The organism is Leptothermofonsia sp. ETS-13 (assembly GCF_049200465.1).
Classification (GTDB): Bacteria; Cyanobacteriota; Cyanobacteriia; order Leptolyngbyales; family Leptolyngbyaceae; genus Leptothermofonsia.
The window spans coordinates 2591479-2706821 of sequence record NZ_CP120836.1 but is presented as its reverse complement, the minus strand read 5'-3'; the positions used below and the strand labels follow the sequence as shown (position 1 = coordinate 2706821).

102 protein-coding genes and 5 pseudogenes (1 of these 107 running past the window's edge) are annotated in these 115343 nt (G+C 49.3%); 51 read left to right on the top strand and 56 right to left on the bottom strand.

Features of this window, described 5'->3' with window-relative positions:
• On the bottom strand, window positions 1-485 hold the beginning of the coding sequence (gene pntA / locus P4D80_RS12235) for a Re/Si-specific NAD(P)(+) transhydrogenase subunit alpha (RefSeq protein WP_421659416.1). It extends 1144 nt beyond the left edge of the window; only the first 485 of its 1629 coding nucleotides appear in the window; its start codon is at window positions 483-485; its stop codon lies beyond the left edge, outside the window.
• A 484-nt stretch (window positions 486-969) separates the two neighbouring features.
• Here pntA and P4D80_RS12230 point away from each other — a divergent pair, with 484 nt between their 5' ends.
• Entirely contained in the window at window positions 970-1500 is a 531-nt protein-coding gene (locus P4D80_RS12230; RefSeq protein WP_421659415.1) for a DUF2808 domain-containing protein, read from the top strand.
• Window positions 1501-1594: 94 nt separating this feature from the next.
• Here the strand turns inward: P4D80_RS12230 and P4D80_RS12225 are convergent, their stop codons facing one another.
• From P4D80_RS12225 to rpsF, 5 genes are all read right to left on the bottom strand, one after another.
• Window positions 1595-1774, bottom strand: coding sequence for a hypothetical protein (locus tag P4D80_RS12225; RefSeq protein WP_421659414.1), 180 nt, complete (start codon window positions 1772-1774; stop codon window positions 1595-1597).
• Between the two features lie 157 nt (window positions 1775-1931).
• Window positions 1932-2333 (bottom strand): hypothetical protein, encoded by a 402-nt coding sequence (locus tag P4D80_RS12220; RefSeq protein ID WP_421659413.1) that lies wholly within the window; start codon window positions 2331-2333, stop codon window positions 1932-1934.
• A 56-nt stretch (window positions 2334-2389) separates the two neighbouring features.
• Complete coding sequence (locus P4D80_RS12215; RefSeq protein ID WP_421659412.1) at window positions 2390-2938, bottom strand: Npun_F5560 family protein; 549 nt, start codon at window positions 2936-2938, stop codon at window positions 2390-2392.
• Window positions 2939-2954: 16 nt separating this feature from the next.
• A complete protein-coding gene (locus tag P4D80_RS12210; protein WP_421659411.1) occupies window positions 2955-3953 on the bottom strand; it encodes an NAD(P)/FAD-dependent oxidoreductase in 999 nt (332 codons plus the stop codon).
• A 163-nt stretch (window positions 3954-4116) separates the two neighbouring features.
• Window positions 4117-4437, bottom strand: a complete 321-nt coding sequence (gene rpsF / locus P4D80_RS12205; RefSeq protein WP_421659410.1) for a 30S ribosomal protein S6 — start codon at window positions 4435-4437, stop codon at window positions 4117-4119.
• Window positions 4438-4672: 235 nt separating this feature from the next.
• Here rpsF and P4D80_RS12200 point away from each other — a divergent pair, with 235 nt between their 5' ends.
• Window positions 4673-5464, top strand: coding sequence for a fumarylacetoacetate hydrolase family protein (locus P4D80_RS12200; RefSeq protein WP_421659409.1), 792 nt, complete (start codon window positions 4673-4675; stop codon window positions 5462-5464).
• On the opposite strand, the gene P4D80_RS12195 is transcribed toward P4D80_RS12200, so the two are convergent.
• Together P4D80_RS12195 and P4D80_RS12190 are read right to left on the bottom strand one after the other, a co-directional pair.
• Window positions 5461-5958, bottom strand: coding sequence for a Tic20 family protein (locus P4D80_RS12195; protein ID WP_421659528.1), 498 nt, complete (start codon window positions 5956-5958; stop codon window positions 5461-5463). The two genes, P4D80_RS12200 and P4D80_RS12195, sit on opposite strands and share 4 nt — an antisense overlap.
• A 326-nt stretch (window positions 5959-6284) precedes the next feature.
• Window positions 6285-6926, bottom strand: coding sequence for a chorismate lyase (locus tag P4D80_RS12190; RefSeq protein ID WP_421659408.1), 642 nt, complete (start codon window positions 6924-6926; stop codon window positions 6285-6287).
• 553 nt (window positions 6927-7479) lie between these two features.
• On the opposite strand from P4D80_RS12190, the gene P4D80_RS12185 reads away from it, so the two are divergent.
• Window positions 7480-12858, top strand: a complete 5379-nt coding sequence (locus tag P4D80_RS12185; protein ID WP_421659407.1) for a tetratricopeptide repeat protein — start codon at window positions 7480-7482, stop codon at window positions 12856-12858.
• Between the two features lie 194 nt (window positions 12859-13052).
• Here P4D80_RS12185 and P4D80_RS12180 read toward each other — a convergent pair.
• From P4D80_RS12180 to P4D80_RS12170, 3 genes and pseudogenes are all read right to left on the bottom strand, one after another.
• A pseudogene (locus P4D80_RS12180) lies at window positions 13053-13529 on the bottom strand (glycosyltransferase); the annotation flags it as partial.
• Window positions 13530-13824: 295 nt separating this feature from the next.
• The gene (locus P4D80_RS12175; RefSeq protein WP_421659406.1) at window positions 13825-15477 is read right to left on the bottom strand and encodes an ABC1 kinase family protein; all 1653 of its coding nucleotides are present in this window, start codon (window positions 15475-15477) and stop codon (window positions 13825-13827) included.
• A 134-nt stretch (window positions 15478-15611) separates the two neighbouring features.
• A complete protein-coding gene (locus P4D80_RS12170) occupies window positions 15612-16697 on the bottom strand; it encodes a mannose-1-phosphate guanylyltransferase (protein ID WP_421659405.1) in 1086 nt (361 codons plus the stop codon).
• A gap of 121 nt (window positions 16698-16818) precedes the next feature.
• Here P4D80_RS12170 and P4D80_RS12165 point away from each other — a divergent pair, with 121 nt between their 5' ends.
• From P4D80_RS12165 to P4D80_RS12135, 7 genes are all read left to right on the top strand, one after another.
• Window positions 16819-18534, top strand: a complete 1716-nt coding sequence (locus tag P4D80_RS12165) for a hypothetical protein (protein ID WP_421659404.1) — start codon at window positions 16819-16821, stop codon at window positions 18532-18534.
• Window positions 18535-18978: 444 nt separating this feature from the next.
• Window positions 18979-20655 carry a beta-carotene ketolase CrtO gene (crtO, locus tag P4D80_RS12160; protein WP_421659403.1) on the top strand — a complete coding sequence of 559 codons (1677 nt, stop codon included), beginning with the start codon at window positions 18979-18981 and terminating at the stop codon, window positions 20653-20655.
• 409 nt (window positions 20656-21064) lie between these two features.
• Window positions 21065-22165, top strand: a complete 1101-nt coding sequence (locus tag P4D80_RS12155; protein ID WP_421659402.1) for a saccharopine dehydrogenase family protein — start codon at window positions 21065-21067, stop codon at window positions 22163-22165.
• A gap of 114 nt (window positions 22166-22279) precedes the next feature.
• A complete protein-coding gene (locus tag P4D80_RS12150) occupies window positions 22280-22885 on the top strand; it encodes a Uma2 family endonuclease (protein ID WP_421659401.1) in 606 nt (201 codons plus the stop codon).
• 211 nt (window positions 22886-23096) lie between these two features.
• The gene (locus P4D80_RS12145) at window positions 23097-23849 is read left to right on the top strand and encodes a DUF561 domain-containing protein (protein ID WP_421659400.1); all 753 of its coding nucleotides are present in this window, start codon (window positions 23097-23099) and stop codon (window positions 23847-23849) included.
• A 265-nt stretch (window positions 23850-24114) separates the two neighbouring features.
• Window positions 24115-24633 (top strand): pentapeptide repeat-containing protein, encoded by a 519-nt coding sequence (locus P4D80_RS12140; protein WP_421659399.1) that lies wholly within the window; start codon window positions 24115-24117, stop codon window positions 24631-24633.
• 3 nt (window positions 24634-24636) lie between these two features.
• Complete coding sequence (locus P4D80_RS12135; protein ID WP_421659628.1) at window positions 24637-24834, top strand: hypothetical protein; 198 nt, start codon at window positions 24637-24639, stop codon at window positions 24832-24834.
• Between the two features lie 10 nt (window positions 24835-24844).
• On the opposite strand, the pseudogene P4D80_RS12130 reads toward P4D80_RS12135, so the two are convergent.
• Window positions 24845-25006, bottom strand: a pseudogene (locus P4D80_RS12130) (TfoX/Sxy family protein); the annotation flags it as partial.
• A gap of 763 nt (window positions 25007-25769) precedes the next feature.
• Here P4D80_RS12130 and P4D80_RS12125 point away from each other — a divergent pair.
• Complete coding sequence (locus P4D80_RS12125; RefSeq protein ID WP_421659398.1) at window positions 25770-26396, top strand: PTPA-CTERM sorting domain-containing protein; 627 nt, start codon at window positions 25770-25772, stop codon at window positions 26394-26396.
• A 274-nt stretch (window positions 26397-26670) separates the two neighbouring features.
• On the opposite strand, the gene P4D80_RS12120 is transcribed toward P4D80_RS12125, so the two are convergent.
• Window positions 26671-26865: a hypothetical protein gene (locus P4D80_RS12120; RefSeq protein ID WP_421659397.1), complete on the bottom strand. Its 195-nt coding sequence runs from the start codon at window positions 26863-26865 to the stop codon at window positions 26671-26673.
• A 524-nt stretch (window positions 26866-27389) separates the two neighbouring features.
• Between P4D80_RS12120 and P4D80_RS12115 the strand changes: the two genes are divergently transcribed.
• From P4D80_RS12115 to crtC, 3 genes are all read left to right on the top strand, one after another.
• The gene (locus tag P4D80_RS12115) at window positions 27390-28091 is read left to right on the top strand and encodes a PTPA-CTERM sorting domain-containing protein (protein ID WP_421659396.1); all 702 of its coding nucleotides are present in this window, start codon (window positions 27390-27392) and stop codon (window positions 28089-28091) included.
• 207 nt (window positions 28092-28298) lie between these two features.
• Window positions 28299-28916 (top strand): HpsJ family protein, encoded by a 618-nt coding sequence (locus P4D80_RS12110; RefSeq protein WP_421659395.1) that lies wholly within the window; start codon window positions 28299-28301, stop codon window positions 28914-28916.
• Window positions 28913-29821 (top strand): cyanoexosortase C, encoded by a 909-nt coding sequence (gene crtC / locus P4D80_RS12105; RefSeq protein ID WP_421659394.1) that lies wholly within the window; start codon window positions 28913-28915, stop codon window positions 29819-29821. The genes P4D80_RS12110 and crtC overlap by 4 nt, the downstream gene beginning before the upstream one ends.
• 57 nt (window positions 29822-29878) lie before the next feature.
• On the opposite strand, the gene P4D80_RS12100 is transcribed toward crtC, so the two are convergent.
• The gene (locus tag P4D80_RS12100; protein ID WP_421659527.1) at window positions 29879-30217 is read right to left on the bottom strand and encodes a hypothetical protein; all 339 of its coding nucleotides are present in this window, start codon (window positions 30215-30217) and stop codon (window positions 29879-29881) included.
• Between the two features lie 556 nt (window positions 30218-30773).
• On the opposite strand from P4D80_RS12100, the gene P4D80_RS12095 reads away from it, so the two are divergent.
• Window positions 30774-31166 carry a hypothetical protein gene (locus tag P4D80_RS12095; protein ID WP_421659393.1) on the top strand — a complete coding sequence of 131 codons (393 nt, stop codon included), beginning with the start codon at window positions 30774-30776 and terminating at the stop codon, window positions 31164-31166.
• A 231-nt stretch (window positions 31167-31397) separates the two neighbouring features.
• On the opposite strand, the gene P4D80_RS12090 is transcribed toward P4D80_RS12095, so the two are convergent.
• The 9 genes and pseudogenes from P4D80_RS12090 to P4D80_RS12050 all read right to left on the bottom strand — a co-directional run bounded on the left by P4D80_RS12090 (window position 31398) and on the right by P4D80_RS12050 (window position 36494).
• A complete protein-coding gene (locus P4D80_RS12090) occupies window positions 31398-31628 on the bottom strand; it encodes a hypothetical protein (RefSeq protein ID WP_421659392.1) in 231 nt (76 codons plus the stop codon).
• Between the two features lie 945 nt (window positions 31629-32573).
• Window positions 32574-32834 carry a hypothetical protein gene (locus P4D80_RS12085; protein ID WP_421659391.1) on the bottom strand — a complete coding sequence of 87 codons (261 nt, stop codon included), beginning with the start codon at window positions 32832-32834 and terminating at the stop codon, window positions 32574-32576.
• 753 nt (window positions 32835-33587) lie between these two features.
• A pseudogene (locus tag P4D80_RS12080) lies at window positions 33588-34360 on the bottom strand (trehalase family glycosidase).
• A gap of 1 nt (window position 34361) precedes the next feature.
• Entirely contained in the window at window positions 34362-34958 is a 597-nt protein-coding gene (locus tag P4D80_RS12075; RefSeq protein ID WP_421659390.1) for a trehalase family glycosidase, read from the bottom strand.
• 89 nt (window positions 34959-35047) lie between these two features.
• The gene (locus P4D80_RS12070) at window positions 35048-35290 is read right to left on the bottom strand and encodes a hypothetical protein (RefSeq protein ID WP_421659627.1); all 243 of its coding nucleotides are present in this window, start codon (window positions 35288-35290) and stop codon (window positions 35048-35050) included.
• A 38-nt stretch (window positions 35291-35328) separates the two neighbouring features.
• Window positions 35329-35529 (bottom strand): annotated as a pseudogene (locus P4D80_RS12065) (transposase); the annotation flags it as partial.
• Window positions 35459-35893 carry a hypothetical protein gene (locus P4D80_RS12060; protein ID WP_421659389.1) on the bottom strand — a complete coding sequence of 145 codons (435 nt, stop codon included), beginning with the start codon at window positions 35891-35893 and terminating at the stop codon, window positions 35459-35461. The pseudogene P4D80_RS12065 and the gene P4D80_RS12060, both read right to left, overlap by 71 nt.
• Window positions 35890-36345 carry an IS110 family transposase gene (locus P4D80_RS12055; RefSeq protein ID WP_421659388.1) on the bottom strand — a complete coding sequence of 152 codons (456 nt, stop codon included), beginning with the start codon at window positions 36343-36345 and terminating at the stop codon, window positions 35890-35892. Before P4D80_RS12055 ends, P4D80_RS12060 begins: the two co-directional genes overlap by 4 nt.
• A complete protein-coding gene (locus tag P4D80_RS12050; RefSeq protein WP_421659387.1) occupies window positions 36345-36494 on the bottom strand; it encodes a hypothetical protein in 150 nt (49 codons plus the stop codon). Before P4D80_RS12050 ends, P4D80_RS12055 begins: the two co-directional genes overlap by 1 nt.
• Before the next feature lie 363 nt (window positions 36495-36857).
• On the opposite strand from P4D80_RS12050, the gene P4D80_RS12045 reads away from it, so the two are divergent.
• From P4D80_RS12045 to P4D80_RS12025, 5 genes are all read left to right on the top strand, one after another.
• Window positions 36858-37208, top strand: coding sequence for a hypothetical protein (locus P4D80_RS12045; protein WP_421659386.1), 351 nt, complete (start codon window positions 36858-36860; stop codon window positions 37206-37208).
• Window positions 37183-37827, top strand: coding sequence for a hypothetical protein (locus P4D80_RS12040; protein ID WP_421659385.1), 645 nt, complete (start codon window positions 37183-37185; stop codon window positions 37825-37827). The genes P4D80_RS12045 and P4D80_RS12040 overlap by 26 nt, the downstream gene beginning before the upstream one ends.
• Before the next feature lie 1272 nt (window positions 37828-39099).
• Window positions 39100-39420 (top strand): AAA family ATPase, encoded by a 321-nt coding sequence (locus tag P4D80_RS12035; protein WP_421659384.1) that lies wholly within the window; start codon window positions 39100-39102, stop codon window positions 39418-39420.
• Window positions 39421-39595: 175 nt separating this feature from the next.
• Window positions 39596-39931 (top strand): DUF4435 domain-containing protein, encoded by a 336-nt coding sequence (locus P4D80_RS12030; RefSeq protein WP_421659383.1) that lies wholly within the window; start codon window positions 39596-39598, stop codon window positions 39929-39931.
• Window positions 39932-40433: 502 nt separating this feature from the next.
• Complete coding sequence (locus P4D80_RS12025) at window positions 40434-40577, top strand: hypothetical protein (protein ID WP_421659382.1); 144 nt, start codon at window positions 40434-40436, stop codon at window positions 40575-40577.
• A gap of 5 nt (window positions 40578-40582) precedes the next feature.
• Here the strand turns inward: P4D80_RS12025 and P4D80_RS12020 are convergent, their stop codons facing one another.
• Together P4D80_RS12020 and P4D80_RS12015 are read right to left on the bottom strand one after the other, a co-directional pair.
• Window positions 40583-40921 carry a hypothetical protein gene (locus P4D80_RS12020; RefSeq protein ID WP_421659381.1) on the bottom strand — a complete coding sequence of 113 codons (339 nt, stop codon included), beginning with the start codon at window positions 40919-40921 and terminating at the stop codon, window positions 40583-40585.
• A 153-nt stretch (window positions 40922-41074) separates the two neighbouring features.
• Complete coding sequence (locus P4D80_RS12015; RefSeq protein WP_421659380.1) at window positions 41075-42604, bottom strand: AAA family ATPase; 1530 nt, start codon at window positions 42602-42604, stop codon at window positions 41075-41077.
• A 247-nt stretch (window positions 42605-42851) separates the two neighbouring features.
• On the opposite strand from P4D80_RS12015, the pseudogene P4D80_RS12010 reads away from it, so the two are divergent.
• The 3 genes and pseudogenes from P4D80_RS12010 to P4D80_RS12000 all read left to right on the top strand — a co-directional run.
• Window positions 42852-43552 (top strand): annotated as a pseudogene (locus tag P4D80_RS12010) (iron uptake porin); the annotation flags it as partial.
• A 374-nt stretch (window positions 43553-43926) separates the two neighbouring features.
• Window positions 43927-44634, top strand: coding sequence for an iron uptake porin (locus P4D80_RS12005; protein ID WP_421659526.1), 708 nt, complete (start codon window positions 43927-43929; stop codon window positions 44632-44634).
• A 209-nt stretch (window positions 44635-44843) separates the two neighbouring features.
• Window positions 44844-45689 (top strand): transporter substrate-binding domain-containing protein, encoded by an 846-nt coding sequence (locus P4D80_RS12000; RefSeq protein WP_421659379.1) that lies wholly within the window; start codon window positions 44844-44846, stop codon window positions 45687-45689.
• Window positions 45690-46008: 319 nt separating this feature from the next.
• Here P4D80_RS12000 and P4D80_RS11995 read toward each other — a convergent pair whose 3' ends face one another.
• The 6 genes from P4D80_RS11995 to P4D80_RS11970 all read right to left on the bottom strand — a co-directional run bounded on the left by P4D80_RS11995 (window position 46009) and on the right by P4D80_RS11970 (window position 57901).
• The gene (locus tag P4D80_RS11995) at window positions 46009-46275 is read right to left on the bottom strand and encodes a hypothetical protein (protein ID WP_421659378.1); all 267 of its coding nucleotides are present in this window, start codon (window positions 46273-46275) and stop codon (window positions 46009-46011) included.
• Window positions 46276-46305: 30 nt separating this feature from the next.
• Complete coding sequence (locus P4D80_RS11990; RefSeq protein WP_421659377.1) at window positions 46306-48150, bottom strand: AAA family ATPase; 1845 nt, start codon at window positions 48148-48150, stop codon at window positions 46306-46308.
• A gap of 909 nt (window positions 48151-49059) precedes the next feature.
• On the bottom strand, window positions 49060-51924 hold the full coding sequence (locus P4D80_RS11985; protein ID WP_421659376.1) for a CHAT domain-containing protein: 2865 nt from the start codon (window positions 51922-51924) through the stop codon (window positions 49060-49062).
• A 192-nt stretch (window positions 51925-52116) separates the two neighbouring features.
• Window positions 52117-53913 carry a ShlB/FhaC/HecB family hemolysin secretion/activation protein gene (locus tag P4D80_RS11980; protein ID WP_421659375.1) on the bottom strand — a complete coding sequence of 599 codons (1797 nt, stop codon included), beginning with the start codon at window positions 53911-53913 and terminating at the stop codon, window positions 52117-52119.
• Window positions 53900-57439 (bottom strand): filamentous hemagglutinin N-terminal domain-containing protein, encoded by a 3540-nt coding sequence (locus tag P4D80_RS11975; RefSeq protein WP_421659374.1) that lies wholly within the window; start codon window positions 57437-57439, stop codon window positions 53900-53902. The genes P4D80_RS11980 and P4D80_RS11975 overlap by 14 nt, the downstream gene beginning before the upstream one ends.
• Before the next feature lie 267 nt (window positions 57440-57706).
• The gene (locus tag P4D80_RS11970) at window positions 57707-57901 is read right to left on the bottom strand and encodes a hypothetical protein (RefSeq protein WP_421659626.1); all 195 of its coding nucleotides are present in this window, start codon (window positions 57899-57901) and stop codon (window positions 57707-57709) included.
• Here P4D80_RS11970 and fraC point away from each other — a divergent pair.
• The 3 genes from fraC to P4D80_RS11955 all read left to right on the top strand — a co-directional run bounded on the left by fraC (window position 57842) and on the right by P4D80_RS11955 (window position 60483).
• A complete protein-coding gene (fraC, locus tag P4D80_RS11965; RefSeq protein ID WP_421659373.1) occupies window positions 57842-58351 on the top strand; it encodes a filament integrity protein FraC in 510 nt (169 codons plus the stop codon). The genes P4D80_RS11970 and fraC overlap by 60 nt on opposite strands.
• Before the next feature lie 75 nt (window positions 58352-58426).
• Window positions 58427-59668: a DUF5357 family protein gene (locus tag P4D80_RS11960; RefSeq protein WP_421659372.1), complete on the top strand. Its 1242-nt coding sequence runs from the start codon at window positions 58427-58429 to the stop codon at window positions 59666-59668.
• Between the two features lie 41 nt (window positions 59669-59709).
• Complete coding sequence (locus P4D80_RS11955) at window positions 59710-60483, top strand: ABC transporter permease (RefSeq protein WP_421659371.1); 774 nt, start codon at window positions 59710-59712, stop codon at window positions 60481-60483.
• A gap of 13 nt (window positions 60484-60496) precedes the next feature.
• On the opposite strand, the gene P4D80_RS11950 is transcribed toward P4D80_RS11955, so the two are convergent.
• Window positions 60497-61957 (bottom strand): tellurite resistance TerB C-terminal domain-containing protein, encoded by a 1461-nt coding sequence (locus tag P4D80_RS11950; protein ID WP_421659370.1) that lies wholly within the window; start codon window positions 61955-61957, stop codon window positions 60497-60499.
• 527 nt (window positions 61958-62484) lie between these two features.
• Here P4D80_RS11950 and P4D80_RS11945 point away from each other — a divergent pair.
• Together P4D80_RS11945 and accC are read left to right on the top strand one after the other, a co-directional pair.
• On the top strand, window positions 62485-63198 hold the full coding sequence (locus tag P4D80_RS11945) for a TIGR02117 family protein (RefSeq protein WP_421659369.1): 714 nt from the start codon (window positions 62485-62487) through the stop codon (window positions 63196-63198).
• Window positions 63199-63505: 307 nt separating this feature from the next.
• Window positions 63506-64864, top strand: a complete 1359-nt coding sequence (gene accC, locus P4D80_RS11940; protein WP_421659368.1) for an acetyl-CoA carboxylase biotin carboxylase subunit — start codon at window positions 63506-63508, stop codon at window positions 64862-64864.
• A gap of 81 nt (window positions 64865-64945) precedes the next feature.
• Here the strand turns inward: accC and P4D80_RS11935 are convergent, their stop codons facing one another.
• Entirely contained in the window at window positions 64946-65230 is a 285-nt protein-coding gene (locus tag P4D80_RS11935; RefSeq protein ID WP_421659367.1) for a YggT family protein, read from the bottom strand.
• A gap of 178 nt (window positions 65231-65408) precedes the next feature.
• Between P4D80_RS11935 and psbX the strand changes: the two genes are divergently transcribed.
• The 6 genes from psbX to P4D80_RS11905 all read left to right on the top strand — a co-directional run bounded on the left by psbX (window position 65409) and on the right by P4D80_RS11905 (window position 70089).
• Window positions 65409-65531, top strand: a complete 123-nt coding sequence (psbX, locus tag P4D80_RS11930) for a photosystem II reaction center protein PsbX (RefSeq protein WP_421659366.1) — start codon at window positions 65409-65411, stop codon at window positions 65529-65531.
• A 557-nt stretch (window positions 65532-66088) separates the two neighbouring features.
• Window positions 66089-66877, top strand: a complete 789-nt coding sequence (locus P4D80_RS11925; protein ID WP_421659365.1) for a Ycf66 family protein — start codon at window positions 66089-66091, stop codon at window positions 66875-66877.
• Entirely contained in the window at window positions 66877-67434 is a 558-nt protein-coding gene (locus P4D80_RS11920) for a TolB family protein (protein WP_421659364.1), read from the top strand. The genes P4D80_RS11925 and P4D80_RS11920 overlap by 1 nt, the downstream gene beginning before the upstream one ends.
• 43 nt (window positions 67435-67477) lie before the next feature.
• On the top strand, window positions 67478-68008 hold the full coding sequence (locus P4D80_RS11915) for a TolB family protein (protein ID WP_421659363.1): 531 nt from the start codon (window positions 67478-67480) through the stop codon (window positions 68006-68008).
• Window positions 68009-68765: 757 nt separating this feature from the next.
• Entirely contained in the window at window positions 68766-69641 is an 876-nt protein-coding gene (locus tag P4D80_RS11910) for a S1C family serine protease (RefSeq protein ID WP_421659362.1), read from the top strand.
• Window positions 69634-70089: a PPC domain-containing protein gene (locus P4D80_RS11905; protein ID WP_421659361.1), complete on the top strand. Its 456-nt coding sequence runs from the start codon at window positions 69634-69636 to the stop codon at window positions 70087-70089. The genes P4D80_RS11910 and P4D80_RS11905 overlap by 8 nt, the downstream gene beginning before the upstream one ends.
• A 7-nt stretch (window positions 70090-70096) precedes the next feature.
• Here P4D80_RS11905 and P4D80_RS11900 read toward each other — a convergent pair whose 3' ends face one another.
• Both P4D80_RS11900 and P4D80_RS11895 read right to left on the bottom strand, forming a co-directional pair.
• A complete protein-coding gene (locus P4D80_RS11900; RefSeq protein WP_421659360.1) occupies window positions 70097-70279 on the bottom strand; it encodes a chlorophyll a/b-binding protein in 183 nt (60 codons plus the stop codon).
• 2 nt (window positions 70280-70281) lie between these two features.
• Window positions 70282-71352 (bottom strand): succinate dehydrogenase/fumarate reductase iron-sulfur subunit, encoded by a 1071-nt coding sequence (locus P4D80_RS11895; protein ID WP_421659359.1) that lies wholly within the window; start codon window positions 71350-71352, stop codon window positions 70282-70284.
• A gap of 693 nt (window positions 71353-72045) precedes the next feature.
• Here P4D80_RS11895 and P4D80_RS11890 point away from each other — a divergent pair.
• Together P4D80_RS11890 and P4D80_RS11885 are read left to right on the top strand one after the other, a co-directional pair.
• On the top strand, window positions 72046-72453 hold the full coding sequence (locus P4D80_RS11890; RefSeq protein WP_421659358.1) for an AbrB family transcriptional regulator: 408 nt from the start codon (window positions 72046-72048) through the stop codon (window positions 72451-72453).
• 72 nt (window positions 72454-72525) lie between these two features.
• Window positions 72526-73410 carry a CPBP family intramembrane glutamic endopeptidase gene (locus P4D80_RS11885; protein ID WP_421659357.1) on the top strand — a complete coding sequence of 295 codons (885 nt, stop codon included), beginning with the start codon at window positions 72526-72528 and terminating at the stop codon, window positions 73408-73410.
• Here P4D80_RS11885 and P4D80_RS11880 read toward each other — a convergent pair.
• Window positions 73396-74100, bottom strand: a complete 705-nt coding sequence (locus P4D80_RS11880) for a Mo-dependent nitrogenase C-terminal domain-containing protein (RefSeq protein ID WP_421659356.1) — start codon at window positions 74098-74100, stop codon at window positions 73396-73398. The two genes, P4D80_RS11885 and P4D80_RS11880, sit on opposite strands and share 15 nt — an antisense overlap.
• Before the next feature lie 96 nt (window positions 74101-74196).
• Between P4D80_RS11880 and P4D80_RS11875 the strand changes: the two genes are divergently transcribed.
• Window positions 74197-74565, top strand: coding sequence for an EamA-like transporter family protein (locus P4D80_RS11875; RefSeq protein WP_421659355.1), 369 nt, complete (start codon window positions 74197-74199; stop codon window positions 74563-74565).
• Window positions 74566-74665: 100 nt separating this feature from the next.
• Here P4D80_RS11875 and P4D80_RS11870 read toward each other — a convergent pair whose 3' ends face one another.
• Together P4D80_RS11870 and P4D80_RS11865 are read right to left on the bottom strand one after the other, a co-directional pair.
• On the bottom strand, window positions 74666-75844 hold the full coding sequence (locus tag P4D80_RS11870; protein ID WP_421659354.1) for a glycosyltransferase family 4 protein: 1179 nt from the start codon (window positions 75842-75844) through the stop codon (window positions 74666-74668).
• A gap of 83 nt (window positions 75845-75927) precedes the next feature.
• Entirely contained in the window at window positions 75928-77088 is a 1161-nt protein-coding gene (locus P4D80_RS11865; RefSeq protein WP_421659353.1) for a response regulator, read from the bottom strand.
• Window positions 77089-77413: 325 nt separating this feature from the next.
• Here P4D80_RS11865 and P4D80_RS11860 point away from each other — a divergent pair, with 325 nt between their 5' ends.
• From P4D80_RS11860 to P4D80_RS11830, 7 genes are all read left to right on the top strand, one after another.
• Window positions 77414-78322 carry an AAA family ATPase gene (locus tag P4D80_RS11860; RefSeq protein ID WP_421659352.1) on the top strand — a complete coding sequence of 303 codons (909 nt, stop codon included), beginning with the start codon at window positions 77414-77416 and terminating at the stop codon, window positions 78320-78322.
• A 214-nt stretch (window positions 78323-78536) separates the two neighbouring features.
• Window positions 78537-79805, top strand: coding sequence for a hypothetical protein (locus P4D80_RS11855; protein ID WP_421659351.1), 1269 nt, complete (start codon window positions 78537-78539; stop codon window positions 79803-79805).
• Window positions 79806-79994: 189 nt separating this feature from the next.
• Entirely contained in the window at window positions 79995-80387 is a 393-nt protein-coding gene (locus P4D80_RS11850) for a hypothetical protein (protein WP_421659350.1), read from the top strand.
• On the top strand, window positions 80359-80847 hold the full coding sequence (locus P4D80_RS11845) for a hypothetical protein (RefSeq protein WP_421659349.1): 489 nt from the start codon (window positions 80359-80361) through the stop codon (window positions 80845-80847). The genes P4D80_RS11850 and P4D80_RS11845 overlap by 29 nt, the downstream gene beginning before the upstream one ends.
• A complete protein-coding gene (locus P4D80_RS11840; protein WP_421659348.1) occupies window positions 80844-81347 on the top strand; it encodes a hypothetical protein in 504 nt (167 codons plus the stop codon). Before P4D80_RS11845 ends, P4D80_RS11840 begins: the two co-directional genes overlap by 4 nt.
• On the top strand, window positions 81253-81660 hold the full coding sequence (locus tag P4D80_RS11835; protein ID WP_421659347.1) for a hypothetical protein: 408 nt from the start codon (window positions 81253-81255) through the stop codon (window positions 81658-81660). Before P4D80_RS11840 ends, P4D80_RS11835 begins: the two co-directional genes overlap by 95 nt.
• Before the next feature lie 37 nt (window positions 81661-81697).
• Window positions 81698-82330: a hypothetical protein gene (locus tag P4D80_RS11830; protein WP_421659346.1), complete on the top strand. Its 633-nt coding sequence runs from the start codon at window positions 81698-81700 to the stop codon at window positions 82328-82330.
• Window positions 82331-82665: 335 nt separating this feature from the next.
• On the opposite strand, the gene P4D80_RS11825 is transcribed toward P4D80_RS11830, so the two are convergent.
• The 3 genes from P4D80_RS11825 to P4D80_RS11815 all read right to left on the bottom strand — a co-directional run bounded on the left by P4D80_RS11825 (window position 82666) and on the right by P4D80_RS11815 (window position 86361).
• Entirely contained in the window at window positions 82666-83373 is a 708-nt protein-coding gene (locus P4D80_RS11825) for a PHP domain-containing protein (protein WP_421659345.1), read from the bottom strand.
• A gap of 232 nt (window positions 83374-83605) precedes the next feature.
• On the bottom strand, window positions 83606-85453 hold the full coding sequence (gene sppA, locus P4D80_RS11820) for a signal peptide peptidase SppA (protein ID WP_421659344.1): 1848 nt from the start codon (window positions 85451-85453) through the stop codon (window positions 83606-83608).
• Window positions 85454-85602: 149 nt separating this feature from the next.
• Window positions 85603-86361 carry a hypothetical protein gene (locus tag P4D80_RS11815; RefSeq protein WP_421659343.1) on the bottom strand — a complete coding sequence of 253 codons (759 nt, stop codon included), beginning with the start codon at window positions 86359-86361 and terminating at the stop codon, window positions 85603-85605.
• Window positions 86362-86900: 539 nt separating this feature from the next.
• On the opposite strand from P4D80_RS11815, the gene P4D80_RS11810 reads away from it, so the two are divergent.
• From P4D80_RS11810 to P4D80_RS11790, 5 genes are all read left to right on the top strand, one after another.
• On the top strand, window positions 86901-87491 hold the full coding sequence (locus tag P4D80_RS11810; protein WP_421659342.1) for a sigma-70 family RNA polymerase sigma factor: 591 nt from the start codon (window positions 86901-86903) through the stop codon (window positions 87489-87491).
• A gap of 8 nt (window positions 87492-87499) precedes the next feature.
• A complete protein-coding gene (locus tag P4D80_RS11805; protein WP_421659341.1) occupies window positions 87500-88240 on the top strand; it encodes an anti-sigma factor domain-containing protein in 741 nt (246 codons plus the stop codon).
• Window positions 88241-88564: 324 nt separating this feature from the next.
• On the top strand, window positions 88565-89173 hold the full coding sequence (locus P4D80_RS11800; protein WP_421659340.1) for a sterol desaturase family protein: 609 nt from the start codon (window positions 88565-88567) through the stop codon (window positions 89171-89173).
• 334 nt (window positions 89174-89507) lie between these two features.
• On the top strand, window positions 89508-90044 hold the full coding sequence (locus P4D80_RS11795) for a Dps family protein (protein ID WP_421659339.1): 537 nt from the start codon (window positions 89508-89510) through the stop codon (window positions 90042-90044).
• Window positions 90045-90280: 236 nt separating this feature from the next.
• Window positions 90281-90847, top strand: coding sequence for a superoxide dismutase family protein (locus P4D80_RS11790; protein ID WP_421659338.1), 567 nt, complete (start codon window positions 90281-90283; stop codon window positions 90845-90847).
• A gap of 170 nt (window positions 90848-91017) precedes the next feature.
• On the opposite strand, the gene P4D80_RS11785 is transcribed toward P4D80_RS11790, so the two are convergent.
• From P4D80_RS11785 to P4D80_RS11760, 6 genes are all read right to left on the bottom strand, one after another.
• Window positions 91018-91281, bottom strand: coding sequence for a glycosyltransferase (locus P4D80_RS11785; protein ID WP_421659337.1), 264 nt, complete (start codon window positions 91279-91281; stop codon window positions 91018-91020).
• Window positions 91274-91456 carry a glycosyltransferase gene (locus tag P4D80_RS11780; protein ID WP_421659336.1) on the bottom strand — a complete coding sequence of 61 codons (183 nt, stop codon included), beginning with the start codon at window positions 91454-91456 and terminating at the stop codon, window positions 91274-91276. The genes P4D80_RS11785 and P4D80_RS11780 overlap by 8 nt, the downstream gene beginning before the upstream one ends.
• Complete coding sequence (locus P4D80_RS11775) at window positions 91425-92291, bottom strand: glycosyltransferase (protein ID WP_421659335.1); 867 nt, start codon at window positions 92289-92291, stop codon at window positions 91425-91427. Before P4D80_RS11775 ends, P4D80_RS11780 begins: the two co-directional genes overlap by 32 nt.
• Window positions 92292-93510: 1219 nt before the next feature.
• Entirely contained in the window at window positions 93511-94482 is a 972-nt protein-coding gene (gene sds, locus P4D80_RS11770; protein ID WP_421659334.1) for a solanesyl diphosphate synthase, read from the bottom strand.
• A gap of 1338 nt (window positions 94483-95820) precedes the next feature.
• Entirely contained in the window at window positions 95821-96696 is an 876-nt protein-coding gene (gene murI, locus P4D80_RS11765; protein WP_421659333.1) for a glutamate racemase, read from the bottom strand.
• A 52-nt stretch (window positions 96697-96748) separates the two neighbouring features.
• A complete protein-coding gene (locus P4D80_RS11760; RefSeq protein ID WP_421659332.1) occupies window positions 96749-98347 on the bottom strand; it encodes an N-acetylmuramoyl-L-alanine amidase in 1599 nt (532 codons plus the stop codon).
• A gap of 482 nt (window positions 98348-98829) precedes the next feature.
• Between P4D80_RS11760 and P4D80_RS11755 the strand changes: the two genes are divergently transcribed.
• Window positions 98830-100668, top strand: coding sequence for an ABC transporter ATP-binding protein (locus tag P4D80_RS11755; RefSeq protein ID WP_421659331.1), 1839 nt, complete (start codon window positions 98830-98832; stop codon window positions 100666-100668).
• A gap of 376 nt (window positions 100669-101044) precedes the next feature.
• Here P4D80_RS11755 and P4D80_RS11750 read toward each other — a convergent pair whose 3' ends face one another.
• From P4D80_RS11750 to P4D80_RS11715, 8 genes are all read right to left on the bottom strand, one after another.
• Complete coding sequence (locus P4D80_RS11750) at window positions 101045-102508, bottom strand: cation:proton antiporter (protein WP_421659330.1); 1464 nt, start codon at window positions 102506-102508, stop codon at window positions 101045-101047.
• Window positions 102509-102622: 114 nt separating this feature from the next.
• Window positions 102623-103435 carry a carbon-nitrogen hydrolase family protein gene (locus P4D80_RS11745; RefSeq protein ID WP_421659329.1) on the bottom strand — a complete coding sequence of 271 codons (813 nt, stop codon included), beginning with the start codon at window positions 103433-103435 and terminating at the stop codon, window positions 102623-102625.
• A 548-nt stretch (window positions 103436-103983) separates the two neighbouring features.
• Complete coding sequence (locus P4D80_RS11740; RefSeq protein ID WP_421659328.1) at window positions 103984-104286, bottom strand: hypothetical protein; 303 nt, start codon at window positions 104284-104286, stop codon at window positions 103984-103986.
• Between the two features lie 107 nt (window positions 104287-104393).
• Entirely contained in the window at window positions 104394-106391 is a 1998-nt protein-coding gene (locus P4D80_RS11735) for a protein kinase domain-containing protein (protein ID WP_421659327.1), read from the bottom strand.
• A gap of 596 nt (window positions 106392-106987) precedes the next feature.
• Window positions 106988-108037: a cysteine peptidase family C39 domain-containing protein gene (locus tag P4D80_RS11730; RefSeq protein WP_421659326.1), complete on the bottom strand. Its 1050-nt coding sequence runs from the start codon at window positions 108035-108037 to the stop codon at window positions 106988-106990.
• Between the two features lie 47 nt (window positions 108038-108084).
• Entirely contained in the window at window positions 108085-110055 is a 1971-nt protein-coding gene (locus P4D80_RS11725; protein ID WP_421659325.1) for a glycoside hydrolase family 10 protein, read from the bottom strand.
• Between the two features lie 460 nt (window positions 110056-110515).
• Window positions 110516-111010 carry a tetratricopeptide repeat protein gene (locus P4D80_RS11720; RefSeq protein ID WP_421659324.1) on the bottom strand — a complete coding sequence of 165 codons (495 nt, stop codon included), beginning with the start codon at window positions 111008-111010 and terminating at the stop codon, window positions 110516-110518.
• Window positions 111011-111501: 491 nt separating this feature from the next.
• Window positions 111502-113673 (bottom strand): hypothetical protein, encoded by a 2172-nt coding sequence (locus P4D80_RS11715; protein WP_421659323.1) that lies wholly within the window; start codon window positions 113671-113673, stop codon window positions 111502-111504.
• Between the two features lie 183 nt (window positions 113674-113856).
• Here P4D80_RS11715 and hisA point away from each other — a divergent pair, with 183 nt between their 5' ends.
• Window positions 113857-114630: a 1-(5-phosphoribosyl)-5-[(5-phosphoribosylamino)methylideneamino]imidazole-4-carboxamide isomerase gene (hisA, locus tag P4D80_RS11710; protein WP_421659322.1), complete on the top strand. Its 774-nt coding sequence runs from the start codon at window positions 113857-113859 to the stop codon at window positions 114628-114630.
• A 6-nt stretch (window positions 114631-114636) separates the two neighbouring features.
• On the opposite strand, the gene P4D80_RS11705 is transcribed toward hisA, so the two are convergent.
• Window positions 114637-114861, bottom strand: a complete 225-nt coding sequence (locus P4D80_RS11705) for a hypothetical protein (protein ID WP_421659321.1) — start codon at window positions 114859-114861, stop codon at window positions 114637-114639.
• Window positions 114862-115343 lie beyond the last annotated feature (482 nt).

Genomic DNA, 115343 nt, shown 5'->3' with positions numbered 1-115343 from the left:
GAGCTGAGGGCATCCAGTTTTTGAGCCCGGCTGATGCGGGGAATCGTATCCATCGCTAAAACCGTTGCTTTGCGGCTTGCAAGACGATTCAGCAAATCGGTATTTTGAGCCGGGTAGATAAAGCTAATTAACGTCCCTCCCTCGGAGAGCAAATCAACCTCATGCTGCTCTAAGGTAGGATGCATCTGGGGTGGACGCACCTTGAGGACAATATCTGAGGAACGCCAGAGGGTCTGAGTATCTGGAATAATACGGCAACCCACTCCTTCGTAGGCGCTATCAGCAAAGTTGGCTGCCTGCCCTGCACCACTTTCAACCAGAACCTCAAACCCCATCTTTTGTAAAATCCTGGCAGTGTCTGGTGTCGCTGCTACACGACACTCGTTCGGGTAAACTTCCTTCGGAATTCCAATGGTCTTACGCACCTTTGGCTCAGCCAGAGGCTGCTCTTTTTCTTCAATCCCTTTTTCAATCACAGTCGTCATGGGCGCTTCCAACCCGTACTCAATGTACTCAATAAATCGAAGATTCGCACCCAAACAGGGGTGGATATACCGAAAAACTGTCTGAATCCTAGGACGATCCTGATTCAACGATTTATATCTTTAACGTTGTCTTATGATTCGGACTTATCGATTTCATGAATAGAAATAAAAAAAGTTCATAAACATTTAAATCCTGCAGCTTATTGACTGCTATCAAACACTTCGGGGAACTTTTTTACTCCCCAAATCGTTTAGCACCCCGGTATCATGAGCATAGGTGAGATCACCCGTCAAAATCTTGATACATCCATAAGTAGGTAGTCATAATTAATTGGTAAAGGGGAAGGAGTGGGGGCGCAGCACCCAGGCAGGGGGTTTCACCCCCTCTACTCCCGAAATTATCCTTAATTTAATTGCGTCTACTACTTATACATTCCATTCCCTATCTCACTGATTCAACTCTGCTCATTTGAGTAAGTAACCTATGTCTTCTAAATCTTGTTTGCAACGTGCCCTGTCTGGCCTGGCGATCGCAGGTTTTTTGGTTGCAGGGATTCCTGCCTTCAGTTTTGCCCAGGGTCTACCTGGACTCACTCTTTGGGGTGGCGTCAAAGGTGAAGATAACCTCAGCTTTCGCCTCGACTATGGCGGCAGGGCAGGCGGATGGGATCGCTACCGTCTGAGAATTCCAGCGAAAAAAATGAAACTGGCTGTCGCTCAGTTTGCCATCTCCTATCCTGACTATTACAAGGGTGAATTCGATCCCAAGGATGTCGAAGTCATTGTCCAGGACAAATCCATTCCCCTACAGGAAGTCAACTGGAACAAAGAAAACAATTTGATCGAAATTTTCCCGGTTGAACCCGTCCCCGCAGGCAGCAAGGTAGAAATCCAGCTTTCCAACGTCCGTAACCCCAGCTTTGGTGGTATGTTCTACTTCAACTGCCAGGTTCTCTCCCCAGGAGACGTGCCCTTGCTTCGTTATCTGGGCACCTGGGTCATCACCATTTCCTGATTTCAAGGTCGCTTAGGACATTGATTTTAAAGAGGTGTGGGGGCGCAGCCCCCAGCCAGGGTCCTCCACCCTGTCCTAAACCTGGTAGCTATGGCTATGGTTCTGGTGGGGTAATCTGAATAATTAAGTCATGGATAGTTTTCCCTGTAATGCAGTACCAGTAGCAGGTAAACAGGTCAGGGAGCTGAACACCAAGGCTGGTGCTCGCCAGTGCTGCGGGAAAGGGAATTAGTCGATCAAAGTAGATAGCTTCTGCCTGGATACCAAACTGCATTAAATAAACGGCTGGAGAAGCTGCCAGTAACCGGAGCAGCCTAAATCCCAGGGCATAAAGGAGCTTTCGCAGTTCGTCGGTCGGGTGTATGGGTTGGATATAACCCAGTACTGAGCTTTTTGTCTGGGTCAGTTGTTGAGAACTCAGCCCAATCGCTTCAGCGTAGAGGGGGCCCTTTTGCGGTTAGGGCGATCGCTAACCAGAGGTTGCCAGAGCCTGTCCCGTAATCCCACTCCTCTACCTGACTTCGTAACCTCCCAATATCCCGGCACTGGTAATAAACCCCTTGCCCCGGAAACGGCAACCAGTCAGGGGCATTCAGCGTCAGTGGGTAGATGATGAGGTTGTCTAAACTCGCAACAATTGAGCTGCGCTGTTTTTCCAGATCAGCCAACATCACAATCTGAACTTTGGGGACCTGAACTGAAAAAGCAGGAAGAGCAGCCGCTTCAGGACTTTCTGCCTTTACTTGCTGCTTCCCTGCATGTGTGACCGGAGGAAATGTCGCTAAAACCGCCTGCTTCAGAGCAATCCCGATCTCAGCTGTAAAAGACCCCAATTCATCTGCTTGAGAATTGTTCTCAGAAGAGTCTACTACGATCAGAACATTGGATATCAAACGCTGCCAAAAGTCGGTAGGGTTGCGCCTCTGAAGCGACCGAAACTGGGCAGATCGAGATGGGTTTGACGTCGGGTTCTGACGGCCAGACGGTAACTGACACTTTGCAGTTCGGCATGGAGCTGGCGGTTCTCGCGTTGGATTTGAGCTACTTTTTCACGGATGGGCACCATTCGCTCGGCAAACTTTTGCCGATAGATCTTGGGCAGCTCTTGAACCACCTGTTCTAACATGCGGGAGCGGTCAGTTAATTCCTGCACCGTTTGCCGTAGCTGGTAAATTTCGGTGTCGCGATCGCTAATCTGCTCTTGATAAAACGCCACCTGCTGTTCTACCCCTTGCAGTTGCTCCCGCAGGGCACGCATTTCGGCCATATGCCGCTCAGAAACTTCTGGATTGGGCATGAAACTGGCATTACCCTTCACCAGGCGAAATAGCTCCTGAGATAGTTGCTGCACCAGGTTATCGCGCATTTGCAATTCTTCATTCAGGCGGGCAACTTCAGCTTGCAATTCAATTAGGTTTTTGCTTGCAGAATAGGTCACGTCTTTCACTCCGTTATCACGATTTTGGGCTGGCCAAGCGCTCTTCCCAACGACGAGGGGGAGACGCACGACGGATCTCCCGCCAGATAGCTGTCGCCGCTAATGTCCCATCTGCAACCGCCACTGAAACCTGGTTGATTCCTACTTTAAGGTCTCCGACAGCAAAGATGCGGGGATGAGAAGTGCGGCACATCGAGTCGGTGACTAGATTACTTCCTTGCCACTCCAGATCGAGTTCCTTCAGGTACTCGTTGTAGTAGTGGGAACCCATTGCCACCAGACCTGTTTCTAGCTCTACGGTAGAACCGTCGGTTAATTCTACCCCAGTCATCTCGTGATCGTGACCTAAAAATTTTTGGATCGGGGTTTCGACGAGAGGAAATCCATGGTCTTGAAGTTTCTGCCGCATTTCAGCTCCCACCTCACACAATCCCTGGGTGAAAACGGTGATGTAGGGAGTGAACCAGTTTAAAACGAAGGCAGTGTTGATGGCCGACTCGGTGTTTACGAAGAGTCCACATTTTTTGTCCACCATCTCATAGCCATCACAAATCAAGCAGACATGAAGGTTGTAACCCGCGTAGTCATACACATTCTGCATTTCTTCCAACTTGGGCAAATAGTCAATAATGCCACTGGCCGCAATCAAATACCTACTTCGAAATACGGGATAAATACTTTCTTGCTTACCAACTTTGATCTTGACAGCAAAAACGTCCCCTTCATCGCGGACTTCTTCGACAAAACCCATTAGATAGTCGCCATCCAGGGAGAGATAGTGCTGTTGCCCCTGTTGTAGCAGGGTTCGCCCTGGTGTATCGGGAGGAAGTCCCAGGTAGTTCCGCAGATCTTGCATCCAGAAGGAACGCCCCCGCCCTTTTTCCACCACCAGTGAAGAGAGCCGGTAGCGTTGCAGATAGATTCCTGCGGATAAGCCACCCGCTCCTCCACCCACCACAATGGCGTCATAAATGTGGTCAAGGCGCTGTTCCAGATTTTTTTTGGAGAGCTTCATGGGTTGTTCCAACTGATTTGGGTGTGCGATGGTTGGAATAAACAATGATAGAGTAGCAGAGCGATGGAGTGATAGGACTTCCCCACTCTTTCATTCCCTACTTTTTCATTCCGTTATTCTACTGGCGTAAAACTTCTGCCAGCATGCCCCAACACCGTGCAGATTAAACTTGAGCTGCTGCCTTTGAGGCTTTGGGAGCTTCCTGGCGGATAGTGAGAAAGCGGATTACGTCATCACTCAGACGCATTGCCCTTTCTAAAGCGGCAATCTGGGAACCATCGGCTTCATAGTTCATCTGGATATAGATCCCTTCCCGATATTTCTTAATTTCGTAAGCCAGACGGCGCTTATTGCGATGGAGGGTTTCTATAATCTGGGCTCCGTTTTCTCGCAGGAGGGTCTGGTACTTCTCAATAGTTTTGTCTACCTCTTCCTCACTCATATCGGGGCGAAGGATGTACATCGTTTCGTAAAGGTTTGCCATGTGCAATCGTCTCCTTGTGGACAAATGGCTTCTGGATTCGGAGAGAGTCAGAGCCTGGCGATCGCACAGCCCATTCTCCCACCTGCCTAGAAGCAAGGACTTATCATTTTAACCCAGTTTCTGTATCAACGGAAATTGCCGAAAACTTTGGTTGGTGCGACTCTAATCGAGGCTTTCTCCATCGATAATCATCAATAGTCTCTTAAAAATAGTCTCTAAAACGATTTACAAGTTTATGGCACAGCGCTATGTTCGGGTTCAGGCAGCAGACGGACACATTTACTATGGACTCCTTCAGCTTGGACGCGAGGTGAAGGCGTTGGATGCTCCCCCCTGGTTGGAAGGGCAACCGACCGATTTGGAATTGCCCCCCGACAGCTACCGGATTTTGGCACCCTGTGCCCCCTCCAAAATTGTGGCGGTTGGCAAAAATTATGCCGATCATGCAGCGGAGATGGGAAGCCCCGTTCCTGAGGAACCACTGTTGTTCTTAAAGCCACCGTCGGCGGTGATTCCTGCCGATACAGAAATTCAGTACCCACCTCAGTCTCAGCGGGTTGATTATGAAGGCGAACTGGCGCTTGTGATTGGCGATCGCTGCATCAACTGCACCCCCGAACAGGCCCAGGGAAAAATTTGGGGTTACACTATTGCCAACGATGTCACGGCCCGCGATTTGCAGAGAAAAGATGGGCAATGGACACGGGCTAAAGGATTTGACACATTTTGTCCTTTGGGTCCCTGGGTTGTGCGAGAGATCAGCCCCGCCGCCCGCCTGCAAACCTTTCTCAACGAGGAAACTAAGCCAGTTCAGTCGGCTCTGATTAACCAGATGGTGTTTTCACCGGAAGTGCTGGTAGCTTACATCAGCCAGGTGATGACGTTGATGCCAGGTGATGTCGTGTTAACCGGCACTCCCGAAGGAGTTGGGCCGATGCATGTGGGCGATCTCGTTCGAGTCGAAATTGAAGGGATTGGCTATCTGAATAACACTGTTGTTGCCAGAGAAATCAATCAGGAGGCTTAATAGCGTGTCTGTGAGTAAGCTGCTTCAGAGAGAACAGGGATCTCAGCGTAGCGTCCTCGAGTTGCCTGAATGATGGAGTAGATGGAGGATACCAGAACACCAAGGAAAATCGCGCTGAAAATAATAACAATGGGCAATGGCAATGGTAATACCAGATTTCTCAATAGCCCCAGAAGATCTAAAACTGCGCTGATCAATGAAACCGCGATGCCGATAATTAATGCCTGCATCGTGTTGAAGCGGAGAAAATGGCTCAAGCTTTCATTCCGAACAATCAGCAGATAGAGCGCAAAGAAGATGGCAAATCCTCCCCATCCCCCCAGTAAAGAATTCAAAATGCCGTAGACAACAGCAAAGGGCGTGAGAGGCAGCAGAATCAAGCCTAAGGTAGGAAACTGCTTCATCAGAAACGTGCCAAACATCATTGACTCGACCATTGGAAATGCATAGGGGGAGACAGGCAAAAATCCTGTCTTGAACTGATGTTGACCCACGCCAAGCCATATTGCCTTCTCCAGTTGGTTGTGATTAGTAATGAGCCTGCTCTTGACCAGAATATGCACAGGATAGCGTAGTTAAACGCGAATGCCCAGGTTTATGGGTAGATGAGTAGGTGAGTAAGCAGGTAGTCATCATTAATTGGTAAAGAGGGAGTGGGGGCTGCGCCCACAGGCAGGGGGTTTCACCCCCTCCACCCCCGAAATTATCCTTAATTTAATTGCGCCCAGCTACTTATTACTCCGGCAGCAATTGATCTTGCATTTTTGAGGCTGAAACCCCTAGAAATTTCGGACTCCTTTTCGCGACTTTTACTGCCAGGTTATATAGATGGTTGAGAGATGTTGGATGTCAGGTAATAGGTTTTAGAGAATTTCGGCAGTTTACTGCCTGTCAATGCGTTGGGCCTAAGTATTTCGTTAAATAAGGGGGAGAACACCTCATAAATTAGCGTCAGGGGCTGGCCGTGGTGCCAGAAGAGGTAGTGGCGACCCCAGAAGGGTCCTTCCTGCCCAAAGGCATGCTCCAGTGCTGAGGAATTTCCGAAATAGATGCCCTGCACATCCCGGTAAAGTTCGGTGCGAAGACGGGCAAGGCTGGCCCAAATGGGAAGCGATCGGTTTTGCAGATACTCATCAACATGGCTGGCCTCCCACCAGGAAGTGGCATAGGCAAGTCGCTGCCCGGAAGCTGTTCGTAGCCACACCTGCCGTCGCAGGCGAGGGCCTGGAACCACCTGAATCTGTGGGGGGGCGTTATCGGTATCCATCCCAATCGAAGACATATCGATTACGTCAACCTCAGTGGGTTCACCCGTTAGTAGCTGCAAGTGACGAGTAGGAGAGCCATCTCCCAACAGTAGAATTTGCCAGGCAGGAGCCAACTGAGCGTGGGGCAAGCCCTGCTGAACAATTTGCTCATTTCCTTGCCAGATAGGGTCAAGGGCATGCCAAGTGGCTGGCATTATGATGCTATCTGGGGATCTAAAAGTTGCTGTCAATTTTCTTTACACAACTTAACCTCAATATCATCATAGCGTTATGAGTGGTGTCCAAGTTGTAATGATTTTGGAGTTGTTAGTGATGGCGACTAGCGCTGCTCGTCATTATCTTGTTAAATCGTTGACTTATTCGTGGTAGGGACGGTCTGGGACTTCGTTCATTAGAAGGGGGGCTGGGGGCTGGGGGATAGGTCAAAGCAAAAACACAGACTCAGTTAGAACCCGTCACCTTCAAGGCATCACTATAAGTAGGTAGCCACAATTAATTCTGAAGGGGGGAGTGAGGGCTGCGCCCCAGACAGGGGGTTTCACCCCCTCTACCCCTAAAATTATCCTTAATTTAATTGTGCCAGCTACTCAGATTATCCAAAGCTCTCAGCTCTATCTTGCTTCAGTTTCACCATGGATTATCAACAGTTTAGCGCTCATCTGCCTAGCCTCTACGAAAACTGGGGGGCTGGAATCCGTTACTCCCAGGAACGACCAGTTTACAGTCGTATTGCAACAGGTGAATGGTATGGCAACCCCCAGCCTGTTGCAGTTGCTCAACTTTGCAGTGGACTGTCTGGAGCCGGAAGAAGTGTACTGCGAGGTGGGTTGTTTTCAGGGAGCCAGTCTGATTGGAGCCTTGCTCAATCATCCAGAACGGCTGGCCTATGCGGTTGATGACTTTTCCGAGTTTGACCCATTTGAAACCAACCTGGCACAATTGAGCGACAATTTGGCCCAGTTTGGCATTGATGGGCAGGTGCTATTTTGCTTTCAGAGTTTTGCAGACTTTTTCCACGACCTAGCAACGGTGGAAGACCGAAAACCCATTGGATTGTATTTCTACGATGCCGCATCTGATTATCGATCGCAATTGCTGGGCTTACTACTCGTCAAACCCTTTCTGGCCGAGCGGGCTTTGATTGTTTGTGCAAACCGCAACTCAGAAGCCACTCAGCAAGCCATTTGGGATTTTATGAGTGCCCATCCCCAGTGCAAATTACTGTTTGATTTACCGACCCAAAGCTTTGCCCACTCTACGTTCTGGAATGGATTGCAGGTTTTGAGTTGGGATAGGCATTGCACAGAATCCTATCCCTCAGAGACGCTAAAACAGGCCCGGCAGGAGTCCTTTCTGCGAGCGATGCAGGCGTTGGAAATGCAGGATCGACAACAGATCATTCAACGCCTAAAAGCCGAAGCCACCGAAGCGATCGCCCATTACAATTCCACTTACCTGCAAGAGTACGGGCAGTATCCAGAGATTGTGAATTGGGTTAGAAAACCGTTGCTCCAGGCAGAAGCTAGGTATCACGAAGTGCTGCACTGGAATCCTTTGGATCTCGATGCTTATTACAGCCTGGGAACCATTTATGCCGAACAGGAGCAATATGAGAAAGCTCTGGAAATGTTGTTGCAGGCGCTTAAGCTTAGCGAATCGCAAGCCGTCATTTATGGCGAACTGGCGCGAGTTTATGAGAAATTGCAAAATTACGCCCAGGCCATCCAGCATTACCAGAAAGCGATCGAACTCGACCCCACCTTTATTCCAGCCTATGAGTATTTGGGTCAGTTGCTAATCCAGTTGGGAGAGGTCACACAGGCAGAATCTGTTTATCGCCAGGCGATCGCTGCAAATCCAGAAAATGTTAATACTCAACTTGGTTCAGGCAATTGTTTCATCAAGCAACAGCAGTTTGACGCGGCGATCGCCGCCTATCAAAAAGCCCTTTCCCTCCAGTCAACCCATGCCGATGCCCTCCAGGGGTTGGGAACAGCATGGGCGGCGAAAGGAGAATCCCAACAGGCCAGCTTCTACCTGGCAGAAGCGGCCCTGTATCGAAAGAATTTTGAAGAAGCGATTCAGCAATACAACCGTTATCTGGAACAGCATCCCCATCCGGAGACTATTGCTGCCCAAACCTACCTCAACCTGGCAGAAGCCTACCGTGGAGCAGGGCAGAACAGGGCAGCCGTTGAGGTTTATCAACGGGCAATTCAGTACCATCCCAACAACGAGTTACTGCACATTGCTCGAATCATCGGTTTGCAGGATAGTGGTTATACCCAGGCTGCGATCGCCGCTGCCCAGGAAGCAGCCCACCAGTTTCCCACCAATCCAGCCTTGCAATTTGAACAGTGGCGTACTTTTCCCATTCTCTACACCTCCTCTGCTGAAATTGACCACTATCGAGAACGGTTTACACGAGGACTGGCTGAACTCATCCAAAATACCCGCTTAGACACCCCTACAGCCGTCTGGCAGGCATTAATGGGCACTTGGTGGCGAACCAATTTTTATTTGCAATACCAGTGCTGCAACGATAAATCACTCCAGATGCAGTATGGAGAATATGTGCATCGAGTCATGGCGGCAAACTATCCCCACTGGATGCAACCGCTCTCCATGCCTGCTTTGGAAGGGAATGGCAAAATTCGCGTTGGTTATGTTTCCAGTTTCTTTCGTGAACACGTAGTTGCCAGAATGACCGCTGGTTGGCTGCGGCAGAGCGATCGCCAGCAGTTTGAAATTTACACTTACCACACCGGGGAAGTGGCGGACCATGTGACCCGCCAGCTCAGCCTGTACAGCGATCGCTTTTACCACATTCCCAAAAACCTGGAAGCGGTATGCCAGCAAATCCGTGCTGATAATCTACACATTCTGGTATTTGCGGATGTGGGCATGGAGCCACTCACGACCCAAATGGCAGCATTACGATTAGCGCCTGTACAGTGCAGCGGCTGGGGACATCCCATCACAACGGGTCTTCCAACCATTGATTACTACCTTTCCAGTGAGCAAATGGAACCCGAACAGGGTCAGGAACATTATTCCGAAATCCTGATTCCATTGCCCAATACAGGACTCTGCTATACCCAACCCGACATCCCTCCCTTCCCCCATACCCGGCAAGACTTTGGCCTGCACGACGATGCCATCGTTTACCTGTCCAGCCAATCCCTGTTCAAATACCTGCCACAGTACGACTCTGTGTTTGCAGAAATAGCCCGTCAGGTTCCCCAGGCGCAATTTGCTTTTCTGGTGAGTCAAAACAGTACTCAAGTAACGGAGCAATTTCAACAACGACTCAAACAAGCCTTTGCAACCGTTGGATTGAACAGCGAGGATTTCTGTGTAATGATTCCTCGCCAGAATCAACTGGGTTTTTGGGGATTGAACTCCGTGTCTGACGTAATGCTTGATACCTTTGGCTGGAGCGGGGGCAATACCGTATTTGACGCGATCGCCTGCGGCTTACCAGTAGTGACCTGCCCAGGGGAATTTATGCGCGGTCGCCACGCCTACGGGATTTTGAAAACCATGGGTGTCACCGAAACCATTGCCGCGAATGAAACAGAATTTGTGGCGATCGCCGTCCGGTTAGGTTTAGACCTGGACTATCGAGCAACCATTCGTCAGAAAGTACAGCAGCACCGTTCCCGCCTTTTTGAAGACAAAACCTGCGTTGATGCTCTGGAAACTTTTTATCGCCAGGTTGTACAAGAAAAAATTGCTGCAAATTCATCTGCACCTGAAGACTCACAGCAAACGATTCAGCAAACAATCCAGCAACTCAAAGCTGAAGCAATGGAGGCGATTGCTCAATACGAGTCCATTCACCTGAAAGAATATGGACAGTATCATCAAATTGTTAACTGGGTTAGAGAACCGTTACTCAAAGCAGAGCAAAAGTATCGAGAAGTGTTGTCACTTAATCCCCAGGATATTGATGCGTTATTCAATTTGGGAACCATCTATTCCGAAATTGAACGGTATCCAGAAGCATTAGACATGCTTTCCCAGGCATTGAAGCTGAATCAATTTCAAGCGGAGATTTCCATTGAACTGGGAATGCTATTTGAAAAAATGGGAGAGATGCAACAGGCCATTCAAACCTATCAAACCGCCATTCAAACTGATGCTGCTAACCTGCAAGCCTATGAACGTTTGGGGCAATGCCTGCTTCAATCCGGGGAACTGGCTCAAGCCGAAGCGATTTATCGACAGGAAATTGTTGCCAATCCTGGCTCTGCTGGTGGATATGTGGGTCTGGGGAACGTTTTGACTCAGCAGGGACAACCCGATGAAGCGATCGCTGCTTATCAAACCGCCCTCTCCCTCAAACCCGCTGATCCAGACGCTCTCCAGGGACTTGGGACTGCTTATGAAGCAAAAAATGACCCTGAACAGGCATCACTGTTTCTGGCAGACGCCGCCCTATTTCGAGGCGATTATCCAGAAGCCGTCACCCAATACAGGCGCTATTTTCAACTGCAATCCAACCTGGGAGCGATCGCCGACTCCGTCTTCATCAACCTGGCCAATGCCTACCGCTTTCAAGCACAGAATCGTTTAGCCGCAGAAGTTTGTCTGCAGGGTCTTCAGTACCATCCCAATAACGAGACCCTGCACCTTTATCGCATCACCTCCCTTCAAAATGCTGGTTACACTCTGGAAGCGATTGGTGCCGCCCGTGAGGCTATTGCCCAGTTTCCCAACCATCCCACCTGGGAATTTGAACAATGGCGCACTTTGCCGCTGCTATACAACACCGCCAGCGAAATTGAGTATTACCGTGATCGCTTCACTCAAGGACTGACAAACCTGATTCAACAAATGGATTTACAAACTCCAGAACATCAAAAACAGGCCCTCAAAGGATTGCAATGGCGCACAAACTTTTACCTCCAATATCAGTGTCGCAATGATCGCGAACTCCAAACCCGCTATGGAGAGTATGTGCATCAAGTCATGGCGGCCAATTACCCCCAATGGGCCGGGAATAGACGCACTACCCCTTCTCCATCCACCCCTCACCCCACAAAAATCCGCATTGGCTTCCTATCTGCCCATCTCCGCAACCACAACGGTGCCAGATGGGCTCTGGGCTGGATCAAGCCCATGAATCGTCAGCAGTTTGAAATTTACAGTTATCACACCGGGCAGGTGGCAGACCAGATTACCCGGCAATTTCAGTGGTATAGCGATCGCTTCTACCACTTTCCCAATGACCTGGAGGCTGTCTGTCAGCAAATTGAAGCCGATCAGTTACACATTTTGATTTTTACTGACATTGGCATGGACCCTCTAACTTCCCAAATTGCCGGATTACGGTTGGCTCCAGTTCAATGCACCGCCTGGGGACATCCCATCACATCCGGCCTGCCCACCATTGACTACTATCTCTCCAGTGATTTGATGGAGCCGGTAAATGCTCAAGAGCACTACTCAGAAACCTTAGTTCGGTTGCCCAATACTGGTCTCTGCTATGCTCGTCCGCAGGTGCCGCCCCTACCCCACACTCGTAAAAACTTTGGACTGCGGCAGGATGCCGTTGTTTACCTTTCCCCCCAGTCTCTCTTCAAATATCTACCCCAGTACGACCATATCTTTGCAGACATTGCCTGTCAGGTACCCCAGGCCCAGTTTGCTTTCATTGCCTCCAGCGATCGCGACTTGGTCGAACAGTTCCGCCAGCGATTAAGCCGGGCATTTGCCACCAGGGGATTGAATAGCAGCGATTATTGCGTGATTGTGCCCCGCCAGAACCAGTTGGGTTTCTGGGGACTGAACAGCGTTTCCGATGTGTTGATTGATACCTTTGGCTGGGGAGGGGGAAATACCGTATTTGAAGCGATCGCCTGCGGTTTGCCCGTCCTCACCTGTCCTGGCGAATTCATGCGGGGACGCCATGCCTACGCAATTTTGAAAACCATGGGCATGACCGAAATGATTGCCCATGATGAGAATGCATTTGTGGCGATCGCTGTCAAACTGGGTTTAGATCCTGAATACCGGGCTCAAATTCGGCAGCAGCAACAGGAACGCAGTGATTTGATCTACAACGACCTTACCTGCGTTAGAGCTCTGGAAAAGTTCTTCTGTCAGATTGTCCAAAAATAGGAGTAGGTTTCCTGGTTGCCAAGCTCCGGCTCAGGAACACCAGCCAGGGAAACTCTGGCTTCCCGGATTCAATCGGAGGTGGGAACTTCTCCTTGGACATGTTTATAGTTCTACGCGGGAGCGTTAGGACATTGGAATTAGAGAGGGAGTGGGGGCTTCGCCCCTAGCCAGGGGTTCCACCCCTGCACCCCGTCCTAACCACAATGACTACCGCTATAAGCTTCAGTAACTTCGGAGAGTTTGAGGCACAGGTCGTAGTCCTGGGCGCAATCAAAGGTTGCATCAATTCCCCCTACCGGGTCATAGGCTGAATGACGCATCAGACGGAAGTAGAAGAGCATGAAATCAACCAGTAAGCGGTCTTTAGAGTAAGGAATTTTACAGCGATTCCCTAACCCCCAGTTGTTTCCCTGGGCGTCGATCACCTCGTAGTCGATATAGACAAGATAGACAAGCCCAATTGGGGGATAGGCATTGAGAATGGCTACGGTGTCTTCCAGAGTGGTAGGCATCAGCAGGTCATCCCTGTCTACCCAGCCGACATAGGAAGCCGTGGTTTGAGTAATCGCACTCTTAAGAGCTTGAGCCTGCCTCTGATGAGGGGCGGCAACAACCCGAATCCGCTTATCGCGTTGGGCGTAATCTGTGGCAATGGTGACAGAGTCATCCGTAGAGCCGTCATCTCAGATCAGTAGTTCAAAGTCACAGTAGGTTTGAGCAAGGATGCTATCGATGATAGCAGGGAGATGAACTGTCCGATTGTAGACCAGAATTACGAGGGAGACTACAGAGGGTTCTGATTCTACGCATCCTCATCTGATTCTACGCATCCTCATGTTGAATTGGTATTAGTTAGTAGTCCAGAAACAATGTGGCAGTTAGGTTCCATATTTACATTCCAGTTTCCATGTTTACATTTCGGTTTCCAACTTGAATGTCTCCAGATATCTCCGTACACCTGGTAACCTACCGTAGCCTTCCAGATCTCAAGATACTGATGATCAGCCAGAGGCCGAGAAAGCTAGCCGAGAAGAACAGAACAATACTGACCCAAAACAGAAGCCCCGTCCCACCATTGGAAAGGGTGAGGGCGGCACCCATGATCAACGCACCAACCAGAATACTTAGGGAAAGGCGATTGGCGGAATCATCGACGCTGCGGCGTAGCCCGTCCATGTCTCGCATGCTCAGGTTCCACTGGAGAGTTTCCGTCGTAATTCGTTCCAGGAACAGTTCAACTTGCCGGGGCGACTGAAGCCCCAGAGTCTTTAAATCCAGCGCTGTTCTCAAGAGTGCCTGGAGCGGAGCCTCGCCCACCAGTTGCCGCCGGAACAGGTCGGTCATTAAAGGCTTAATCTGGTCGGAAAAGTTGAACTCAGGGTCGAGTTTGCGGGCGATGCCTTCCAGATTTGCGATCGTTTTGGCGTACAGTCCCATGTTGCCGGGAATTCGCAGGTGGTTGGCACGGGCTTTTTGCAGTACCTCGTAAAACAACTGGCTGAAGTTGATCTGGGAGAGGCTGACGTTGAAGTAGCGGCGCAGGATGCGATCGTAGTCGTTTTCTAACCGGGCCAGATTGACCGGCTCTACCGATTCTGCCAGTTGCAAGGTGAGTTGGGTGCAACGTTGGGCATCGAGGTTAACGATCGCCAGCAGCATTTCTGTTAGCACCTGCTGAGTGCGGGGATCTAGCCGCCCCACCATGCCACAGTCAAGTAAGGCCACTCGCCCATCTTTCAGGTAAAACAGGTTACCGGGATGGGGGTCGGCATGAAAGAAACCATCAATGTAAATCTGCTGAAAAAATGCCCGTACCAGCATACTGACAATGGCCCGTTTTTCTACAGTGGGGTCACCTGCAAAACCGACGCCATTAAAATTGGCCAGCAACAGCGGCACTCCATCCAGCCACTCCATAACCAGCAGCTTACTGGTAGTCAAATCCCAATAAATTTCGGGCACGATCAGACGAGCCGGGTCAAACCAGCGGCTACTGGAGAGGTTGCGCCGGAGCTGGTCGGTATGGGCTGCTTCCTGGGAAAAATCCAGTTCTCCCCGTAAAGAGGTGGCAAATTCTTCTGCTAGGGCTTTTAGGTCATAGTAGCGTCCGAAGTTGGTGCGGGAAACCAGGTCTGCCAGGCTGTGGAGGAGGGCAATGTCCTGTTCAATGACGATTTCAATTCCCGGTCGTTGAATTTTAAGAGCAACTTCCCGACCATCGGCGAGGGTGGCCCGATGGGTCTGGGCGATCGACCCGGCAGCAACGGGCTGGGGATTAATCGTTTTGAACGCTTCCTCTAAGGGGCGGCGTAACTGTTGGCGAATGACCGTTTCCACATCCTGCCAGGGGACAGGGGGAACTTCTGCCTGAAGCGCGGTAAGTTCGGTAATGTACTCTGGTGGCAATAGATCTGGGCGGGTACTGAGCAGTTGCCCCAGCTTGACATAAACCGGACCTAACTCAACCAGGATATTCCTCAGAACAGCCGGAGGAGGGAGTTGGGGTTCTTCTGAGCGGGTACCGGTGAGCAACCGGCGCATATAGCCCCAGCCATTGCGCAGCACGACTTCAGCAATTTCGCGTTGGCGGGAACTGGCCTGGGCAAGACGTGAAAACATTCTGGGTTTTTAGCAATTAGTTTGGATGATTAGCTGTTGAAAGCACTCTAACAACTAACACCTAAAAGCTAACAACTAAATGCTTAAATCTGTTTGGAAAAGTAGGGAGTGGGGCAGGGGAAGGAAGAAACTATTTACAGCAAATCCTTGAACTGGGGATCGGCCTGAATTTCCTTGAGTACCTGCTTGATTTCCTGAGTGCGGTCTTTTTTCACAACCAGGGTGACTTTGCCATCCCGAACGATGACCGTATCTTCCAGACCGATAGTGACAATGAGGTCATCTTCGTCGGTTGCGTAAAACAGGGCTCCTTGCGTATCCAGTCCAATGTGGCGGGCCAGCTCGACGTTGGGATTGTCGCCTTTGAGCAGCCGTTCGATCGCATTCCAATCGCCCAGGTCATCCCAACCAAACGCCACGGGCAACACATAAGCTTGTTGAGTTTTTTCCATCAGAGCATAGTCGATACTCTTTTTGGGAACTTCAGGGTAGGAATCTACTCCCCTCTCTTCTAACGGACCAATAATCTCTGGAGCATAAATGTTCAACTCATCCAGGGCAGTACCGGCTCGAAAGACAAACATGCCACTGTTCCAGCTAAATTGCCGGGTTGCCAGAAACTGCTCGGCGGTTGGGCGATCGGGTTTTTCGGTAAAGCGATCGACCCGGTAGGCTGGAAACCCTGCACTGGAGCCCGGCTGGGTACCAAAGGAACCAGCTAACTCACCTTGCTTAATGTAGCCATAACCCGTGGACGGGAAACTGGGGGCAATTCCCAGGGTGACAATGGCGGTTTCTCTGGCAGCCAGTTCTGCGGCGGCTCTGAGGGTGGCTTGAAACAGTGCTTCATCGGCAATCCAGTGGTCTGCTGGAAAAAATCCCAGGACAGTATCTCTACCATAGCGCTGGGCAATTTCGAGCGTACTCCAGGTGACAGCAGGGGCGGTGTCTCTGCCTTCCGGTTCGACCAGCAGGTTTTCTTCGGGTAGTTCGGGGAGCTGCTGGCGGACGCCATCTGCCAGGTGGGAGGCGGTTACAACCCAGATGGACTGCCAGCCTCCGGCGATCGCCAGCAGTCGTTCTGCTGTGGCCTGGAGCAGGCTTCGACCGCTACCATCCAGGCTGAGAAACTGCTTGGGACGATGTTTGCGGCTGAGGGGCCAGAAGCGCTCCCCTTTACCACCGGCCAGAATTACAGGTACCAGGGATTGATGGGTCATTATCTACCGTCACAACTCTGCGTCAATCTTACGTGAAGGCTTTACGAAATTCTTGCCTTTCCATGCGTATCTTTATCTACTCTTTGAAGTAAGGGTCGTACTTAGGAAAAGCTGTAAAGAAATGGATGCCCCTTCAGCCAGTCAAATTCAACGCCAGTTGTTAGCGGAGGCGTTGCAGCTTTCTCACTCCTTGCTGAACCCAACAGGGGAAGTGGATGTCAATCGAGTTGAGTCCCGTCAGGCCCGACTGCGTCAGATTCGGGAGGCGTTGAAGGCGTTTGCCCATCCCATCTGCCGCGATTGTTTGCCGACGGAGGCGATTCCGCTGGCCGTTCGGGTGGCCTTTGTGAAAGCGGCTTTGCTCGTAACCCGCTATCAGCACCTGGGTGGCAACCACTGGCAGGGTACGCTGGCGTCTCCTACCCTGAGTCGGTATCAGCCTGACTCCATTCCTGCCCCACTGCTTTCAGAAAAGGCGGTTGAGCGGTTATGCCAGTTGTTTGCACTCCCCGCTGCAATGGAGATTGAGCTTCAGGATGGGCTGAACAGGGTCGATCGCCACATCGCGCGGCAAAAGCAAATTATCCAAGCAGTCTTAGCTGAGGGAGCAGAGGAATCTTCTGCCTTGCCCTCTCCTCACAAGCTTTTCCCCTATCTCTTCGGGGACCTTCCCATTCCAGCCGCTGCGCTTGATTGTGTTTACACACCCATGCAAATCTTTTTCTGCCTGGATTATCAGGATGACCAATTGCGCAATTCTGACCTGTGGCAGGGGTTAGCGGAAATGCAGCGATCGCAGGTGCAGGCGTTTTTGCGATCGCTGAAGCAATTTACCTTTAAGCTATTTCAACGGTTTCCCGTGTTTGGTCCCTGCACTCCGCAGACACTGAATTACGAATGGTGTGCCCGATTAGCTGCATCCCTTGAACTTGAAACAAGCGAGGTGATTCAAACCCTGACCCGTTCTGTGGGGATTGTGCCGACTCAAAAGGCAGAAGCTTTTCTGCTCCATGACATCTGGGGACACCACTGGCAACTGGCTTTAACCCAGTTTGAAAGCGATTATGCGATTTTAATGACCTGTGATGAACCCCTGCGGGCCGGAGAAACCGCCTATACTCAAGCGGGTCCACTGACCTGCCGTGAGTTATTTGTGCGAGAAGCCGATCAGGTTTCTGTCGATGGGGAACGGGCCCGGCTGTTTTTCCATGCCGAAGTGGAGCAACGGTTAGGGTTGCTGTTTACCCACCTGATTGCCGAAATGACAGCGGATGTGGCGGAGTTTAAGTTTGTTTGGGACTATCCCCATTCTGCCGATCAACTCTTAAGTTCGTCGTTGTTCAAAACCGATCCAGCCAAGCTGGATCTGACCCTGGCCGATGTGGATTTTCTGTTTTTGAAAGTACTACGTCCCCTGTTGGAAGTTCACCTTTCGGTATTTGAGGAGAGCGTGCTGGAGCATGATTTATTAGATGAATGGGCCAGGACAGGTAACAGGGTTGATTCCCTGGAACTGCGAACCAGCTTAAAGCAGGCGATCGCCCATCTCTATCAGATTTTTCTTCAGGAATACAACTGCACCTATCTGCCAACCATGAGTGGCGAAACCGGGATGTTTACGGAAATCGTCAGCAATCTGCTCTATCTGCAAAACGCCATTAACAGCCTCTACACTGACCAGATTGCCCAGACAGATTCTGAACTTCCATTTCAAGATTTATTAATTGTATTTGTAGGTTGCTACTGCTCCAGCGATAGTTTTTCGGAGTTTTGGTCAATTGATAATGTCCTGGCCAGTTATTTTTTACCCTGCTGGTACTGGTTGAGGAAACTATAGTGCTCCTTCTTGAAATTTGAACGGGGTGCAGAGGTAGAATTTCTGCATGGGGGCGAAGTCCCCACCTCCCCTTGTTCACAAACTATTTGTGAACACTATAACGATCCTGTTTGGAGTGTGAGAAAGGATTCCACAATCCTTTCTCACACAGCCTCTCAATCTTAAGACTGATTCAGGACTGCTACATATAGCGGTAGTCATTGTTAGCGGTAGTCATTGTGGTTAGGATGGGGTGCGGGGGTGGAACCCCTGGCTGGGGGCGCAGCCCCAACTCCCTCTCTAATTCCAATGTCCTAATGCACCCGCGTAGAGCTATATGAGTGGGTAAGTGGATGGGTAGATGAGTCGTAGGTTCTGAGTATCCATCCGGCTTCTGCCTTCTTTCTTCTTCCCCCTACCACCCGCCGCCTAGTGTAAGATCAAGGTTCTGCTGCGATCTCACCTATGCAAACTTACGACGTTATCATTATTGGGGCTGGACACAATGGCCTTGTCTGTGCTGCTTATCTTTTGAAAGCGGGATACACAGTTTTGCTCCTGGAAAAACGCCCGGTGCCAGGTGGGGCGGCAACCACAGAGGCAGTGATTCCAGAATTGCCAGACTTTCAGTTTAATTTGTGTGCGATCGACCATGAGTTTATTCACTTGGGTCCGGTCGTTGAAGAACTGGAACTCAGCAAATATGGGTTAGAGTATCTGTTTTGCGACCCGGTGGTGTTTTGTCCCCAGCCAGATGGCAAGTATTTTCTGGCACACCGTTCCCTCGAAAAAACCTGTGCTGAAATTGAGCGCTACAGTCTTCGGGATGCTCAAAAATATGCTGAATTTACTCAATACTGGCAGCGAGTTGTGAGTGCGCTGATTCCCATGTTTAATGCACCACCCAACTCAGTTCTTGCTGTTGCCAGAAATTATGATCTTGGCAAAATCAAAGACTTGTTTGCCTCCGTTGGCTCCACCCACAAAGCGATTGAGTTTGTCCGCACGATGTTGACCAGTGCAGAAGATTTACTTAATGAATGGTTTGATTCAGAAGTGGTAAAAGCGCCCCTGGCAAGGCTGGCCGCTGAGATGGGAGCGCCACCATCCCAGAAGAATCTGGCGATCGGAGCCATGATGATGTCCATGCGGCACCATCCCGGTATGGCAAGACCAAAGGGAGGAACAGGCGCACTGGTACGGGCACTGGTTAATTTAGTGAAGTCGCTGGGCGGCGAAATCTTGACGAATCAACGGGTAAAGCAAGTGCTGGTGAATGATGGACAGGCGGTTGGTGTCCGAGTCGCCAATGGCACTGAGTATCTGGCAACAAAGGGAGTGATCTCCAATATTGATGCTCAGCGCCTGTTTCTCCAATTGATGGATGACGCCGATGTGAACGATGCTGACCCTAACCTGCGAGAGCGGTTGGAACGCCGAATTATTAATAACAATGAGACGATCCTAAAGATCGACTTGGCCATGTCTGAACCTTTGCGGTTTGAGCGCTACAATCACCGGGATGAGTATTTAATTGGTTCGGTGCTGATTGCAGATTCGGTCAGACAGGTTGAAATCGCCCATGCCGATCCGATGATGGGCAGAATTCCGGATGCCGATCCTTCTATGTACATCGTGCAACCAACAGTTCTGGATCCATCTATGGCTCCTGCTGGCAACCACACCCTCTGGATTGAGTTCTTTGCACCGTACCAGATTGCAGGGCTGGAGGGCACCGGATTGCATGGAACGGGCTGGACAGATGAACTCAAAAATCAGGTTGCCGATCGCGTCATCGACAAGTTAGCCGAGTACGCCCCCAATGTAAGAACAGCTACAATCGCGCGTCGCGTAGAAAGTCCGGCGGAATTGGGGGAACGGTTAGGGGCCTACAAAGGAAACTACTATCACATCGACATGACACTGGAGCAGATGGTGTTTTTCCGTCCCCTGCCCGAACTGGCGAGTTACAAAACTCCGATTAAGGGATTGTTTTTGACCGGAGCTGGAACCCATCCCGGTGGCTCTATTTCAGGGATGCCAGGACGAAACTGCGCCCGTGTATTTTTGCAATCCCAATCTCCGGTTGCTCAAGCTTTGGGGAATATCAAAGAGTTTTGGCGATCGCGACAGGGAAATTAAGTTAATTTTTGAAATAGAAATTATCGATCAATCGATAATTTCTGGTCAGGGCAAACGATCGTTGGCTCGTACAGAGATAAAATTTTTCTCGGCGATCTCTTGGGGTCGCGATCGCAACAGAGTGATAGCCTGAAGAAGGTGTGGGTGTGAGGCATTGTGCCCCTATAGGAAATTGATCGATCAAATTTAGGAAATTGACATACATCTAAAAAACAAGAAACCAACTCAAACTTTTGGGTCGTGAATCAGAGAAATGTGGGATCATAACCTACCAAGGTTCTCAGGTTTAATTGACTCAAATCTGAAGACAAGCAAATGAAGGGCTCCTGGTAATTGTTACAAATTTTCCCACACTGTTTTGATGCACTACCAACTTTTGAAATGTTTACAAATTTAAACGGGGATTCTGATGACAGACCGAGTTTTAATTTTGGGAGGAAGTGGACGAATTGGTAGCAGTGTTGCAGCAGATCTGGTGACGCATACAACAGCGCACATTATTATCACAGGGCGAAATGCAGCATTGGGAAAGCGCGTGTGCGATCGCCTGGGGCCTCGTGTTCAATTTTTATCCTTCGATTTAGCTGACCAGGAAGCACTGAAAGCCTCTATAGCCGATACCAATCTGGTCATTCACTGTGCGGGTCCGTTTTACTACCGGGATGACCGTGTGATCAAAAGCTGCATTGATGCTGGGGTTAATTATGTTGATGTTAGCGATCACCCGTCTTACACCCGCAAGGCGATGGAATTGCGATTAGTAGCAGAGATGGCGGGTGTTACCGCGATTATTAACACGGGCATTTTTCCGGGCATTTCCAATAGCATGGTGCGGTGGGATGTAGAGCAACTGGATGAGGCCGAACGCATTCACCTGAGTTATGTGGTAGCTGGATCGGGAGGAGCAGGGGTCACTGTCATGCGAACGACCTTTCTGGGACTGCAACGTCCCTTTCAGGCGTGGATCGATGGCGAATGGCAACTGGTCAAGCCCTACAGCGATCGCGAAATCATTGAATTTCCTCAATACGGTCCAGTTGATGTCTACTGGTTCGATGTACCGGAAGCATTCACCTTACCCAATACCTTTCCTGTAAAAACCGTCATCACTAAATTTGGCACCGTTCCCCGTTTCTACAACTTCCTCACCTGGAGTGTGGCCCGCTGGTGGCACCCCTGGTTGTTAAAGCAAACCCCTGTAATTGAATTTCTCTCCCACGTCAGCCATTTCATGACGGATGTGACCGATCACCTGAGCGGGATTGGTGTGGCAATTCGTTCTGAAGTAACCGGGAAAAAGGATGGAAAAGCTGCCCGTAGTTGTTCAACCCTGGTACATCCAAATACTGCGATCGCTGCTGGCTATGGCACGGGCAGTGTTGCCCAACTGCTACTGTCAAACCAGCTCCACAAACCCGGCGTTTGGACGGTAGAAGAAGCCCTGCCAACCGACCTGTTTGAACAAACCATGCAAGAACGCAGCCTTCAAATTCAACACCAGTTTGATTGACAACATCCGCCAGAAGTTATTAACTTTGCAACCGGATTCTGTTCAGAATTAGGATGGAAGGCAATTGATTAACTAGATCCCCGACTTCTTTGCTCACTAAATCCAGGGCAACAAATGTCTACAACTCCTTCAACCATTGCAACTGGTTCCCAAGAAGCCACTCAAAGAGTTGTACTACAAGGGGTTAGCTGGCAAACCTACAAAGCTTTACTGGCTGAGCTGGGTGACAACCGGGGTTCTCGTCTTGCCTATAGCAATGGAGTTCTAGAAATTACAATGCCTTCTGATCGTCATGAAACCAACACAAAGTTGTTGGAAAGGATGATCGAGACGCTTACTGAAGAATTGGATACCCCAATCAAAGGTTTTCGCTCAACAACACTGAATCGTGAAGATTTGCAGAGTGGTACAGAACCCGATTCTTGCTACTACATTCAAAATATTGAACGGATCCAGGGCCGGACTGTAGACTTGCTCACCGATCCACCCCCTGATCTGGTACTTGAAGTGGACATAACCAGTCCATCCACCAGAAAGCTGTCCATATACGGACAGTTAGGAATACCTGAAATTTGGCGTTATACCAGGCAAGGAGTTCAAATCCTTCAATTAAAAAGTGGAACCTACATTCCCTGTGACCATAGCCCAACATTTCCCCTGATTTCTGGAGTTGTAACCAGTTTCTGCAACAGGCAGAAGATCTGGATGATACTGCTTTAATCCGCTCCTGGCGCAAATGGGTCAGAGAGGCGGCTAAAGCAGAGCTTTGAGTTGTTAGTTGTTAGAGAGGGGCCAGGGGTAGATGGGTGATAGGGTGATGGGGTGATAGGATAATTGCTCTTTACATTCATCACTCCCCCACTCCCTCACCCCTTGGAATCTCCCTCCACAGGATGGCAAAATGGACGTTACGTTTTAGTTGAGAAGCACCATGACTATCCTTTCTTCGCTGCACAATGCCCTTGCCCAAGGACAGGCTCTAAAGGTGATTAGCGGACTGAATAACTTTGATGTTGAACGGGTTTCGGCGGTTGTCAAAGCGGCTGAACTAGGAGGCGCAACCTTTGTTGATATTGCAGCCGACCCAAACCTGGTACGGGTAGCCAAGCGGTTAACTCAGTTACCTGTTTGCGTTTCTGCCGTCGAACCGGAAAAATTTGTGGTCGCCGTTGAAGCAGGAGCAGACTTGATTGAGATTGGCAACTTCGATAGCTTTTACGCCCAGGGTCGCCGATTTGAGGCCGAAGAAGTGCTGGCGCTGACCCAGGAAACCCGCCGCCTGTTGCCCAACATCCTGTTGTCGGTTACGGTGCCTCACATTTTGACCCTGGACAAACAAGTGCAACTGGCAGAAGAACTGGTGAAAGTAGGAGCCGATCTGATTCAAACGGAAGGTGGCACCAGCAGCCGACCGGCCCACTCCGGTACCCTGGGACTCATTGAGAAAGCCGCTCCTACCCTGGCTGCTGCCTATGAAATTTCCCGTGCGGTTTCAGTGCCAGTTCTGTGTGCCTCTGGGTTGTCAAATGTAACTGCTCCACTGGCGATCGCCGCAGGCGCAGCCGGTATTGGCGTTGGTTCCGCAATTAACAAGTTGAATAGCGCAGTTGAGATGATCGCGGCTGTTCGTAGCCTGGTAGAAGCTTTGGCAACTGTCAGCCGTTTTCAAGTAGGTGTTCAGTAGGAATGGACGAGTGGAGAGGTGAGGGAATGGACGGGGGGATAAGTGAATGGGTGGGGGATGTAAAGAACACTTACCCTATCACCCCATCACCTTATCACTTATCTACCCCTCACACCTCACCTGTCTAACAACTAACAACCAAAACTGATTTTCACCCCATCACTCCATCACCCCTCCACCCATCTACCACTCTCCCACCAGTTTCGCAACAAATCGATCGCGCGCTCCGTCTTGATCTATCATCAGTCGGAGAATTTTAGTACTTATGAAACGCAAACTCCCTACAGCGATCGCCCTTCTGGTGGGGTTAGGGGTTGTCATGGCGGTTTTCTTACCCCGTCTTACCAAACCAGCCCAGGTCAAACAGCTTCTGGAAACCCGGAGTTGCGAAGGCTGTGATTTGAGAGGCGCTAACCTGAGACAACAGAACTTAGAAGGAGTCAACCTGGAGAGTGCCAACCTTCAGGGGGCTAACCTGGAAGGAGCAAAGCTGGGGAACGCAAACCTGAGGCAGGCAAACCTGGCCGGGGCTAATTTGAACCGGGCAGATCTGGGATGCACCCGAATGAGTTTAAAACTGAGTGCAGATGAAAAAAATACCAATATCGGCTTTGATTTGAACTCCGCTCCAGAGACCGGACGCTCCGAAAGCACAAAGATAGGCTTCACCCTCAACGCCAATGAAAATGGAGCAACTTTAAACTTTAACTTGAAGGGATGTACAAATTTAGAAAAGGCTAACCTGAAAGGTGCCAGAATGCCAGATGGAGCAATTCATCCCTGATCTATGACAGACCCCCAACCCCAACTCAGTCCCGATGAACTGCGGAACTGGCAATTGAGCATTGAAGAAGCCAATCGGTACAACATCTTTTGCCATTGCCGACGGTGCGATCGCGAATGGATCGCGTCCGATTATGTGATCTGCAACTGTGGCAGTCAGGATGTGGAATATATTGCCTGCTGGCAATTTCCAGATGATTAGTGTTGCGGTTACAGTCATCCACCTCGAAGTAGAGGGTATCGTAGGCAATCAAAGCAAACATGACCCCATCCCGATAAAGACCATAACCACCAAACATGGCTCGTGCAGTCACAGCGTTAACCTGGTTGAGGTGAGCCAAAACATGGTTACAGAATGGGCTTTTGTGAGGCATAGGTGACAACAAACTGGCTAGATCGCGATCAGGATTAGCAGAAGCACCATCATAAAAACTTTATATTGAGTCTGAGGAAAATATATTGAGTCTGAGGAAAACTACCATCGGCTGGAAATCCGTTCAACCCGACCTACAAAATTTGAACCAATTGCCCATTCACTTTTATCCGGATTTCTACGGTTGCCCTTTGAAAGGGTATAGGCACAGGGCGCGACTAAAGTTTAATGGCTGAAACCCTTCCTATTACTCCTCTTCCCCTTTTTAGCATCCCTGCAAATGCCCACCTCAGAAATATAAACCTACGATGAACCCTACTCCTTGTGCTGGCATGACTCTGTACAATTATCTAAAATTCCCTTGAAGGAGTATACTTTCCACTGCAATGGCCCTGTCAGTGCTTTGCCCTAATAAAACATCCTTTTGGAATTCTCCTTTTGGGACATATCCGTACAAGCTTTCAGGGATTTTGCTTCTACCAACGGTGCATTGCCCGGCTAAGAAAAAAGCAGTTTAACTTTCTAGTTATAGCCGTCGCCGGGTTACTTAGGACATTGGTTTTAAGGGGGGGAACCCCTGCATCCTGCCCTAAGCCTGGTGGCTATAGCTATAAAATACCTGGTCACTACGCCGCCCGGTGAACAGGCTTTTGCAGCAAGTTCACCGGCGAAGAGGCGTCGTAGACCCTTTACTGCTTTTGTTAGCCTGCTGAGTTGATTTCAGTGATATCACTTGAACAACTGTACACCCAAGGTAGGTAACTATGAATTTGAAAACACTTGGCATCAGTGCCGCTGTCGCTACTACGGTAGTGGCAGGCTCGGCAATGAGCCTGTCGCCCGCCCAAGCGGCAACCTTGACTCCAGGAACCATCAACCTCGACAGCAATGCTGTTATAGCTTCATCCGCAGACAGTGGTGCTACGGTAACCCTTAACCTGAGTGGGTTTGACATCGCTGCTGTAACTGGTGGCTTTGTGGGTTTGAGCGGACCTCCTACAGTTCTTTCTCTAACTCTAACGCGAGGGGCATTGATTTCTGGTACGACTTTCGAATACACCACCACATTACCCGTCAACAACTTTATCTCTGATCTTTTCCTGGGCGGAGATGAAGTCTTTGTTGACATCATTAATGCTACCTTCTCAGGAAGATTTACTAGTTCATCAGATTTCTCATTCCTTGGAGACCTTATCCAAACCCGTTTTAGGTCAACCAATCAGCTTCCTGGCGGCGGTGTTTTACAGTCATTTACGCTGACAAACAACTCATCCAGTATTGACCTTGTGGCAATTCCTACACCCGCATTGCTGCCAGGGCTAATTGGCTTAGGTCTAGGAGTGTTGCGGAAGCGTAAGTCTGAAGGTGCTGAAGAGGTATCGGAGGCATAGGCGCGATTTAACGATCAACTTTGTTACGAAAATCAGAAGCGTGATAGTTGGCTCCAGGTCTAAAATGGCCTGGAGTTTTTTTAGGCACCCCTTTGCTCGTTATAGCTCTACGCGGGTGCGTTAGGACATTGGAATTAGAGAGGGAGTGGGGGCTGCGCCCCCAGCTAGGGGTTCCACCCCTGCACCCCGTCCTAACCATAATGACTCCGCTATAGCAAGCTAGTGGTCTATCAAGGCTTATTTTGTGAGTTTTCAACTCACAAAATAACCACTCTTACTCAATCCGGTGGTGCAAAATTAAAACTGACAAACCACTAGAGCTTGGTAAGGTTGGACGAGAAGCTCCCGCTTCCGATTGCATCCGGGAAGCCAGAGCTTCCATGATGGGTTTCCTAAGCTGGAGCTTAGCAACCAGGAAGGTTCTTTGCTGCACCCATTCCAGACGTAGTTCATTCGGGTTACTTAACAATCAGCAAAATCTCTTTTGATAATGGCATTATCAATTGCCTAACCGCTGTATGTTCATGGGACGCACATAGACTGGGGGAATACGGAGAGCGAAATGTAAAGGTACGATAAATCACTCCGTGTGCAGTTGGCGTTATCCCGTAGGCTTATCTAGAATTCGTCGAGGGAAGCAAACTTCTTCTCCGCAATATTGACGATAAATATTGTGTATTCAAGATGTTCATTCGTTGGGTATTGGGTGCCGATGTATTATCGGGTGCCTTTTTTAATACCTGGGAGTGAAGAACCCACATGCTCTTGAGAAATTTCAGGGTCATTCGCTTCTACCAATGGTGCACTGCCAGGCTACCGAGATCAGTGGTGATTCCGCTAAGCCTGGAGTCGATTCACATAGAACGATGGTTTTGTGTGATTGGTTCACTCACCAAGGCAGAAGTTCTACCAATTTTCTGTGCGATCGGTAGCCTACCAAGTTCAGTTCTCTAGACGTCAAATGAACAACTGTACACTTAGGTAGGTCAATCAATGAATTTGAAGAAAACATCGCTCTTTTTGAGCCTAGTTGGAGCTACATTCATCACGCTTGATACAGGGAATGCAGTTCATGCTCTTACCTTTAGTGAGCCACCAGATGCTGGTCCGCTATTGACTAATGCAGCAAATACAGTCCCAACTGGAGTTGTAGGTAATAATCCAGCAACTGATTTGACTCGAATTACAGGTAGGCTCAGCGGAAATGCTGATTTGTTCAGAATTCAAGTTGGAACTGGTTTGTTTGAGGCAATCGCAAGAGGTATTGATCCCAATCCAGTAAATGATACTCAGCTTTTCCTGTTTGATGTTAATGGTTTTGGTATTGCGGCCAATGACGATTTCTCTGGAGGGCTAGGATCTAGAATCACTCAGTTTTTAACGGCTGGTATCTACTACTTGGGAATTTCCAAGTATGATCTCGACCCTGTTAGCCGAAATAGAGGAACGATAGCTGAAATTTTTCCTGATACTCCTTTTACGGCTATCGTTGGTCCAACAGGACCCGGTGGTGCATTCCCTCTGTTTGGTTGGCGGGGTACTATCAGCGAAAGTGGGCGAGCTAGAAACTACGAGATCTTGCTAAGCAGTACTCCAGTTCCTACTCCTGCTCTACTCCCTGGGTTGTTAGCTCTAGGGGCAGGGGGGCTGCGGAAACGCAGGGATGAAGTGGCTGAAGAGGGATCTGAGGCATAAACTCTATCTTCTCAGTCTGATTGTCTGAAATTGAAGCGTAATAGTGGCTTCGGGTCAGTAATGATCCGAAGCTTCTCTATGGCAAAGCGTCGGGTGCCTACATCATCTCTTTATAGAAAGCATCCGGGAATGATTAACCGGGCTGCGTAAAGCTAAGTGGTGATTGCACACCTCTCTTTATATTTATCTACAACTCACTACACCCCTATGGCATCTATTTCTTCTCCAACCCCCAACAGTGTTGCCCCTTCCGGTGCGAGAGCAGTTTTTCAGATCGTTGGCATTGCCTGTTTAGCCGGATTTTTGATTGATATGCTGGTGCTGGCATTACCTCCCAATGTTGGCAATTCAACGTGGCGGGTTGGTTTGTTACAGCAGATGGCCGACCGAAGCATTGTGTTGCTACTGGGTACGGCATTTACTATTTTTAGTTTAGAAAGTCGCCGCTGGCTAAGGCGGATTTCAATGCTGAGTTTGATTGTGGGTGTTTTGTTTGTGCTGGCAAGTCTGCTGGTGATTCGCGACAGTGTGACGTTGCAGCAACAGGCAGTTAGCAATATCAGTACACAGGCATCACAGGCACAGACCCAGATTCAGAATGCGCAAACGAATCCACCCCCCAACTTAAAAGCAACTCCTGAGCAACTGCAACAGATATCGAAACAAATTAATACTCAAGCAGACTCACTCAAGCAAACGGCGAAAACAACGGTTTTGAAAACCAGCGTTTCTAGTATTGGTAACTTGATTGTGATTGGATTGGGACTGATCGGGTTGGGACGTTACGGGATGCGAGTTCGTAAAAATAAGGCTGCGGTGGGATGAAGTGGAAGCAAGTTAAGCAGGCAATCGCCCATCTAGGACAGGAAAGCATCCGCACAACCCATAATCGGATTGTGGCTTGTGGGGTTCTGGTAAGCCTGGGCTTTGTTCCTTACTGGTTGGGTGATCTCATCTTTGGTACGCTGCACGGGGCGGCGAGTTTGCTGATGGCGGTGGCGATCGCCTTGGGCGTTCACCTAATCTGGCAGCGACGGACTCAGTTGGAAAAGCTAGAGGCATCCCCCGAAGACGAGTTTCTGGGACATATCCTGATTATTGGCTGTGTGCTGCTCACTCCGTTTGGTTTCATTCTGGGAGAGTGGGCCCAGCGAATTATCTGGATGCTGATCCTGTCGGGAATTGCCTGTAGTACCTGGGGCATTGCCTTTTTCAGACTATTTCCCCTACCCACGTTTCTGATTTTTGCCGGGTTATTTCCCAGTCCTACCATTGTGGCAAAGACGTTGTGGGAAACGTTTTTGCCACCTAAAATGCTGGAACACTTAATGGCCTGGGGTGGTGCTTTAGGGCTGCGGGCCATTGGTCAACCCGTGGAGGCGAATGGGGTGGTGCTAACGCTGCCGGGTGGTTCGGTCGAGGTTGCCTGGGGATGCAGTGGCTTTGATATGGCGACGATCATGGCGGTTGCCAGTTTAGTGTTGGGGATTTTTCTAAAGCAACGCGCCTCCAGAGTCATTTTGATGATGGTTATTGGGGTGGTACTGGCGTTGCTATTTAATATTCCGCGTATTATGTTAATGGCGATCGCTGAGGCGCGCTGGGGCAAAGCTTCCTTTGAGTTCTGGCACGGGTTCTGGGGTGGGCAGATTTTCTCGACCATTCTCTTCACGGTCTATTACTATGTGGTGATGGCGATCGCCAAACACAAAAATAAAAAGACTGCTTAATCCCCTGGGTTTCACTAATCCCGGTTATCCTGATATCTCGTCGATTGCTACGGAAGATTAAGCCGAAGCTGCTTTTTGATCCAGCCAATCTGTAAGCGTTGTGAGAGCCCGATGCAATTTGATCAGTACAGCAGGTGCAAGTTCTGTCAGCGCGATGACGTAATCCGCCCGCAGCTCATCTCCATACCTGTGGCGAATGGCGTGACGAAATTTTCGGTACTCATTTAAGTCCAGTAGAAGGGAGCCAGTCCAGAGAGGAGGACGTTTGTTACCTCCAGGATCTGCCACCGGGAACAAAAGTGCCTGATGCCAGTTTTTGCCCTGGGGCAGTCCCTTATCCAAGGAAACTGCAACCTGTTCATTCACCCGTTCACACCGCTTGTAAAAAGCATTGATATAGCGGTAGTCATTGTGGTTAGGACGGGGTGCAGGGGTGGAACCCCTAGCTGGGGGCGAAGCCCCTACTCCCTCTCTCTAATTCCAATGTCCTAACGCACCCGCGTAGAGCTATAACTCGCAGAGCATCGCGCACTTGGTCAAGCAGCTTTCGAGGACGTGGTTCCATCGGCAGAAGAGTACCGTAGTATAAAAAGTGTAGTAACAGTATATGTGTTCTACTGAGTTACTAAGATAGATACACAGAATTTTGCTGTATATCCAGCCCATTTGGGAGATATCCAGCAAGGCTGCTGTTGATCTACCAGTTTTGGGGAAATATACAGTAGGCAATCTGTTTATCTACCCTATAGGGGGAGATATACTGATAAAGTTTGCATAATAAATTGTTATGTGTCTTTGTCTGTCGGTGGTGACGGTAGTTTGAGATTTATTTCTTTGATGCAAAGGCTAGAAAGCCCATTTGTAAATTTTCAGTGATATGGAAGTTATTACGGTGGTCTTATTAAGAGATCTAGAGATAAAAAGATGAAGTAACCTACAAACCTTGAATTTTATGGTTTCAGCTAGCTCAGGTGGTGATGACAGCAATCTCATACGAGCAACTCTTGAATGGATTGCCGATGCTGGGATTAACGGGTTAGGAGTTCTGCCATCTGCGGAGGAGGTTGCAGCAGATCATCGGAGTAAAGCTGCAAGTGTTGAAGATGCCATTAATTCAGTTATTGCATGGAGAACTACGTATGCTGCTGGCACAGGTTTTATTACTGGATTAGGCGGCATTGCAGCAATGCCCATTACCATTCCAGCAGGTTTAGCCGCATCCTACGCGCTTGGAGCCAATACTGCTGCTGCCATAGCTCATCTTCGTGGATATGATATTCATTCTGAACAGGTAAGAACAATGGTTCTGTTATGCCTAATCGGTGAAGCAGGAGGAGATCCTTAAAACCGCAGGCATCACAATCGGTACTAAGCTATGTCAAAACCTAATCAAGCAGATACCTGGTAAAGTTTTGATTGAAATCAATAAAAATCGGTTTTCGGCTAATTACAAAAGCTGGTGAGAAGGGTGTCATTAACCTTATGAAGATGGTGCCTTTGGTAGGAGGTGTTGTTGGAGGCACTTTTGATGGTTTATTTGTAAATGGCTGTGGAAAACAGCAAAGAAAGTGTTTGTTTAAGCTTCAGACACATAACAATTCGGGTGCAGCGGATTGACCGAAGCCGCTTGGGTTGGATGCAAAGACCCTGGCAACCGCTGACCCGAAACGTTAGCCCGCTTCGGCAACAGGGTTATGCAGTGGTTGAGAAGCTGAAGACCCGGTACTGCAACGTTATCTGTGTGTGCGATCGCCCCAAAGCGAGAGGTTGAGTACATCCAGGCGATCGCCCAAGTGACAAGTCCCACAGCGTTATTGTCTCAATGCAAGGTTGAGTTCATCAGCAATCTGGGTCAGAGTCCAATGTCCCAGCAGGTGTCAGGGGCGATCGCCATTGCGTTACTGCTTTCCGAACCGTGCTTGAAAAGTAACTGTGAGTGTGCGATCGCCCCAGCGAGAGGTTGAGTTCATCGAGGTTTTGCCTTCGGTTCAGCGTCCCAAACGGTTATTTGTGGGGAGCGAAACGTTGAGTATAATGGTGCTGATGGCTGCGTTGGGAAGACCAGAGAGATAGGGTGGGGCGATCGCCAGAAAACGCTGGCTAACCAATCAGCGCAGCGGACAGACGAAAGCCGCTGGTGCTGGGTTCGAGGTCTGCTGCCGCTGGCTTCAGCCGTTATCCTGCTCAGTCCTTGGTGAGGGCAGTCTGCCAAAGTTATCTGTCAGAATTGAAAGACAATGCTTCCGCAAAGTTGTCAGTAGGGTCGTAACTGACGCTTCCTGGGGAAATGAAATTATATTTATATCTCTACGGTCGGGCTTTTTGCTGGGATCATCTGAGGGTGGATGCCAACCTCCCTGTATCCATAACTGCCTAGACTCCTGGATAAACTCTTGGTTATGAAATTCATCATTGATGTCAAGGCGATGACAAGTTGCTCGACCTATAGGTGTTATCCCAACAACTTTAAGTCCATCGCTTGACCAGACAAAGTGTTCTGCCCATTCCATAGACGAGGATTGAATAAGGGAACTTCTTGCTGCGTCTCTGGGTCAATTCCAGTCATGAAATTATAACGACGCTCATTGCAACGACGACAAGCAAGAGCCAAATTGCTAAGAGAATCTGAACCACCCAAGGATTGAGGATTAGGTGATCTATCGTGAAGATATCTGAGCTAGAACGCTCTGGAGAGTGGCAATATTCGCAAAGATATTTTGCTCTTTCACGTATAAGTTGACGGGTACGTTCGTTAATGGGCACGACTAGCGATCAATTTAGCATTTATAAACGTTAAGATTCTCTCAAGTTCTGAAATCCCAGCGTATTCTGCTTCTTCTTCTAAGGAAAGTGAACCAACTTTTCTCTTGTCCAACAATTCTTCTAATCGGCTGTGCAGTTCACTAGTAAACTTGATGAGGCTAACACCATCAAGTTCTTCAACGGTGATGCCCGAACGTAACCACGATGAGGGTTCAATCATTAAAACAGGAACCATTGTCTGAGAATTCATATTCTTTTTCCTCCTCTTTTAAGAGTTTCCCAAAAGTTGATAAGCTCACCAAAAACTCAGCAGACCACTTCCTCTCTAACTCCTTCGATAAGGATATCAGTTGATATCCTAGAAATAGGATAAGAGAGACATAAAAAATGAGCGCAATTGGGTTAGATAGCTGACTCCAAACATAAAAGCTTGATATAATCGATAGAAAAATACATATGAAACCAAGTATTAAAAATATTGATTTCAGACCGATATTGAACACTCGGTATTTCGACTTTCCCTTCTCTCTTAACTTTTGCATCCGTCTTTGCCATGAAATATCTCTCTGATCTCCCTCGTAAAATACTTTTAAGTATGTAGCTATCCTGACAGTTGAATTGTGAGAGCTACTAACAAATATTATTGAAGGCAATATAATCGAAAATGGAAGTAGTAAAGGAAGGGTAAGCCTATTTCCTTTGGCGGTAACCTACTGGGATCTAATGTGAGGACATAGCCTAGAAGAGCTGCTGTACTTGTGACACAGATATTCAAAACCAGATATACCTTATTTGAATTTTCTAAAATTTCTTTGTACAGGTTATCGTATTCAATTTTGCTAAACTCATCTGACATATATAAACCCTTCCTCTTTAAAGCCTTTCTCTGCAAGCCCGTACTTCTTTAACCAGGAATTAAGAGTTCTAGATTGTCAATTCCATAATAAGAGTATGGAACACTGCATTAGTCCAACCAAAGCCCTCTTGGTTTTGTACCTATCTGTCAATACCTCATGACTGCCTCGTACAACATCGTATTTTTCAAAAGGTTTCCAGTCTTTTCCCAGATACTATAATTTAAATTCAACCACTTCAAAGCAATGCGCCTAGCATCTTCATCGTATCCATAGTTCTTTAAGCCTTTATAAACAATCCAGTGAAGAGGTGCCCAACCTACTGGATAATTCCATTGGCGATCACTGTAACCGTAATCCTGATCGCATGTGACCAATCCAAATTCTTTTTCAAAGAGACAGAGATTACTACGCAATTTTTCTGCCTGAGAAGCATTTACTAATCCGTAAAAAGAGGAAAGTAAGTTGCAAGAGATTTTACTTTCTTCCTTTCACTGAATCTATAATTGTAGTCATAATAAAGTCCATCCAACTCATCCCACATTAGTTCATTTATTGCTTCCAGGCGCTTCTGAGCGGATTCTCTCCATTGTCTTGCTTCTTCTTCTTTATTAAGCTGCTCATAAAAATAGGCAAAGTTTCTTTCATAAATGCAAAGATTGCTATTCAAATCAATAGGTAAAAGATATAGAACATCTTCTACCTCGAAACGTGGTGACAAATCCCATGTGGCTTCGTTATCGAGAGTAATTGGTGCAATGTAATCTGTTGGAAAGCATGATGGTGCATGATAACGGCTAAGGTCACGATAAGCAAGGTGATCTTGGTTGAGCCAGTAATGTTTGTATTCCTTTTCTAATACAGGTAATGCCTTTTCCAGCCAAAGTTTATCTCCGCTAATTTGATACACTTCTTTGACCATTTCAGACAAAAGGTAATTGTGAACCTGCTGCCCATCTCTTGCGATTAGCAATTACCATCCCATGCTGCTCAACTAAAAATAGACAATTCTCAACCATCCCTTTTGCTAATTCAAATCTATTCCCACGCAATAACGATAGGATAATAAAGTAACTATCCCAGTAAAATTGAACTACAAATCTTCCACCAGGAAAAATAAAATCATTAGGAAGGAAAAGAATATAGGGCTTGTCTGGGTCGGTATCATCCAGATGTCCGTCAATTGAAGTTGCAGCTACAGCTTTCCATGACGCTAGCTTGTCTTGGTGTCCGCTACGGGCATTTCCTGTCAACTGATCCCATTTCTGATCAATAAAGCTTAATATTGAAGTGGTTTCATCCTTAAGATTGTCTAAAGTCAGCATAAGAGCCCCACTCCGGTCTTTTTCCTTAAAAGCTGTCTTTATGATAGACGATGTTGCTGGAGAGAAGTGCTGACTGATGCTTCTCGCTTCGGAATAGCGCAGGATAACATAGGCCCTGAGGGAGACGGAGTCAACAGTCAACTGTGAAAAGATACCGAGTAAATTGATGCACAGACTCAAAACGCAGCAGACCATAAGCCATCCTAAAGCTGGCTAAATTGCATTCAATATTTCATTCCTAAATACGTTCCATTCGTTGAACTGTCGTGTGTCTTTAGCGTGACTTAAGCCGTAGAATTGCCGCACTCACCTGCTGTAGTAGTCATTTCAACTGGGCTTTGGACTAGCATCGCCGCTAACGGCGACCTCTTCCGCTGGAGCGCTGCCAGATAGCGGTCTTCGTCATAGGGCACTCGGTCTTGCCAGCAGCGCCAGAGAATTCGTCCCCACTTATACGCCAGAGCGCGAATCGCTTTGGGATGACTTTGCCCGATCGCCGCTGCTGCTGATAGAACGCATTGGCCCACGATGAGTGTCGCCGCGACTGGTCAGCCCACTCCACAAAGGACTGCCGCAGAAACTTTGGACAACTCCAGCGCCAGTGCGTCCAGCGTTTCTTGCCACTCTCTTCTTTGACCGGTGCAATGCCGATATAGCTCATAAACGCCTGGGCGTTGCCGAAGCGACTGCGGTCATCACCAAAGGCAACCAGCAATCGAGGGGCTAAATGGGGCCTGCTCCTGGTAAAGCCTCGAAAACGCCGCATCTGGCAAAGACTGAAACAACTGCTCAATCGTTTGATTCAACTCATCGAGTCGATGCAAGAGTGCCTTGAGTTGAATCACCAGCGTTTGCACCAGCCATTGCATCGGTTTGACGATGCCTGGGTCTTCTGTCAGCGGGGTACCAGCGGTTTGAATCTGGTGAATGCGCCGTTCAATGGCGCTATGGCGAATGACTCGATGAGACTGGAAGAACTGAGTCAATTCCTCAGCCGAGGCAGCTTGGGCGCAGTGGAGATCAGGGTATTGAGTCATAAAGTCGCAAAACACTTGAGTATCTTTATCCTCAAACCAATCCAGCACTTGGGGGTAGAAGTTCTTCAGCGCAGCGGTCATACGATTGGTCAACCGCACTTCTCGCCCACCAGCATGCGGCGAGATTCACTCCACTGCCGCAAGGCTCGCAGTTCACAAGATGCGGGTTGCCACGGAGGAATCTTGTCAGGATGCTTGAGCAGCAGCTCAATTAGAATTTGAGCATCCACGGGGTCTGATTTTGCGCGTGAGGGCTGAAAGGCTCGCCGATAGTTGGAGACTGTGCGCGGATTGATGGGAAACAGCACTAGGTTTTCGTACTGGCACAGTGCGTAAATCAGGGGTCCTCGCTTTTGCTCCAGACAGATGGCGATTGGGTCATTGCCGTATCGCTGTTGCAAGGTCGCAACCCAATTGGCAATCTCTTGCGGTTGAGTGCCGATCACGCTGTATTCTCGCTGTGCGCTCTCGGGGTCATACAGACAGATGTCGTGTTTACGATCTGACCAGTCGATGCCGATGTAGGCGACAAAGGTTCTTTCCATCAGCTAAGTTGGGGATAGGTTGTTGTCAGGAACTGGACTGCCTGCTTCTGAGCGAAGAGATTATGGAAGGTGTGAAAACCACGCAATCCCTGAGAATTCGTTAAAGGAAGCCGGTCAGGGTTGAGGCGAGGCAATATGTTAGTAGACATCCGGCTGTCTGACGTTGGATGGTCGTCCTCAATCCCTAGCCCAGTCTCTTTTCCTAATTACCATTTCTCTGGCTCTTAGCGAGCTGCATGAGAGGAGCGAAGCAATATGTTAGTAGACATCTGCCGGTCGCTCACTGCATGGTCGTCTCCTCTCTTGCGCTGTTCCGTCTCCCCATAACTGCGTTGGTGCGGACGGTACAAAGGTTATCAGTGAGTGTTCAAGGTGATCTGCCGCCGCACAACTTCACCGTTATGCTGCTTTGCTAGAGTTAGCGTTTTGCGAAGAAAAATAAAATCGAGCAAAAGATTTTCGTCAAAGAATACTATTATTCTGTTCTCATAGAGCTGGAAACTCAATTTGAAATGCTATGGTCGCCAGAAAATTACAAATTGCCTTTTATCAACAGTGCTTTTCTCTTTGTACCTCCGATCGTACTCACACCTCCAACCGTACTTGCCCAGAGTAATATCCGCACCCAGCGGGTTCAGTTCAAACCTGGTGCCAACAGTGCCACCGTTCAAGGCTCAATCAAGGGCTACCAGATTGTCGATTATGTCCTGAATGTTAGACAGGGGCAGACTATGAATGTCAGTATGTCCACGAAGCACGGTGCCACTTACTTCAACATTCTGGAGCCAGGTCAAACGGAAGTAGCAATCTTTAACGGGTCGGTGAGCGATAACCAATTTGAGGGACGCTCAAAAAAGTGGTGACTATCGAATCCGGGTTTATATGATGCGGAGTGCTGCTCGTCGCAACGAAGTCGCGAACTATCGACTGGAGATGATTGTGTCGGGAACTGGTATTAGCAGTTCTAGAGATAATAGCGTGCCTGCTGCCCCAGAAAATGGAGGACCTCGCAACTGGGAAGTTACCGCCAACATTAATCTCTTAGAACAGCCCTCCACATCCGCAAGGATTCTCGCTAAGTACGAGCGAGGCACGATTCTAGACAATCTGGGATGCCAGCGTACCCAGGGCAAGGTTTGGTGCGACGTTCAACAGCTTGGTGGAGGTCCACGGGGCTACGTTGCCGCAGACCGCCTCAAGCCCGCAATATCCCCGAATGGAACCGCCGCAATGGGGCCGGACGATTCCGCGTTGCGCGCGGGGCAAGGCAGGTTCGATGCTAACGGGTTGCTGAAGTGCGCGTTTTCTGAAGGTCAGCCGCTGCGTGATTGCGAATTTGGTGTTGCCCGCGCGGGAGGTGGTTACGCCACAGTCGTTATTAAGAAGCCTCAAGGCCGCACCCGTATGATCTTTTTCCGCATGGGCAGACCTATCGGTGCCGATGTCAGCCAGTCGGAGGAACCTCGAATTCCGGGCTTTTAGAGGAGCCGACCTGTATACGATCCTTATCGGCAACGAACGCTACGAGATTATTGATGCAATAATTTTAGGGGCTGATCCACCCAGCCTCGGCGTATACAGAGCCGCATAACAACGCCCATGCACACCGACCGCCGAAAGTTGATCGGTTACAATACAGAGGTTATCTGCGGCGGGTGATGGGCAGCGTTAGGCAGCAAAGTTACGCACCTAAAAGTGAAGCTACACTACAGGTACTAGACCTTAGGTAGGAGAAAGGTTGGTTTTCAGGGATGATTAAGTAGGTGAGTTATTTACACAGGACTCTTTTAGGATGAGCGCAAGCCTTCAACGAATACGGATCAACGGACTATATGGGACAAATAAGTGCATTGATGCTCAAATCAGTGACAATACTTTGATCCTAGTTGGCGAAAACGGCTCTGGTAAAACCACCTTTCTCCGTATATTATTTAACCTTCTTGCAGGACGTTGGCGGTCACTAAGTCTCTTTCGCTTTAAGTCTGCCATCCTTACTCTAGATGATGAAGACATAGAGATTTCTCACTCTGATATTGACCGTTTGATGGATAGGATTGATAGTAGAGCCTTAAGAAGCACCAACATTCTTACGGCAAACTGTTGTAGAAATATTTGAGTCCACGGAACCGCATGAAAGACCTCAAGCCATTGAGAGGATTGCCAGAAAATATGATGTCCCTCTGCATTATCTTGTAGAACAACTTAGCTTATTTGATGATGAGGATCATGTCTCTTCACAGCAAGTTGCTGAAGTTCTAAAAGGCATCATGCAAAAATTGATGCTCAGGTTCTCTATTTACCTACATATCGCAGAATTGAACGGGAACTTGCTAGCGTAGTCGATTGGATTGATCCCAGTGATCTGCGCCGACGAAAAAATAGACTGTCAAGAATAGAACGTGCCGACTCTTATATTGAACTTGTGGAATTTGGTATGCAAGACGTTGAAGATTCCATAAAACCGAACTCGATCGCCTGGAAAAATTTCAAAGTGAAAATTTAAATATATTAACTCTTAAACACTTTGGAGACATAGTTTCATCAGCATATCAAGTAGATGATATTCAACGACTTGCCAATTTATCTGAAACCGAAATCCAATCTGCACTTGCACGAGTTGACGAGTCTATTGTAGGTAGTACTCAGCGTGAAGAATGGCTCAAAGCAATTCAATATGCTCAGTCAAGAGAAACTCCTTCTGAGCGAGATCAAATCATTTGTCACTATTTTCTAAAGATTTTTGACTTCCAAAAGTTGTTGCAATCTGAAGAAGAAAAGATCTCGACATTTTGTCGAGTTTGCTCAGAGTACATTACAGATAAAGAATTTGTTTATGACAGTGCTTCATTTAAGTTCTACATACGCCCAAAGTTTGATTACCATGCAGGTGAATCTGTTCAACTTAGTGATTTGTCCTCTGGGGAAAAGCAGATAGTTTCCTTATTCAGCCACCTGTATCTTTCAGGACAATCGCGTTACTTCGTATTAATCGATGAGCCAGAATTATCCCTATCGGTTCCTTGGCAAAAAGATTTCTTGTTGATATACGCAGAGGCAACTTTTGTGCAGGTCTAGTGGCTGTTACCCATTCACCATTTATCTATGATAACGAACTAAAGCCTTATGCTCACTCTCTAGGGAGTTTGCATCGTTATGACAGATACACAGCCTTCAATGCTGGAGATACATAACCAAGCTCTTGAAGAAGTTGATAAGGCATATCACGAGTTTTTATTAATTTATCAAAGGGATGCTCAATGTGTATGGATTCGTTGAAGGTAAAGACGATCCAGTCTTCTATCGTCACTTGATAGAAAGGCTATTTCCCGAAGGATGGTCGGTTAAGTTAATCCCAACTGGAAATAAACAAAATGTATTACGTTCCTTTCATAATATCAATTGGACAAATTTTTCTAAGGAAAGAGTTTGCTTTTTCATTGATCGAGACTTGCAAGACTTTGTAACTCCACCGCTACAACTAGAAAATAATATCTATGTTACTGATGGTTATTCCATAGAAAACTCTATTTTCAAGACCAATTATTTTATGGTGTGCTTTCTGACGTGTACCAAATCACACTATTAGATCCACAAGAGGAGGATTTGATAAAACAAATTATTCAAAAAACATGGAGAATTTCTTTGAAGCGATGATGCCTCTAATGGGACAAATTCTACTGTGGAAACGATTAGGTGCCAAAGCAAACTTATCTAATTTAAGGCTCGATCATATTTTTCATTTTCCGAAGCAGTATTTGTAACTAACACACGAAGCGTATTATTAGAAATAGCTTCTAGACAAACTGGCTGTGCTTTGTATGACGATAACGATGTTGTAACCGCTGAGGAGGAAATCCGTAGTCGTACTAAGCCGTGGATGCTGGTACGTGGCAAGTATGTCCTGTGGTTTTGTAAAACAATGTGAGGCTATATGGGAAGCTATTCCAAAGCTGTTGTCGAGATTTTCAGATAAACCCAAAAACGAGCAGAGTTTGGTTTGCACAATGCAATGCTCATACTTGCTCCTCAGGCACGGGTACCAGAGAGTTTGAAAGAGTTCGTCGAACGGAACTATCTCACTTTCATTAATGCACGTAATAATAGCAGCGTACAGCCCAACAATTCAAATGCAGCGGACGGTTGAGAATCTGCTGGTACTTAGTTTAAGGCTATTTGCCGCCGCTGATTTGAGCCGTTATTTCCGGGCCTTTAGTTTTGCTGGAAAACGGTAGGAAATTTACTTCCTGCGAAACAGCCAACTGAAGCGTCTGGGTGGACGAATTGGGCGCAGTCTTCCCAACCCTCCTGTCCTGCGGAAGTGAACTCGTTTAGTCGGTAAAGCAGGTTCTTCTTTGACTTCCTCTTCCGGTTTAACTTGTTTTTGTTTTTCAATGGATATATCGTCTTCCTTCGCATTCCACCAGGCTGCAATCACCCCTACCGCGATCGCCACAATTGCCCCAAACGCAATGCTAAACAACCAGCTATAGCCCAGCAGAAATAGGCCGATCATGAAGTAGATCCAGTACCTTGCTCCGGCGGGAAGCCCTGCTTTCCAATCTGGTTTTATGACCATAGGTTTCCTCAGAAAGGGATGAGGTGGAAGGGTGGGGGGATGGGGGGATGGAGTAATAGAGGGACCTTTAAATTGGATTGGGCTAAAGATGGCTGAAACCCCTGTCCGTTCCCCTATCACTCCTCACCTCCCTTGACACCTACCCCCTACCCTCTACTCCCATCCCAATTGTGTCCCTAAATCTCTGGTCGTATCCAAGCTTTTTACGTAGGGTTGTTCGGTTTCGGTAAATGGTTCCATCTGTTGTTTGGGGAGCAGGTCAGCGGTAGCGTCTGAGATGTCGCCCTGGCGCTGGTGCAGGCGTTCTTGCAAAACTTCGGAAGGGGCTGTGCAATGGAGGATTTGCAGGGGAAGGTGGTGGTTCTGAGCCTGGGCGATCGCGGCCTGGCGAAAGAACTGGCGATCGTATTTAGCATCCAGAATGACCGAATAGCCTTGTTTTGCCAGGGTGATGCCTAGTTCCAGGAGGCGATCGTAGGTTTTCTGGCTCATTTCAGGAGTGTAAATCGACGCTCCACCTTGTTCTTGTAGCGGAACTCCTGCCAGATGTTTCCGCACCGCATCGGAACGAATGTGAATGGCTCCCGACTTTTGTGCTAATTGGCGTGCCACCGTACTTTTACCCGAACCTGATAAGCCTGCCATCAAAATCAGCTTGCCCTGGCTGGGTTGTGTGTATTCCCAGGCCAGACGGTAGTAACGGGCGGCAGTTGCGGTGCATTCCTGTTTTACGGATGCGGGAACGGATGGATCATCCAGCAAGAAGGAGATGACTTTTGCCCGCACATAGGATTGACGGCTAAGGTAGAGGGGCAACACCTGTAAACCTTCCCAATCACCCATCTGCTCAAGGTAAGCATTGAGGAACAGGTTGCTGAGATCATGGCGATCGCGGGCGTCCAGATCCATCACGATGTAGGCAATATCGAACATGACATCAACAAACCGGAAGGGTTCATTAAATTCGATGCAGTCAAACAGCAGGATTTTGTCATTCCAGAGGGCGATATTTCTCAGGTGAACATCCCCGTGACACTCTCGAATCCAGTTATTTTCAATTCGCTGGTTGAAAAGATCGACCTGTTCGGCAAAGAGGCGATCGGTGTAGGCACGCGTTTCATCAAACTGCTGCTGGGTCTGAGGGCCACCAATGTACTTTTCGGTTTGCTCATAGTTCTCGTCGATCGCCAGCCGGATCTTGGACACCTGCCCAAAACTACGAATGTAGTCGTTCGTCACAGCACTGGCATGAAATTGGGCAAGCACCTGAGCCAGCCGCTCCAACAACTCCCCGGTTAATTTTCCTTGATCAAACAGGTCACTGAAGAGGGTTCCTGCTGGGAACTGGCGCATTTTCACCGCGTACTCTACCGCTTCTCCCATTCCCCCAAAGTGGAAGCGATCGCCCTCCTGGGTAATCGGCAATACTTCCAGATAAAGTTCCGCAGCCCCCCGTTGGTTTAACCGCAGTTCTTCCTCACAGAAATGCTTACGCTTTTCGAGAGTCGAGAAATCCAGAAAACCAAAGTTCACTGGTTTCTTAACTTTGTAGGCAAACTCCCCTGTCAACAAGACGTAGGACACGTGAGTTTGAATAAGTTGAATGGGTTCATTTACAGGATGAGGGTAGAACCCCGGTTGGGTCATTTGCTGAATTAAGGGAGGAAGGAAGGACTCGGTCATGGAATAAAGCTCTTAAAGTCATGCCAGCATACACCACAATACCCTAGTGCTGCCGCAGTGATTTCCTTACAGGAAATCCTTGTTAAGAATTTTATGCAGACAGGATGAATTTTTCGTTATTAATTCTGACCTGATAAAGGTTCTTCAGTCATCGCACTATTGAACAGTAGAAATTCTGCGGAACCTATACGAATTCCTGGGTTGGCTGTCATAATTCCCTCAATATGATATTTTGTGGTGTGGGCTTATGGTGAAACCGTTTGGGTATGGGCTGAGTTCGGCATTGGCAGTTCTCAATGGTGCGCTTTTGCTGAATACCAGGGTTCTGGCTGGAGAGGTGAGTTCGTCTCAACTGGATGCTTTGGCAACCCCTTCCTATCTGTTAGACCAAGACGATTTGGATGAGCGATCGCCCGCTGCAACCGACGGCATGGAGCAGGTGACTTCGATCTCCCAGCCAACCGATGTGAGGCCAACCGACTGGGCATTCCAGGCATTGCAGTCTCTGGTAGAACGCTATGGTTGCATCGTCGGCTATCCTGACAAAACCTTTCGGGGAAATCGAGCCCTCAGTCGCTACGAATTTGCCGCTGGTCTGAATGCCTGCATGGATTCGGATAAGTGAACTGATAGCGGCTTCCACGGCTGATTTGGTGAAGCGGGAAGATGTGGAAATTCTGCGCAGGTTGGCAGAAGAGTTTGCGAGAGAACTGGCAACATTGAGAGGACGGCTTGATGGGCAAGAAACCAGGGTCACCATCCTGGAAGGACAGCAATTTTCCACAACCACGAAGCTGAATGGGGAGGCGATTATCCTATTTGGGTGATGCCTTTGGAAAGGTTGCCAGCGACGTGAATGAAACTACCATTAACTATCGGGGTCGCCTCAACTTTGACACCAGTTTCAACGGTCGCGATCGCTTAAGAACTCGACTGCAAGCCGCCAACTTCCAGCTATTTAGCGCAGGCAATCCTAACGTTACGAATCTGCTAGGGGGTGGTTTTGGTGCGCCGCAGCGATTTGCTACTACCTATCCTGATGCCTTTTCCGATGAGACTCGGTTATTGCCGTCGTTTGCATCCGAAGGCAAAAACAATGGCGCGTTTCGGATTCATTATTTGGGGTATGACTTTCCAGTGGGCGATCGCTTCAATCTTCACATTCATGCGGGCGAAACTGACCCCACCTTCCTGGGGGTAGATCCGATTACTCCCTTCAGTGACTTTGCCACAGGTTCCATTTCAAACTTTGCCAACTCAAATCCTACCTATTACCCCATGGGGAATCAGGCAGGGTTTGGATTCGACTTCAAGATTACTGACTGGTTCGTCATCGCTGGTGGTTACGCCGGACAAAGTGCAGACGGAGTTGGCGACCCCATCGCCCCGGTGCCAGTTCTGGCATCTTCAACGGTGGCTACACTGCGTTTGGCCAGCTAACCGCGTATGTTGGAAATCTCTCGGCTGGCGTGTTTTATATGAACAGTTATACGCCCCAGTTTGGCATTGATACGCTGGCTGGCAGTAATGCTGCAAAAGTGAGTACGGGTGGGTTCAGCACTGCCTTTGATGATCGAGTTAATGCTAATCATTTTGGATTGGTTGCCAATTACAAGGTGAATGATGGTTTTCAGGTGGGTGGCTGGATTGGTTATGCCAATGCTCGTGTCCTGGGAGTAGATACGGTAGGAGCGCCAACTGGAAACAGAGGCGATGTCAAGGTGTTGAATTATGCAGTTACGTTTGCCTTTCCCGATTTACTGTTGAAGGGCAATTTGGGCGGCCTTGTATTTGGAATGCAACCACGGGTGACAGATACCAGCAATGCCAGAGTTGCAGAGGCGATCGGGTTACCGGATGGGCGCAGCGCAGACCGGGATGTGGGCTTTCATATCGAAGCGTTTTACCGGATTCAGCTCAACGATAACATTTCAATTACACCCGGTTTTTTCTGGCTCACGGCTCCCAACCATGATGCCCGTAACCCGGATGCTTTCGTTGGCATCATCCGAACTTCGTTTGTTTTTTAAGTAGGTAGTCATCATTAATCGGTAAAGGGGAGTGGGGGCTGTGCCCACAGGCAGGGTTTCACCCCCTCCACCCCCAAAATTATCCTTAATTTAATTGCGCCTAGCTACTTAGATCCACACTTCATTTGTTTTCTAGATCCACCCTGTTTGCTGTAGAAGCGTTACACCATCTCTACAACAAGCTATTTTCATCAAAGGCATTGATTGCAATGAAACAAAGAAATGCTTGGCTATTTCCAACAATTTTTACTTTGGTGGTGATCGTGAGTGCGATCGCCCACTTCGTAAGTCCCACACTTTCCGTCGCCCAATCCATTAAAGAACTGACGGGCAAAGACGAGTTAACGATGGTTACTTCCCCCGACTACCCTCCCTACGAGTTTTATCTGACCAAAGAGGGCGAACGAAAAATCATCGGATTTGACATCGACATTGCCAATCGCATTGCTCAAGAACTGGGGTTCAAACTCACCATCCAGGAGTCCGACTTTAATGGCTTGATTCCAGCACTCCAGGCAAAGCAAGCTGACTTTGTGATGGCGGGCATGACTCCCACTCCAGAGCGGCGTAAAAATGTGGATTTCTCCATCATCTATTACGATGCCAAAGACACCATCATCGCCCCCAAAGGCAGCAATCTGACCAAGCCAGAAGATTTAAAAGATAAGGCAGTTGATGTTCAGTTAGGCACTATTCAAGAACAGAATGCGAAGGAGATTGCAAAGAAAGTTCCGGGGATGCAGATTAAGCAACTCAATCGTGTTCCCGATATTATTCAAGAAATTAAGTCTGGACAAATTGCGGCAGTGATTGTGGAAGATACGGTGGCAACGGGTTTTGTGGAGGCAAACCCGGAACTAGAGTTTAATCCCATTCCATCTGAGCAGGAGTCGGGGTCAGCGATCGCTTTTCCCAAAGGCTCCAGGCTGGTTGAACCGTTTAACAAAGTCCTTTACCGCATGAAGGGTAGCGGTGAAATGTATGCCCTGGTGAAAAAGTGGTTCTGGCCATTCGCTCTCCCAATGGCATCACCAAGGGTAACTGTAACGCTCTGATGGCACAAATGATGACTCTGTAAGTAAACGGCCATTCACCCCTACGTGGACGAATATAGCGGTAGTCATTATGGTTAGGACGGGGTGCAGGGGTGGAACCCCTGGCTGAGGGCAAGCCCCCACTCCCTCTCTAATTTCAATGTTCTGACGCACCCACGTAGAGCTATAAGTCGAATTTAGGGAATGGGTTATAAGGTCATCAAAAATCCCCGATCTCTGAGAAGAAATCGGGGTCTTAGAGGGGGAGACAGATAAATACAGTAAATGTACTCGTAATTAATTTCGTAATTAATTATTGATCCAGGTGCTGCTGTCTTTTCTAACTTAACTGCACGCGCTTTTCAAATTCCTCGCGAGTACTTTCTACCAGAGAAAGGGCGTCCGAATAAATATCCGGTTGCTCTTGCTTCAACCAGGCCAATAAGCGTGAAAGTTGGGCATTTCTGAGTTCTAAATCAGTTTGAAATATGGCGGCAGTTGCCATGTGAGTGGCATACTCAGTGGGGTGCCCCTGCACGACAAAGGCAGCCGTAAGAGCTTCTAACGCTTGTTGACGAACGGGATCAGAAGGGTGGTCAGGAATCATAGGGCGTTAAGAAAAGCCATCAACAGAGAATTACACAGACTGACGCTGAGTTGAGAGTAATTGGTAGGCCGCCGTGAAGTCATCCGTAGAAATCTGGATTGTGGCGGGATCGGTTTGACCGAGGCTACGGTAGCGGCGGATGGCTTCCAGGGCTGCCTGGTTGCTGAGAAGGGCCAGGTCAGCCCCATTCCAGCCTTCGGTCTGGGCTGCCCAGAGGGATAAATCCACAGTAGGGGCTAAAGGGCGATCGCTGTTATGAACCTGCAAAATGGCAAAACGGCTGTTGAGGTCGGGCAGGTCCACTTTTAGCTGGAGATCAAGCCGTCCGGCGCGGAGAAGAGCCGGATCGAGGGCATCAGGACGATTGGTAGCTCCAATTAGCAGAACGTTGACGCATTCCTGGAGACCATCCAGTTCGGTGAGGAGTTGGCCGACAACGCGATCGCTCACACCCGAATCTCCCTGAAACCTTCCTCGTGCAGGAGCGAGGGTGTCAATTTCATCGATAAATACCACACAGGGAGCAGCCTGACGGGCTTTTCTAAAAAGTTCTCGCACTTCCTGCTCGGCAGCACCAACCCAACGACTTAATAATTCAGGGCCATTCACAGCGATGAAGTTTGCCCGTGCCTGGGATGCTACGGCTTTTGCCAGGAGTGTTTTTCCTGTGCCAGGCGGTCCCCAGAGCAAAATCCCTCTGGGTGCTTTGGCTCCTGTGTGTTGATACAGTTCGGGATACAGGAGCGCACCTTCAACCGATTCTTGCAGGATGCGTTTGATGTCTTCTAAGCCGCCAATTTCATCCCAGGCAACGTTAGGAGCTTCCACTTCCACCGAGCGCAGGACGGAGGGTTTCACTTCTTTGAGGGCCTGCATGAAATCATCCCGATTAATTGTCATCGTTTTGGGAAGGGATGCTTGCAGGGAGGGAACCTGACGCCGTAAAGCGTTATAAGCGGCTTTCTGGCAGACGGCTTTCAAGTCTGCGCCCACCATGCCTACGGTGAGATCGGCGATCGCCCCCAATTCGACCAGGGGATCTAAGGGCATGGAGCGCGTTAGAATAGTAAGAATTTCGAGGCGACCGTTGCGATCAGGAACACGGAATTGAACTTCTCGATCAAACCGACCGGGGCGACGCAGAGCCGGATCAAGATGGTCGGGACGGTTCGTTGCAGCCAGGACAATGACCCCCTGAGTTTTAGCAAACCCATCCATTAGCCCCAAAAGCTGAGCCACTAGGCGCTTTTCGACCTCGCCTTCTACTTTGGAGCGATCAGGGGCAAGGCTATCAATCTCATCAATAAAAACGATGCAAGGGGATGCTTTGGCCGCTTTTTCAAAGATACTGCGTAACCGTCCTTCTGCTTCACCATAATATTTACCCATAATTTCGGGGCCAATGATTGCAATGTAATTTACCCCCAACTCTTCCGCCAATCCACGGGCCGTTAAAGTTTTCCCTGTTCCCGGTGGGCCTACCAGCAGCACACCACGGGGAGGTTCTAACCCCAATTTCGCTAACAGATCTGGACGTTTGAGGGGAATTTCGACCAATTCTCGCAGCTCTTTAAGGACATCTGCCAATCCACCCACATCCTTTAGGGAAGCGCTTGGGGGTTCCGTTTCGCAGGACGGTGGAGTAATGCTGACATCAGCATCGGAATTAGAAGTGTATGGAGCGGAAGTCGCAGTCGGATGAGGGCGAGCCCGGCTGACACCAACGCCACTGGGAATATTGCCCTGACGCGGAATGCTGCTGAGGGAGCGGGCATTGATTTGAATATCGGTTTTTAGTTCTCCTTTTTCGGCTTTTTCTTCTAACGCTTTAGCCAATTCCAGAAGTTGTTCAAAGCCTTTGAATAGATCGCTCATAATTGGTTTTCCAGTAGATATTGGTCATTCGTCTTTTGGATGGCTCAATGACGAATGATTCAGTGACAAGCTAGCTTTTTGACAGATGTCTTATTCACTTTCTAATTACTACACATCCGACTTCTCTAACCTGCCCTTCATTCTTCCCTTAGCAGACTGTCGTGTGACACAGGTCAATTTACTTCTCTCCACACCCTTTTCCTAGACAGAGAGGGACTTTGAATTCCTCTTCCTTCTCAGGGAAGGGGCTGGGATTAGGTCTGAGAAACTTTAAGTAGAAACGAATTATTTGTGTATAAAACATAACTCTAATTAGGGGATATCGCTAGTACTCCGTCAGGATAGATTTGAAGGGTAGCTCAAATCTATAAGATCCATTTCCAGAGTGTTTTGAGGGTTTTCAACCCCTCAAAGTAGTCTTAACGGACCATTAGCCAGGAGAGCAGTTGCCGCAGGTGGGGCTTTGATTTGTAGCTTTCACTTGGAGAATTGGTATTATGCTGATCCAGTATTCCCAGGTGGTTGAAACAATGCAACGTAATCTTCTGAAAGTTTTGTAATGAGGAAAGTTTTGTAATGAGGGGCGCTGTGACTGATGTTGCTATAGCCATAACCTAAAACTGCACTTCATGAACCACATTAGCGTTGAAATCTTCGGCGTTGCTGAATTTGGGTATGAAATAGGTGCTGTATGCTCGAAACTTCGTTTCGATTCATATAGCTCTACGCGGGAGCGTTAGGACATTGGAATTAGAGAGGGAGTGGGGGCTTCGCCCGCAGCCAGGGGTGGAACCCCTGCACCCTGTCCTAACCACAATGACTACCGCTATACTGTTTTTCAGCAATGCCAAATCTTCGAGGTTTTGGCAAAAGGCATAAGTCCTGGTAATAAGTGTCTATAGCTGTCTGCTACAACCAGTTGCCAACCAGGATGAAGGGGGCCCAGAAAAGGGGTTGTCTGTAGATGGGATCTTCTAAAAGGCTGAGTTGGGCAGCCTGTAACGCTTTTGCCTTAGTGATTTTGGTGGTTTGGGCTCTTACCAGTTCGGTGTAGAGTTTGTCCATCATGATGGAGGTTGATTTGTCGTTAACGCTCCATAGGGAGCCGATCGCACTGCGGGCTCCGGCACGAACGGCGATTCCTGATAAGCCAAGGGTGACCCGGTTATCTCCTTCGGCAGTCTGGCAGGCACTCAGAACCAGAAGTTCAATTGATGTACCACCCGTGCGATCGCGGCTACGCAAAATCTCACTCAATTGATCCACATTAATCGGACCGTCATCAGCAACGATATAGGTTTGATCTTTGCGATAGCCAAATACACCGTGAGTTGCGATATGAACGACGTTGAAGGGATTCGCAATGATGTTGGTTTTGAGTGTTTGGCTGGTAAAGTTGGATTCGTAGAGAATCTGTGCTTGAACCTTTTCTTCCAGGGTTTTCAGTTCGGTAGCAACCTCATCTAAGTTACTGAAAAGTCCCCGGCTGGTTTCAGGCAGCTTTTCATTCAACTTTGGGTCAGAGAAGTCACTTTTACCCGCTGCCAGCACATTGAGTCGGGTTTGGGCAAGAAATTTGGGGTCAAACAGTTGCAATCCAGGACTGATGGCGATCGCATATTCCTGGATCAGATATTTTCCGTTGCGATCGTCAAAGAGGGCAGCCATTGGCACATTGCGGAATGAACCATCGGGCACAAACACAAGGGTATCGACTCCGCCTTGCTCCAACTCAGCCTGGAAGGGTTCAATCAACCAGCGATAGACCGTTTGGGCTAACGTTTTCAACTGATTTGTTTCTCCATAAATCCTCAAATTGCTTTGAAACTGGCGCAGGATTGATTCCACCTCCAGATTTTCAAATGCGTGGTATCGCAACGCTTTCTGGCCTGGGATTTTGGCAATCACTCCCAACCGTTGTTTCGGCAAAATAATGGGGTAAATGACGGCGGTGTTGGGGTTATTCTGGTCTACAACCTGGTCGAGGGCAACTTTTTGTCCCTGGACGCAAGCTTCTCGCAAGAAGTTATCCAATTCTGCCAATTGGAGGGATTCAATGAACTGGCGAGCTTCTTCCAGATCTTGTTGATTGGGTTGTTCCCCAGGAGCCGGTAGCAAAACCTCAACCGCTTCCCGGTAAACCGGCTCCACACTATCTCGGAAGTCGTATTGCAAATCCTGATTGGTGCCAACCAGATCCCCGCGAACCGACTGCAATGTTCTGGCGGCTAAACGATAGGCCGATCGCGCCGATTGAATATTTCCCTGTTCCTTCAGTGCCCGCCCTAGTAATCGCTGTACCCGGTAGGCAATTTCCGGCGCGTTGCTTTCCTGTGCCAGTAACATGGCGCGACGGGAAAGGGTTGCGACATCTGACCAGTTCTGCCCCTGCCCGGCCTGGGCCTGCTGCCCATATAGTTCTGCTAAAGCTGCCAGAGCATAGGCTTCAGCCCGCTGATTTTTCAAAGTCTGGGCATCTACTACCACTCGTTTCAGGACACTGGCGGCCTCTTGCAGAGAAGTGCGAATTAGATTCTGAAGTTCTCGCTGGGTTGGTTCAGCTAAGAAGGGAGGAGGAAGAGGTTTGGGTTTGGGCGCGATCGCCCCGGCAGGCTTTTTCCCCTGGGATAGTTCAAATGCGCGTTGGAGTGTAACGAGCTGTCTCTCGACGTCGTTGGCCGAAGTTGCAACCAACCTTAGCCGCGTTAGACTCTGGGCAAAATTCAACCGGGCATTGATCGCGGCCTGGCTGGGCGGCAACCCTTCCAGTGGAGTCCGAACCTGAAAAACGAGCATCAGCAAATCAGCCATCAGTTGAACCGTCTCATCCTTAAAGGCGTTGAGGGCTGTGTACTTTTGAAGATTACCTGCAGTGGTCGGACTGGCCAGATTGGGTTCATGTTTCAGGGTGGGGACATTGAAAAAGTCTTGCAGAAGCGTGACGGGGAGATCTTTCAGTTCTTCCAGGGCGGTCGTATTCTCTCCCAGTGAGTTCAGCAGAATCTGATTGAATTGGGGCAGACTGGTAACCAGCAAGCTGATCTGGTTCAGCTCTGCCTGGACTGTCATGAGGGGTGAAGTTCCCGTTGCTTGCTGAAAATCTTGACGAATTTTTTTGAGCAGGGTCAGGACAGACTCCACTGCTTGTTGCGATTCGGGAGTGGAATCAAGCAGGAGGTTCTGAATCGGAAGGCGATTGAATTCAGCACGATCAATCAACCCCAGAGTGAAATAAAGATTGCTTTTTTCTGAATTCACCCATTCCTGGGTCACATCCTGTTTCTGAACAAAGGCTAAGGCGAAGTTCAAAACCTCTCGCGCTTTGGCTGGTTCCCCTGTGGACAGGTAAGCATCGCTGAGCGATCGCAAAATCTGCACTTTTTCAGGGGAATCGGGAGCAACCTGCTGGTTCTGGGCTTCCAGAATTTCGATCGCGGCTCGATAGACACCCAAGGATTTCAATGCCTGGGCCTGATTGATGCGGCTACGAATGGCATTCAAGCGATCGCCCCTCTGGTCAAACTCAGCGGCAGCCTTTTGCCAGGTTTCCGCTGCCTGCTCAAACTGTCCAGCTTCATAAAGACGGGTGCCCTGGTCAAGGAGAGCTGGGGAGGCGGGAAGTTCAGCAAGGGTGGGTGAGATAGCGATCAAGAAGAGAAGGGCAGTGGCGATCGCCAGAAGCCACCGGAAGGAGCGACGAGTATAGCTGGTCAGTGATCCCTGTATCGACTGACCTGATTGGAGCAGCCAATCCCTGGAATGATTGACAGACACCAGATGACTGAGATGCGTGGCAAAATTACCTATCCGTCTGAGGTTCCTCCTGCCACCTACCCAAATGCTTCTGTCCCAAATACTTCTGTCTATCCCAATTCGTTTTCCCTTTAGTTGTCGCCTCATCACGCATCCTCTCTTCCTCTTCCGTATTCCTCCTCTAAACTCCTTTTTCCTCTTTTTTCCTTCCCCTCAAAAGAAGTTATAAATCAACGAAAAATAAAGTCCTTTTTCCTGGAGAGTCTTCTTTTCTCCGCCAATGGGAATCAGGCGCTGGCCCCAGTCAAAGCGGGCACTGAGGCGATCGCTCATCTGAAACCGTAGCCCCACTCCAACGGAAGCGAGAGTATTGGGGTCGGGTTCGGGGTCGTCAGAGCGGTTCCAGGTGGTCCCCAGGTCTACGAAGGGAGCAACCTGGAGTAGACCGTTGATACTGGGAATCCGCCAGATGGGGATGCGGACTTCGGCGGAGGCCAATATGCCATTGTCTGACAGGATGGCGTCTTGACGATAGCCGCGCACATTGAAAGGACCGCCCAAGCCAAATTGCTCAACGGGGATGAGTGCCCGGTCTGCCAGTTGCACATCGCTCCGCAGCAATAACAGCGTATCTGGAGCCAGTAGCCGCGCCCACTGAGCCTGTCCACGCCAGGCAAAGAATTGACTATCGGGAGCTTCTTCGTTGTCGGTGTAGCCCAGAATGGGTAGGCCAAAGCTGAATTGCGATCGCAGCGCAAATACGGACTGTTCACTGCGTCTGGTCCAGTCTTGAAAGAACCGCAGGACATTCGCCACTGAACGCCCTTCAAAATCGGACCCCGGCACCGGAAACGGAATTTCGTCATCCACAATCGTGGCTTTGCTTTCTTCACGGGTGAAGGTGAGACCCAGGGCAAATTCGCGAGTGGGAGTCTGGAGCAGCGGTTGACGGAAGCTTAGCTCAAAGTAACGGAAGCGGGAGCGGATATCCAGAAGGTCAAAGGGTTCCTCAATGATTTTGCTGCGCGCAATGCCCATGTTAAAGGTGAGGGTACCATTACGGGGATTGATCGGCAGCGTGTAACTCAAATCTCCGGCGTTGCTGCCGTTGGTGTTGGTAAAGAACAGAAGCAGGTTATCACTCCAGCTAGTCAGGTTGCCGATGCTAACCTGAAGCTGACGGCGAAAACTGCCAACGCTGGGCGATCGCCCGTTGTCCAGTAGCAGCACCGCATTGAACGTTTTCCCTTCCACCACTTCCACATCTAGAATGCTCTGCCCTAAACGGGGACTGGCCGCCAGTTCCGCCTGAATATCCTGAATGAAAGGATTGAGTTTCAACAGTTGCAGGGCTTCTAGCAGTTTCTCCCGGTTCAGGGGTTTGCGAGTCGCCAGTGCCAGTCGCTTGCGAATGTATTCAGGGTTGAGCCGATGTTTGGTGCCTTCCTTAAATCGCACCCGAATGTCTTCTGGGGCAACGCTCCCCTCCACCACCTGCACGGGAACAATGCCGTTTTGAATGGTGCGATCAGAAGGAATGTAGGCACCTGTTGTGATGTAACCCCGGTTGATATATAGCTGTGTAATCGTTTCTGCCGCTTGAAGCAATTCTGCGAAGGAAAGTTCCCTACCGATAAAATCCTTTGTGGCCGCGTCAATTTCTGCCTGGCTGAAGACTTGGCTGCCTTCCAGGACAAAACGCTCAACCCGAACAGTTTGTGGAATGCCCGGAGTTTCCTCGGTGGGGGCAGGGGTTGGCAGTTGCAAATCGTTTAAGGGGGGAGGGGGTAGCGGTTCTGGAACCTCCTCTGGCAATGGCTGCACCGAAGGTGGTTGATTGATTCGGGGCAGCTCGAGCTGGGGAGAACGATCTGGTCGGGGGAGCGGCGACTGGGAAACTTCCTGAGCTGTCAGCGGTTGGGAGAGCAGGAGAGTGAAACCAATAGCCAGCCCCAGCCTGGACCCAAGTCGAAGTAGAACTGGAATAAGTAGCAACTTAATAAGGGGCATAGCAGGAGGTAGGCACAGACCAGAAAGGATAGGAATTGCCCGATGCCGAATTTGAGGCATCGGCTACCAGCCGAACATTACCGTTGCCATCTCTGACCCAACCCTGGGCAGGTTTAATCAGGTTGGAAATGGGACTAGTAGGTGGAGCAGGGGCCGCAGAGACGGAGGCAGGGGGACTGGGAGTAGCGATCACCCCCGGAGTCAACACCTCAGTTGGGTCAGAGGGCAACCCGCCTCGACCTGTTACAACAAATCGGCTAGTTTCCTGTCGAACTCGTGGATCGCATCCTTCCGACACTCTGGGGGGGGTGTAGCGCTCTGGCAGGGGGTCAACTCGGAAGGAGGGGAAAATATTGAATGCACTCACCACGACCTCGCCCGATACTCCGAAAATCGACTCTGCTGTAATGTCATTGGTGAAGGGAGAGTCATTGCGACGGGCAATATCTTGCAGGCGGAAAGCGTTGACCCGGATGAAGCCACCGTTACTTAAAAACCCTTCCGAACTGATATTGTTGTCCCGAATTGTTTTGCCCGCTAATAGCAGAATTGGGCGATCAAACCGGAAGGCAAAATCGCCAAAAGCCGTCGGGGCATTTAGACGATTGCCAGTTCCAATGGCAATGTTGCCTGCCCGTTCGCCTTCTGTTGGCGCCCTACGGGTAGATGTTGAAATACCACCATTTCGACCCAGGATGATCGCCCCGGGTACGTTCAGAAGGATGTTTCCACCCTGCCCGTTCTGGCTGCTGGAACTGATTGATGCCTGGTTGTCTACCCAAACACCCAGGGCTGAGATGGAAACATCACCCGCAGCGCCGGTACCAAAATTATCGGCACCAATTCTTCCCCCACTGCGGACATGGAGCGATCGCGTTGCAATCCCCACATTTCCCCCTCTTCCCTCTGCCCCTGCCTCGATCCGGCTAAAAATGGCACTGGGAAATCCCCCTGCGTTTCTGCCAATGACCCGCACGGTCTTGGGTGCATCAATGAAAACCTCCCCCGCATTGCCTTGTCCAGCAGGTCCATCGTCACCCGGTCCCCGAACCAGGGTTTGAATTTGCCCACCATTGAAAACAAACAGGGAATCGGTAGACACGCTAACCCGCCCGGCATCTCCAATGCCACTCTCTTCCACATTGCTAAAGATGCGGCTATCGTCGAGGGTGATGCGATTGGGAGCTTCAACAGTGACGGTGCCCGCATTACCGCGACGCTCGGTGCTGCTGGAAATTTCAGACTCGTTGGTGATGGTGATGGAGTCGGCAGCCCGCACCGAGACCCGCAGTGAATTGATTGTGGCATCTGGACTGCCTTCAACGGAACTGTTGTTGATATTGATGACGGAATTGCTGATTCGAATGGTACTGGGGGAAAAGTCGGGATAGCTGTCTACAAAACTGTTCGATCGCCCCAGCAAAACTCGCCCCTGGTTGCCCCGGCTAAAAATGCCCCCATCTGTTTGACCATTGCTATTGTTAATTGAAATTTCATTGCGGGCGGAGATGATCACATCTCCGGCAAACCCCCTTCCTTCATTCGTGGTGCTGATCAAACTGCGGTCAATGCCAACCGAACCGTTGCGGGCGACAATTTCAACCCGGCTGAATTCATTCGGATCGCTACTTTCATTATTATTACTGCGACTGGTCAACCGACTCCCGGCCTCAATATCAATCCGATCTGCGGCCAAAACACTGATTCTGCCTCGATTGGTATCCCCTGTATTCTCCGTATTCAATAATGAGTCAGTGATGCGAATCGAGGCGGGTAAATCGGTAGTTTGCCAGTTATTGAGTTCGCTACTGTTGCTGACACCCAGCAGAATGCGGCCAAAATCACCGCGACTGAAAAGCCGATTATTGGCTGAAAGAGAAATTTGATCGCGGGCATCAATGAAAATATCGCCCGCAAACCCGGCAGTGTTATCGTTGGTCGTGCTGATTTCGGTGTTGGTTAACGAAACCGAACCTTCCCGTGCAGTCAGTCGGATGACGGCAAAGCCTGGATCACTGCTATTGCTGCGAGCAGTCAAAAAGCTGTTGACCAGAGAAACCTGTTTCTGAGCCGAAATTGAAATATCACCGCCAATGTCACCCGGATCGACAGTGCTGACGGTTGCCCCGTTGATGAACACGTTGCCTCGTTGAGCATCGAGGGTGACAAATCCGCCCTGGGTTCTAATATTGCTGTTGACAAAAATATCGTTGCCTGCGATCGCCGCCAGTCCCAACCCTTCCCGTAAGCTAACGGGCGCACTGAAGGTGATGTTATTCGTAGCTTGCAGGATGACATCATTCGGAAAGTTATTGATCAGAGCTGCATTGATTCGGGTTACATCAGTACCGGATGACTTGGGATCAGAACTGCCAGGAATACTGAGCAGATCTTCCAGACTGCCAGGGTCGCCACCGAAAGCAACGATTTCGATATTGGTGGGATCCAGCAGCAGGGTTCCCGGTTTACCATTCGTCGCCCCTGCATCTACCCACCCATTGAAAATCAGATCTTGCTTACCCGACACTTCCACAAAACCGCCATCACCGGAAACCAATCCTCCTCTAGCACTGATGGTGCCATCGAAGCGGGTAGTACCGTCTGACCAGATGATGACGCGACCACCGTGGGCAGGAGTGGGACTGAGGGGACGAGGGCTGGGGCGGTTGAGGCCATCAGCACTGATGGTGACGTTCGGACCGATGTAGGTTTTGATCGCGTTTGGCAAGGGACCCTTCCCCTGAAAACTGCCACCAATAAAGACATTGCCGCCACCACTGCTACCAGAGACATTAATGCGGGCATTCTCCAGGAGGGAGACGCGATCGCCCAACACCTGGACTGTTCCTCCCGGTGTGGTCAGCCCTCCCGTGACACTAACTATTTTCCCAGCCAGGGCCAGAGTTTGCCCTGCACCAACCGCCAAATTTCCGGCACTGGAAATGTTACCCTGGTAGGCTGTGCCATACTGCAAACCTGGACGCAGGCTAACTGTAAGCATCGGCACCGCTTCAGGGTGGGTGGCGCTAAAGGTCAACCCATTGCCAAAGTCCAGCTTACTGGCGGTGCTGGCGACAAAGGAACCCGCCACATCCAATCGAGCATTGGGGCCAAATAGAATGCCTCTGGGATTGAGCAGAAACAGGTTGGCAGAGCCATCTACCCCCAGCGTTCCCAGAATGTGGGAAGGATTAAGTCCCGTAACGCGGCTGAGGATAGACTCCACCCCCGCCGGGTTGGCAAAATAAACTCTCTGACCACTGCCCACATTGAATTCTGAAAAGCTCTGGAACAGGTTGGCGCCCCGCCGGGCACCCCCTTCAATCAAAATTCCGGGTAACCCTCGAATGTTGCCCTGGGGAGTAATGACCGACTGTTCTGCCCCTAATGTACCATCGGGAGCGATCTGAGCGATCGCTCGATCTCTCAGCCCAATCAAAATCTGAAACGGGGCGATTGCACCCATTAAACCTAGCGCAACTGTCCACCCTACCCCGTAGTTTCCAGCCTTCCAGCTTCGAGGCATTTCAACTCCACCTTTGTTGGTAATTGCGATGCCGAGTCTAACTAAACTTCACACCAATAGGAAGCGATACTCCGTCTATCTGCTGTTTACGGGATTACACGGGGTATGCCCTTAGAGGTTTACCACCTTCAACCCAGGAAGGTCAATAACCCACTTTAGTGATTAATTTTTTAGTAATTAATTAAAGTTGTTAGAGAGGAGTAACGAGTAGATGGGTGGATGGGTGCCCACCCCCTACTCCATCACTCCACCACTCCTTTCACCTTACTACCCGATCAGACGCTTCCATTGCAAGAGTGGTGAGTAGAATGAGGGTACTATTTTTACTCGATTGGCTGGCGAAAGGATGATTGGATGTTTAATACACTGCCGCTGAGGGCGATCGCATTTCAGTTCATCTTTTTGTTGGTAGCGATCGCGATAGAAGGGCTGGTTCTCTATCGGTTCTTGAGCATCGAACATAAAACCAGCATGCAGTATTCAGCTACGGTAAATCTGTTTTCGACCTTTGTGGGCTGGCTGGTTTTCTTTGCCGTTCAACCGTTCATTCCGCCCCATCTAAAACTTGAACTCATTAGTTACTTCTTTTTCGAAAGATTTTACACAAACTTTTGGCAATCAAGTGTTGCTCCTAATTTAGTATTAGCTCTTCTCGGCATCTTTATGGGCACTTTTTTAATTGAGCTAAAAGGGTTAGAGTTATTAGAATCTGCCTTGGGAAAGAGCGAAAAAAAGCTCAAAGAAGAAGTTGAAAAAGTAGGTAGATTTCGGGGCAGAAAAAATCGGGTAATTGGTGTTAAAGCTAATGATAAAACCTATGCCCTGCTGGTTGCTAATGCCTGTAGTTTCAGTGTAATTCTAATACTATTACTGGCTCGTTTTTTAGATCAAACTCGCTTTTCAGCTTTGTAAGATGTTTGTAAGATGGGCAGCATCACCAATTCAGTTTTGCTATCACAGCTAATTCCTGGCTTAGCAATTTCTCAGATGCTTTTCTGGCTTGCGATTCTTGCTCCGATTGTATTGCTCCTGGCGATTGCCGTCACTTCAGTCTTTGCCTTTGATGTCGCCAAAAAGATTGTTTCGACAATCAATGAGATATTTCAGCAGATCAAAAATGTAGTGACACCTCCCAAGGACAGATGGGATTCCTGGCAGGTATTGATCTGGATTAGTGTGTTTTCCTGGGTCACTTCAATGTTGCCTCGGAATCAAATTATCCATAGTTTTATTGCTACCGTAGGTTGGCTGTTTCTAATACCGGGTGTTCACTGGTTCATGCATGAAGAAAATCTACAGGCAGCACCCGACCTTAAAATCAATGTCAAGAAAAGTTTGACTATCTATAATTTTTACTTTGCTCCCTGGATTACAGGTGCCCTGGTTTGCATATTTTTGTTCGGTAGCTTAACTGAAGGACCCATTTCGGTTGCCCTGGTGTGCTGGCCTCCTATTTCAACCATCATTGCCATTCTTCCAAAATTCATCAAACTTGGGCCTAAATACGCCATTCCTGAAAAACCAGAAGATCGTCAGCAAATCATTCTATTAATGCTCAGTAATTTGTTGTTAAGCTCCTGGATTGGGCTTTACTTTTCAACCCAGGATTGGCTTGAACAATACCCCAGCATCCTGTCCAGTGATTTAAGCAGAAGCGCAGTAGTAATTGATCTCAACCCCAGAGATAAACCCCCTCCACGGGGGGTAACCCTGCTGGAGCGAATGGGAGAGTTGATCACAGAAGAGTTACAGGGACGATCCTGGTCTCAAGTAGAGCGGTGGCTGTTTGAGCTTGATCAGCGCATGCCAGAGATGCGCCAGGAGGTGTTCAACCAACTTCCTGAGTTAGAAGAGAACAGGCTATGGGAGTTGGAAGCACGCCCAGTGCCGGGGACGGAGTATGCATTGCAGTTGTTCGCGGTATGGTTGGGGCCAACCCCCGATGGAGCTGGATACTATCTAACCAAGACCTGCATGATTAGCAAAACACCTGGTAACCGGGTTTCACCTGATGAAGCTGCTCCTCCTTCCGCAACTGCTGGGCTGGCCCAGGTTGAATGTGGAAATGTGAATGGGCCGTTCCCCGGACGCCCCGACTACTCACGCATACGAATTGATCCAGACATGGTACCGAAACCAGAGCCAGATTCCACCCCTGCATCCGAAGCGGAATCGCAAGCTCCACCTCCAGCTGACCCTGAATCCGATAAAGGCAATAAGAGCTGGTAATTGAGCATTATGATCAATTTGGCGAATTTTAGGGCAAATGCATGAACCCTGGTAGAACTCTGGTCATTACCACCAATGTGTTTCGGGAAGTGATTCGCGATCGCGTCCTTTACCTGGTTGGGCTGTTTGCCATCTTTCTAGGGGTTTGTGCCCGCCTGCTTCCGGAAGTCGCTGCCACTACTGAGAACAAAATCATTCTGGATGTGGGACTGGCAGCGATGAGCTTGTTGGGTCTGGTCATTGCCGTTTTTGTGGGTACCGGGCTGGTCAACAAGGAAATTGAGAAACGAACGGTGTTGGTCCTGATTGCCAAGCCCATCAGTCGAGCGGAATTTATTGTGGGTAAGCATTTAGGGCTATCCGCAGTTCTGGCGGTACTTATTGCAGCAATGACTCTCATTTACCTGGGAATACTGTCGCTCAATCGGATTCCCTATCCAATCGGCAGTATTCTGGTGTCGGCTCTTTACCTGTTCTTCCAGTTGTCTCTGATTACTGCCGTGGCGATCGCCTTTGGAGTGTTTACCAGTTCCCTACTGGCAACCCTGCTGACCTTCGCTGTTTACCTAATGGGGAACTTCACTCGCGACCTGGTCACGCTGGGCACGTTAAGTAAAAATCCCACTATTGAAACCCTCACCAGAGGGCTTTACCTGGTGCTTCCCGATCTGGCCCGACTCGATCTCAAAAACCAGGCAGTCTACGGTCAAATTCCCGGCATTGAGACGCTACTGGCAAATGCGGGCTATGGGTTCCTCTACATTGTGCTGCTATTGGCGATTGCAACGCTGATCTTCTCCTTGCGGGAGTTTTGAGATTAAATAACCGTTAACCGTGATTTTTGATCAGCTTCTTAACTGCCCGCAGATGTTCGCGGGCGATCGCAGCAGAACCAGGACCACTTCCTGGCTCGATAATAATGTCGCCGACAGTTTCCAGAGCCCGTTCATTGATGGAATCAATCAGCATCTCTGGCATGGTCAAATTATCTTCAGCAATCTTTTTAATCAAGCCTGCCGGGTTATTCTGCTCCACAATCGCTCGCAACACCTGAAACTCGTACTCCGGCAATTGCTCGATTAGCTCATCCCACCCATCTGCAAGTTCAGGAGCTGGCTTCTCAGATTTAGCTGGTTCAGGGGTTGGCTTTCCAGATTTGACTGGTTCAGAGGTCGAGGGTAAAGGTTGGGCAACCGCCTGCACTGAAGAACTGGCAACAGCAGACGTCTTGGGGTGAGAGTTGGCCTGTTTAGAGGTGTTACCATTACCAGAAGCTCCATTCGTCACAGGATTGGGCTGTTTAGCATTCCCGTTCTTCTCAGCGGGTGAGTGCACAGGGTAAACAGGGCGCTCCTTCAATGCCTGATGTTGGGAGTTCAGCACCGCTAATTGCTGTTCCAGTTCCTCCTTTTGCTGGCGGCGATCGCCAATCTGAATCTCTAATCGGCGCAGATCCTCCTGATGGGCACTGACCTGGGCCTGGAGTTGCTTCAGTGCAATTTGCAAAGAATTTGTTCCCTGGTCTAACTCCTTCCTTCTGACCTCTGCCTCCGATAGATACTGAGCCAGCTCCTTTTGACAACGTTTCAAATCATTCACATTTTTCTGGAGGGTCACAGCTTCTGCTGCTAACTGTTGCTTTTGCTGCTGTAAATCAGCCAGTTCCTGGGACAATTTGTCTCGTGCCTGACGTTGCTGGTTGACCTGGGTCTGCAACTGACTCAGTTCTGCCTGAAGCGACTTGAGATTGGCTTCAATCTTCCGTTTCGCTGCCGCCGCCTCAACCAATACCTGGTTTAACTCCGTTTCTACCGGAACAGGCTGCTTTGCAGAAATTGCAGCCTTAGACGGCGTTTGAATTTCTGTGGGAAGTTCGTAAGGCTTCACTTCAATCGTCGGTTCTCGCTCCACGGGGCTAGAAAGATCCCAACTGATCGGTTTCTTAGCAGCCAGGGCAGGGGCGGGCGGAAGCTGAAGTGGAATGGCCTGAGCCTGAACCGGCTTGAATTCTAGCGCGAGCCGCTCCCTCTCAGCCATCAGGTTCACGTAAGCCTTGTAGGTTTCTGCTTGCTGCTTGCGCAGAGTTCGGATGTAGCCTTTGAGGTTGGCAATCCTGGCAGTCATCTTGCGCTGATGCTGGCGATCGACCAGAGTAGAAGCAATCACCGCCGCAGGCAAGGTGGTCAAACCTGAGACAAGTGCTCTGTTGAGATTACGGTCTGCTGCCCAGCTAATGCCAAAGCTAATGCCAAAGGCAACAAACCCCAGGAGAAGCCGATTTCTTAGCATGGTGGATGTTCAATATGGGAGGCATCCAAAAAGTTCCGTCAAAACGTACAACGTACTAAGTAGCTAGGCGCAATTAAATTCAAGGATAGTTTTTGGGGGCAGGGGGTGAAACCCCCTGCCTGGTGGCGCAGCCCCCACTCCCCCCGTTTACAAATTAACTGTGACTACCTACTTACTGGGAACCATTCTGTTGGAATGTCTCTTCATGGTACGCCCTCTATAAGAGAATGGCTTAATGGTAGATTAACTGCTAAATTTTGTTGCTTTAAATTTGTTGGAATCGTCCTTCCCAGAATGGCTTTTGAACATGAGTTGTGTTTATTTATGCCATTCTCCGGATTACCTCCGCCCCATTTCCTTCATACAGGTAGGGCTCAAATCTTAATGATTGTTACGGTTGGGAATTGATAGCAAGTAGTGCTGCTCATCATTACCTCTTAAGGTCTACCTCATACTGAGGTTAATTTTCTGTAATTGGGAGATAGTCTGTTCAGACTTTATCTTGAAGGACTGTAAGAGTTCTATTGATGAGACGCACGGTTATTTTAAGACGGATTGGCGTGTACGTGTCTGGTAGCATTCTCACGATTGTGGCATTACTGGCGATCGCTGCGCTCACTCCACGCAAGTGGGGCAAACTGCCCTCTAGTGGAGATTGTGGCTTGAAAATCTATGTCTCTGGTGGCGTCATGCATACCAACCTGATTGTTCCCGTGCAAACCGTTGTGTTTAATTGGGAGAAGTATCTGGATCTGGAGGAAATTGGTAACCGTCCCGCCGACGATTACCGCTATCTCCAATTTGGCTGGGGCGATCGCATCTTCTACATGGAAACCCCCTCCTGGGCGGAAATGAGCATTGCCAGCGCGCTCAGGGCCCTGTTCCTGCAGAACCCCGCCGCTATGTTTGTCAAGGTTCACTCCAGCGTTCCCCGTTACCCAGGCGAAGAACTCAGATGCATCAGCCTCGGCCATACTGATTATCTGGCCATGATGCAATTCATTGAAGCCTCATTTCAAGTTGATCCCCAAGGACAAAAGTTGCGATTGGGTAGCGGCCACGATGGAGAAAGCGGATTTTACGCCGCCACTGGCAAGTACTCAATGCTAAAAACCTGCAACTCCTGGACCGCCGACGCACTTCGGGCTGCAAATGTCAACACCCCTGTTTGGGGCGGACTGGCTCCCGCTGTCATGTTTCATCTGCGCAACGGCTGTAGCTGCCAAGAAGAAAAATGGTAAAGGGTGAGGAGGGGCGGCGTTGCTGAAAAGCAGTATGAATCGAAACGAAATTTCGAGCATACTGCATCTATTTCATACCCAAATTCAGCAACACCGGAGGGACAGGTAGTAAGTAGCTAGGCCCAACAAGGATAATTTCGGGATGGAGGGGGTGAAACCTCCTGCCTGGGGGCAGCACCCCCACTCCCCTTTTACAATTAGTTATGACTACCTACTTAGGTGGTGAAGGGGTGGTTTTCTTAAAATTCCCTTTCAAGCGATCCTCAGAACCGTCTATTCTACTCAATACGGAATGAGTGGATAAGAGATGCAGTTTTCAAAAATCTTGATTGCGAATCGTGGAGAAATCGCCCTGAGAATTCTCCGCACCTGTGAGGAGATGGGGATCGCGACCGTTGCAGTTCACTCAACCATTGACCGCCATTCCCTTCATGTACAACTGGCAGACGAGGCGGTTTGCATTGGTGAGCCCCCCAGCAGTAAGAGCTATCTGAATATCCCAAATATCATTGCTGCCGCCCTGACCCGCAACGCCACAGCGATTCATCCCGGCTATGGTTTTCTAGCAGAAAATGCCCGTTTCGCGGAGATTTGTGCTGACCACCAGATTGTCTTTATCGGTCCCTCCCCCGAAGCGATTCGAGCCATGGGCGATAAATCCACTGCTAAGAAAACGATGCAGCAGGTTGGGGTTCCCACTGTGCCAGGGAGTGTTGGACTGCTGACGGATGAGGCGGAAGCACGGGCGATCGCTCGCAAAATTGGCTACCCCGTCATTATCAAAGCAACAGCAGGTGGCGGTGGGCGTGGCATGCGTCTGGTACACGAAGACGCAGACCTGAGCAAGCTCTTCGCCGCTGCCCAGGGAGAAGCGGAAGCTGCCTTTGGCAACCCTGGTGTTTATCTTGAGAAGTTTGTCCAGAAGCCCCGCCACATCGAGTTTCAAATTCTCGCCGACAGCTACGGAAATGTAATTCACTTGGGCGAACGGGAATGTTCCATCCAACGGCGTCACCAAAAATTGCTGGAAGAAGCTCCCAGTCCAGCCTTAACCCCAATTCTGCGGGAGAAAATGGGAGTGGCGGCAGTCCTGGCCGCCAGGGCAATTAATTACGTCGGCGCAGGGACAGTAGAATTCTTGCTGGATCAGTCTGGCGAGTTTTATTTCATGGAAATGAACACTCGCATCCAGGTTGAACATCCGGTAACCGAAATGATTACAGGACTCGATCTGATTGCGGAACAAATTCGCATTGCCCAGGGAGAGCGCCTCAGTTTAACCCAGGAGCAGGTCACACTGCGGGGACATGCGATCGAATGCCGCATTAATGCCGAAGACCCTGACCATAACTTTCGTCCCAATCCGGGGCGCATCAGTGGCTACCTCCCTCCCAGTGGACCCGGTGTGCGAATGGATTCTCATGTTTATACTGACTACGAAATCCCCCCCTACTACGATTCCTTAATTGGCAAACTCATTGTCTGGGGTAGCGATCGCCCCGCCGCCATCCGTCGCATGCGACGTGCTCTCCGGGAATGTGCCATCACCGGTTTACCCACCACCATCGGTTTCCATCAGAAAATCCTGGAAACCCCAGAATTTCAAACGGGAGACGTTTATACCAATTTTGTTGAGCAGTTAATGCAACAGAGAGGCCAGAAATGACAACTCCTAAACAGTGTTCAAAATCTGCAATTCATTTTCTGTAGGGACGTTCCATGATGAAACGCTGAGATGAAACGCTGACTAAAACATTATTCTTAATAGACCCTGCTGCCCCAATAACACTTCTCGCAGCAGGCTGAAGATGCCAACCCAGATAATGGGAGTAATGTCCACACCGCCAAGTGGGGGCACGATTTTTCTGGAAGGGGCCAGAAAGGGTTCAGTTGGAATTGCAATCAAATTGAAGGGGAAGCGATTCAGGTCAGTTTGGGGATACCAGGTCAGCACGATGCGGAAAATGAACAGAAGCGTCATCAGTGCTAGCAAAATCCCCAGCCCCCAGGAAGCGATCGCCACAGCATCCATAACCCTTTCCCAAACCTTTAAGTGATGTAAACAATACGCCTTACCATTCTATCGCCTATCCCAGCCCTCCATCCCTAAAAATTTGCTCCAAAAACCTTCCTCTCCCTGCTTCTCAAGCGCGTAACAGACCGTTAAAATTATGAGGAACAAATGGTTGTTGATAGAGGTAAAGAAATCCATGACTCCGTCTTTAGTAAATTTCTTGTGGAGCTTAGTTTTGGGAGCTGTTATTGTGGTCATTCCAGTCACAGCGGCTCTAATTTTTATTAGCCAGAAAGATAAGATTAAGCGCTCTTTCTAGTGGATCAAACCAAAAGTTTTGAAGACGATGGAGGGGCCTCGCCCCCATGTTGTAAGATTTAGTGTTTGCAACACTAGTTTTATAGTTCTACGCAAACGCGTTAGGATATTGGGCTTAAAGGGGGGGTGGGGCGGTGCCCCCAGCCAGGGGTTCCACCCCTGCACCTCGTCCTAACCGCAACAACTACCGCTATATCAACCTTCCAGGCCGATGGTTGACACAAAATAGGTAGATACATCTCAAAAACCTCAGGTTAAAGTAGGGGACAGAGGCATCTGCTCTCTACGGTAACTGAGGCTTTTTTGAATGGCTTTGTTTTGGGGAACACTCTAAATTGATGAGTATCATGTCAATCTGTGAAGACATTCCATGAAATGTCACTACAGAAAGGTCCAACTTTTTAAGGCACCTTCTGTTTCAGATTGCTATTCAGTTGCTCGTTTGTGGGTATAAAAGTGGGGTACACCTGCAAAATTTGCAGATGTGTCTGTCTACCGAAACTTTGAGATTTTGGGCTTCACTCGCTACCATTAGAATGTACGTAGGGGAAATTTGCGATGGTAAACATCGGGCTAAATCCGGGCAGTCTTTTGGGCATTGCACTTGCAGTGGCAGGCGCGGCCCTTTATTTATTGAGATCCCAGCGTCCGGCCCTCGCCCGTGACCACGACATCTTTTTTGCAGCAGTGGCCCTACTCAGCGGTGGTATTCTCTTTTTCCAAGGATGGCGACTTGACCCGATTCTTCAATTTCTCCAGTTTCTTCTGGCTGGTTCAGCCGTCTTTTATGCTTATGACGGCATCCGGTTGCGGGGAGTCGCTACTCAGCAGGCGAAACGCAACACTCCCATTGTGGATGATGAGCGTCCTGTCAGCCCGGTTTACCGTGCCTATCAAGAAGCCCAATTTGATGAGCTTAATCCCTACGAAGAACGCCGACTGCGCCGGATTCCGGGTAGCCGCGAGCCCCGGTCTAACCGGGATGATTATGAGGACGACGTGCGTCCTCGTCGCACTTCCAATCGTATCAGCGGTGAAGAGCGGTTGGGACCGGGCGATCGCCCCCGTCGCATAAGCAGAACTCGGAATCGCCCTGAGCGACCCGTAGATTATCCAGCTAGCCCCGATGATATTGATTTCCGCGAGGATCGGCCCAGTCGTAGTCGAGGAAGTTCTTCCCGTCCCAATAGTGAATCTGTCAGTACCAGCCGACCCCGACGCTCCCGCCCATCTTCTGAAGAGCCGATTCCTCCTCGCGATCGCGGTATGGATGCCGAAGTATCTTCCTCAGAGTATGTAGATTATCGCCCCATCGATGACGAAGAGGATAACTGGGGAAATTACTAATGGGCAAAGGCATCAGTCGTTGGCTGATGAAATTTTTGAATGTTAGCTTAATCGGGCTGGCAACCGCATGCAGTCAGCCTAATGTGTCAGTCGGCCCCGCTGAGCTTGATAGCCGCTACAACGATGAGCAACCTGCTTTAAGTGGGGATGGCCGCTACGTGGCGTTCGTATCAAACCGTAATGGCACTCGCGCCCTTCTAATGTATGACCTGAAGCAGCGGCAGTTTTTGAATTTGCCTCGCTTAAACCGCCGGGATGCGATCGCCGAATCGCCCAGCCTCAGTTACACCGGACGGTACATTGTTTACGTTGCCAGCGACAGCGCCCGCCCCGAAATTGAATTGTATGATCGGGCAACCCAACTGCCCCAGGTGTTAACGGCAGGTTACCGGGGCTGGTTCCGTAATCCTAGCATTAGCCCCGATGGTCGCTACATCGCCTTTGAAACCGGCATTCGTGGTCAGTGGGACATTGAAGTGATTGACCGGGGGCCTGGTGTGGAACTGGACATTCCTGACTTTCAGCGATCTCGGCCTTCACCTGGAGCATCGCCCTAATTTCAAAGTTAGCCTCTAGCTCCCAGCCCTTGACTCCTGAATCGTGAAATCCCGTTTTCTACCAACTCTGCTTCTTGCCAGTTTGCTCCATGGCTGTGTAGGGCCACGATTGATTAGTTTTCCCTACGATCCCGGTGGACGCAGCCTTAATAGCCCCTATACAGAGTCCAATCCAAAGATTGCAGGTCGCTATATCGTCTTTATCTCTGACCGTCGCGGTAGCCAGGATGTTTACCTCTACGACACAGTCACTCGCTACCTGCTCGAGCTTCCCGGATTGAACGCAATTGATATGGTGGCAGAGAGTCCAGCCGTTTCTGAAAATGGACGCTTTATTGTCTTCACCGGGAACCGGGAAGGACAGTCGGATATTTACTTCTACGATCGCGACACCCGCCAGCTTCGTAACTTGACCCAGACCCTGAAGGCAGATGTCCGTAACCCCAGCATTAGCGCCGATGGAAATATTATCGCTTTCCAGTCCAGTGAGGCTGGTCAGTGGGATATCGTTTTTTTACAACCGCTTTGGGCAACCCTTGAACCAACTGAGCCTCCCCTAATAAAACTTTTCTAGTTAGAAAATTGGAAGTCGGGAATCGAGAAATATTCTTATGCTTGTCTTATGCTTGGGGCTGGGCGAAGTTTATGGGAGGTTGATTTGAAAATACTCCCCTTGACTCTCTTTTTCATTCCTAGTGTCGTACGTATAGCTATAGCCGTCAGGCCCAGGATGTAGTGCAGGGGTGGAACCTCTGGCTTGGGGGCGAAGCCCCCACACCCCCTTAAAGCCAATGTCCTAAACAACCTAGTGACAGCTATAGTTGACAGTCGCTAGTTATTAAAAAAATTACAAACAAGGAAATACCTTATCAAAACGGATCAACTACTATTTATTTCATAAGGGTATATTCCTGGTTCGCGCACTTTACTGGTGGGTAAGTTGTCCACACCCTAAATTACCCTCCACAAATTTCTTCTCATTCTCAATGCCCACATGGGCTGGCAAAGCGAACCCATCCTAAAAATTTCTAAGGTTTTGTCAGCCGCGCAGGTTGCTACCAGGTAGCAGTTTCCTGAAGGTTGCTTGCAGTTTTATCTATCGGTTACACGCAGTACGTTGTATGGCTTTACGCGAGTGCGCTAGGACATTGGAATTAGAGAGGGAGTGGGGGCGCAGCCCCCAGCCAGGGGTGGAACTCCTGCACCCCGTCCTGATCTATAGGAGTATTGCTATAGCTATTCAATAACAAAATGCAATGCCTACTTTAATTCACAAAAGACTACTTGAAAAACAAATAATTCCCTTAGCGGCAGTTTTTCTGATAGGAGGAGTGTTGGGTGCTGTAGCAGCAACTTCTGTCGCTCCTGAAGATTTAGAGTGTCGTAGAAAAAATCTTCAATCCCGCTATGTAGAAGCAATCTATGGGAGTGGGGGATTAGGAACCTGGGTCAGTCAACAGGTAAGTCCTGCGGTGGTTCACGTCATTACGGGAACGGGGACGGGAACGGGCAGCATCATTAGTTCTGATGGCCTTGTTTTAACGGCGGCTCATGTCGTTAACAATGCGAATCTGGTGGATGTCAGGTTACAAGATGGTCGAACACTAAAAGCAAACGTAGTTTCCCTGGAACACCAGATCGATTTAGCACTGCTGAAGATTCAGAACGGGGCTGGTTTACCGACTATCTCTCCCCCTCCACGCTGTTTAACCAATCCCCTGCAAAAGGCACAAAGAGTTTTTGCAGTAGGTTTTCCAGGTATCGTTCCTAAGAATGATGAGCAAACTGTTACCGAAGGTTTGCTCAGTCAAAGCGATTTACAAAATGGGCGAATTTTTACGGATGCACTTCTCAATCCTGGAAATTCAGGGGGACCTCTGCTGAATGCCAGAGCTGAAATGATTGGCGTCAATATCGCAGTGTCTAAACCGGATCAGCGGTTTGATGGGATTGGCATTGCGGTTCCAGTAACTCACATTCTGCCATTTGTGGAAAGTGCTAAGCAACTGCCTCCCAAGCAGCCTCCTTTGCAACTGGTGCTGAACGGGCAAATGGTAACCGGTAAGCTGGAAAGAAGTGATTTGATGGATAATAACGCTCCATTCTTTCTAGATCCTTATACTTTCCAGGGGTGGATTGGGCAAACGCTCTCAATTGCTATAAGAAGTCAGGATTTTGCCCCCTATGTAACCCTGATCAATGAGTAAAGCACTTAACAGTAAGCTGAATGGCAATGACATAAAAATCAGTCTGACACTCCGACAAAATGGTGGCTATAAGCTTTGGGTCACTTCTCAAAAGCCTAATCAGGTCGGGGAATACAATCTGAAAGCTTCATCCTTCATTCTCCGAAAAACGGATGTGCTCGATTTTTTTAATAGCAGACGTGATTCTAAGGGCTATCTCTATCAGGACCACTGCTTCTCAGGTTATAAAGGGCAACCAATAACAATCACATTGGTCAGCCCTAACTTCGATGCATTCCTTCAACTCCTTAATCCAGCGAAACAGCTGGTGGAGGAAAACGATGACGAACTTGAAGGGAATCAGGACTCCTCGCTGGCAGTGAATTTACCTGATGATGGTGAGTACTGCATAAGGGTTAGGGCGGCTCGCCGTCAAGGTCGAGGCTGGTATGTTTTGAAGGTTTTATGACCAGGGATCATCGCAGCCCCAACCAGGTAATCAAATCCTGATGGGTAAAAAATTCCAGCACCAGCAGAGCGACAAAGCCAACCATGGCGAAGCGCCCATTGATTTGCTCAGCGTAGGGTGTCCAGCCAAAGGCAGGTTCCGGTAAATCAGCAGGTTCGACAGATTGTTTTGGAGGCATTTCAGAACTCATGGTTAGCCACCTACGGGTTCAGGGGTATCAGTTGTAGCGTCTTCGACTTGTTGAGCAGGGTCAAGGCTCTGAACCGATTCAATCAGCGATCGCACCGTTGCTGTTCCTTCCGATGACTCAAACCGAATCGGAAACTTGCCACTGGCGATCATTCTGATCCCCAAGGGACTCAGGCTCAACAACCCCTTGAGGTCGCGGAAGGAATTTCCTACCACCTGTAAACCAAATTGACGCTCATCAATCCAGCCGCCTTTTTTAACTAGTTCGATCAAAACCTTGCGGTGGCGAATCGAGCGGCTATCTTGAGCATTCTTGCGGTCTAGAATTTTCTCCTTAATTTTGCCAATTTGATCTAAGGGAGCAACCCCCATCGGGCATACGGCATTGCAATAGTAACAGCGAGTGCAACCCCAAACTCCCTGGGTACCCTGGTTGTATTTTTCTAGTCGCTCCTCGGTTTGCTGATCACGGGAGTCAGCAACCATTCGATACGCTTTTGCCAGAGCATGGGGACCCACGAAGCTGGAATCCACTTCACGGGCGTTGCATTCTGAGTAGCAGGCACCGCAAAGAATACAGTTGCCAGATTGGTTCAGGCGCGATCGCTCCTCGGGTGTTTGCAAAAACTCGCGTTCAGGTACCTGCCGCCCAGCCGTACTGACATAAGGATCAACCGCTTCCAGGTTCTCCCAGAAGCTGTGCATATCCACCACCAGGTCTTTAATGACTGGCATATTGCCCATCGGTGCCAGAGTAATTTCTGGACTTTCTTCTAAATTGAGCGGGGAGGAATTCTCAGACACCTTGCTTACGGCAATCTGACGCAACCTGACCAGCTCACTTTTGACATTCTCTTTACAGGCCAGGGCAGAACGCCCATTAATCCGCATAGCACAGCTACCACAAATGGTATTGCGGCAGTTTTTACGAAATGCCAGCGTGCCGTCCTGTTCCCACTTGATACGATTTAAGCAGTCCAAAATTGTGGAACTGGGCTCAACATCAAGTGTATAAGTTTCAACCTGCGGACGGATAGTTGGAGCCTGGCGAAGAATTTTGAAGCGAACTTGCATCCTTAATCGTACCTATGTTCATACCTCTAGTCTAGACGTTCCATGCCCCTCTTTGTAGAAGAAAACAACATTCCTGAAACCACACCCCCAGGCATTTATCAACCTCTTTAATAGTTTTTTAAAAGTGGCACACCTGACCCTTTAGGCAATCTTTGAGCCACAATCCCAGGTTGGAGGTTAACTTTTCATATTACAAAAGGAACTATATTTTCTAGATTTATCTATTTTTATATAGACGTCCTAAATCAGTCGTGAGATTGAGAGGCTTTGTGAAAAAGGATTCCTGCCGAATCTTTTTTCACAATCCAAAGAGGACCGCTATATTTGTTTAAGTTATCTCATAGTTCATCCACCGAGTTAAATAATTCCAGTTTTTTCCCTCATCTGCAACGAAATGCATAGCATACAGTAGTCATCACCCTAATTGGGTTTAAATTCATTGGGGACAACAATTCTGTTGAACAAAATAAGATTCTCCACAGCAACAACCTTTCTCGTAACTCCTTAGAATTCATCGATCATTTGACGCTTCCCTTTATAGAAGAAACGGAAAATGAGTCAAAACTGCGAGAAAGATACTGCAAAAATTGTTGTCAAATTATAGGGATTAAAGGATATATTTTTTATAATGCTAGGATAACAGTCCTGACTTGTTCATTACCTTTATCCTCTCGGAATTCTCAGGCTATCGAGATGACTGAAACTGTAACAACCCCGCTCACTGGAAAAGCACTGCTTCAAAAAGTAAAAGAACTTTCCCATTTGCCCCGCCGAGAAACAGCCAAGCGCTGTGGTTATTACACGGTCACCAAAAACAACCAGACTCGCGTGAATCTCACAGACTTCTATGATGCTGTACTGGCTGCGAGAGGAATTCCACTGAGCCCAGAAGGCTCAAAAGATGGTCGTGGTCGTGAGCCAACCTACCGGGTTAGTGTCCACAAAAATGGGCAAATCGTAATTGGCGCAGCCTACACTCAAGCGATGGGATTAAAGCCAGGAGATGAGTTTGAAATTAAGCTCGGCTATAAGCATATTCACCTTATTCAACTCGACAGTAGTAAGGGTGATAGTAATGGCTCCTACTCGCGAGATGAGTAGATAGAGAAGAAAATCAATCTGACTAAAAGTAACTTTTTAAGGGGGCAGGGTTCCTTTTAAGAGTTGTTTCCTTTGCAGAAATCTGCTCTGGCAATGATTATTTTTGAGTCATTAAGCTTATTTGAAAATCTTCTAGAGGGACGTTTCGCGATCTCTTCCATTGGCATTTTTTTTCTGGTCTGGATTGTTTCGTGGTTGCCGATCGCAATCCCGCTGTCAATCCTCTTTCAATGGCGCCCACCAGCCCCGTTGACCGTTCAGCAAAAGCTTCCTCTGGTTCTATCGCTTTATGCTCTGGCTCCCCTGATTCTGTGGGGCGCTGCCTGGCTTGAAAAAATTCCATTTTCCACCTATGGGTTGAGTTGGGACCTTTCAGTTCTGCAATCCGTGGTGATTGGACTGAGCCTGGGAATATTGGGAGTGATGCTCCTGTTTGCCCTGGAAGGGGGAATGGGATGGGTTATCTGGCTCCCCCCTGGATGGAGGCTGTTGGGGAGCATCCTGCCGCTTACATTTTTGATTGGGTTAGTGGTAAGTCTTGTTGAAGAACTGGTTTTTCGAGGATTTTTGCTGAATCAGCTCCAGTTAGCATTTTCTCCCTGGCTAGCTGGGGTCGGTTCAAGCCTCATTTTTTCTGTGCTCCACCTTGTTTGGGAGGGGAAAGAGGCTATTCCTCAGTTACCGGGACTGGGATTGATGGGAATCGTCCTGGTTCTGGCCCGCTGGGCCGATGGGGGTAGCTTGGGGCTGGCGATCGGGTTACACGCTGGCTGGATAGGGATTATGGCAAGCCTGGACTCTACCCAGTCCATTCATTACAGCGAACGTAACCTGGAGTGGATGACGGGTTTATCAGGAAAACCATTAGCAGGAGTTATGGGACTCTTACTCCTTCTATTAACCGCCACTGTTGTGTGGGGGTTGGGTAACATCAACGGTGGTTTAGCTGTAGGATGAAACATCCTCACCACATTCGTCTGCCAGATAGGAGAGGGCGCGGAACCGCAGACTAACGAGTTGTTCGTAAAGGGGGTTGAGCTTACACAGGGGCGGAATATGAGCCACCTTGCGCCCAAATAAATTGATATCTCGTTCAAACGGACATTGAGAGGGGATCAATTTGCAAAGAAAGCGAGCTAACTTAGGATCGTGAATCTCCATCTGATCCAGCCAGTCTTTGACTGGGTGAAGCACATCTGGATGCGGTTGGGGTAAATTCAATTCTGAAGTTGAAGGGGTTGCTTCGGCAGTCTGCTGTTCGGCAGCAGGGTCGCACAGAGTCGAGCGCAGAACCTCCAGGATTTCTAATCGCAAACCCAGGGCATGACAGTAATTTTGAAGTAGCTCATCCTCACAGAAGGAATAGGCTCCATCGGCTACAGCAACCATCACCGCCGTTCTGAGAAAGTTCTCTGCTGTCCTGGGGTCACGCCCCAAAGCGATCGCAAGTTCTTCGGAGGATACGGGTTCTAGGGCGGTTGATTTATCCGTGGCGCTCAATGTTTGCTGAGTGAGGGCGCTAATCAGGTTTTGCTCTTCCAGGTCAAAGTGTCCATCAGACCAGGCGATCGTCAATAAACCCCTCAACCAGACCGAAATTTGTTCATCTGTGTAGGGAGATTGAGTTGTGCTAGTCATCTGAGTCATATCAATCGATATCACATTCTGGGTTGATTCTAGCCTTTTATCTATCTGGCGAAGCTGTAAACTGGAAGACTGAAATACTGAATGTAAGGATTTCCAGTGACTCTATACGAGTTTGGTTTGTTGCTGATCACAGTCTTTACGGCAGGTGCGGGGCAACTTTTTCTGAAGATGGGTGCCCTCAAACTGGGCAGGGTGGATACTAACAATGCCCTCAGCCATGTTGTGAGTATTCTGTTTACGCCGGAGCTAGTGTTTGGTCTGGCTCTCTACGGGTTGAGTGCGGTTCTCTACATTCTGCTATTAACTCGTGTAAATTTGAGTGCTGCGGGTCCGGCGGTTGCCATTGGCTACATCTTTTCGGTGTTGATGGGCTATTTCTATTTTCGAGAAGCCATCCCGTTAAGTCGGTTGATTGGGTTGGGGCTGATTGTTTCTGGAGTTGTTTTGGTGCTGTGGAAGAAATAGTTGATTGCAGGGAAAGGGCGGATGGATGGATGAGTTATGCCTTCGGGCTTCTATTCCCCGCTTGCTCATCTGTTGTCGATTTCCAACTGTCGATTTCCAACTATAGATACCTGTAAAGCAACTGGAGGGTTTCTTGCCCTGTTTTTTTCCAGCTAAATAAATTGGCTCTGGCCAGGCCAGCTGCACGCAGTTGGGAATGTAATTCGGGTTCGGTGGCCACCCGATACATGGCCTGGGCGATCGCTCCCACATCATACGGATCAACCAGAATTGCCGCATCTCCAGCAACCTCTGGCAGGGAAGCCAGGTGGGAGGTAATCACCGGAGTTCCACAGGCCATTGCTTCCAGGACGGGCAATCCAAACCCCTCCCACAGACTGGGCAAGACTAACGCGATCGCCTGGTTCATGAGGATTGGCAAATCTGTGTAGGCAACATAGTTCAAAAATTTGACCTGGGCTTGCAATTCCAATTCTGAAATTTGGGTCTGGAGGGTAGGTAATTGCCGTTGATCGGAGGGTCCTGCCAACCACAGTTCGTAGTCTGACCGATGAGGCAATGTGGCAAAGGCAGAAATCAGCCGCTGCACATTCTTGTAAGGAGACATACGCCCCAGGTACAGAAAATAGTTCTGGGTTGGCAGGTTGAGAAAGCGAAAGTTTTCCCGGTCGTAAGCCAGTGGAATGGGAGTAATCTTGCTGGCTGGAATATGGCAGAAATGGATGATGTCGTTGGCTGTGGCTTTCGAGTTACAGAGGATATGCTGGGCCTGTTGCAAAACGGGAGGGATGTAGTAGCGGTTATACAAACGGGCAGGAGAAAGCCGTTGAAAGAAGCGAAGTGGAATGAGATCGTGAACCGTCACGATCCAGCGGCAACGCGAACCCAGGGGGGCTTCGGGAATTGGGGAAAATAATAGCCTGGAAGCCAGTTGGTGATACAGTCTAGGAATCTGACACTGAGTCCAAAACAGGCGTTTCAAATGACCTTTCAATCCATACTCTGCTGTCAGGTCAGGGGGCGATCGATGGAATCGATGTCCGGGCAGTTCAAACGGACCTACAATATCGGCATCTAACCCCCCTAACTCTTTGACTAAGTTGAGGCTGTAGGTGGCCAACCCCGTTGGTTGGGGAAGAACTGAGGACAGGTTAATCAGAATGGACATGGGTAATGGGCAATAGGCAATGGACAATGGGCAACAGATGATTGAGGGTAACCCTTGCCCGTCGCCTGCCGCCAGTTGTGCACCACCTCCATACCCCATAGCGGTTTTCATTTGATGAGGTGCGGGAGGTATTAAGGTACATTGAGGTGCAGAGTACCTTTACTGTAACTCGCACCTTGAAAAAGGCTATATCATTACAGGCGACTGACTGGCATCACGGTTCCTAAATAACTCTGTACCAGGCTAATCATATTTTGGGGCTCTGGAGGTTTAGTTAAAAAGTCAGAAGCACCAGCTAAGCGGGCACGAGTGCGATCGATCAATCCATCCTGGCTGGTGAGAATGATGATTGGGGTATTTTGAAAGGCTGGTGTTTTACGTAGAAAGCTACAGAGGTTATAGCCACTGGTATCGGGCATCACCAGGTCAAGAAAGATCAGGTCAGGCTTGTGTTTAACCAGGGTGGCAATCCCTGATAACGGATCTTGTATATTTACCACGCGGTAACCTGCTGGTTCCAAAATGGTTGCCAGAACCTGGCCAACGGTTGGGCTATCGTCAATACAGGCGATGACTGGTCTTTTTCGTCTGCCTACGGCAGTCGTGGGGCACTGGGTTGGTCCAGCAAGAGGTGGCAAATCGGGCACTTCTTCGAGGGCGATCGCCCCTTGCTGAACCCAGGGCAAAATAAATCGGGTAACGGCTGTAATGGGGCGTTGAGCGTGGGAAGCGATATCCCACAGGGTGTGTTGCCCGGTCAGAAATGGATTGAGTTTATCGGGTAGCGGTACTCCATCGGGTTGATTGTCTAAAAAAGATTGTTTGAGAATGGGAGAACGGTAGGGACTGAGGGCATCCAATTCCAGAGCTTTCCATTGTTTCCAGAGGGTTTGCGATTGCTCCAAAACCTCTTCTACCTGAGACGACGACAGCAGTAAACTGAGAGCTGCATTATCCTTCAGCGCAAAACGCTGCATTGAGTACCAATCACTGGTAAGCACCGGATTGCTGACCAATGAAAACAGCACCTCCTGCAAGCTAGCTTTGATGATGGTTTGAGCTTGTGAAACGCTGAGATGGCTCTGTGTCACCTGATAACTCAACAAATGGTACTCCCAGGGCTCTTCCTGGGGAACACAGGAAACTTTCAAGTTTGGATAAACCTGCCTCACTGTCCGGTACCAGCGTCGCACCCGGTGCAGACTACCCGTCCCATAAACGAGGCGGCCATGGAAAAAATACAGCTTCCACTGGAGATCCCGACTACTAAACGTCAACTCACCCGTTGCCCGCTGTTGAGTCAACGATGCCAGGGTACGGGCGGCATTCGCGTATCCGATAGATGCAGAAGTCATTAGCGAGAATATCGACTGATTTGTTCTAAAAATTTTCCTGTTGCCCGAAGTCTAATCATTCCCAAACACTGGGAAGAATGGGAATTACCCTGAATTCTGGAGAAAGAGGGTAGGGTATATCCGAGGAAGCACCCCTCGAAAACCTGAACAGGATAGAGCAGAATTTGGCGGAATGTCTGGAGCAAGATAGATGCCTGAGTCAGGAATTTACCAGAGAAACTTCCCGTATTTTTGCGGAGATTTTCCTGCTTCATCAGGAGCAAAGACTGAGAAAAAAGGGCACACTGAGTTAGCACCCGTCAAATTCGCCGGAAACGCAACCAGCATGAGAGACCGAATTCAGCAACTAATCGAAAACTTGGGGCAGGCAATCGTCGGTAAACAGGACGCCATTCGTCTTGTGCTGGTCGCTTTAATATCAGGGGGACATACGCTGCTGGAAGATGTTCCAGGGGTTGGCAAAACGCTGCTCGCTAAATCTCTAGCTAAATCCATTGATGGGAGATTTCAGCGAATTCAGTGCACCCCTGATCTTTTACCCACGGACGTTACCGGCACCAACATCTGGAATCAGCGCACGGGTGAGTTTGAGTTCCTACCCGGACCAGTATTTGCCAATGTGCTGCTAGCCGATGAGGTCAACCGGGCAACTCCCAGAACGCAATCGGCGCTGCTAGAGGTGATGGAAGAGCATCAGGTTACTGTTGATGGGGTGACTCGCAAAGTTCCCAATCCTTTTTTTGTGATTGCAACTCAAAATCCGGTGGAATACCAGGGAACATTTCCTCTCCCAGAAGCGCAAATGGATCGGTTTACATTATCGTTGTCGCTGGGCTATCCCACAGAGGGAGAAGAATTACAGATGCTGCAACGGCTTCAGGCAGGAGTGGATGTGGGTGAATTGCAACCTTGTATTTCGCTCCAGGAAATTCAGGAGCTTCAGCGCCTGGCGGCGCTTGTAACCGTGGAGTCGTCGCTGCAACAGTACATTGTGAATCTGGTTCGCGCAACCCGGCATGATGAGGAAATTACCCTTGGAATTAGCCCCAGGGGTACGGTTGCCCTCTTTCGCGCGGCCCAGGCACTCGCTTTTTTGGAAGACCGGGATTATGCCATTCCCGATGATGTGAAGTATCTTGCGCCCTATGTTCTTTCCCATCGCATGATTCCGGCAGGGGGACGACGGGCACGGGCGATTGTGGAAAGGTTATTGCACTTGGTGCCAATTCCATAAGCAGGGTTGGGCGATCGCATGCTCTTCAGCTTTATCTTCTCTCTGTCCTGTTTGGGAGCAATTGATTTAATCTGGATCCAACTGAATCTCAAGAAAAGGGGTTGTCAACTAGCAATTTAGCAGTACAATTGTACTATTCATTCTTTTGGGTGATGCTCTGGGTCTCTTCACTGAGCTAGCCCTGCTGCTAAACTAACTGGTTACCCCCCCAACCATGGAAGAACTTCAAGCCCGCATTAAAGCCATCCGTGCGCTGCGAACTGAGATGAACCTTGCCAGACAGCCTGATTCGGAGCTGCTCGACGCAAGCGAGGCGGATTGCCAGGGTGAGGCAAGCATTGTGGAAATGCCCGAAAGGGCGCTCGATACAGCCGAAGAAACCAGGCCAGTGTCGCGATCGCGGCGCAAGTCGCAATCGTCTTCTAAACGAAAATCCCAAACTCCGGCGTCCAAGCAAAAGCCACTGGTTCCCTTTCGGCAATTGCGGGAGAACCAGCAGCCGTTTATGGATGATTTGAAGCGGCTAGAGGCACAGGCAGAGCGAATTAATCAAATACTAGCTGAACGGTCCCGCCCACAATATCAGCAAGAACAACCCGATGATGAACCAGAAATGAGATCTCAAGCTACCCCTGCTGGACGAACGCGATCGTCTCCTGGCATAAAGCAGTCCTCAAAAGGTTCTAAACAGGCAAACCGATCCTATGACGAGGGGGAGGAGCTACAGATGGCAGCGCTGGACGATGAAGATACTGAAAATCTGAAAATTCAAGCCGAGCGTATTCACCAGCTACTGGCAGAGCTAGAGGAAACGATTCGGCAGGCAGGGGCGATCGCTCAGGAACCCCAGCGAATAACGAATTCTCCCAGGACCGTGACTGAGGGGGAAAATAGGTTGCGGCGATTGCAGGATTCCAGCCCCATTCTCGAATACAGGCGATCGCCGGAACCTTCTACCCAGTTTCAAGCACGTCAAGTTCAAACCCAACCGCAGGGAATGCCACAAAAGAACGTCAAGCGAGCTGTACAGGAAGCCGCAGAAACCGCTCAGGCTCTGCGCTATCTCACCAATCGGGAAAGCAGTTCCATGCCAAACGGAACCTTCAACGGAAACAGTTATTCACAATTACCCCATTCAGAGGCATTTTGGCAGAAGTTTCCCCAACCTCACTACGCTCCTCAGAGCCAATTTTCGATAAAGCGTTTGGGACTCCTGCAGGCTCTCTTTCAAGTGCCTCAAAAACCGATAGACAAACTAGGAGATGCCGTTCTCTGGATTGTGCTTTCGGCAGTGGTAAGGGTTGGGTTTCAATTCCTGATGATGACCTATTCTGCTTATTCACCCCTGATTATCGGTTTGATGTTAGCTCCTGCCGCGCTGGCAGTTTACCTGGCGATTTTCGCACCCAAAGCTGAACCGGTATCGGTCTACCGCTTGTTTCTCATTATGCTGGGGCTCCTACTGGGAGGGAAGCTTTTTTGATACCCAATACCGTGATATGCCGGGACTCGCAGGATGGGGGTGGCTAGATGAATAGCTGACGGCTACCTGGATTCGGTAGCAAATCTGTCCGAAAAACATCATTACCACTCGTCATTTCATTGAAATGAGCCAATTCCTGACAGCGCTCAGGAGATTTTGTTCTGCGTTCACAGAATATCAGGAGGAAGGATGGACAAACGGAGATTCTACAATGTCATTCTCAAACAGGTTGTGGCCGGTGGTGCGGCATTGCTGGCGGTTGGGCTGCTGATGGATTTTCATGCTCTGCCTTCTTTGGGTAGTCGCAGAAGTGTGCGGGAATCCTGTCAGCGATTAGTGCAGTCGCAGGCAAAACTGTCGAAAGCACAACTGACACGGCTGCTGACAGTGCCAGAGGGGGATCGCAAACAAAAGGTGCGAGAAATTCTCAGAGATCCTTACTGCGAGTTGTCCAGTTTACAAATTCGAGTGGGGGTTCCAGCCCAACGAGAAGCCTATCCCCTGGAGTTTGATCCACAAACGTGGCTTGTCGTTCTCTATGAAGGAGACCAGTATGCCGGGTACCGTATCAGCGATCGCTAGGGGGGGAATAGCACTGTTTACAAACCGATGTCTGGTAATTGTTCTTGCTCTGCTCGCTCTGGTTGGATGCAGCACACCACCCTCGGAAGCTCCTATTGAACTCAAGCTGTATCAGGCTTGGGAATTACAACCAGGCGATAGCGTCGGCGGGCGGCTGGTGTTGGGTGGACTGGGGGATATTACCATCGCCCTTGAAGGAAACCCTGCCTATGCTCCCTTTGATGGCAGAGTTCAAATGGATCGGAAACACTGCCTGATTTTCTCTAGCCCCGATGTACCTGCTTACCTGTTTCGCCTGTGCGGATTGGACAATCCACGCCTGGGCCGGGTTAACCGGGGAGATGTGTTGGGTAAGGGGCGATCGCTGGAATTTGCCACCCTGCGTAAACAGCCCAACGGTACCTGGGCGATTGTAGAACCCACGAAAGAAATTTTGGAACGAACACTTACTCGACCATGAAAGCCTCTCCGCTTCCAACCACTCTGTCATCCCAGCCATGGAAACGGTTGAACCAGAAACGGTTTAACTACCCATCATCAGCCAGAAAATCAAGCAAACAATCGACCAGGAAAAGACCGCGAGATTTAACAACCCCACCCCCTATTTCTCCGGTCCTCATCGATGAGGCGATCGTCACTATTACAGGAAGAACCTACGGAGCAATTTTCTCAGAACCAATTCCCGAACCAGCCATTCTGGTTCCGGCAGCTAGTGCGCCAGTCAGGTCCTGGAAACTGTGGGTGCATGGGTTGTTTACAATTCTGAGTCTGTTTGCAGTCACCCTCGGCATTGGGCCACGTTCTTATGCGGCAGGTGAAAATGGGGCGATCGACTTTTCTTTGCCCTCTGACTCCACCTCTGCCGATGACTCATTTTCTGTACCTTCAATTAACGACGAATTTCTGCCCGAATCCAATCCAGAGCCTGAAGCGGCACCGAATATTTCCCAGTCCCCCTGAAATAACAGCGGCAGAAAACGAACCTCTGACTACTGATTCTGTTACCAAAGATGTTCCTTCCTCTGCCGATGCTGAAGCGGCTCCAGAAGCCGATCCATCCTTTCCTTCCACTCCAGAATCGGATTCGCCCCTATCCCTCCCGCCCATTGAACCTCCCTCTCCTCCGACCGAATCGCCACCGACCTCTTCCGCTAATCGTCCACCCGATATTCTCAATTTTCCTCCCTCTACTCCCTCTGCCTCTGCCCCTCCTGCTCCTGCTTCCCCTGCCCCCCTCTTCTCCCGCGCCTGCTCAGCCCAAATCCTCGAATGACCTTGGAGACATTTTCAGAGGTGGCTCGGATTCCCTTGTGGCACGAACGGTGGGTCATGCGGAAGGCACTCGTACTCCTGATGGCAGCAAAACTCGTGCCTATCAGGGACACAGGGACCCCGGCAATGGTGTGTGGAACCTGGGTAGTTTCTCGTTTCAACACTGCCGGGAGTATAACTGTTCAACCCCTGAAGAAGCAGATGTGCATCAACTTAAACGATTAAGAGAGCAGGCGGATAAACTCCGGCAACGAACAGCGGCCCTGGGGTTAAGTATGACGCTTTTGGAAGAACTGAATGGAATTGATTTGGCGAACCAGGCTCCCCTTGCGGCTTTGGGGTACCCGGGTTACCCGGAGTGGTTGAAAAAAGCCCATGATATGGGACTAAAGGGAGAAGCCGCCGTGTTGTGGGCAAGAGTCAAATCTTACTGGGACCCTAACCTGAATGGCTGGAACGCCCCCGGATTGGGAAACAGTGAAGCCCGAATTGAACATGACCAAAACCGTAGGCTGACAGCGATCGCCCGCGCCCTTGGCGTTTATGAACAACAGGTCGCCGCAGGGAAAATTCCCCATGCTCGAAAAAACCAGAAGGTTGCCTTGAAACCCCAGGAAGAACAAGTTTCTGACAACCTTTTCTTCCAGGATTCGGCACCGGGGAGAGGCTAAGAGAGTTGTTATAGCGGTAGTCATGATGATTAGGACGGGATGCAGGGGTGGAATCCCTGGCCGAAGCCCCCACTCCCTCTCTAATCCAATGTCCTAACGCACCCGCTTAGAGCTATATAGCTCTAAGCGTTAGACAGGGTGCAGGGATTCTACTCCTGGCTGCGGGCGGAAGTCCCTAAACCCCCTTTAGGATCAGTGTCCTGAGCAACATGGCGACAGCTATAGTTGTTGGTTTTTGGTTTTTAGTCGAGTGAAGCGTGAGATGAAGGGAGGATGGAGTAATTTCGCCTTTTCCCTCTTCCCTTATTTCCTCTCTCTTCTCCTATCCTCCCTCACTACAATCGCTGCAACAGGCTTAATCCGTGGGTATCGGTACCACAGGTGTTCAGGAGGTTATAGGTTTTGCTTAGTTCTTTGACCTGCATGGTTTGCAGGGGACTTGTCCGCCACGGACTTGGATTGTCGTAGGCGTAGTAGGTTTCCACCCCATCAATACCAAGTCGGGAAGCTGCGGGAATCAGGTCTTCGGGTGATCGCCGATAGCGGGCGGGGTGCGCCAGTACTGCCAGCCCTCCGGCTGCATGAATGGCAGCAATCACATTCTCTGCCTGGTAATCATCATCCATCGCAGAGCGGCTCAGCGAGTAGGGCACCATTGAGAAATGACGGGGATCAAAGGCATACCCCAGAATGTGAACTTCCACATCCAGAAGATTGGCGTTAATTTCAATTCCGGTCCAAAGAGTGGGAGCTGATCGAGTAGGGTGCTGTTGTTGCCACTCTTCTAGCCAGCTTTGGGCTGCTCGATACCCATTAATAGTGTGGTGGTCAGTAATTGCCAGCCCTTTGAGGCCAATGGCGATCGCTTGTTGCATCAATACTTCTGGGTGCAACCTCCCATCAGAACAAACCGTATGCATGTGGAAGTTGTAGCGGGTTGGGCAACTTTCTGCATGGGTTGTTTCAAAAACCCGTCTAAGCGCCAATGCATTTTGAGCTGCCTGTGTATTGCACGTCTCAAACCTAGCCAATTCAGCAGCCATAGAAGCCTCGGAAATTAAAGAATCTGGCCTGTCTCGTCTATATATTTACATATTTTAATTTGTATCGTCTGAGGACAATTTCCCGAATCAAAAGCAGTTAAACAGATACGGGCGAATGATAACGATTTTATGGTGAATCAATAGCGATCGCAGATGGATAAGGTGAGAGATACAGGGTTTTTCAGAGATTATTCAGAGACTATGGAGTCAGACCCTCCTCCTTTCCCTGCTTCTAATCAATTCTGAAGTTAAACGGCAGCCGCACGTAGACTCCCAGTGGGTCATTCATCGCCTTGAGAACTGCCAGGTCTTCTTGCAACTTTCTGAGTTCATTGTCTAAAGGGTTCGAGAGGGATGGTTTACCAAACACCTGTTCACCGGCTAGTTTGTCAAAAATGCGTTCTTCCAGACTGCGCGCTTTAGGGTATTCCTCGATTCGCCAGTTGTCCCCCAGTTTGGCTCGTTTGGCAGCATCACGGATGGCATCTTGCAGCCCTCCAAATTCGTCTACCAGTCCCAGTTGTTTTGCTCTGCGCCCAGACCATACCCTTCCCTGAGCAATCTCAGCCACTTTAGATTTTGCTAGCTTGCGAGATTCGGCAACTTTAGTTAAGAAGTGGTCGTAGTACTTATCCACCGCTTTTTGAATTAGAGCGAGTTCTTGAGCATTCTTAGGGCGGGAAAGGGAGAAGGTGTCTGCCAGGCGTCCGGTCTTGACGGAATCCCAGGTGATGCCGTTATTATTTGCCAGCGCTTGAAAATTGGGCAGGATGCCGAAGACACCGATGGAGCCCGTGATAGTATTGGGCTCGGCGAAAATGCGATCGCTATAGGTCGAGATCCAGTACCCACCAGAAGCCGCAACTGCCCCCATGGACACCACCAGTGGTTTGACCTTACGGGTGAGAATCACTTCCCGTTGAATAATTTCAGACGCCGCTACGCTGCCGCCGGGACTGTTCACCCGCAGCACCACTGCTTTGATATCCTCATCCTGGCGAAGCTGCCGGAGTTGCTTGGCGAGGCGATCGCCCCCCACTTGGCCGCTGCTCCCCTGACCATTGACAATGTCGCCCTCTACATAAACGACTGCGATCGTCTCCCCAGAACTTCGTTTCTGCTCCAGGGTTTCTTCCGCTACTCTGGCATAGGCCTTCAAGCTCATCTGCCGGAACGACTTTGCCTCATCGTCCTCGTCAGTCAGTTTTTTCAAATCAGTGACAATTTCATCCAGGTATGCCAGCCGGTCCACCAGGCGAAGTTTGAGTGCTTCGTCCGGCATCAAAATGCCCTGATTATCAGAAATGGTCTGCAGTTGCTGAACCTTGAGTTTTCGATCTTTTCCGGTTGCTGTCAGAAAATCGTTCCATAGATCGCCTAAGAGCGTTTCGGTCTGTTGCCGATTTTCTGGACTGCGTTTGGTTAATAGAAAGGGTTCTACCGCAGATTTGTATTTTCCAACCCGTGTTACCTGTACCCCAACGCCAAATTTCTTTAATGCCCCAGCAAAAAACATTGTTTCTGAACTGAAGCCATTGATTTCGAGGGTTCCGATGGGGTTGAGGGCAATTGTATTCGCAACCGAAGCCAGATAATACTCCCGTTCGCGCCAATTTACATCATAGGCCACAATTTGCTTTCCGGTTGCCCGAAAGCGTTGCAATGCTTCCCGTACTTCTTTTAGGGTTGCAAAGCCTGCACCACCACCGATATCAGTACTGCTATAGAGATATAAGCCAACAATACGAGGATCGTTACTGGCTTGATTAATGGCATCCAGTGCTGCCCGTAATGTGATGGTTTCTGTTTCATCATCGGATAGGGCTTTCTCAAGGGTGCTAGAATCACGCTGGGCATCCGAGATATTCATCGCCAAGTCGAAGGTTAACACCGACTTATTTTTGACTGCTAGGCCTGTATCTCTGGAAGCGATCATCATTACAAGAGAAAGGATACCGCCGATACTTAAGCCGAGAAAAATCAACAAACCCAGCAGAGTGGCAAAAGTATATTTTAAGAAGTCGCGCATGGTTAACTGGTGACTGTGGCTGGTAGCTACTAGCTTAGGAGGTAAATTCATCTCCTGCCAAATGAAATCCTACGAATCGCTTATGATTGTGTTTGTAATAAATCGGCGGGAATTTGCCAGTGTCATTTGCAAGAGATGGCAATCTCGTCCCGCAGCAACTTCTCTCTCTTGCAAAAATAAACTTGAGAAGCGCGATCGCCTTAGAAGGCCCTTATAGAGCCTGTAATCTGGTAATGAACGCCAGATTTTTTAAAATTCATGGAAATGGGCATGCCTTGACTACCCGCATTCTCAATTTGCTGGTAACTCCATATGGCGAAGTCGGCACCAATATAATCATCGGGATCAACAAAACTAAAAATGCCGGTAATGCTGCTCAAAGACTCTTTCTTAATCGCCTGGCGAATTGCACTTGAGAGCTTGGTTCTGAGGGTATCCACATCTAGTGCACTCACCGTTCGGACTGCATTGGTCAACTCTTTTTGCAAAACGTTAACCAATGCTTGCTGCCCAGCATTTGCGGCGCTAGTTTTGGTCGCATCTTCTTCCATGGCAATCACAATAAGTCCAACGGTACTTTTCTCTTTGCCAAGGTTGTCAGGTAATCCAGCAATGGGCAGAATGGAGGTCGAGAAAAGACCTGTTGCTGCTGGAATCGCAAAACTATTCCTGGCCTTAACTCTGGTCCGTCCCAAATTACCGTGAGTTTTGCTGGGGCTTTTGATTCGCACTTTTGCATTCGCTAGGTTGGCAAGCTGAATGGTTGTACCATCGGCATAGATAGCCGCCACAAAGAGATAGGGTTCATCACCATTACTGTAGAAGTTATCTTCATCGGCATTGTGGCAGGTGAAGTTGCTCAGGTGAATCGTAACGGGCAGGGTACCTGGTACGGGAGGTTGGGGGGTGGGGTGGGCGGGGTGGTCTTGGATTTTGAGGTGGCGATGGTTCCCGGTCATTGAAGGGAATTGTGAGCGCTGGTCTCACGGAACCTAATGCCAATGCAGCAGCACAGGCTGCAAGAGTCAGTAAACGAAGCAGCATATTTTTCCCAAAAAATTGCAGGTTGAAAGTTAGGGCTTAAGTCTCCTCATCTCATCTGCCCCAATGAAGCGATCGCAGGGTTTCAGAAGGCCTCTTGAGGCGTCTTTTCAGGATTAAACCTGGAACATCCTTCTCTCAATCGTTATGTAGACCTATCCCTAGACACGCCTTTTCGCACCCTGCAATGACAGGCGGCTGTTTAAGGAAATTTTGTCAAAAGCATTGGGGTTAGCACCTGTGGATGTTTTACAGGAGTTGAGATAAGAATGGCTTTCCCACTTAGACTAACAAGAATAACATGGAGGGTTTGGCACACTCAGTACCCTCACAGGTAGTATTAGGAACGCCTTATTTTGCTTTACAACTATAGCAAAATCCGATCGCCTGGCTCAATCGTATATAAAAGCGATAAGGCTCAACCTGAACCCACTCACAAACTCTAATAAATAGCCCTATGGATGTAGACGCTGCTGACAACAGCGTAGACTGTCAACCTGTACCAACCGACACTGACCTGTTTCTGGCAATGAAAGCGGGGCAGCAATCGGCACTGGGTGCTCTCTACGATCGCTATTCCAGCCTCGTCTATCGGTTGGCTCTGAGGGTGTTAACCAATCCGCAGGAAGCGGAAGATCTGACCCAGGAGATTTTTCTCAACCTATGGCGAGGAAAAACTTACGAACCAGGCCGAGGTTCCGTCAGTAGCTTTTTGACGACCCTGACGCGATCGCGGGCAATTGATCGGCTCCGCTCCCGCAGCAGTAACCGCAAATTCCTCCAGCGCTGGAGCCAGACGATGACCACCGTTCCTCCTCCCCTCACCCCCTTTGAGTCGGCTTCTCTCAGCCAGAGATCGGAGTATGTTCGAAGTGCTCTGGCTCAGTTACCGGAAAAGCAACGCCAAGTGCTGGAACTAGCTTACTACGATGGTCTTAGTCAATCTGAAATCGCAGCTCGGTTGAGTATCCCCCTGGGAACGGTTAAAACCTGGTCGCGCCAGGGGCTCTTAAGTCTGAGAGACCACCTTAAGTCGTTGATTGAGTAATGGCAGGTATGGCTGAATCGCTTCCTCCCGAACAATTACAGGAATTACTCGCAGGCTATGTCCTCGGCAATCTCAGCCCGGAAGAAGCTGAGTCCTTGCGGCAACTTTTTTCAACCTATCCTGAGCTGATGGGCGACGTGCAGCAGCTCCAGGAAGTTCTTTCTACCATGCCCTATGCCTTGCCGGAGGCCGTTCCACCAGACCAGCTACGAGGGGCAATTCTCTCTGCCACTGCGGATGAGGAAGGGTGGCGTTCTCCCCCCCAAAAGCGCTGGCAACGTTTAGCGGTAACTTGGGGCAGCATAGCCGCGGTGCTTTTACTGGCTCTCGGCTTAGATAACGTCCGACTGAGGGGTCAACTGAGTGCAACCCAGGCTCAGGTCGCCCAGCAGCGAGACTTAATCGCGATGCTGCAAGAACCCAAAACCCAACTCATTTCGCTCAAGGGCATGGCCCAGATGGCATCGGCTTCTGGGCGGGCGGTGATCACGCCAGGACATCCAGCCGCCATTTTAGTGTTGCAAAACCTGCCCAATCTACCGGAAGACCGTTATTACTGCCTCTGGGCAATTGTAAATGGCAAAAAGAAGGTGGCGATCGCCGAATTTGAACCCAATTCTCAGGGCAATGTGTTTGTCAAAATTCCCCTTGCTTCCAGCTCTAATATTACCGGGTTAGCAGTCACTATCGAAGTGCTGCCCACCCCAGCCAATCCCAAAGGCCCAATGGTAATGACCAGCAGCCTTTAGCCAAGTTTATGATTACAGCCAGGGAAATTACCGCCCAACTTCCTGGAAACTCTGACTCCCTCGACTCCTTTCCAGGATGGTCACAAAAATTTTGACACCCCCTCTTTGTCCCAGAAAGAGGAATTCTGAAAGATACTCCACTTCAGGTTGTAAAGTAATGGTGATCCATTACAGCATTTTCTCTTCTTGATCCCAGAGAAGCTCCGGTTTTATTGGTTGGTATTCTTCGGAATTATTCTAGTCCGATATTTCCTCGTTGCTGGAGGAGCGTACTGTTTTTTCTACTTGCTTGCAAGAAAGCCGTCTGCCCAGGCAAAGAGGGCTATGCAAGCGGTATCGTGGCGGTCAATCCGGCGGGACATGGAACTGTCGATCCTGTCCTCTATGTTCTTTGCCCTTTGTGCAACGTTGATCATGTCAGCCTACGATTCGGGATTGACGCTTCTACATACCACTGTCCACAAGCATGAGTTGTGGTATGCCGGATTCAGCTTTGTTGGGGTGTTGCTCCTTCAAGATCTTTACTTTTACTGGTTTCACCGAGCGTTTCACCACCCCTTGCTATTTAAGTGGCTACATTGGGGTCATCATCAATCAGGAACCCCCACCCCGTGGACCTCCTTTGCCTTCGATTTGCCAGAAGCGATCATTCAGGGAGGTTTCTTTGTAGGTATTGTTTTCCTGATTCCCCTCCATGTTGTTACCTTAATCGCTGTCCTTATAACGATGACAGTGTGGTCAGTTCTGACCCACCTGGGGTTTGAACCGTTTCCTTCCTCACTTCTGTGCCGATGGTTTGGAAGATGGTTTATTGGCCCAACCCATCACCTGATCCATCACCGCAAATATAAAGTACACTTCGGATTGTATTTCACACTATGGGATCGCTTACTGAGTACTCAAGATCCTTACTATGAGGATGAATTACTATGAGGATGAATTTGCCTTTCCATCGGTTGGTAACCCGTTTGTTGGCAAATAGATTTACAACAGTGCATCAAGAAATGTATAGCGTTCACAAATAGTTTGTGAACAAGGAGGGCGAAGCCCCCAAACAGGGGTTCCACCTCTGTACCCCGTTCAAATTTCAAGAAGGATCGCTATATTGTCATTTGCTCGAAAGAATCTCTGGAAACATTCTTTCCAGGTAATCCACTCCTTCTTAACGCTGAGCGTCTTGATATTTTACATCTCTCACGTGGTTGATGTTTTCTACCAACAAATTTGTTGAACTGGTAGATGGAATCGCGTCAGAAGAAGGTTGATTATGCATAAGATAAACATTGGTCTTTCTGAAGAGCAACGCCGAGGCGTTTGTGATTTGTTGAACCGTGATCTGGCGGATGCGTATTTACTGTTGATCAAAACCAAAAAGTTTCACTGGGATGTCATTGGGCCTCAGTTTCGCACACTCCATGAGTTGTGGGAAGAGCATTACGAAACCCTGACTGAAACGATTGATGCCCTGGCCGAACGAATCCGGCAGCTGGGCTTTTACCCGGTTGGTAGTGCAGAAGGCTTTTTGAAAATGGCCTCTATTAAAGAGGAAAACCAGGAAATTCCAACAGCAACTGCAATGGTGGAAAAGCTGGTATATGACCACGAGCTCATCATTCGTAATCTGCGAGAGCACATTGATCAGTGTTCTGAACAATACCATGATGAAGGTACGGCGGACTTTTTGACTGGATTAATGGAAGGGCATGAAGAAATGGCGTGGATGCTGCGCTCTTTCCTGGAAGGTGAATCTGTGCAGGCAGATGATGTTGGTGTACGGAAAGAGCCAGTTAGCGCAACCAACTAGTCCACGTGAACTATAGTGTTTACAGATAATTTGTGAACAAGGGAGGTGGGGGTTCTCCCCCTGCACCCCGTTCAAATTCGTTCAAATTCAACGAAAAACACAATAGGGGGCAAGCGCCAAGCAGAGGTGAGAGGTAATCTCCTATCACCTATCGCCTAACATCTGTTGTCTATCTTTATAGGTACAAATGAGCAGATGAGCATCTAAAATTAAGGTGCAGTCTGGAGGGATTTGCTATGAACCCCACTCGCCGCTTTGTTCGTGGTCTGATTGTTGCGGTTCTCTTAAGCCTGTTGGCATTTCTCTATATTGGAGTGCAGGGGGCGATCGCGACTCCAAACCCTGATACCAGAACTGCACAGGCAACTCTCAGTGATCCCTCTGGTAAATCAAACTTGAATGGGCAGGTGTCAATTTTTGAAACTGCAAAAGGACTCCTGCTTAAAGCAGCAGTTAGCGATACGCCAGCAGGGTTGCATGGGTTTCACATCCACGAAAAAGGAAGTTGCAAGGATGGCGGTAATGGGGCTGGTGGGCACTTTAATCCAGATCAAGTCAAGCATGGCAAGTTGATTATTGATGGTTTTGCCAACGCCCATGCTGGAGATTTGGGCAATATTCTGATTGGGCTGGATGGTACAGGCTCAATGGCCCAAACAATTCCAGGGTTAAGGCTGACGGAAGGAAAGTATGCGATCGCCAACCGCGCCATCATTCTGCATGCTCAAAAAGACGATTTTGGGCAACCCACTGGCAATGCAGGTGGACGGATTGGCTGTGGAGTGATCGCCCTTTCTAAGTAGCCACAATGAACTGAGTACAGCGCCACGAGTGGAAAAAGGGAGTCAAGGGAATCAAGGGTTCTATTTTCAAGTCAGTCACAATGAATTGTGAACACCAACGGGTCCCATACAGAGATTAAGCAAGGTGGGCAAATGCCCACCTTAAACAATGCTTATTTCATGCGAAGTTTTCAGGCACTCACCTGAGCTGTTTTTTTAGCAGGTTGCTCCAGTAATTGCATATACAGGCGGTTTAGTTGGGAGGCGATGCCATCCCAGCTAAACTTAGCTCTAACCCGCTTTTTGGCAGCTTGCCCCAGTTGATCGCGCCATTCTGAATTGGTGAGAATCCGATCAATAGCGATCGCAAATGCCTCTTCATTCTTCGGCGGACAGAGCAATCCCGTCTCCTCTGGAACGATGGTGAACTGGAGACCTCCTACATCACTACCCACTACTGGGGTTCCCGCGGGCCATTGCTTCCACGGTGACCAGTCCAAAAGGTTCGTAGTGGCTAGGAACCACTGAAACATCAGCCGCCGCATAATAGGTGGGAAGTTCTTCCCGACTTAAGCGTCCAGGAAAATGGGTGATTGCGCTAAGGCCCAACTCTGCCACAATTTTTTTCAATGCGATCGCGCTCCTGACCGTCACTTTGCCCAGGGCGGCTACCTCCTCCAATGAACAGTTTGAGTTTTCCAGAATATCGCAGGCAAGAACGATGAATGGCTCGTACCAGAGTTTCAATCCCCTTACGAGGGTCGAATCGCCCAACGTAAAGAATCAGTTTTTCATCAGGAGCAATCCCCAGGGTTTTGCGGGCAGCTTGTCGATCTACAGAACCAAAGTGATCAACATCTGTGCCGCAAGGGATGATGTCAATCTTGCCATTGGGAGAAACCAGCGATCGCATATGCTCCTTTTCTTGAGGGCTGGTTGCTACAATCCGATCTGCTGTCTCTAAAACCGACTTTTCAACCGCTAACCGAGTCTTAGCAATCAACGGAATCGTTGGAATGGCTTTGTACTTAACGGCTCCTAAGGAATGATAGGTATGCACCTGCTTCAGTAAGGGCTGTTTCTTTCTCAACTCCATTCCCACCCAGGAGGATAACCAGTAATTGGTGTGCACCAGTGGATAGGGAGCCTCTAACTTCTGTTGGAAATCCAAGAAGGCCTGAACAAATTCAGGTAAAAACTCAAAAATCTCATCACGTGGAACAAACTCTTGAGGACCTGCCTTCAGACGAATGGTTCGACAGTGGGGGCTATGTTCAACAAATTTAGGCTGCTCTGGGCTGACCTGACGGGTAAACATATCGACCTGCCACCCCTGACGAGCCAGGGCTTCGCCAACGTGGCGTACATATACATTTTGTCCCCCAGCTTCCTCTTTTCCAATTTCAATCGCTGGATCGCCATGAACGGAAATCAGAGCGATACGCTTTCTATTTGAGAAAAACATGGCTTTGTGAGCTTTGTACTAAAGTTGACAAAAACCGAGCACGAACAAGCAGGGAACACAAACTCAAGGAAGTTTGTACAGATCTTCAGGATATTGCTATTGAGCGTGAGGCATATCGTTCAATGGAAATAAATTTTGAAACTCTATCATCAAAACAAAGCGGCTTGTCTCAATCTCCATCACCCTAAGGGTAGAACTTCAACTCGAAGAAGTCAAATTTAGCGAAGTAATTAGAGAATAATCATTAAAATCTAAATCTTCAAAAGGCTTCGTTGTATGTTTTCCAGACAACCTAGATCTTGGCTAATCACCAGATGTATCAAACGTAAAAATTAGTTGATCTTGTGAAAAGGACACATGAATCAGCAAACTTTTTGCTCCAAATAATTAAGAATGTAGCTGTGTGATCGTACAACTACTACAATCATTAATGAATAAACTTTTACCAACTGAAATTGAACTTTAGCATAAGTTCGCAATCTCAAAAGTTCATTTCGAGAACACTTTTGATCATAAAAATATCGAGTTTGTATCAATAATCGTTTCCTGGTTGAGCAAAATCATTAAATGGACTATAGACGAATACTCTGGCAAAACTGCTACCCACTCAAGGTTAAAGAGACCTGTGCGACGATCTGAGTTAAGACCAGTATTCGGGGAGGGGGCTGACCCCCTGTAATCAATTAAACATTCAGGTTTGTTTAAAATATAAAAAAATTCTATAGTGAAGGATTCTGGAAATAGATTTCCTAATGTATGGTTTCCTTAATCAGCTGAGCCTCAGGGGCTTATTGAGTAGCCAATGTTTGAATGGAATGAAATAGCTGTCGCCAGGTTGCTCAGGACATTGGCTTGAAGGGGAGCTGCGCCCCCAGCCAAGGGTTCCACCCCTGCACCCGGTCCTAAGCCTGATGGCTATAGCTACAAATCTAAGCAGTTCCCCGATTTTAAGTTGAATCGCGATCGCGTCAAGATTTCAATTAAAAAGTCGGGCAGACAGGATCTGCAGGTAAGCACAAAACCCAATACTCGCAGGGTTTCGTGCGCTAATCCATTCCTTAAACAACCTGGATGACGTACACTATCACCTTCGGGTGAAGGGCGAAGGCATTGCTGAAAAGCAATATGAATCGAAACGAAGTTTCGAGCATACAGCATCTATTTCATACCCAAATTCAGCAACGCCAGGGCGAATTCTAAAAAATCACTGAATCAGGGTTCAATAAAGACGACTCAAAACATAGTCCGCCAGCTTTAACAAAGCCTGGCGAGAAGCAGAAGGCGGAAGATCCTCTAGATGTTCAACCGCCAGTCGAGTATGTTGAGTTGCCAATTCTCGCGATCGCTCAATCCCACCGCTATCCTTTACCAAAGTCACGGCCTGTTCCAAATCCCCCGGTTGGGCAAATTCACGCTCAATCAAAACTTCCAAGTAAGGCTTTTCTTCCAACGCGTAAAGAACGGGTGCTGTTAAATTTCCGCTCTTAAGGTCAGAACCGGCGGGCTTCCCCAGGGATTCCGTGGAGCCCGTAAAATCCAAAATGTCATCAATAATCTGAAAAGCCAGGCCGATATGGCGACCATAGCTAAACATATCTTCTGCCAGACCGGCGGGGCCTTCACTCAAAAGGGCTGCCGCTTTAGAACTGTTGGCAATCAAACTGGCAGTTTTGTAGTAGCTCTTTTCCAGATACGCATCAATGGACAGATTGGTCGCGAACCGATTCAAGCCCTGTTGAATTTCCCCCTCCGCCAGATCCATAATGACCTGGGACAACAGCTTCACAACTTCTAAATTATCTAGATTAGCCAGATACCAGGAAGACTGAGCAAATAAAAAATCACCCGCCAGTACCGCAATACGATTGCCAAAACTACTATGAACCGTCGGTACTCCCCGCCGTAGTTCGGCTTCATCGACCACATCGTCATGCACAAGGCTGGCCGTATGAATCATCTCAGTGATCTCTGCCAACCTTCGGTGTCGCATGGTAATTTCATGCCCTTTCATGGTGGCTCGCGAAACCAGCAGCACAATCGCAGGTCTGACCCGTTTTCCCTTTGCCCCAAACAGGTGTTCTGCCGCTGCATAGAGAACCGGATGGCGAGCACCAATCAGTTTCTTAAGATTCTCCGTCAATAGGTATAGATCTGCTTCAACAGGAGAGAAAAGGGAAGTAGCTGAAGTCATGGATTTCCGACTCAGGCAGAGAGTAAGGTAACAAAATTTTAAATATTCTCCATCTATTTTAAGATAACCGCCCTACCCATAGATATAAAACTTCTGATTGAATCAATCCTTTCTCAGAAAACTGCCCCAGGGAAGAAGAGGTGATGGTGCGAAGATGGTGCGAAGAGAACTCCCGCCTTCTTCCCCAACGAGAGTGTTCTGGAAACGGGGCTCTGGATCCTTGAAACCCTGATTTCCTCGACCTCTTTTCCAAGATTGCCACAAAAAATTTGACAAACCCTCCCCAGCATCCTTCTTACCCAACTTGGTTTAATTGAGAATCAATAACCTTCATCAGAATCTTTTGCCGGCATGTTAGTTTGTTAATAAGGATTGCAAAAATTTTATCTGTCTGGGCAACCAGAAGCGATCGCTGAGGGATTAGCGCTCGTTCCTACCAGGTTTTAACTGATTGGAACGCAGTGTTTAGCGATATCGCTTGTGTCTCTGGAAAGGGCGAGACTCTGGGATTTTGACTTAGAGTCAGGTTTGCGTGATCGCCTTTGAAGAAGTGACGGTCTACCAGATGGCGACTGGTCATTTTGTTCGTACTGACTGCAATTTCTTGCTGAAACTATCTGCTCTGGCTTTGCTGGTCTCCGCTTTATGATTCACTCACCGATTTCCTTAACTATTCCATTGATAGCAGCTGTCTATTTACTGGTCGTTTACCTGCTTCTAACACTGGCACAACGTGGCAATCGAATGCCACGTCCACCTCAATAAGCTAAGTATGCCAATGAGATAAATGGCGTCGGCGGCACGAAGATTGTCTACCGCTTCAGCGGAGAAGCGTAGCCGTGCGAGATGTTAGGCAACAGCAACAGGCACAGGCATAGGGGGGAAGAAGATTCTGTAGTTTGTTGGCTGAACCAGGGGTGGAAGGTTATACGAATTCTCTCAGTTCGATTTATCGATTTTCTATAGGACGCAAGACCCTGCGCCCTATAGGAGATCACTTGTAGTTTGATTTTCGAGAATTGGTATATAGCGGTAGTCATTATGGTTAGGACAGGGTGCAGGGGTGGAACCCCTGGCTGGGGGCTTCGCTCCCACTCCCTCTCTAATTCCAATGTCCTAACGCACCTGCGTAGTGCTATATAAATCAGGCTTGAGATTGAGAGACTTTGTGAGAAAGAATTCCTGCGGAACCCTTTCTCACAATCCAAATTAGGATAGTTATATAGCCACCAGACTCAGGATGGGGTGCAGAAGTGGAACCCCTGGCTGGGGGGCTCGCCCCCCTTAAAACCAATGTCCTGAGCAACCTGGTGACAGCTATGTAAAGCATTTTCTCTCCTACTCCACGGTTTCTAGTTCTACAGGTTGCTGATAAACCAACTCTGGTAAGCTGATCCGCTCCACGATAGGAGCATAGCCCAACCATTGGCTCGCAAGTCGAATAAAGGGTTGGGGATTACCACTAACACAGAAGCGGGTTGGCATAGGTGGGCGGAGATTTTTAAGACCCAGTAAATCAAGCTCTTGACCAGCCGCCGCAACAACGTGAACGGCAGGGTCAACTAGTTTAACCGATCGCGGCAGAATGCGGTGCAAAACGGGAGCTAGGTAGGGGTAGTGGGTACAGCCATAGATAAGGGTGTCAATTTGCCGTTCTAGCAAAGGCTCCAGGTATTTTTGAGCGACGGAAACCGTGTAAGGATCTTCTAAGCGATTTTGCTCAATCAGGGGTACAAATTCTGGACAACCCATCTGCCAAACCTGGGTCCCGGGCTCTACTTCTAGAATGGCGCGACGATAGGCATCACTAGCGGCAGTTGCGGGAGTCGCAATCACCCCGATGCGCTGCCCCTGCTGCACAGCAGCTCGTGCTCCGGGAAGAATCAGTCCCAGGATGGGGACGTTGAACTCAGAGCGCACGGTTTCCAGAGCCAGGGCAGAGCTGGTGTTGCACGCCATAATCACCATTTTTGCGCCCTGTTGCACCATCCAGTGCAGGATTTCCCGCACAAACTTAAGAATTTGCTCTTGTGATCGCGTCCCGTAGGGTAAGCGAGCAGTATCTCCAAAATAGATGATTGATTCGTAAGGAAGCTGGCGGTACAGCTCTCGCAGGACGGTCAAACCTCCTACACCACTGTCAAAAACCCCAATTGGAGCCGAATTTGGGCTAACAATTGGCCGCTCGTTCCCTGCAAACCGATGGTTCAACACTCCTCACACCTCCAAGTTAATTACGAACATTGAAAGATTGCACCACACCAGTCTAAGACCGGGTCATCCTCTGAATGTACTGTAGAATACCGCGAGCGATCGCCGCTGCCATCTGACTGCGATAGGAAGGGTCAGAGAGTTTGGTGGCATCGCTTTGACCCGTTACAAACCCCACCTCTACCAGCACCGCAGGCATCGTCGTTTTTCGCAGGACATAGAATCTGGCAGTTCTAACACCTCGGTCAGGGGCACCCGTGCCTTCGAGAATACTACTGTGAATCACCCGCGCCAGATCGGCTCCGCTGTTATAGTAGTAGGTCTCTAAACCGCTGACATCAGGGCGACTCATATTAATGGCGTTCGCATGAATGCTAACAAACACCGACGCCCTCAGCTGTTCCGCCATTTGTACCCGTGGTTCCAGATCCAGATCTATATCGTCTCTTCGCGTTAAAACAGCCTGTACTCCCTGCCTCTCAAGTAAGCTGGCAACCTTTATTCCAATGTCCAGTACAATTTCCTTCTCTTGTAAGCCCCCAATGCCAACAGCGCCGGGGTCTGGCCCACCATGACCAGGATCTATCACGACTACAATTTTTCCACTAGAAATTTGAGGCAGGGTTGGTATGGAGGTAGCTGAGCGGGGGGCAGATGGTACAGGAATAGTTGCTCGTGGAGTAAGGGTCTGGGTACTGGTGCTCTGACCCCGCTGTAGCTGCAACGCCAGAATCTGTCCCGTTGGTTGATTGAGGTCAGCAATTTGAACACCCGCAGCGGGTTGCACCAGAATGGACACTGTGTGGGAATCTTCCTCCCGCAACCGCACCCTTAAAACGGGGCTGTTGGCATCCAATTGGGGACCTTTTACCTGCGCGGCTAACTGAGCCGGACGGATCGTAATCCGGTAAGAGCTGGTTTTTCGATCCCAGCCGGAGTCATATTTGAGGGGCTGATTTGCTCGAATAACCAGTTGTCTGCCTCCACTTTCCAGTTGCACAGACTCAATAGTGGCAAGTCTAGCAGGAGCAGAGGTCGCAAAGTTGGGGGAGATCGCCGCATTGTCTTCTCCCTCGGCTCTGGATGGCTGCCGCTGGATCATTCCCCCCGATGTGATCAGGGGAAGGGTCGGCACAATGATTGAATTGCCTGATGTCGGATTAGAAGCCACAGGCGCTCTGGCTCCATTCATCGTTTCATTGCCAGATGCTATCTGGGGCTTGGGAATTTGCACCACCCACTGTCGGGCAGTAATCCCTCGAAACTTAATCTGGTTGGGGTCAATAATATAACCAGGAGCCAGTTCAATCACAATGCGGGTAATTGTTTTGTTGTACTGCCCAAACCGGACAGACCGAATGGCTCCATCCCCTACTGACTCAGAAAAGGATGGACGCCCTAGTACAATACCGGGTAGATCAATCACCAGTCGGGTGGGCTCTGTCAACAGTTGGGCAGAGGGTTGAACGTCCTGATCAGTTCTAAATTCGAGTTTGTTTTGACCAGTGTAAAACCGCCAGGACTCGATTCTGGATGCCAGAGCAGGAGCTGGAAACAAAAGCAGGGAAGCCGCGACAAGCAGGGTGTAAGGGTGATATTTCACGAGGTCTTGTAGGAGGCTCAGAGCACCAAAGGACAACCAGCAGTATTTCACAAGCAAAACTCCCTACCCATCATGCCCAGGGCATCCGTTATAAGGATGTGGATTCTGACTGTGGAAAATTTGTTTCATGGGCGATCGCTCCTATGCCTCAACAAACTCCAAGCCCTTCCAGCCCGGTAGGGAGTTCTCAACAAAAACTGCTGTAAAAATATACTCGATGTCTGCTGAGGGCGATCGCGAAATTCATGGTTCCCTTGATTTTTCCTGGAGAACGATAGCGGTAGCTATCTACAGCGTTCACAAACTATTTGTGAACAAGGGGTTGGGGGGCTTCGCCTTCACCCAGGGGTGGAACCCTGCACCCCGTTCAAATTTCATGCACCCCGTTCAAATTTCAAGAAAGATCGCTATCGTCCTGAGATCTGCCACCTGCCGTAGTTTGCAACATTTCGTAACTGAATTGCGAAATGGTGAGGCTGGATGCTGTCTCCTCTAAAAATTCAGTCAGGGAAAACAGTCAGGGAAAATCACCTATGAAGCCCAAGGACTTGACTCCGCTCCAGGCATTACAGCGAAGTTTAGGCATGATCGTGCAGGCGGCACCAATAGAACTCAAGAAGCTGGCACTGTTGAATTTGCTCACTGGGGCAGGTCCCTCGATTACCTTGTTTCTGGGCAAGGTGGTGATTGATGAAGCGGGTCGGTTAGCTGGGCGGGTGGGTTCTGGAGATGCGATCGCCCTACTGTGGTCTCAACCACTCCTGTTGTGGAGTTTGGGTCTATCGATTGGACTGAACCTGCTAACGGATTCGGTGGATTCGGTGGGTAGCAGTTTATTTGCCTCTCTGCGCGATCGCGTCCAGGGTTTTGTGCAAAGCAAAGTCCTCCACAAAGTCGCCGCCTTTGATGATATCGTTCTGTTTGAATCTCCCGATCTGTTGAACCTGCTTCAACTGGCCGAAAAAGGAATTGCCCGATTGCAGCGGCTTTCCTTCATCGTGGCGGCCACTTTCATGGGCATCTTCACATTCATTCCATCGGTTCTGGTGTCGATCACAATTAACTGGTGGGTGCCATTGGTGCTGCTCCTGTCGTCGATTCCGTCCATCATTGTGGAGATGAAATATCACAAGAAAAGCTGGCGGGTGGAAGAAACTCAGGCTGGCGTGACCCGTGAAATGGATATCTATGCTCGCGTCCTGACAGGGGAAGCCTATGCCAAGGAGTTGCGGCTGTTTTCGCTACAAGTCGTGCTGTTGGAGCGGTGGCAGGGTTTGTTTGAGCGCATGTTTAGCCGCATGGAGCGGGTGCGGCATCAGGGGGCACTGGCGGTCATGGTGTGGGCGCTGATAGGCGGCCTGGGGGTCACGTTACCCTATGTTTATGTGGTATTGGGAGTGCTACAGGGCAACTACACCGTAGGCGATCTGGCGCTGTTTACCGGGATTATTCTGCAAGTGCGGCGCAGTCTGTATATTCTGATTGCCCACACGGGGGATATTTATGATGTCGCCCTGGCAACCGCTCCCATCTTTCAACTGCTGGATCTGGAACCCCAGCTTACCAGTGGTGCAACTCCGATGCGATCACCTGTGTCGCCGGACAGCCTCATTACAAAGGGGATTCAGTTGCAACAGGTGTCCTTTGTCTATCCGGGGAGCGACAAACCTGTCCTGACGGAAATTGATCTGCACATTCAACCGGGGGAGATGATTGCACTGGTAGGAGAAAACGGAGCCGGAAAAACCACGTTCGCCAAGTTGCTCTGTCGGCTGTATGACCCCACGGAGGGTGCCATTCTCTGGAACGGGCAGGACTTGCGCTCGCTGAGTTTACCCGAATTGCGATCGCGGATTGCCGTTGTTATGCAAGACTACGCCCGGTTCCCAGCTACGCTACGGGAAAATGTAGGATGGGGCTTTTTACCCAAACTTCAGGAAGATGCTTGCTTATGTACAGTTTTACAAGAAGCTGGCATTGAAAATCTGGTCAATGAACTGGAATATGGGTTAGAAACTCCCCTAGGTAAGCAGTTAGAGAGTGGGATCGATCTTTCTGGCGGACAGTGGCAGCGAGTCGCGATCGCCCGCTCGTTGCTGCGCCTATCCCAGGCAGAACTGTTGTTATTTGACGAACCCACGGCGGCCCTTGATCCGAAAAACGAGCAGGAAATTTACGATATTTTCCGTGCGATCGCGCGAGGACGGATGACTGTGATTGTGAGCCATCGATTAGCACTCGCCAAACTGGCAGACCGGATTATTGTGCTGGAACAGGGGCAGATTGTGGAAAACGGTAGCCACGATGAACTGATGGCGCAGGGCGATCGCTACTATGCCATGTTCACCAGGCAAGCCAGCAGCTACAGATAAAGCGCAGCCCTTCCTGAGTCTGCTGAATAAGCTACCGACTTAATAGCTGTCGCCAGATTGCTTAGGACATTGGTTTAAAGGGGGGCGCCCCCAGCCAAGGGTGGACCCCCTGCACCCCGTCCTAACCATAATGACTACCGCTATGAAATAATTCTGACAGCAGATTCCTTAATGGAAGAATACAAGAGCCAGAATAAATCCTACTTCTGGTTTTTGGCTCCTCGCTTCTCAAAGCCCTGATCTGACACGTTTAAAGAGCAAATTGCTAGAGCATTGCTCATAGTCGCTCTAGTTGGCGTTGCTAAAAAGCAGTATAAATCGAAACAAAGTTTCGAGCATACAGCACCTATTTCATACCCAAATTCAGCAACGCCCCCTAGTTAGACTCAGGCTCTACCGATTCCAACTCCACCAAGTCTGGCGACAGATTAACTGCTTCCGTCTTTCCATCATTAAGAGCAGGAACTTCTGCACTAATATTCGATTCCTTAGAAAACACGACCCGCAACAGTGGTGGAGCCAGAAAGGTCGTTAGGATAACCATGACAATAATCGCAGCTTCTAACGACTTGCCTAAGACCCCACTGGAAGCCCCCACTGAAGCAAATACTAGCCCAACCTCGCCCCGTGGAATCATACCGACGCCAATCGCCAGGCGATTGATTCCCGGTTGCCCAAACACGCTTAACCCGGTTACTACCTTGCCAAAAATGGCAACCAAAATCAGGAAAGACGCCATAATCAACCCTTCCCGGTTTTCGGGTACTAGGGGATTGAGTACCCCTACATCTGTACGGGCACCCACCACGACAAAAAAGATGGGCGTCAGCATATCGGCGATTGGAATAATCTGCTCTTCTAATTCCCGCTGCTTCTCGGTCTCTGCCAAAATCAACCCCGCGGCAAAGGCTCCCAAAATCGCTTCTAACTGGATCACCGCTGCAATGTAAGAGAGGATGAAGGCAAAAATCAGCGCTGACAACAGCAGTTGTCCGCGGGTTTTCATATTGTTGATCAAGCCAACTAAAAAAGGGCTAATCAGTCTTCCTAGCCAGATTGAGCCAATTAGAAAAACACCAGCACTGATGATGAGGTAAATCACATTGCCGACTTCGACCTTTCCATCGCGGGCAAGGCTGGCCACTACTGCCAGAACGATGATGCCCAACACATCATCCATGACGGCGGCCCCAATGATGATCTGTCCTTCCCTAGACGAAAGCCGCTGGAGTTCTGCCAGAACTTTAGCGGTGATGCCAATACTGGTAGCCGTCAAAGCGGCGCCAGCAAAAATGGCGGGCACCGGCGGCACCCCAAAAATCAACATCAATCCCCCGGTTCCCAGAGCAAATGGAGTCACAACCCCAACCACGGCAACAACGGTTGCCTGCATCCCTACTCGCAGGAGCTCCTTTAAATCTGATTCCAGGCCAATTTCAAATAACAGAATGATAACGCCCAATTCAGCCAGCACTGAGATCACCTCACCCTGGGATTGAAAAACCTGCGGAATGGCTTCCGGACTAAGGTGGGCAGTTGACTGCAAGAGCGCCATAATCATGGAGTGGCTACCATCTTCTCCTGCCTCAGGAAAAATCAGCAGGTGCAGGGCAGAGACACCAATGATCACTCCGCCAACTAGCTCCCCTAAAACGGGCGGCAGGTCAATACGGGCACAAATTTCCCCCCCCAGCTTGCTGGCTAAATAGATCACAACCAGACTGAGCAAGACGGCGGCTACCACCATATGCCCGCTTTCAGTTTCAGCGGTTGCCAGGAGCGGAGCAGGAAGGTTGAGCGGGTGAAGAAAGGGTAGGGCAGGGAAAAGAACCCAGGTCATGAAGTTCACCATTGTGCAACTGACATCCTATCCACTGTACAAGGTTTGTTACAGCAGATTAAGTTCAGTGTGATAAAACCTACCCTTTAACGGAAACATCCAACCGGGCGATTTCTAGACAAAAACTCGATGTTGAAGGGATGGCATCTGTCGGCGAACCTGTTCCAGTCGAGAAGGCTCAATAGCGGCGATCGCCGCTCCGGGTTGATCTCCAGCATCTGCCAGCACGGCTCCCCACGGGTCAACAATCATTGCATGTCCGTGGGTCTGGCGCATGCTGTAGTGTCGCCCGGTCTGGGCAGGAGCGATCACATAGCAAGTATTCTCAATGGCGCGAGCTTGTAGAAGCACCTGCCAGTGGTCTTTTCCGGTATAAGCCGTAAAGGCCGCTGGAACAAACAAGACCTCAGCTCCCATCTGTGACAGATGGCGGTAAAGTTCAGGAAATCGCACATCATAGCAGACTGACAGTCCCAGGTTTCCGAGTTCTTTGGAGGGGTAAACAGGTGGCATTCGCATGCCTGCCAGAACCGTACTCGACTCTTCGTAGGTGTTGCCATCGGGCAAGTTGACATCAAACAGATGAACTTTTTCGTAACGAGCAAGTTCTTCTCCATTCGGACCTACCAGCAGAGCAGTATTGTAGACTTTTCCATTGCCTACGGGAACCGGAAAACCGCCACCCAAAATCGTAATCTGGAAGCGCTGCGCCATCGTTTTCAAGAATTTTTCACTGGCTTGGGCGATCGCCTCTGCGTGAACCAGTTTTTCCTGTTCTTCACCTAGAAAAGAAAAATTTTCGGGTAGCGTAACCAATTCTGCTCCCTGCCGCACCGCTAAATCGATTAACTCTTCTGCCTGCACCAGGTTCTTTTTAAGATCGGGCAGACTCGTCATTTGCAGAGCAGCAGCCAGGTAAGACTTCATAGATTCAACTCAAATTCATGAAAGGTGTAGAAGCAGCATAACCAAGCTTGCAATCAAGGCAAACCCAGTTTGCATGCTTGTGATGCAGCCATCACTACCTTTCTAATTTAAAGCCTGGGAAGACCCGCAGGAAATCCGGAATTTCAGGAGCCTTTGTAATTATCCCACTTCTGGCTTCTGGCTCCTGATTTCTGATTTCCTGCTCCTAATACCTCACTCTTCACACCCCTTTGAATCAAAGTAAATACCGATTGTTTCGGTAGTTCGTAGCGTGTACCCCCACCAACTCGTCGCCCTGGAACTCCTTTCTTGACTGCTAGTGCAAGTTCACTCGCTCCCAGCAAGAACAGAATGCATATCAGTAGTGGAGTTAAAGGATTCATAGTAACCGTCTCACCCTAATGACTCAAGAATCTTACATTTTCTTTAGATTTTGGATGGGCGAGGGGTGTGCCAGAGATTGAGTTGGCTGTATTAGGGAGGAGTCAGGAGTCAGGAGACGAAAGGGAACAGCAAAGGGAGTGGAGGGTGAAGGGGTGAAATAACTACTAACACTTGTCGTCTGGTATAGTATCTTGCCAGTCAGGACAGTTGCCTTCGTTCTCCCATCCATAGGGGTGATAGCCACAAATCAGGGTGGTTCTGGCTTCTCGGCTGTAGCCGTAGGCAACTCCATGATAATGGATACAACCGACACAGGCTTTCGGGCGAGAGGGAGTAATGTCCCCAAACCCTAATTGCGATCGCAGAATGTGACGCTTACTTTCCTGCCGATGCCAGCGGGCGTAGTCAGCTTTTCTAAAGAAGTAATGGAGCTTATCAAACGAGTATTGGGCAGCATCAGCGTTCATGGGTCTAGTGGTGAGGGGTTATCCTCTAGCCTACCCAGAATTGCCCCTCTCTCGCCTCACTCCAGGGGTTTATTACACAAATATTGATAGCCGGTGGATGAGTGGAATCACATCAACTGCCACACTTTGACGGTACCGTCTGAACTGGCGCTGACCAAGTACTGGCCGTTGGCGCTAAAAGCAAGCGAGTTGACAGCACTGGTATGGTCATTTAACGTAAACCGGAGTTCGCCAGTGTCTAGATTCCAGATGCGGATGGTGGAATCGCTGCTGCCGCTGGCTAAGAGTTTGCCATTGGGGGCCAGGGCGATCGCATTCACCGAATCCGTATGTCCCGCCAGAACCCGCAGAACTTCCCCCTTCGCCATGTCCCACACTTTAATTGTTTTATCCTTGCTGCCGCTGACCAGCATTTTGCTGTCAGGAGTGATGACAACAGCATTGACCGCACTAAAGTGTCCTTTGGCAAAGGTGCGAATTTGCCCACCCGTCTTCAAGCTCCAGAGTTTGATTTGATTGTCCAGCCCACCACTGGCCAGGATTTGACCATCAGGGCTGAGAGCAACCGAGCGGATCATGCCTGCCAATCCCTGGAAAGTTTTTAACGCTTCACCCGTTGCTAGCTGCCAGAGGATAATGGTGCGATCTTCACTGCCGCTGGCAAGGAGTTTGCCATCAGCACTGATGACTACCGAATTGACATCTCGCGTGTGCCCTTTGAGATTGAGCAACAGCTTACCACTGGCCAGTTCCCAAACCTTGACAGTGTCATCATCACTGCAACTGACCAGGACCTGACTATCAGGGCTAATGGTGAGGCAGTTGATGGGGCGACTATGTCCGGATAGGGTTTCCAGAAGTTCACCTGTTTCTCGGTTCCAGATCCGAATGATGTTATCCAGACCACCACTGGCGATCGCCCATCCATCAGGACTCATTGCAACGGCCATCACCCAGCTAGAGTGTCCGCTCAAAGTATGCAGGCAGCGACGGTTCTGGGAACCGGAGATGGGGGGCTTAGAAGGGAGGGATCTCGCCCCTGGTGATTGCCCGAAGGTAGGGGGTCTGGAGGGTGTACCGGAAGGGGGTAGAGGTTGACTGGGAACGGCTGGCTGCCCTGATAGGCGAGGAGTGGAGGTTGTCGAACTGGGAGCAGACCCTGCCATCCGGGAAGCAACAGCTCCAGCAGAAGCGGCTGTCAGTGGACGAGATAACGCCGTCCTCAAATCTTTCATGACAGCGTCGGCAGACTGGTAGCGATCGCCCACTAGATCCTTCAACATCTTGTCCAGAATCTGCCCAATCGGTTCGCTGAGGCTTTGCCCCTTCAGTTTTAGTTGCTCACGCCAGAGCCAGCGCCCTTCTAGTGGATCGTACAGATCATCGGGCTTCATCTGGGTCATTAAATAAAGACAGGTTGCACCCAGACTATACAGATCGCTGGCAGGGAAAGCTTTGCCGCTGCGTAATTGTTCCATAGGGGCGTAACCTTCTGTACCAATCTTGGTGCCGGGCTGGGCAGCGGTTTCGGCAGACAACAGCTTAGCAACGCCAAAATCAATCAGCACCAGCTTGTTATCCGATTTGCGGCGAATGATGTTAGAAGGGGTGATGTCGCGGTGAATGACTTGTTTATCATGAATAAACTTAAGGATAGGTAGTACACCAGCCAACACCTCACGGATTTTTTGTTCATTAAAAGGACCCTGTTGACTCATCTCTTGAGCCAGGGTTTGCCCTTCAATAAACTGCTGCACCAGGTAAAGGCGCTTATCTTGTTCAAAGTAAGCAAGTAGAGTGGGAATCTGGGGATGTTCTCCCAATTCGTGCAGTCGTACCGCTTCCTGCCCAAAGAGTTGAATGGCCTTCTCCAGCGATTTGGTTCCCTGAATCTGGGGAGAAAACTGTTTCACAATGCAAGGGGCTTTCAGTCGGTCTTCGTCTTCTGCCAGGTACGTTCTGCCAAACCCTCCCTGACCCGTGAGCCGGACAACCCGATAGCGTCCTCTCAGAAGAGGAGTGAGCTTTGAGCCACAACTGAGACAGTACTCTGTATCATCAGTATTTTGGGGCTGCTGACAATCCGGATTAAGGCAAAAGGTCATATCTACGCACCCGGGTGACGTAACAGTTAGTATTCACCTACCAGACCGTATTTACTAAAGTTTATCTAGATGTTTTTAGAAGATTATCTAGATGTTTTTAGAAGAGAACGGTTTGGAAGTTTAGCTGCTAAAACCACAAATCGGAAATTGTCCGGCTCTCCTGGAAAGTTAACGATAAACGGCGCTTATCAGTGAGACGAAATCAATAATCCAGCAATATTGAATAAGGTGAAAGAGTAGCTTATGCCCTTTTTCCCCAGCAAACTGGAAAAGTCATTGCTCAATGAGAAATTGCCACCGATCTGGTTGCGATCGCACCCTTACAGTCTGTCGTAGTGAATCCTAGTACAGCAAAACGAAAGTTTTGTTGGGGGGTGTAGGGGTGGAACCCCTGCTTGGGAGCGAAGCCCCCAAACCCCCATGTTGCAAAATTAAGGGTTTGCAACACTAGTTATATCAGTCTACATTAGACCTTTCTAAGCAAACGCAAGATTCAGCGATAGCAGAAGCTCTACGCTCGTGAAGTAGAAGGGTAGATAGGCAGAAGTCAATGATCCGCCAGACTCAGATGCACCTGAAAAACAATCATATCGTCACTAACGACTGACCTGATACTCCTTCAAGGTTGGCACCCCTTTTAAAGAAGGGCCCATCAGCAACAGGGTAGTTTGATTATCCAGATAACCCGTTGGTTGAATGCCCACTGCCTGTTGAAACTGCTGGAGTGCCTGTTTAAAGCCCTGGGGAGTCTGGTTTGCAAAGCCAGATTGTTTCAAGTAATCCATTGCCTGGGTTTGGGTAATCGCTGTCTCGCCCCGGCGAAAGATGGGAACATACTCCTGACGCCAGACTTCGGCGAACTGAGCCCGATCCAGGACATAGATTTTGCCACGGGACGGGTCACCGATCGCCATCAACTGGTCATTCATGGCCAGCAGCGCCACGGCGTGGGGCAACTTCCGCGGACCATCTATTAACCAAACTCCCAGCACACCGGGGCGATTGATCCGCTGCATCTGCTCCCAGGTTGGGGAAAGTTCAATTCCATCCATTCCCAGGGCACGAGCAGCCTGAATTAATTGGGGCATGGAAGTCCCCAGGCGACTGGTGCCAGCCAGCCTGGCAACACTTGACTCTGTTGCACTAATATTCCAGCGGCGCAGGACAGTTGCCAGGGCTGAGGGGGCACAACTGCTCATGGACGTTTGTTTGAACACGCCATTCGCCTGTAAGTTGTCATTCAGCTCTGGATAGATGGGGGCGAGAAAATAGGCTTCTGCGGCGGTGAATCCAGCCAATCCAAGCAGGCCCAACAGAGCAACGGCAATGACCTGCGATCGCGCCGTCTTCCAACTCACAATAAACGCCAGGCCACAGAAGCCCAACAGCACCACGCGCAAAATAGTCCAGGTAACCTGCATGCCATAAATTCGCCATTGCAATGGCAAAACCTGCATCTGGGGCACGTTCAACGCGAGAACAACAAGTCCAATGTATAACCCCAGAAACAGGAGAGAGAGGGCTGTCTTTCCCTTAAACAGGTCATTTGCGGTTGCTCCCTTGCGCAGCAAAAAGCGCCCAAACCGGACACCCCAACGAAACGCAAACCAGCCCAGCAGCAGCGTAACGATTCCCTCAATTAGCATCTGCCAGTTTTAATCCTGTCACTTGACCTGCATTCTCTGCCTCGTTCCTATGCTGACACAACCACTCCGGTGCTTTCCTGGGAGAGTCGGTTAACACTACAAATAGCGTAGATTCCGGTACCAACCGTTACCGCCGTGATGGTGGCCGGTAGAACCCGAAGCAGTGTCCATTGTTCACCATCCTGGCGATACAGGGTCCAACTGCGAATGGCTGAACTGGCTGGTTTCCAGGTAAGCCTGCCGTTTTGCACCTGAACCCGTTGCGGCAGAGGGGGAGGAGTTGCCTTTAGCCAGGGCACCACAGGAGCCAGGGCAGGGGCACGATAGGTTGTAATTTTGAAGCGATCGCGAATCCCCTGGCGATTCTCAATAAACGCATTCATGCTGAAGAAAATGTTCCCCAGAACCCGTTGGGAGTTCAAACTGCGGGTAATATCAACTTGTCGTTCAATTTCGGTCAGTTCCCAGCCTCGCCCATCCAGTTGGGCCAGGTTGTTGCCAGGGTAAAGGTGACGTTGTTTAGGATTGTTATCTGCCCACCATTTCAGTAATACTGGGTAGCTTTGAGCTGGTGGATCAATTCGCCAGTACAGTTGGGGGGCAAGGTAGTCAACCCAGCCCTGTTGTAACCATTTCAACGAGTCAGCATAAAGCTGGTCGTAAGCATCTAACCCGCGAATCTGTTCTGGCTGACCGGGTCGGTAAATACCAAAGGGGCTGATGCCAAACTTGACATGGGGTTTTTCCGCCCGAATGCGGGTGGCGAGGCGCTGAATTAATTGGTTGACGTTTTCTCTCCGCCAGTCTGCCAGGGAAAGGGTACCACCGCTGGCACGGTAAGCCTGATAGGTTTTGTCATCGGGAAAGGTTTTGCCAGCGATCGGATAGGGATAAAAGTAATCATCTAGATGAATGCCATCGACATCGTACCGGCGTAGCACATCAATAATGACGTTATATGCCCGATCTTGCACAATCTTCGCCCCCGGATCCATCCAGCGCTGATTACCCCAGGGGTAGACGACCTCCGGATTGGTGACAGCAATATGGGGGAAAACATTCACTGTTCGCTGAGAGGCACTGGCACGGTAGGGGTTGAACCAGGCATGTAGCTCAATGTTGCGCTGGTGACACTGGGCGATCGCAAACTCTAGCGGATCGTACCCCGGTGCCTTGCCTTGAGTTCCTGTCAGCCAGTGACTCCACGGCTCAAACTGAGAAGCATAAAGCGCATCGCCCTCTGGTCTGACTTGCAAAATCAAGGCATTCAGGTTCATGGCCTGCATCTGATCCAGAATGGCAATCAGTTCTGCCTGCTGTTGTTCACTGGAGAGTCCCTGCTTTGAGGGAAAGTCTACATTCCAGACACTCGCCACCCACACGCCGCGAAATTCTCGCTGATGCCCAACTATTACCGTCTGTATCCATCGCACGATGTAGTCAGAAGCAATGGCAGGGGCTTGCTCCAAACTCACCAGACATTGATAAATAAATGCCGCCACTTCAGCACGGGTTGCTGCCTGTAACGGTTTCAACTGTTGTAAGGAAGGATAGTTGACCACGATTCCGGCTTCGCTAGCAGCGGCGATCGCCCCCATAGCCCACTTTGGAATCTGGGCACTGTCCTGATACAGGGTGGCGAGGGGAACCTGACCCAATGATGAGAAACCAAGACCACTCACAAGCGACACCAGAGCTTGCACCCGTGGAATCGACTCATTCGGGCGAAACTGCCGTCCCGGATAACCCGATAAGAAACCCGTTTCATAGGCCCAGCGAATAGCCTTTAGCGCCCAATGATGAGTAGGCACATCCACAAATGGCACATACTGACGGCCACCTGTGCGAGGAAAGGCCGCCTGTAGCAAAGCCGCAAACTCAGCTCTGGTGACAGCCCGATTTGGGCGAAAGGTTTGATCTTCAAAACCGTGCACAATTCCACGTTGCGCCAGCTCTTCGATAAAGTTTTTTGCCCAATGGGTCTGGATATCTGGAAAGCGCGGTGAGGAAGCAGCCATTTCCTAATCCTCCAGCTTGATCGCCATAGCAGGTGCCAGGTGTCAGGTGCTAGTGTTGCAAACCCTAAATTTTGCAACATAGGGGTTTGGAGCTTCGCCCCCAAGCAGGGGTGGAACCCCTGCCCCCCAACAAACTTTCGTTTTGCTGTAAGTAGCCAGGCACAATTAAATTAACAACAATTTTGGGGGTGGAGGGGGTGAAACCCCCTGCCTGAGGGCGAAGCCCCCACTCCTCCTTCTTACAGTTAATTATGGCCATCTACTTACTAGTGGTTCACCAAAGAAACTTTGCCCGGTTATCTAAACCCGGAAAAACCAATTTAGGGGGCGAAGGGTTGCAAACCCTTCAAAATCTGCTTGGCAGACTACTGGAGATGAAAAGTGCAATTCATCCCCTTTAAAGCAACATTACTTGCCTTAGTTTTCCTGGCGGTTGCTATATGGTATATGCAATCTAGCCTTAAGATGACTCTTTCAACTCCCTCCCTTTCTCTACAATCGGATTGGGCATCCATGTGGTTGGGTAGTCCTCACAAACCGTGAAGCCGCACTGTTGGATACTGAGGGCAATGTTATAGCTGTTGAGCGCCTCACGCCGACGGTTGAGGTAGGTCAAAACAGCACCGCGAAAGATCCAAATTTCACGATTATCAGGAGCCAGTTCCAGGGCTTTGTTAAAACTTAACAGGGCAGCCTCATAGTGCTTTAAATAAGCCAGCACAATTCCGCGATAAGTCCAGATTTGATGAAGATTAGACTGGTGCTTTAAGGCGATGTCAAAACTGGTGAGTGCTGCTTCAAAGTGCCCCTGCTGAGTCAGCATTTTTCCCCGGCTATACCAGATGTGATAAGGAATGGCAGGCACAATCGTCTTGTCTTCTTCAGACTGATGCGCCGCCTCATTATTTATCCCATTTAATAAATTATGATTATGCACAGACGAGGAGTTACTCATGAAACGCTAATAGCTAACAACCAAAAACTAACAACTGCTTATTAACCCCCTCACCCATCTACCCCTCACCCTACTGCCCATTGCCCATTGCCCATAACCTATAACCTTCACGAAACTCAGAATTGAGAACTCAAAACCCAAACCTGTGTCTAGATTGTTACCTCTTGCATGATTCAATATCAGTGAATTCCGCAACTTTAAAGAAACAAAATATTTAGCAGCAAATCTTAAAATTCAGGTTTTGTAACTTTTATCACAGCTGACCACATCACGACTTGATGGAAATCACTCTTTCCATCTAAGTAAGTAGCCAGGCGCGATTAAATTCAAAGATAATTTCGGGGGTGGAGGGGATTTCACCTCCTACCTGGGGGCGCAGCCCCCACTCCCCCCTTACCAATTAATGATGACCACCTACTTACAAGAGTCCAAACGCAGAACGGTTCTTTTCTCTTTCCTCTTTGTTCTTTCTTTTTAGCCAACATAGCTTTTTAGCCAACATAGTCATTTGCGGTAGGTGCCTGAGGAATTGACGCCCATTCTGCCTTTTGTAGAAGAATGTACTCTCGCACGTCCTCTCGATAGCGTCCCAGAATATCTACCTGATACCGTTCTGGAGAAATTGCCACCTGAATTTGCTTCTGAGCACATACCCATGAGAAATATTGCAAAGCTACCAGTCGCTTCTTTTGTAGGGGAGTCTGGTAACTGGGCTCATCTAAAAGCGGAGTCTTTGAAGATACTTCGTCTGGGGTGCCAGGGGAGGAGGACGTTTGAATCTTCATTAGTTCTGCGCTCAAATCCTCAGGAAGTGGGGTTGAGATACCCAGGGTTTCAGGCGCAGTTTGAGGTAGAGAATCCAGTAATCCCTGAAAACCGATGAAAGCCAGACGGTAGATTAAGAGCTTAGCGAAAGGTCCTTGAAAGTAGCCGCCATGTACATCTCGTTTACCAGTAGCAAAGGCCATAAATAAACGTAGGTAGCCCAGGAATTTGAGGGGCGATCGCTGCCCATCCAACAGCAGAACGTAGGACTCTTTTCCCTGGGGTTCTAGCCTGTCCCGATACTCAGTGCAGTCGAAGTAGGTGAATAGATCGGCGATCGATTCCTTATCTTCCTGAACACTTGCCACCGCTTCATCGCTCTTCTTCCGCTCTTGCCACTGGCTTGCCGGATCCAGACGCTGATTCTGATCTTTGCTTAAAACGTTGACTTCCAGATAGGGCAAAAGATGGCTGGTCGGATCGGGAAGCTCTTCCAAATTAACGATGCCATAAATGGGCTTAACCTTCTTTGATTTAGAGAGGGTAATGCGCTTTGAGGTCACGGTTAAATTACCGAGTCGGTAGCCCTGAGTTCGACTCCGTGCCGGGAAAGAGAAATAATTTGCAGCAGTGGAGGCAATCCTGAGAGCCAGATCTCCTTCGTTGCTGAACAGATAGGCTTCCTCAAACCGGCGTAAGGCCGAACGTAAAAAATTGGTGCGCCCTGAGGTAATGGTGAGCAGAGGAATGTCCGGAGCGACCAGAATTAACCGTCCCAGGCGGAAGACACGGCCCAGTCTTGAAGAAGGGGTTTTTGAAATGTGATCTTCCCCAAGTCTTCCAACCGATCGCGGGTCAAAAACATCTGACAAAATTCGAATTACCTGAGTGGTGACGTGCCCACCCATGCTGTGACCAATGAATGAAAGTTTGATTAAATGATTTTGCCAGTAACGTTGAGCCGCATCCAGTTCTAGGCTTTCAATTAAAACTAACCGTTCAAGAATTTGTTTGAGCAGTTCATTTCCAATCTCAGGTGAAACATCTTTCCGAAGCCGCTTAAAGAACTGCTGAAACCGGAAATCTTCTGAATCGATATTGAGATCCGGATATCTGGAAAGAGTATTTCTGATTGCACTGAAACTATCCATTACATCGGATGGGGCGATCGCTTGAATTTCAGGAATCCTACTATTGATCCTTTCATAAAGGGCCTGATCGGAAAGGGTTTCGCTGACTGTTTTTTCGATGAGTCCCTGATCAATTTGTCGGATCAGTTCAACTAAGTCTGACACTCCATAGATGCTGGCCCGGTAAGCATCTCGAAAGTAAACAGAAATTCTCAATAAATAAAGAGTCAGTACCACTGAGAAGCTAATGACGCTGATGATCATTAAAGCGACTGCGATGGGGGAATGGGTTAAACCAGCCAGGACCAAAAAAAGAATAGTGGCAAAGATCCCTCCATAAAGCAGAATGCTTAGTAGAATTGGAAGTGCTTTTCGGGCTTCCTTTCGAATTGTTTTCTTTTGCAGACTTTCTGAGGGCCAGCGATAGCCAAGAAAAATCGATCCAGCCTCTTTTTTTTGAATCAATGGATCCTGGTTTATATAGGTACTGAGGGGCTTGTACCAGAATTCTCGCACCCCATCGGTAGCCAAATCTGTCCCGGTGTTGTATCCGTGAATTGCGATCACCAGTCCCGAATCTTTCACCCCAGATTTTGCGTTTTGATAGAGCAGTTCTACGATATTGTGAATTGTGGGCTGATCTTCGTCTTTAATATTTGGACTGTCATCTTCGACATTAGAGGGGGCTGTACTTTTAACAAAAAAACTGGGAATTGGCAGTTTCCGACAGTCCTGGTCTCGAAACAAATTTTCGACCAAAATATTCATTGAAATAACGCCCCCTGGTATCGTCGAGTCAAGACTGTTCCCGATTATAGGATTCACAGCTGATTTGGTCTAAAACAGTAAGCTTTCTTTTGTTTTGAGCGTTACGTTGCTTAACCTGCTTCAACCTGTTTCAATCTTCAATAGGAAGCAGGGAAGATTACCGCTATTCATCGCAAAGAAATTATGCATGTCATTCCCGCGATCGATTTACTGGAAGGGCGCTGTGTCAGGCTCTACCAGGGAAATTATGACCAGGCGCAAACATTTGATGAAAATCCAGTGGCTGTTGCCCGCCAATGGGCAGCGGAGGGAGCTACCTGGTTACACGTCGTGGATCTGGACGGAGCAAAAGCCGGGCACCCGGTCAATTTATCGGCGATTGAGGCGATCGCCCGCGCGGTAGATGTACCCGTGCAGGTGGGGGGTGGGTTGCGCGATCGCCAGAGTGTTGTCGATCTCCTCAATCTGGGTGTGCGACGGATCATTCTGGGTACCGTTGCCGTTGAGCAGCCAGACCTAGTGAGTCAACTCTGCGAAGAATTTCCAGAACAGATTGTGGTCGGGATTGATGCTCGTAATGGCAAGGTGGCGACGCGGGGCTGGTTGGAAACCTCTGAGGTGATGGCAACGGAGTTGGCCCAACAGATGGCAGCTTGTGGGGTTACGGCGATTATTTACACCGACATCCATCGGGATGGCACTCTTCAAGGACCGAATCTGGAAGCCCTGCGGGAGCTGGCAAGCAACATCAATGTGCCGGTAATCGCATCCGGTGGAGTCAGTTCGTTGACCGATCTGTTCAATTTGCTGGCACTGGAACCGCTAGGGGTAACAGGGGCGATTGTTGGGCGTGCGCTCTATACAGGTGATATTTCCTTAAAGGAAGCGTTACGAGCTGTTGGTCCGGGGCGGTGGCAGGATGTTCCACCTGACTTTGGCTCTTCGGCATTTGCTTAGGAGTCGCTAAGAGTGAACTACTAACCGGCTCCTTGCCAGATCCCGGATTAATGGCAATCTGGAACGGATGTAGGTGCCAAAAATAGCTATTTCTTCGTGATCGAGCGATCGCTGGTTTTTAAGCTGTCTCAACAACCATTGCACCAAACTGGGGTCATCCAGGTTCAGCAGGATGTTGGATTGGGTGGTTTCTACCAGGGACCAGAGTTGGCGCAGCATCAATGGTGACATGCAACCTCTTCCAGGACTAGGGACAAATGACAATTCATACCTTTCTAGGGTCAACCATAGCCAATCTAGCTAAGCATAGTCAGCGAACACACAAGTTGAAACAAGAGTTACAAATCGCTTAACTATCTGATTCATAACTTGATTTACATTTCATCTGCGATTCTGGGGATCGCTCCATCGGTGGGAAGTAGAGCCAATCACCAGATTTGAAGCAATCTTAATTTTTCTTCTTTAAGAGTGATTTCGGGTAGCAGAAGATTCTTTGGGTCGTGGCAGAATTTCTACATCAGTTGTGCGGTGGAGTAATGGAGTACTGGAGGGGGCTGGGAGGGCGTTGCTGAAAAGCAGTATGAATCAAAACGAAGTTTCGAGCATACAGCACCTATTTCATACCCAAATTCAGCAACGCCGGCTGGGAGAGTAGAGGAGTAGGGAAACGGGAAGCAGAGAAGTTACCCATCCCCCTATCTCCTGTTACCCTA

Bases quoted from the DNA above. Each gene is read 5' to 3' on its own strand.
- crtC (WP_421659394.1), top strand. From the start codon at position 28,913: ATGAAGTGGAAGCAAGTTAAGCAGGCAATCGCCCATCTAGGACAGGAA.
- P4D80_RS11890 (WP_421659358.1), top strand. From the start codon at position 72,046: ATGACTGAAACTGTAACAACCCCGCTCACTGGAAAAGCACTGCTTCAA.
- P4D80_RS12145 (WP_421659400.1), top strand. From the start codon at position 23,097: ATGACTATCCTTTCTTCGCTGCACAATGCCCTTGCCCAAGGACAGGCT.
- P4D80_RS11740 (WP_421659328.1), bottom strand. From the start codon at position 104,286: ATGAACGCTGATGCTGCCCAATACTCGTTTGATAAGCTCCATTACTTC.
- P4D80_RS11905 (WP_421659361.1), top strand. From the start codon at position 69,634: ATGAGTAAAGCACTTAACAGTAAGCTGAATGGCAATGACATAAAAATC.
- P4D80_RS11775 (WP_421659335.1), bottom strand. From the start codon at position 92,291: ATGTTTTTCTCAAATAGAAAGCGTATCGCTCTGATTTCCGTTCATGGC.
- P4D80_RS12050 (WP_421659387.1), bottom strand. From the start codon at position 36,494: ATGTCTACTAACATATTGCCTCGCCTCAACCCTGACCGGCTTCCTTTA.
- P4D80_RS11935 (WP_421659367.1), bottom strand. From the start codon at position 65,230: ATGGATGCTGTGGCGATCGCTTCCTGGGGGCTGGGGATTTTGCTAGCA.
- P4D80_RS11855 (WP_421659351.1), top strand. From the start codon at position 78,537: ATGGAAGAACTTCAAGCCCGCATTAAAGCCATCCGTGCGCTGCGAACT.
- P4D80_RS11870 (WP_421659354.1), bottom strand. From the start codon at position 75,844: ATGAAAACCGCTATGGGGTATGGAGGTGGTGCACAACTGGCGGCAGGC.
- P4D80_RS11840 (WP_421659348.1), top strand. From the start codon at position 80,844: ATGAAAGCCTCTCCGCTTCCAACCACTCTGTCATCCCAGCCATGGAAA.
- P4D80_RS12110 (WP_421659395.1), top strand. From the start codon at position 28,299: ATGGCATCTATTTCTTCTCCAACCCCCAACAGTGTTGCCCCTTCCGGT.
- P4D80_RS11920 (WP_421659364.1), top strand. From the start codon at position 66,877: ATGGGCAAAGGCATCAGTCGTTGGCTGATGAAATTTTTGAATGTTAGC.
- P4D80_RS12150 (WP_421659401.1), top strand. From the start codon at position 22,280: ATGTCTACAACTCCTTCAACCATTGCAACTGGTTCCCAAGAAGCCACT.
- P4D80_RS12045 (WP_421659386.1), top strand. From the start codon at position 36,858: ATGCTATGGTCGCCAGAAAATTACAAATTGCCTTTTATCAACAGTGCT.
- P4D80_RS11925 (WP_421659365.1), top strand. From the start codon at position 66,089: ATGGTAAACATCGGGCTAAATCCGGGCAGTCTTTTGGGCATTGCACTT.
- P4D80_RS11745 (WP_421659329.1), bottom strand. From the start codon at position 103,435: ATGAAGTCTTACCTGGCTGCTGCTCTGCAAATGACGAGTCTGCCCGAT.
- P4D80_RS11850 (WP_421659350.1), top strand. From the start codon at position 79,995: ATGGACAAACGGAGATTCTACAATGTCATTCTCAAACAGGTTGTGGCC.
- P4D80_RS11860 (WP_421659352.1), top strand. From the start codon at position 77,414: ATGAGAGACCGAATTCAGCAACTAATCGAAAACTTGGGGCAGGCAATC.
- P4D80_RS11950 (WP_421659370.1), bottom strand. From the start codon at position 61,957: ATGCTAAGAAATCGGCTTCTCCTGGGGTTTGTTGCCTTTGGCATTAGC.
- P4D80_RS11800 (WP_421659340.1), top strand. From the start codon at position 88,565: ATGCAAGCGGTATCGTGGCGGTCAATCCGGCGGGACATGGAACTGTCG.
- P4D80_RS12190 (WP_421659408.1), bottom strand. From the start codon at position 6,926: ATGCCAGCCACTTGGCATGCCCTTGACCCTATCTGGCAAGGAAATGAG.
- P4D80_RS12230 (WP_421659415.1), top strand. From the start codon at position 970: ATGTCTTCTAAATCTTGTTTGCAACGTGCCCTGTCTGGCCTGGCGATC.
- P4D80_RS11735 (WP_421659327.1), bottom strand. From the start codon at position 106,391: ATGACCTTTTGCCTTAATCCGGATTGTCAGCAGCCCCAAAATACTGAT.
- P4D80_RS11995 (WP_421659378.1), bottom strand. From the start codon at position 46,275: ATGATTCCTGACCACCCTTCTGATCCCGTTCGTCAACAAGCGTTAGAA.
- P4D80_RS12020 (WP_421659381.1), bottom strand. From the start codon at position 40,921: ATGGTCATAAAACCAGATTGGAAAGCAGGGCTTCCCGCCGGAGCAAGG.
- rpsF (WP_421659410.1), bottom strand. From the start codon at position 4,437: ATGGCAAACCTTTACGAAACGATGTACATCCTTCGCCCCGATATGAGT.
- P4D80_RS11880 (WP_421659356.1), bottom strand. From the start codon at position 74,100: ATGACTCAGATGACTAGCACAACTCAATCTCCCTACACAGATGAACAA.
- P4D80_RS11990 (WP_421659377.1), bottom strand. From the start codon at position 48,150: ATGAGCGATCTATTCAAAGGCTTTGAACAACTTCTGGAATTGGCTAAA.
- P4D80_RS11705 (WP_421659321.1), bottom strand. From the start codon at position 114,861: ATGTCACCATTGATGCTGCGCCAACTCTGGTCCCTGGTAGAAACCACC.
- P4D80_RS11805 (WP_421659341.1), top strand. From the start codon at position 87,500: ATGGCTGAATCGCTTCCTCCCGAACAATTACAGGAATTACTCGCAGGC.
- P4D80_RS12140 (WP_421659399.1), top strand. From the start codon at position 24,115: ATGAAACGCAAACTCCCTACAGCGATCGCCCTTCTGGTGGGGTTAGGG.
- P4D80_RS11955 (WP_421659371.1), top strand. From the start codon at position 59,710: ATGAACCCTGGTAGAACTCTGGTCATTACCACCAATGTGTTTCGGGAA.
- P4D80_RS12165 (WP_421659404.1), top strand. From the start codon at position 16,819: ATGGATGCCCCTTCAGCCAGTCAAATTCAACGCCAGTTGTTAGCGGAG.
- P4D80_RS11975 (WP_421659374.1), bottom strand. From the start codon at position 57,439: ATGCCTCGAAGCTGGAAGGCTGGAAACTACGGGGTAGGGTGGACAGTT.
- P4D80_RS11980 (WP_421659375.1), bottom strand. From the start codon at position 53,913: ATGCCCCTTATTAAGTTGCTACTTATTCCAGTTCTACTTCGACTTGGG.
- P4D80_RS12085 (WP_421659391.1), bottom strand. From the start codon at position 32,834: ATGAATTCTCAGACAATGGTTCCTGTTTTAATGATTGAACCCTCATCG.
- P4D80_RS12030 (WP_421659383.1), top strand. From the start codon at position 39,596: ATGCTCAATGTGTATGGATTCGTTGAAGGTAAAGACGATCCAGTCTTC.
- P4D80_RS11725 (WP_421659325.1), bottom strand. From the start codon at position 110,055: ATGGCTGCTTCCTCACCGCGCTTTCCAGATATCCAGACCCATTGGGCA.
- P4D80_RS11815 (WP_421659343.1), bottom strand. From the start codon at position 86,361: ATGACCGGGAACCATCGCCACCTCAAAATCCAAGACCACCCCGCCCAC.
- crtO (WP_421659403.1), top strand. From the start codon at position 18,979: ATGCAAACTTACGACGTTATCATTATTGGGGCTGGACACAATGGCCTT.
- P4D80_RS11715 (WP_421659323.1), bottom strand. From the start codon at position 113,673: ATGAATATTTTGGTCGAAAATTTGTTTCGAGACCAGGACTGTCGGAAA.
- P4D80_RS12125 (WP_421659398.1), top strand. From the start codon at position 25,770: ATGAATTTGAAAACACTTGGCATCAGTGCCGCTGTCGCTACTACGGTA.
- accC (WP_421659368.1), top strand. From the start codon at position 63,506: ATGCAGTTTTCAAAAATCTTGATTGCGAATCGTGGAGAAATCGCCCTG.
- P4D80_RS11750 (WP_421659330.1), bottom strand. From the start codon at position 102,508: ATGACCTGGGTTCTTTTCCCTGCCCTACCCTTTCTTCACCCGCTCAAC.
- P4D80_RS12075 (WP_421659390.1), bottom strand. From the start codon at position 34,958: ATGGTCTGCTGCGTTTTGAGTCTGTGCATCAATTTACTCGGTATCTTT.
- hisA (WP_421659322.1), top strand. From the start codon at position 113,857: ATGCATGTCATTCCCGCGATCGATTTACTGGAAGGGCGCTGTGTCAGG.
- P4D80_RS11755 (WP_421659331.1), top strand. From the start codon at position 98,830: ATGAAGCCCAAGGACTTGACTCCGCTCCAGGCATTACAGCGAAGTTTA.
- P4D80_RS11845 (WP_421659349.1), top strand. From the start codon at position 80,359: ATGCCGGGTACCGTATCAGCGATCGCTAGGGGGGGAATAGCACTGTTT.
- sds (WP_421659334.1), bottom strand. From the start codon at position 94,482: ATGACTTCAGCTACTTCCCTTTTCTCTCCTGTTGAAGCAGATCTATAC.
- P4D80_RS11720 (WP_421659324.1), bottom strand. From the start codon at position 111,010: ATGAGTAACTCCTCGTCTGTGCATAATCATAATTTATTAAATGGGATA.
- P4D80_RS12000 (WP_421659379.1), top strand. From the start codon at position 44,844: ATGAAACAAAGAAATGCTTGGCTATTTCCAACAATTTTTACTTTGGTG.
- P4D80_RS12135 (WP_421659628.1), top strand. From the start codon at position 24,637: ATGACAGACCCCCAACCCCAACTCAGTCCCGATGAACTGCGGAACTGG.
- P4D80_RS11795 (WP_421659339.1), top strand. From the start codon at position 89,508: ATGCATAAGATAAACATTGGTCTTTCTGAAGAGCAACGCCGAGGCGTT.
- P4D80_RS12225 (WP_421659414.1), bottom strand. From the start codon at position 1,774: ATGCAGTTTGGTATCCAGGCAGAAGCTATCTACTTTGATCGACTAATT.
- P4D80_RS12015 (WP_421659380.1), bottom strand. From the start codon at position 42,604: ATGACCGAGTCCTTCCTTCCTCCCTTAATTCAGCAAATGACCCAACCG.
- P4D80_RS12175 (WP_421659406.1), bottom strand. From the start codon at position 15,477: ATGTTTTCACGTCTTGCCCAGGCCAGTTCCCGCCAACGCGAAATTGCT.
- P4D80_RS12200 (WP_421659409.1), top strand. From the start codon at position 4,673: ATGGCACAGCGCTATGTTCGGGTTCAGGCAGCAGACGGACACATTTAC.
- sppA (WP_421659344.1), bottom strand. From the start codon at position 85,453: ATGAATTTACCTCCTAAGCTAGTAGCTACCAGCCACAGTCACCAGTTA.
- P4D80_RS11895 (WP_421659359.1), bottom strand. From the start codon at position 71,352: ATGCAAGTTCGCTTCAAAATTCTTCGCCAGGCTCCAACTATCCGTCCG.
- P4D80_RS11900 (WP_421659360.1), bottom strand. From the start codon at position 70,279: ATGAGTTCTGAAATGCCTCCAAAACAATCTGTCGAACCTGCTGATTTA.
- P4D80_RS12185 (WP_421659407.1), top strand. From the start codon at position 7,480: ATGGCAACCCCCAGCCTGTTGCAGTTGCTCAACTTTGCAGTGGACTGT.
- P4D80_RS12025 (WP_421659382.1), top strand. From the start codon at position 40,434: ATGCACGTAATAATAGCAGCGTACAGCCCAACAATTCAAATGCAGCGG.
- P4D80_RS12210 (WP_421659411.1), bottom strand. From the start codon at position 3,953: ATGAAGCTCTCCAAAAAAAATCTGGAACAGCGCCTTGACCACATTTAT.
- P4D80_RS11970 (WP_421659626.1), bottom strand. From the start codon at position 57,901: ATGTTCGATGCTCAAGAACCGATAGAGAACCAGCCCTTCTATCGCGAT.
- P4D80_RS12155 (WP_421659402.1), top strand. From the start codon at position 21,065: ATGACAGACCGAGTTTTAATTTTGGGAGGAAGTGGACGAATTGGTAGC.
- P4D80_RS11790 (WP_421659338.1), top strand. From the start codon at position 90,281: ATGAACCCCACTCGCCGCTTTGTTCGTGGTCTGATTGTTGCGGTTCTC.
- P4D80_RS12170 (WP_421659405.1), bottom strand. From the start codon at position 16,697: ATGACCCATCAATCCCTGGTACCTGTAATTCTGGCCGGTGGTAAAGGG.
- P4D80_RS12115 (WP_421659396.1), top strand. From the start codon at position 27,390: ATGAATTTGAAGAAAACATCGCTCTTTTTGAGCCTAGTTGGAGCTACA.
- P4D80_RS11835 (WP_421659347.1), top strand. From the start codon at position 81,253: ATGACTCATTTTCTGTACCTTCAATTAACGACGAATTTCTGCCCGAAT.
- P4D80_RS11960 (WP_421659372.1), top strand. From the start codon at position 58,427: ATGCTTTTCTGGCTTGCGATTCTTGCTCCGATTGTATTGCTCCTGGCG.
- psbX (WP_421659366.1), top strand. From the start codon at position 65,409: ATGACTCCGTCTTTAGTAAATTTCTTGTGGAGCTTAGTTTTGGGAGCT.
- P4D80_RS11945 (WP_421659369.1), top strand. From the start codon at position 62,485: ATGAGACGCACGGTTATTTTAAGACGGATTGGCGTGTACGTGTCTGGT.
- P4D80_RS12095 (WP_421659393.1), top strand. From the start codon at position 30,774: ATGGTTTCAGCTAGCTCAGGTGGTGATGACAGCAATCTCATACGAGCA.
- P4D80_RS11865 (WP_421659353.1), bottom strand. From the start codon at position 77,088: ATGACTTCTGCATCTATCGGATACGCGAATGCCGCCCGTACCCTGGCA.
- P4D80_RS12055 (WP_421659388.1), bottom strand. From the start codon at position 36,345: ATGGAAAGAACCTTTGTCGCCTACATCGGCATCGACTGGTCAGATCGT.
- P4D80_RS11730 (WP_421659326.1), bottom strand. From the start codon at position 108,037: ATGCTAATTGAGGGAATCGTTACGCTGCTGCTGGGCTGGTTTGCGTTT.
- P4D80_RS11825 (WP_421659345.1), bottom strand. From the start codon at position 83,373: ATGGCTGCTGAATTGGCTAGGTTTGAGACGTGCAATACACAGGCAGCT.
- P4D80_RS11810 (WP_421659342.1), top strand. From the start codon at position 86,901: ATGGATGTAGACGCTGCTGACAACAGCGTAGACTGTCAACCTGTACCA.